Source organism: Thermogutta sp., assembly GCF_039793925.1.
In the GTDB taxonomy this organism is placed as follows: Bacteria; Planctomycetota; Planctomycetia; order Pirellulales; family Thermoguttaceae; genus Thermogutta.
Map to the genome: position 1 here is coordinate 1 of NZ_JBAMME010000294.1, position 92,652 is coordinate 92,652.

At 56.2% G+C, this 92,652-nt stretch carries 66 protein-coding genes and 1 tRNA gene; 42 read left to right on the forward strand and 25 right to left on the reverse strand.

Annotated elements, in window-relative coordinates:
* Nucleotides 1–230: hypothetical protein (locus tag ABJK56_RS15230; RefSeq protein ID WP_347245527.1), on the reverse strand; the 230-nt coding region annotated here is incomplete at its 3' end.
* A gap of 47 nt (nt 231–277) precedes the next feature.
* Here ABJK56_RS15230 and ABJK56_RS15235 point away from each other — a divergent pair.
* The 4 genes from ABJK56_RS15235 to ABJK56_RS15250 all read left to right on the forward strand — a co-directional run bounded on the left by ABJK56_RS15235 (nt 278) and on the right by ABJK56_RS15250 (nt 10,024).
* The gene (locus ABJK56_RS15235) at nt 278–2,191 is read left to right on the forward strand and encodes a hypothetical protein (RefSeq protein ID WP_347245528.1); all 1,914 of its coding nucleotides are present in this window, start codon (nt 278–280) and stop codon (nt 2,189–2,191) included.
* A gap of 101 nt (nt 2,192–2,292) precedes the next feature.
* Complete coding sequence (locus ABJK56_RS15240) at nt 2,293–4,851, forward strand: hypothetical protein (protein WP_347245529.1); 2,559 nt, start codon at nt 2,293–2,295, stop codon at nt 4,849–4,851.
* A 406-nt stretch (nt 4,852–5,257) separates the two neighbouring features.
* Nucleotides 5,258–6,442, forward strand: coding sequence for an efflux RND transporter periplasmic adaptor subunit (locus tag ABJK56_RS15245; RefSeq protein WP_347245530.1), 1,185 nt, complete (start codon nt 5,258–5,260; stop codon nt 6,440–6,442).
* A 156-nt stretch (nt 6,443–6,598) separates the two neighbouring features.
* Nucleotides 6,599–10,024, forward strand: a complete 3,426-nt coding sequence (locus ABJK56_RS15250; RefSeq protein ID WP_347245531.1) for an efflux RND transporter permease subunit — start codon at nt 6,599–6,601, stop codon at nt 10,022–10,024.
* Nucleotides 10,025–10,135: 111 nt separating this feature from the next.
* Here the strand turns inward: ABJK56_RS15250 and ABJK56_RS15255 are convergent, their stop codons facing one another.
* Nucleotides 10,136–11,269 carry a hypothetical protein gene (locus ABJK56_RS15255; RefSeq protein ID WP_347245532.1) on the reverse strand — a complete coding sequence of 378 codons (1,134 nt, stop codon included), beginning with the start codon at nt 11,267–11,269 and terminating at the stop codon, nt 10,136–10,138.
* 651 nt (nt 11,270–11,920) lie between these two features.
* Between ABJK56_RS15255 and ABJK56_RS15260 the strand changes: the two genes are divergently transcribed.
* On the forward strand, nt 11,921–12,358 hold the full coding sequence (locus ABJK56_RS15260) for a cupin domain-containing protein (RefSeq protein ID WP_347245533.1): 438 nt from the start codon (nt 11,921–11,923) through the stop codon (nt 12,356–12,358).
* Between the two features lie 86 nt (nt 12,359–12,444).
* Here the strand turns inward: ABJK56_RS15260 and ABJK56_RS15265 are convergent, their stop codons facing one another.
* Complete coding sequence (locus ABJK56_RS15265) at nt 12,445–13,986, reverse strand: BBP7 family outer membrane beta-barrel protein (protein WP_347245534.1); 1,542 nt, start codon at nt 13,984–13,986, stop codon at nt 12,445–12,447.
* 565 nt (nt 13,987–14,551) lie between these two features.
* The gene (locus tag ABJK56_RS15270) at nt 14,552–15,373 is read right to left on the reverse strand and encodes a ParA family protein (protein ID WP_347245535.1); all 822 of its coding nucleotides are present in this window, start codon (nt 15,371–15,373) and stop codon (nt 14,552–14,554) included.
* Between the two features lie 323 nt (nt 15,374–15,696).
* Between ABJK56_RS15270 and ABJK56_RS15275 the strand changes: the two genes are divergently transcribed.
* Together ABJK56_RS15275 and ABJK56_RS15280 are read left to right on the forward strand one after the other, a co-directional pair.
* Nucleotides 15,697–15,999, forward strand: coding sequence for a hypothetical protein (locus tag ABJK56_RS15275; protein WP_347245536.1), 303 nt, complete (start codon nt 15,697–15,699; stop codon nt 15,997–15,999).
* Between the two features lie 192 nt (nt 16,000–16,191).
* Nucleotides 16,192–16,776: a thermonuclease family protein gene (locus ABJK56_RS15280; protein WP_347245537.1), complete on the forward strand. Its 585-nt coding sequence runs from the start codon at nt 16,192–16,194 to the stop codon at nt 16,774–16,776.
* A 97-nt stretch (nt 16,777–16,873) separates the two neighbouring features.
* Here ABJK56_RS15280 and ABJK56_RS15285 read toward each other — a convergent pair whose 3' ends face one another.
* Nucleotides 16,874–19,792 (reverse strand): PQQ-binding-like beta-propeller repeat protein, encoded by a 2,919-nt coding sequence (locus ABJK56_RS15285; RefSeq protein WP_347245538.1) that lies wholly within the window; start codon nt 19,790–19,792, stop codon nt 16,874–16,876.
* A 189-nt stretch (nt 19,793–19,981) separates the two neighbouring features.
* Between ABJK56_RS15285 and ABJK56_RS15290 the strand changes: the two genes are divergently transcribed.
* From ABJK56_RS15290 to lptB, 3 genes are all read left to right on the forward strand, one after another.
* A complete protein-coding gene (locus tag ABJK56_RS15290; RefSeq protein ID WP_347245539.1) occupies nt 19,982–21,553 on the forward strand; it encodes a twin-arginine translocation signal domain-containing protein in 1,572 nt (523 codons plus the stop codon).
* 392 nt (nt 21,554–21,945) lie between these two features.
* Nucleotides 21,946–23,745 carry a signal peptidase I gene (lepB, locus tag ABJK56_RS15295; RefSeq protein ID WP_347245540.1) on the forward strand — a complete coding sequence of 600 codons (1,800 nt, stop codon included), beginning with the start codon at nt 21,946–21,948 and terminating at the stop codon, nt 23,743–23,745.
* A gap of 250 nt (nt 23,746–23,995) precedes the next feature.
* Nucleotides 23,996–24,793, forward strand: a complete 798-nt coding sequence (gene lptB / locus ABJK56_RS15300; protein ID WP_347245541.1) for an LPS export ABC transporter ATP-binding protein — start codon at nt 23,996–23,998, stop codon at nt 24,791–24,793.
* 75 nt (nt 24,794–24,868) lie between these two features.
* Here the strand turns inward: lptB and ABJK56_RS15305 are convergent, their stop codons facing one another.
* Nucleotides 24,869–26,095 carry an inositol-3-phosphate synthase gene (locus tag ABJK56_RS15305; RefSeq protein ID WP_347245542.1) on the reverse strand — a complete coding sequence of 409 codons (1,227 nt, stop codon included), beginning with the start codon at nt 26,093–26,095 and terminating at the stop codon, nt 24,869–24,871.
* Nucleotides 26,096–26,811: 716 nt separating this feature from the next.
* Here ABJK56_RS15305 and ABJK56_RS15310 point away from each other — a divergent pair.
* A complete protein-coding gene (locus ABJK56_RS15310) occupies nt 26,812–28,014 on the forward strand; it encodes a pyridoxal phosphate-dependent aminotransferase (RefSeq protein ID WP_347245543.1) in 1,203 nt (400 codons plus the stop codon).
* 56 nt (nt 28,015–28,070) lie between these two features.
* Here ABJK56_RS15310 and ABJK56_RS15315 read toward each other — a convergent pair whose 3' ends face one another.
* Nucleotides 28,071–29,627 (reverse strand): divalent metal cation transporter, encoded by a 1,557-nt coding sequence (locus tag ABJK56_RS15315; RefSeq protein ID WP_347245544.1) that lies wholly within the window; start codon nt 29,625–29,627, stop codon nt 28,071–28,073.
* Nucleotides 29,628–29,927: 300 nt separating this feature from the next.
* Here ABJK56_RS15315 and ABJK56_RS15320 point away from each other — a divergent pair, with 300 nt between their 5' ends.
* Nucleotides 29,928–31,520 (forward strand): glycoside hydrolase family 172 protein, encoded by a 1,593-nt coding sequence (locus tag ABJK56_RS15320; RefSeq protein ID WP_347245545.1) that lies wholly within the window; start codon nt 29,928–29,930, stop codon nt 31,518–31,520.
* 50 nt (nt 31,521–31,570) lie between these two features.
* On the opposite strand, the gene ABJK56_RS15325 is transcribed toward ABJK56_RS15320, so the two are convergent.
* Entirely contained in the window at nt 31,571–32,143 is a 573-nt protein-coding gene (locus ABJK56_RS15325) for a hypothetical protein (RefSeq protein ID WP_347245546.1), read from the reverse strand.
* A 289-nt stretch (nt 32,144–32,432) separates the two neighbouring features.
* Between ABJK56_RS15325 and ABJK56_RS15330 the strand changes: the two genes are divergently transcribed.
* The 3 genes from ABJK56_RS15330 (at nt 32,433) to ABJK56_RS15340 (ending at nt 35,959) form a co-directional block, all read left to right on the forward strand.
* Nucleotides 32,433–32,858: an Rrf2 family transcriptional regulator gene (locus ABJK56_RS15330; protein WP_347245547.1), complete on the forward strand. Its 426-nt coding sequence runs from the start codon at nt 32,433–32,435 to the stop codon at nt 32,856–32,858.
* A gap of 110 nt (nt 32,859–32,968) precedes the next feature.
* A complete protein-coding gene (locus ABJK56_RS15335; RefSeq protein WP_347245548.1) occupies nt 32,969–33,583 on the forward strand; it encodes a hemerythrin domain-containing protein in 615 nt (204 codons plus the stop codon).
* 93 nt (nt 33,584–33,676) lie between these two features.
* Complete coding sequence (locus ABJK56_RS15340) at nt 33,677–35,959, forward strand: cbb3-type cytochrome c oxidase subunit I (RefSeq protein ID WP_347245549.1); 2,283 nt, start codon at nt 33,677–33,679, stop codon at nt 35,957–35,959.
* A gap of 277 nt (nt 35,960–36,236) precedes the next feature.
* Here the strand turns inward: ABJK56_RS15340 and ABJK56_RS15345 are convergent, their stop codons facing one another.
* Together ABJK56_RS15345 and ABJK56_RS15350 are read right to left on the reverse strand one after the other, a co-directional pair.
* Nucleotides 36,237–37,520: a uroporphyrinogen decarboxylase family protein gene (locus ABJK56_RS15345; RefSeq protein WP_347245550.1), complete on the reverse strand. Its 1,284-nt coding sequence runs from the start codon at nt 37,518–37,520 to the stop codon at nt 36,237–36,239.
* 235 nt (nt 37,521–37,755) lie between these two features.
* The gene (locus tag ABJK56_RS15350; RefSeq protein WP_347245551.1) at nt 37,756–38,724 is read right to left on the reverse strand and encodes a lysophospholipid acyltransferase family protein; all 969 of its coding nucleotides are present in this window, start codon (nt 38,722–38,724) and stop codon (nt 37,756–37,758) included.
* Between the two features lie 294 nt (nt 38,725–39,018).
* On the opposite strand from ABJK56_RS15350, the gene waaF reads away from it, so the two are divergent.
* The 3 genes from waaF to ABJK56_RS15365 all read left to right on the forward strand — a co-directional run bounded on the left by waaF (nt 39,019) and on the right by ABJK56_RS15365 (nt 42,815).
* Nucleotides 39,019–40,074 (forward strand): lipopolysaccharide heptosyltransferase II, encoded by a 1,056-nt coding sequence (waaF, locus tag ABJK56_RS15355; protein WP_347245552.1) that lies wholly within the window; start codon nt 39,019–39,021, stop codon nt 40,072–40,074.
* A gap of 18 nt (nt 40,075–40,092) precedes the next feature.
* Complete coding sequence (locus ABJK56_RS15360) at nt 40,093–41,001, forward strand: glycosyltransferase family 2 protein (RefSeq protein WP_347245553.1); 909 nt, start codon at nt 40,093–40,095, stop codon at nt 40,999–41,001.
* A gap of 434 nt (nt 41,002–41,435) precedes the next feature.
* On the forward strand, nt 41,436–42,815 hold the full coding sequence (locus tag ABJK56_RS15365) for a hypothetical protein (RefSeq protein ID WP_347245554.1): 1,380 nt from the start codon (nt 41,436–41,438) through the stop codon (nt 42,813–42,815).
* Between the two features lie 149 nt (nt 42,816–42,964).
* Here ABJK56_RS15365 and ABJK56_RS15370 read toward each other — a convergent pair whose 3' ends face one another.
* Nucleotides 42,965–45,691 carry a pitrilysin family protein gene (locus ABJK56_RS15370; RefSeq protein ID WP_347245555.1) on the reverse strand — a complete coding sequence of 909 codons (2,727 nt, stop codon included), beginning with the start codon at nt 45,689–45,691 and terminating at the stop codon, nt 42,965–42,967.
* A gap of 281 nt (nt 45,692–45,972) precedes the next feature.
* Between ABJK56_RS15370 and ABJK56_RS15375 the strand changes: the two genes are divergently transcribed.
* The 5 genes from ABJK56_RS15375 (at nt 45,973) to ABJK56_RS15395 (ending at nt 54,676) form a co-directional block, all read left to right on the forward strand.
* Complete coding sequence (locus ABJK56_RS15375; protein WP_347245556.1) at nt 45,973–46,578, forward strand: hydrolase; 606 nt, start codon at nt 45,973–45,975, stop codon at nt 46,576–46,578.
* Between the two features lie 249 nt (nt 46,579–46,827).
* A complete protein-coding gene (locus tag ABJK56_RS15380; RefSeq protein ID WP_347245557.1) occupies nt 46,828–47,739 on the forward strand; it encodes an SAM-dependent methyltransferase in 912 nt (303 codons plus the stop codon).
* A gap of 310 nt (nt 47,740–48,049) precedes the next feature.
* The gene (gene dnaB, locus ABJK56_RS15385) at nt 48,050–49,477 is read left to right on the forward strand and encodes a replicative DNA helicase (RefSeq protein WP_347245558.1); all 1,428 of its coding nucleotides are present in this window, start codon (nt 48,050–48,052) and stop codon (nt 49,475–49,477) included.
* A gap of 254 nt (nt 49,478–49,731) precedes the next feature.
* Nucleotides 49,732–54,105, forward strand: a complete 4,374-nt coding sequence (locus tag ABJK56_RS15390) for a tetratricopeptide repeat protein (protein WP_347245559.1) — start codon at nt 49,732–49,734, stop codon at nt 54,103–54,105.
* A 244-nt stretch (nt 54,106–54,349) separates the two neighbouring features.
* Nucleotides 54,350–54,676 carry a hypothetical protein gene (locus ABJK56_RS15395; RefSeq protein WP_347245560.1) on the forward strand — a complete coding sequence of 109 codons (327 nt, stop codon included), beginning with the start codon at nt 54,350–54,352 and terminating at the stop codon, nt 54,674–54,676.
* A 147-nt stretch (nt 54,677–54,823) separates the two neighbouring features.
* Here the strand turns inward: ABJK56_RS15395 and ABJK56_RS15400 are convergent, their stop codons facing one another.
* Both ABJK56_RS15400 and ABJK56_RS15405 read right to left on the reverse strand, forming a co-directional pair.
* Nucleotides 54,824–55,039: a hypothetical protein gene (locus ABJK56_RS15400; RefSeq protein ID WP_095416063.1), complete on the reverse strand. Its 216-nt coding sequence runs from the start codon at nt 55,037–55,039 to the stop codon at nt 54,824–54,826.
* A gap of 795 nt (nt 55,040–55,834) precedes the next feature.
* Nucleotides 55,835–56,278, reverse strand: coding sequence for a DUF309 domain-containing protein (locus tag ABJK56_RS15405; protein WP_347245561.1), 444 nt, complete (start codon nt 56,276–56,278; stop codon nt 55,835–55,837).
* A 297-nt stretch (nt 56,279–56,575) separates the two neighbouring features.
* On the opposite strand from ABJK56_RS15405, the gene nth reads away from it, so the two are divergent.
* From nth to ABJK56_RS15420, 3 genes are all read left to right on the forward strand, one after another.
* Nucleotides 56,576–57,304 carry an endonuclease III gene (nth, locus tag ABJK56_RS15410; RefSeq protein WP_347245562.1) on the forward strand — a complete coding sequence of 243 codons (729 nt, stop codon included), beginning with the start codon at nt 56,576–56,578 and terminating at the stop codon, nt 57,302–57,304.
* 117 nt (nt 57,305–57,421) lie between these two features.
* On the forward strand, nt 57,422–58,000 hold the full coding sequence (gene dcd, locus ABJK56_RS15415) for a dCTP deaminase (RefSeq protein WP_347245563.1): 579 nt from the start codon (nt 57,422–57,424) through the stop codon (nt 57,998–58,000).
* 43 nt (nt 58,001–58,043) lie between these two features.
* Nucleotides 58,044–59,717 carry a glycosyltransferase family 39 protein gene (locus tag ABJK56_RS15420; RefSeq protein ID WP_347245564.1) on the forward strand — a complete coding sequence of 558 codons (1,674 nt, stop codon included), beginning with the start codon at nt 58,044–58,046 and terminating at the stop codon, nt 59,715–59,717.
* Nucleotides 59,718–59,769: 52 nt separating this feature from the next.
* Here the strand turns inward: ABJK56_RS15420 and yacG are convergent, their stop codons facing one another.
* Entirely contained in the window at nt 59,770–59,964 is a 195-nt protein-coding gene (gene yacG / locus ABJK56_RS15425) for a DNA gyrase inhibitor YacG (RefSeq protein WP_347245565.1), read from the reverse strand.
* A 61-nt stretch (nt 59,965–60,025) separates the two neighbouring features.
* Nucleotides 60,026–60,760, reverse strand: a complete 735-nt coding sequence (locus ABJK56_RS15430; RefSeq protein ID WP_347245566.1) for an SDR family oxidoreductase — start codon at nt 60,758–60,760, stop codon at nt 60,026–60,028.
* A 334-nt stretch (nt 60,761–61,094) separates the two neighbouring features.
* Between ABJK56_RS15430 and ABJK56_RS15435 the strand changes: the two genes are divergently transcribed.
* The 4 genes from ABJK56_RS15435 to ABJK56_RS15450 all read left to right on the forward strand — a co-directional run bounded on the left by ABJK56_RS15435 (nt 61,095) and on the right by ABJK56_RS15450 (nt 69,598).
* Nucleotides 61,095–62,033 (forward strand): hypothetical protein, encoded by a 939-nt coding sequence (locus ABJK56_RS15435; RefSeq protein ID WP_347245567.1) that lies wholly within the window; start codon nt 61,095–61,097, stop codon nt 62,031–62,033.
* Nucleotides 62,026–62,958: an ABC transporter ATP-binding protein gene (locus tag ABJK56_RS15440; protein WP_347245568.1), complete on the forward strand. Its 933-nt coding sequence runs from the start codon at nt 62,026–62,028 to the stop codon at nt 62,956–62,958. The genes ABJK56_RS15435 and ABJK56_RS15440 overlap by 8 nt, the downstream gene beginning before the upstream one ends.
* Nucleotides 62,959–62,970: 12 nt before the next feature.
* The gene (locus ABJK56_RS15445; protein ID WP_347245569.1) at nt 62,971–64,794 is read left to right on the forward strand and encodes a hypothetical protein; all 1,824 of its coding nucleotides are present in this window, start codon (nt 62,971–62,973) and stop codon (nt 64,792–64,794) included.
* Nucleotides 64,795–65,128: 334 nt separating this feature from the next.
* On the forward strand, nt 65,129–69,598 hold the full coding sequence (locus tag ABJK56_RS15450; protein ID WP_347245570.1) for a secretin N-terminal domain-containing protein: 4,470 nt from the start codon (nt 65,129–65,131) through the stop codon (nt 69,596–69,598).
* Nucleotides 69,599–69,723: 125 nt separating this feature from the next.
* On the opposite strand, the gene ABJK56_RS15455 is transcribed toward ABJK56_RS15450, so the two are convergent.
* From ABJK56_RS15455 to ABJK56_RS15470, 4 genes are all read right to left on the reverse strand, one after another.
* The gene (locus ABJK56_RS15455; RefSeq protein WP_347245571.1) at nt 69,724–70,290 is read right to left on the reverse strand and encodes an elongation factor P; all 567 of its coding nucleotides are present in this window, start codon (nt 70,288–70,290) and stop codon (nt 69,724–69,726) included.
* Nucleotides 70,291–70,372: 82 nt separating this feature from the next.
* Entirely contained in the window at nt 70,373–70,867 is a 495-nt protein-coding gene (locus ABJK56_RS15460; protein ID WP_347245572.1) for a hypothetical protein, read from the reverse strand.
* Between the two features lie 435 nt (nt 70,868–71,302).
* The gene (locus ABJK56_RS15465; RefSeq protein WP_347245573.1) at nt 71,303–72,454 is read right to left on the reverse strand and encodes a tetratricopeptide repeat protein; all 1,152 of its coding nucleotides are present in this window, start codon (nt 72,452–72,454) and stop codon (nt 71,303–71,305) included.
* Nucleotides 72,455–72,582: 128 nt separating this feature from the next.
* Nucleotides 72,583–73,605 (reverse strand): VWA domain-containing protein, encoded by a 1,023-nt coding sequence (locus ABJK56_RS15470; RefSeq protein ID WP_347245574.1) that lies wholly within the window; start codon nt 73,603–73,605, stop codon nt 72,583–72,585.
* A gap of 228 nt (nt 73,606–73,833) precedes the next feature.
* On the opposite strand from ABJK56_RS15470, the gene def reads away from it, so the two are divergent.
* From def to ABJK56_RS15495, 5 genes are all read left to right on the forward strand, one after another.
* Nucleotides 73,834–74,436: a peptide deformylase gene (gene def / locus ABJK56_RS15475; RefSeq protein WP_347245575.1), complete on the forward strand. Its 603-nt coding sequence runs from the start codon at nt 73,834–73,836 to the stop codon at nt 74,434–74,436.
* Between the two features lie 260 nt (nt 74,437–74,696).
* The gene (locus tag ABJK56_RS15480) at nt 74,697–75,692 is read left to right on the forward strand and encodes a hypothetical protein (RefSeq protein ID WP_347245576.1); all 996 of its coding nucleotides are present in this window, start codon (nt 74,697–74,699) and stop codon (nt 75,690–75,692) included.
* A gap of 78 nt (nt 75,693–75,770) precedes the next feature.
* Nucleotides 75,771–76,022 (forward strand): 50S ribosomal protein L27, encoded by a 252-nt coding sequence (rpmA, locus tag ABJK56_RS15485; RefSeq protein ID WP_347245577.1) that lies wholly within the window; start codon nt 75,771–75,773, stop codon nt 76,020–76,022.
* 241 nt (nt 76,023–76,263) lie between these two features.
* The gene (gene obgE, locus ABJK56_RS15490; protein WP_347245578.1) at nt 76,264–77,295 is read left to right on the forward strand and encodes a GTPase ObgE; all 1,032 of its coding nucleotides are present in this window, start codon (nt 76,264–76,266) and stop codon (nt 77,293–77,295) included.
* Nucleotides 77,296–77,387: 92 nt separating this feature from the next.
* Nucleotides 77,388–78,206 carry a type III pantothenate kinase gene (locus tag ABJK56_RS15495; protein WP_347245579.1) on the forward strand — a complete coding sequence of 273 codons (819 nt, stop codon included), beginning with the start codon at nt 77,388–77,390 and terminating at the stop codon, nt 78,204–78,206.
* Here the strand turns inward: ABJK56_RS15495 and ABJK56_RS15500 are convergent.
* The 3 genes from ABJK56_RS15500 to ABJK56_RS15510 form a co-directional block, all read right to left on the reverse strand.
* Nucleotides 78,188–79,099, reverse strand: coding sequence for an NAD(P)H-hydrate dehydratase (locus ABJK56_RS15500; RefSeq protein WP_347245580.1), 912 nt, complete (start codon nt 79,097–79,099; stop codon nt 78,188–78,190). The genes ABJK56_RS15495 and ABJK56_RS15500 overlap by 19 nt on opposite strands.
* Nucleotides 79,096–79,896 carry a nickel pincer cofactor biosynthesis protein LarB gene (larB, locus tag ABJK56_RS15505; protein WP_347245581.1) on the reverse strand — a complete coding sequence of 267 codons (801 nt, stop codon included), beginning with the start codon at nt 79,894–79,896 and terminating at the stop codon, nt 79,096–79,098. Before larB ends, ABJK56_RS15500 begins: the two co-directional genes overlap by 4 nt.
* Nucleotides 79,897–80,134: 238 nt before the next feature.
* Nucleotides 80,135–81,901 (reverse strand): hypothetical protein, encoded by a 1,767-nt coding sequence (locus ABJK56_RS15510; protein WP_347245582.1) that lies wholly within the window; start codon nt 81,899–81,901, stop codon nt 80,135–80,137.
* 124 nt (nt 81,902–82,025) lie between these two features.
* Between ABJK56_RS15510 and coaD the strand changes: the two genes are divergently transcribed.
* Both coaD and ABJK56_RS15520 read left to right on the forward strand, forming a co-directional pair.
* Entirely contained in the window at nt 82,026–82,544 is a 519-nt protein-coding gene (gene coaD / locus ABJK56_RS15515) for a pantetheine-phosphate adenylyltransferase (protein WP_347245583.1), read from the forward strand.
* 331 nt (nt 82,545–82,875) lie between these two features.
* Complete coding sequence (locus ABJK56_RS15520; RefSeq protein WP_347245584.1) at nt 82,876–84,264, forward strand: Gfo/Idh/MocA family oxidoreductase; 1,389 nt, start codon at nt 82,876–82,878, stop codon at nt 84,262–84,264.
* Between the two features lie 196 nt (nt 84,265–84,460).
* Here ABJK56_RS15520 and ABJK56_RS15525 read toward each other — a convergent pair whose 3' ends face one another.
* Entirely contained in the window at nt 84,461–85,375 is a 915-nt protein-coding gene (locus ABJK56_RS15525) for a DUF1559 domain-containing protein (RefSeq protein WP_347245585.1), read from the reverse strand.
* 852 nt (nt 85,376–86,227) lie between these two features.
* Between ABJK56_RS15525 and ABJK56_RS15530 the strand changes: the two genes are divergently transcribed.
* Nucleotides 86,228–86,300, forward strand: a tRNA-Arg gene (locus ABJK56_RS15530).
* 591 nt (nt 86,301–86,891) lie between these two features.
* On the opposite strand, the gene ABJK56_RS15535 is transcribed toward ABJK56_RS15530, so the two are convergent.
* Nucleotides 86,892–87,053: a hypothetical protein gene (locus tag ABJK56_RS15535; protein WP_347245586.1), complete on the reverse strand. Its 162-nt coding sequence runs from the start codon at nt 87,051–87,053 to the stop codon at nt 86,892–86,894.
* Nucleotides 87,054–87,281: 228 nt separating this feature from the next.
* On the opposite strand from ABJK56_RS15535, the gene ABJK56_RS15540 reads away from it, so the two are divergent.
* From ABJK56_RS15540 to ABJK56_RS15555, 4 genes are all read left to right on the forward strand, one after another.
* A complete protein-coding gene (locus ABJK56_RS15540; RefSeq protein WP_347245591.1) occupies nt 87,282–87,908 on the forward strand; it encodes an MFS transporter in 627 nt (208 codons plus the stop codon).
* A 1,181-nt stretch (nt 87,909–89,089) separates the two neighbouring features.
* A complete protein-coding gene (locus ABJK56_RS15545; protein ID WP_347245587.1) occupies nt 89,090–90,181 on the forward strand; it encodes a DUF1559 domain-containing protein in 1,092 nt (363 codons plus the stop codon).
* A gap of 71 nt (nt 90,182–90,252) precedes the next feature.
* Entirely contained in the window at nt 90,253–90,630 is a 378-nt protein-coding gene (locus tag ABJK56_RS15550; RefSeq protein ID WP_347245588.1) for a SaoD/DsrE family protein, read from the forward strand.
* Nucleotides 90,631–90,761: 131 nt separating this feature from the next.
* Complete coding sequence (locus ABJK56_RS15555) at nt 90,762–91,712, forward strand: CbiX/SirB N-terminal domain-containing protein (protein ID WP_347245589.1); 951 nt, start codon at nt 90,762–90,764, stop codon at nt 91,710–91,712.
* Between the two features lie 402 nt (nt 91,713–92,114).
* Here the strand turns inward: ABJK56_RS15555 and ABJK56_RS15560 are convergent.
* Nucleotides 92,115–92,652 (reverse strand): hypothetical protein (locus ABJK56_RS15560; RefSeq protein WP_347245590.1); only part of this gene is annotated, 538 nt, incomplete at its 5' end.

Sequence of the window (92,652 nt, forward strand, 5' to 3'; positions counted from 1 at the left end):
GGGAGGTGCATCGGGAGCAGGCGTGGCTCCCAATCCGGGAACAACGGTGGGTCCACCAGGACCGCAACCGCCTGTCGATCCCGCATCTTTGCCCGACGCTCCCATTTTACCCAGCGAAAATCCGGCAACTCCTGCGCCACCGTCGGGCGGACAAACTCCGGTTCCCCCTGCCCAGCAACTTCCGGCTGGGCCAGCCGGTCAAGCCCCGGGCCCCGGCCCTGGCAATCCATGAGACAGAACTACCGTCGCCCAACAAGCCACGCGAGGGAAAGTTAATATGAACCAGTTGCAACCGATCCTTGCAGCAATCAAGAAATGGGGTTTTTGGGTTATCTGTGGCCTGGCCGTGCTGATTGGTCTGGGAGTTTGGTTTGTCGCACAGCAATCGGTTCAGGCGAGCATTAAAGCGAGGAAGGATCAGCTCGAAGGGCTCAAGTCCCAGGTGAGCGGTGTAAAACCAGGTTCACCCAATACCCAGGTCATTGAAGCGACCAAGAAAAAGATCGAAGAACTGAAGGCGGACGTTTATCAGGCCTGGGTATCCATGTACGCCGCTCAAAAAGAGAAGAACAAATGGCCAGCCGCACTCGGTGAGGAGTTTCTCAATTGGGTCAATCAGCCCGGCCGCAAATTCGGAGATCCGATCCCAGAACGGTTTCGGGAGATCTATCTCAACTTCATTGACCAGCATTTCCCCACACTTTTCGAAATCATCGATCTCCGACGGCCAAAGGGAACAGACCTGAAGCGGCTGGGAAGTCTCCGCGGAGAGGCCGGACCGGCAGGTTATGGGATGGCGGGCTACGGCGGTACATCCGGGTATCCTGGAGCCGTGAGCACGGTGGGTGAAGAGGGATACGGGGCAGGCTACCCGGGCACCGGTTATCCGGGGGCTGCTTATCCGGGAACAACCGGTACCGGTGGTCCTGCGACAGTCGAGATGGAAGGAATCGTCGAGTGGAACCCGCAGAACATCGCCGCCATCAAGCAACGTTTTGCATGGATAAAGGTGCCGACATCCGAAGAAATTTGGAACGCCCAGGAAGATCTCTGGGTGTATGAGGCGCTTTTGCGGATCATTGCAAAGACAAACGAAGGCGCAACGGGCCCCCACAATGCAGCCGTCAAAAGGATTAACGCCGTGGAAATTGGTCCGGATGCAGCGCGATATCTGGCGAGCAGTGTAGCAGCAGCGAGGCCGATGGGCTCCGGAAGCATGGGTTCCCCCGGCGCCCCGCCGATGAGCTCTGGCCCGCCTTCTCCGGAGGCTGGTGGAAGCGAGTACGGGGCCGGCTACGGAATGCCGGGCACCACGCTTTATGGGCGCTACGTGGATGCCGATGGTAAGCCGCTTCCGCCGGGCTCGGCTCAACCATTTGCTGAATTCAAGATGATGCCCATCCGGCTCGATCTGGTCGTGGACCAGCGTAAACTCGACCAACTCCTCGTTAACTGTGTCAATTCTGATATGCCCATTCGCATTACGCGCGTGCTGGTCCGGCCAACTCAGGCCTCAATGGGACAGCCGGGCGCCACGGGCTATGGTGGTATGGGAAGTACCGGCATGGGCAATCCGATGTCGGAAAGCAACGGTGAAGAAACCGCTGCACCGGGTTACGCGACGAGCCCCTATGGAACAGGGGCGCCTGGTGCTACGACGACGTCCGCCGCCAGCAATTACGATGTTCCGGTGATCATCGAGGGGATTCTTTACATTTTCAATCCGCCCAATATCGAAGAACTCGGCAAACCAGGTGCACCCGAGTTGCCGTCAGGCCAATCCCTGGCGCAACCTCCGGCTGAGCAAGGACAACCCGGTGCGACGGCTCCTGAAGGGGCAGCGCCTGCGCAACCGGGGTCCGGACAGCAACCGGCTACCCAGCAGCCCGCAGCACCTCAGGTTCCGGCTGGTGCTCCTCAGGGCGCGGTCCAAGCGCCGCCTGGTGGAGTACAACCGGCGGCTCCGGCGCAAGGCGGCACGCCGCCCGGGGTTGGGACGCCGCCTACGCAGCCGCCGGCTCCGGCAGCGCCTGCCAACGCTGGAGTGCCGCCAACTGCGGCTCAGCCGGCACCGGGTGGGCAAGGCGCGACCGGAAACGTGCCTGCTCAGCCAGCGGTACCCCAACCGGCTCAACCACCCGCTGGACCGCAAAATCCACCTGGGCCAGCGGCGGCTCCGCCACAAACATGAGAGAATACCGCATAGTGCAACACTGTTGAGAGCACGTTCGGCGAATAGGCTGACTATAAAGGACGAATATCCGTCCGGACCCTGAACGTGGGGATTCGATCATGGCTAACAAGAAATTCGGCTCCATTGATCAACTACTGGCAGCGGTTTGGGAAAAAATTGTTCTCGGGGTTGCGGTCATTATCACCATTGGGCTGATCGTCATGTCGTTCATGACTACGCCCAAGGTGGACGTCACTCCGGAACAACTCACTCAATTGGCAAGTCGGGCGGAGCAGAATTACAAAAGCACACCCCCCCAGCCCACTCGCGATGTGCCTGGCTTCGCGGAAGTCGCCAAGCGGATACGTGAATCAGTCTCCTCCACCGGGTATCAAATTGTTGTACCCTTTGATCCCCCTATCTTCGAACAAAGGCGCAAACGCGGCCAACCAACTCTGTACCCGGTTACGGACCTTCGCGCTACGGCTGGGCACGGGGCTGTCGTTGGGCTGGCTAGTGGATCTGCTGGAACCCCCTCGAGTTATTCGGCAACGGGATATCCCGGCTCAACGGGCTCCCCGGGCACTTCTGGGCCACCCGCAATAATGCCTACCATGCCCGAAACGTACGGTGAAGAAGGTTCAGGTTACTCGGGCTACGCCGGCTATCCTGGATATGGCGGGGGACCAACGGGCCCTAGCCACGGGCGACGGTGGGTCGTTGTCACAGGGATCATCGAGTGGGAAAAACAGGTTCGTGCTTTCCGTGATGTATTTCAAGACGCGATCCGGGTAAATAGAGGAACCACGGGCACGGGTACCACCGGATATCCGGGTTATACGGGATATCCGGGATCCCCAGGGTACTCCGAATATGCTAGCTCAGGCGAAGAAACCGGATATCCAGGTTCCAGTGGCTACCCCACAAGTGGGACAGTAATTCCGGGGGCTCTGGATATTGAATTACCCCGGTACATCTACTTCTCGATTGAGCGGGCAGAAGTGACGGATGATTCGGCCCCGCCGGACACCTTAAAATGGGAGCCTCTCAACGCACGTGCCCGGTGGTTCGAAGAACAGCGAGTTCCCCACGACCAGTTTATGTATGTCTCGCCTGAATATGTCATGCCCCCTGGACAGGTACCGTTCACCTGGCCATTGGTGCAATTGACCGGAGGTGACACATGGGGCAAGGAAGTCGCCCATGACCCGGAAATTCCATTCTTGGCCCCTCGACGTACATTGGGTTACGGCTATGGCCCCTATGCATCGATGGGAGGCTACCCAGGAGAGGAAGGTTATGTGGGGATGATGGGCCCGGGAACCCCTGCAGGGCCGAGTGGCCCCGCGGGACCCATTCCAGCCTCGCTTGCGCCAGGCCAAACACGACAGCCAGGAGGGACGGCGGCCGCCCCGCCGGCACAGCCGCCGGCTCCGGAAATTCCCGATGCCCCGCTCGATCCCACGCAAATGGCCACGGCCGTTCCAGGTGCGGCCCCTTATGGTACTTATCCCGGCGCCTCGTACCCTGGCATGCCCTCTCCCGGAGGTCAGTATCCCGGCTATCCAACCAGCAGCGGCCCCCCGGGCTACGGCTCGGAGTATGAGTCCTATCCGGGATATCCCACCGCCGGTTCACCCTATCCGGGTTACGCACAGCAGCGTAAGGAGGCCCCCGTAAAACTGTTCCGGTTTGTCGATTACAAGGTGGAACCCAATAAAAAATATCGTTATCGAGTAAAGTTGTGGCTGGCAAATCCCAACTACAAGCTCCCTCCGCAGGTGTTGGAAGACGAATCGCTCGCCAAAGAAGCTTGGCTGCTCACCGAGTGGAGTCAACCTTCGAACGTGGTGCGCGTGCCTGCAGATACTGGCGTCCTAGCTGGTCCCGCCAAAGCGGGCCGGGTGCCTTTCATCGAGCCGCGGATCACGGTGGGCGCGACGGTGTTTCAACCCACGCGGGGCCTTACCAAATTCTTCGAGTTTCCGGATTTGGTTCGAGGCACCGTGGTCGATTTCAGTGCCGACGATGTCAAGAAAATGAATCCTCCCAAGAAAGAAAAGAAAACCACGACGCAGTACGGCGAGTCCGGAGAATACGGTAGCAGTTCAGGCCCACCCGGGCTGGAGGGGCTACCCGGCATGGTGGGTTCAACCAAAAGTGGGCCGCCCGCGTATGCTACAAGCGGGCCGCCCGGCTCTCCCACAAGTGGTCCGCCGGGCTATCCTGGTTATCCTGGAACTGCTCCAAGCACCCAGCAGGAAGAAACTCCGATCGACTATTTCACACGGCTGATGATTGTCGATTTGGCCGGGGGGGAGACACTTCCCAATAAGGAATCGGCTCCTTCCAAGCTGGTGGTGATGGATCCTGAGGGTAATCTCATGCTGCGGGACGAGCTGGAGGACGAACAGCAGTACAAGCGATTCACTCAGGCTGGTCAACCCGCCACCCCGTACGGTCCGTACGCAACGGGACCGGGAGGAGAATCAATGTATCCAGAAGAGTACTCCCAGTTTTACGAGCAGGAGTACGGCTCTCCGAGAGGACGGACGTCGAGAACTGGTACAACGACGCGAGAAACCAGGGGAAGTACATCCCGTGCTCCTGCGAAAGGGTCTCGAGGGGGACCACGAGGCAGCCCATCCGGGCCTCCGGGATATGTTCCTGGTCCGTGAGCGGATCGGCTCATCGCACCCGCTTGGTGTTAGTTTTAGTTCCAACGCTCCAGCCCCGAGAGAGTTTTCGGGGCTTTTTTGTTTGAATCTCCTCGTTCAGACCAGTTATCGCTTGCCACCATGCGTCGGAATAAACTTAGCCACGGGGCTTGCAAGGAGGTATCTTGCTGTGGCACACTACGTAAATACATTATCAAAAAAGTAAGGTTACGGTAGTCGAGCAAAGGCCGTGCCCTATGTAACCAAACGGCCGATTCCGTTATCGGTTATGGTAGGGCGGTCGCCGGACCGGTCAGGGGAGATCGAGAAGCAATTTCGACGTCCATATGCCCCGGCTGCACGAAATTCAAAATGCTTACCACGTCGTTTGTTGCGATGGCAAGCGATTTTCCAGGAGAACTGAACAATGAAAGGGATCGTTCGGAGTATTGTTCGCGTTGTTCCTTTTCTGGCGGGGCTCGTGGTATTAACGCTTGTCATTTTTTGGCTGTCGGGATTCTTTAATGAGAAGATTGCTCCCGGCGAGGTCGCAACTGAACTTCCCCGGTTTGATCCCAATGTGGAAACCAAGGAGCCAGTGGAAGTCGTGGAAAAGCCGTACATCGAGGAGGCTGTGGGTACGGTGAAGGCCCGCGAACGGACCTCCATCTCGGCGCGAATCATGTCCACGATCACCAAGATTCACGTCCGAGCTGGCGACCGGGTCAAGCAGGGGGACGTACTGATCGAACTGGATCGGGCAGCCCTCGAGCGCCAGCGAAGCCAGGCTCAGGCAGCGCTTCAGGCGGCCGAGGCAGCGTTCAAGCAGGCCCAGGATGATTTCGAACGAGCCGATCGTCTCCGTAAACAACAGCCCGGGGCGATTAGCGAGCAACAGTTCAACGAGTTCCGCACCCGGCGCGACCAGGCACAGGCCAATTTTGAAAAGGCAAAGCAGGCGCTGGCCGAGATCGAGGTGAACCTTTCCTATTGCACCATCGTCGCTCCCCGCGATGGTCAAATTGTGGACCGTCTTGCGGAGGAAGGAGACACAGCTTCCCCTGGGGTCCCCCTTTTGACGATGTATGATCCGGCTTCGCTTCGATTGGAAGTCCCTGTGGCAGAACAACTAGCCAACGGCCTGAAGATAGGCGATAAGGTCAAAGTGTATATTGACGCGCTTCAACAGACAATTGAAGGCACCGTGGACGAAAAGGTGCCACAGGCGGATGTCGCTACGCGAAGTGTGCTTGTGAAAATCGCTTTGCCGCAGGCCCCCGGGTTGGTTGAGGGGATGTTCGGTCGGGTACGGATCGAGGCGGGCCGGCGGAAACACCTCTGTCTCAATGCCGCCGCCATCAAGCGAATTGGACAGTTGGACTTTGTGGAGGTAGTTCACCCTGATGGCACGAAGGAGCGGCGACTTATTCAGGTCGGCCGATTCGGACGCCCGGGCCATCTCGAAGTTCTGAGCGGTCTCCAGGCCGGCGAAATGGTAGCGGTCCCTAAAAACGCCGACCCAAGCGTGTGTCCTTATCTTGGCGTTTCTCGAAGCAGCGAAGAAGGGACGTCACAACCAAGTCCGCAAAGTGCCGTCCCGCAGGAACGTTGATGAGGCGTCGATTTTGCCGTCAGGAGGGCGGGTCCCACGTGTTCAGCGCGACGACTTTGGGACGTGCTGGGCAGGCGCTGGGACTTATGCTCAGGGTCAAGCGACCAGGTCTCAAGCCAACAGAGGCAACAGAAACATAAATAGGGAGGCTCGACCGTGACAAGTCCTCAGGAAAAAGTCCCGTTTCTTACCCGCATCGTGGATGTCTTCCTGCGGGGAGACTCCGCGATCATGCTGACAATCATTTCCATCATCATCGGTATGGGGGCACTGTGGATCACACCACGTGAGGAAGAACCACAGATCGTGGTGCCGATGATGGACGTGTTTATCTCGGCGCCGGGGCTTTCCGCGCAGGAAGTAGAACAGCAAATCACCAATCGCCTGGAGCGAATTGTGTATCAGATTGACGGCGTGGAGTACGTCTATTCGATGTCCCGTCCCGGCCAGGCGATTATTATCGTTCGTTTTTATGTGGGCCAGGATCGGGAAGACTCCCTGGTCAAGCTCCACAGTAAGATCCAGTCGTATATCGACGAAGCCCCGCGCAGCGTCCAGGGGTGGGTCATCAAGCCGGTGGAAATTGACGATGTTCCGATCGTCAACATTACGCTGTGGTCGCGCGACCCAGAAAAGATCAGTGACTATGAATTGCGGCGTATCGCGGAACAGCTCCAGAATGAATTGAAAGCTGTTCCGCAAACCAACCGCGTGACGGTAGTGGGTGGACGCCCGCGGCACATCCGGGTAGAGGTCAACCCCATTAAATTGGCCGCCCGGAGCACGTCTATTTTGCAAGTTGCTCAAGCCCTCCAAGCCAGCAATGTTAACGTTCAGGCCGGGAGTTTCGATCAACAGGGGCAGGAATTCATCGTCGAGGCCGGTACCTTTGTGGAGGACGCGATCGAGCTTCAAAACCTGGTTGTGAATGTTGTGGGTAACAGGCCCGTGTATCTGAAAGATGTGGCGGAGGTCATTGACGGCCCGGCTGAGCCAACGTCCTACACCTGGATTGGTTTTGGGCCCGCCTCGCGCCATCCGGAGGTTCCTGTCGAGCACATCACGCCGGCCGATCTTCGCACTCCTTCCGAGGAGATCGCTGTGGCTTTCTATCCTGCTGTGACCATCGCGGTGGCAAAACAAAAGGGGTCCAACGCCGTCTGGGTAGCCCGGGCTGTGGAAGAGCGAATGGCTGAACTGGCCAAGACGCATCTGCCGGCCGGAGTGTTTTACAGGATCACGCGAGATTACGGCGAAACGGCCAACGAAAAAGTCAACGAACTGGTCGAGTCGCTCGTCGTGGCTGTTCTAACCGTCATCGGTTTGATCTGGTTGACAATCGGGTGGCGTGCTGCCGTGGTGATCGCGCTGGCGGTACCGGTTTGTTACAGTGTCACCCTCTTCATCAACTATCTTGCCGGTTACACCATCAACCGCGTCACACTCTTCGCGCTCATTCTGGCTCTGGGGCTTCTTGTGGATGACCCTATTACGGACGTCGAGAATATAGCGCGATACTTTTCCATGCGGATATTGCCGCCCCGTCCTGCCGTTCTCCGGGCGGTCCAGGAAGTTCGCCCGGCACTGGTTATGTCCACCCTTGCGATTGTGGCCAGCTTTGCACCGATGGCTTTCATCACAGGCATGATGGGGCCTTACATGGCGCCTATGGCTCTCAACGTGCCAGTAACGCTTCTGGTGTCCCTGGCCGTGTCGCTCCTTATTACACCGTGGATGGCCATGTTTGCACTCCAGGGAACCAAGCACCATGAGGTGCATGAGGAGTCTAGCTACGACCTGACGAAACGGCCGGTCTATCGGATTGTGCGCAGGGTGTTTCGCCCGATCCTCGATCGGTCCTGGATGGCCTGGGGAGTCGTCGGCACGGTAGCCGTACTGTTCTTTGCGTCCTTATTGCTCCCGGGTCTGCGAGTGGTGCCTCTCAAGATGCTTCCTTACGACAATAAGAATGAGTTCCAGGTCGTGATTGACATGCCGGAAGGCACAACGCTGGAAGAAACGGATGCCGTGGCCCGAAGGGTCGCCGCATACCTGGCTGGCCTTCCAGAAGTGAAGGATTTCGAAATTTATGCGGGGCTTTCTTCTCCAATGGATTTTAACGGGCTTGTCCGACACTACTTCCTTCGTCAAGGGAGCAACGTGGCCGATATCCGGATCAATCTCCTTCACAAGGATCACCGCGCGCATCAGTCACATGAAATCGTGTTGCGGATTCGCCACGATATCGAAAAAATCGCCAAACAAACCAATGCCAACATCAAACTGGTAGAAGTTCCGCCTGGACCGCCGGTTATCGCAACTATCACGGCTGAAGTATACGGCCCACCGGACGCTGACTATCTCAATCTCATCGCCGCAGCCAGGAAAGTTGAAGAGAGAATGTTGCGGGAGCCCGGGGTGGTGGACGTGGACATATCGGCCGAAGCCGATCAGCCCAAGCGCGTATTCATTACCGACCAACCGAAGGCTGCGTTATCGGGAGTCTCCAAAGAGGCCATTGCCCGGACGATTCAGGCCGCGCTAAGTGGCTATCCTGCCACAGAGCTCCATATTCCTTCTGAGGTCAACCCGCTGCCTGTCATTTTGCGAATGAAACGCTCAGAACGTTCAGCAGAGGACGATCTCGAGGAAATCTACGTCCAAGGCCAGAACGGCCAGTTGGTGCAGATTGGCTCGCTGGGCAACTTTGTGTCGACCAACCCGGACGGCAGCCCCCTGCTGGAGGACAAGACGATCTATCACAAAAACCTGCAACGGGTGGTCTATGTGTTCGGAGAAATCGCGGGTCGTCCCCCCGCTGACGCGATCATCGACATGGAAATGGATCGCGTGTCTCAATCGGAACTCGCTCAGCGGAAGCCGGATCCGCGTCCCTGGCAGGAGCGAACGTGGTTTCATCCAGGCGGCGGGGATTACTGGGCTGTCCCAGACGGTTACCGTGTGGTGTGGGCCGGAGAGGGCGAGTGGAAGATCACTCTCGACGTCTTTCGGGACTTGGGGATCGCCTTCGGTGTCGCCCTGGTGGTGATATTCATTCTTTTGATGTTCGAGACAAAATCTCGGGTACTACCGCTTATCATCATGCTGGCAATCCCGCTGACCATGATCGGGATTATGCCAGGTTTTTGGCTTCTCAATATCCTCACGAATAGACCGGTGGGAGGTTTCGCCAATCCGGTGTTCTTCACTGCCACGGCGATGATCGGAATGATCGGCCTTGCCGGCATTGTGGTGCGGAACTCCGTGGTCCTGATTGACTTCATCCACCACAGTTTGATGGATGGGTACGACCTCAAAGAGGCCATCGTCCGGAGCGTCGCCGTTCGCCTCCGCCCGATCTTCCTGACGTCGGCCACCACTTTACTGGGAAACTGGGTGATTACGCTGGACCCGATTTTCTCCGGGCTTGCCTGGTCAATTATTTTCGGTATTTTTGCCTCAACCACCTTCACACTGGTTGTCATTCCCACTGTGTACTGGCTGCTCTACCGTCGGCGCGGGGGCGCCATTACGCTCCCACCGAGAGTTGATACCCAGCCCGACGCAGCGAAGTCGCAGTAGTTAAAGACCGATCGGCACAGAGACTCGAGGGCTGCCCAATCCTGAGGACCTTGCCCCATAAAACTGTCTCACACGGATTGGGTGGAGCTCAGAGAATTCAGTTGAGAATGCTTACAAACTTCGCAGCAAGTCGTAAGCAGTAGCCAGGTCCATCACAAGGTGAGTCCAGAGCCGCAGGCGGGGATTTGTCAAAAGCGGGCGCAGCGCGTCTGTTTTCAGTCGCTGGCATTCACTGCATGGCCCGGCTATGAGGACGACATATTTATTCGGCTGCTGAGCCAGCGCCACTAATTCTTCAATTTCAAACAGGGTGACGACCTGAACAGGACACTCTTCCCGGATGGGGCCGCTCGCCGAATAAGGGCGAAACTGCACGTCGCCCACCCAACCCGCGCGCACCATTGTGTCGATTTCCGCCTGGGTGATGGTGCCTTCTTGCTGAAGCGCCTTCAAGAATTGCCCCAGCATCCCATGTTCATCCTGGGCGGCGGCGAAAGATGTGATCACAATGTCGATCTCCTTGGCCCGCTCAAACGAGTGGCGCACGCTGGGATTCTGCCGCACACGGTCATATTCCTGGCGGGAAACAAGCGGCTCGGAGAACAAACCCACATATTCCACAGGGGTAATCACTTCGGAAAAATATCCAAAATAGGTCACAGGGGCTTTGTACGGCTGATCGATGAAGAAGCCGCCAGCCGAAATCGCATGAAGCACGAGCGGTGGGCACTGAAGATCAGAATAGACCCGCTGGGCAAGTCGTCGGGCCACCATCATCGACGAATACCCCGCTCCCAATCCGACGTGGACTTTCTCCTTTTTACCCCGCAAACGATGGATCAGTTGAAACGTCAGGTCTGCTGCGACAGCGCTGACATTGCGGGCGGCCTCTGGTCCTCGAACGTTCACAACCTGAATCGAATCCTCCGGAAAACTCTCCAATCCGAATGCCTTGCGAATTTCCGAGGCCAAATGTGATTCCCTCGGTGGGCACAAAAGCAGATACTGACGCCGCACAGCTTCCCAAAACAGGGGATATATACGCTCTCGTGTCAGATCCTCTCGACCAAGATGTTTACGTGCCCAGGCAGCGACCGCCGCGGCAGCACCCCGGCGCCGATCTTTCTGGTCTTTCGCGTTGCCGCTGCAATGCTGCCCGAGCTGCTCCAGAAACCGATTGCAGATGGCGTAAACTATTTCGTCACTTTCCTGGGCTGGATGCCAGCTTCCACGTCGCGGGCTCAAGATCTTGTCTCCTTCACTCCGTTCAAAAATCGAATTTCACGAGACAAAATCGGTGACAACCGTCCCGAACAGAAAAAAGTCACAATTGGATAGCGCTTATGAAACGCCAAAAAGCCACACGGACACACCTCGAGCGAGGTGGTCCGAACAATGAACAACAATGATAACCCACTTTAACCGTGACAAAGGCTTCCTTCAACCGCCCGGTTTGTCTCACGGATGGTTCGCTATCCTGTCAAGTTTCGGTCGGCGTCTTGACATCCCGGAATACGGTGGCTCTTCCACCGACGTCCCCGACTAGCCTTGCCCATCTCATAGTTTGCTTCCCATTTCTTTAAATGCGGCTCTGCCGGTTCGTGGCACTCCCCGGCTCGGTTGGGCTAGAGTGTATGTCTGCACAAGCTTTTCCACTTTGATAGTTAGGGGGCGGGAAAGCAGCAGATCCCATAACAGCGTTTGGATGCAAGCGCCAATAATGGAAAGAGTGTTTTCTGAAGAGATGGGGATCGTTTTCTCGCGTCCGCGTTTCGGCGTGGCTGAGACCTGAGTCAGTAGGTAACCGATCATTCAGATGTTCCGAATTGAGAAGTTATTGGCTTTGGCGGTCGCACCACGCGTTGACGTTGTGGTTTCCGATAGACGGAGGTGAACATGCCCGACGACGTGCCACTCCCCACACCGCGTTACAAAATCATCCATCGGAAGGGTTCCCTAACGCAGACGGCACAATCCCTGGGGCCTTACCGACTACAATCGCTCATCGATCCAGATGAAGAGCTCAATGCCACGTTCTACCGGGTGTGGATCGGTCCCCATCAAACGACGGCCACCAGCTATCATCGGATAGCAGAAGAGTTTTATTACGTTCTATCAGGGCGGGGAGAGGCAGTCTTAGACGGTGAACATTATTTCCTCGAGCCGGGTGACTTTCTCCGCCTCCCGCCCGGCACAACCCATCGATTCATCACTGCCGACGAGACCCTGGAAATGCTCAATATTCACTGTCCGGGTTCGCGACCTGATCGAGATGTCTATTTCATCGATGAGCCGCCGCCTGGTTTTTCGTCCCCCTCCGACACAACCGACTGAGTGGTTGCCGATCGAGGAGCAGCACATGAGCAATCGTGTGTGACGACAGTTTGTCTGCGTCGATTTTTTTGTAGTATCTATCAAGCTCAAAAGTCGAACGACACGCCGGCGACACCGCCATGGAGCAGGAGGTCCCCGTTGGAGTCGATGTGTTGGATGGCGTCCACAATATCCACGACATAAAAGGGATACTGCTCGTCGGCAAGTGCTATTTCGGAAACAGCAACAAGTCGGTACCCTACGAAAGCACTCCAGCGAGGGTTGATCTGCCAAGTGAGGCGTGCCTCAATTTCAGTGAGGACGGAAAATCGATCATCTGAGGACACAACGGGATACCGGCCCGGGACGGGCGTTCCCACCAGTGGATCGGGATTGGGGGCGAATAGTTCGCCATCTCCTCGGTATGCATCGAACCGGTTGTGGATGTGATTGTTGTAGAGGCCAACTTTCGGTCGGCAAGAGAGGACGAGGCAATCGGAGATCGGCCACCGCACATCAAATCCCAGTTGTACCCCCACGAGGTTGTTTTCAACCCGATCGGAGAGATAACCTTCCAACTCCGGCGCGCTTCCCCAGGGATCGGGATGCCGCTTTGAACCATACGTCAACCGCTCATCGAACCGGAAGTAACGAACGCCCACCAGCCAATCGATACCCACACGGTAGCCTTCCCAGGGAATCCGGTGGCGGACGAGATTGATCTCCGCATTGTGGATTTCATTGGATCTCCACAGGGCTTGCTCGTACGCTCCTGTGAAAAGGTCCACAGGTAATCCTGGAATTGTGGGATCCGCATAGACAACGTCCGTGAAATTCAGCGTACTGCTTACAAAGTCGGGATGTATGGCCGTAGCATCCCCTTTCATGACAGCCAAGCCCCAGTAGGTGCCCTCCAGCCGCCAATTGTCACATGCGAACGAGTGCCCCACGGTTCCTAACCAACCACCCTGCCATGAAGTCCGGGCCTGCTCGCTGCTCATAATTTCATTGGCGTTGTTATTCGACTGGTAACTGAACCACACCTGGTTGGGATCATTGCGACCCATGATCAAGCCCGCCCCCTCGAAATACCATTCCCCGCGAGGTCGTGGGTCGCACTCCTCGATAAGCCATCTCCGGTGTCCCAAAACGTGTCGCGCATGTATAGTTTGCCTATCCTTGTTACATGCAGCCTGTTCCTCGCGCAACATTTGGTCGATCAAGGTCCCAGCGGAAGGTTCAGGCTTCCCACTTGGCTCTTGCTGCCCATTTGCATTCGTCCCCTCCACCGTCGGCAGCGGCACAAGCGGCATCGTAGGATTGCTCGGTTGGGAGAGTCCGGCCACTGAAAGTCCACCGAAATTGGATGATTCAGAATGGATCGGCGGGGAGATGTCGGACTCCACCGGTGGCAGTCGCAGAAGATTCGGCGCCCGAGTGCTGCCCGTCGCGGATGAACCGCTCACAGTCCCTGTTGGGGCGATCGGTGCACTCTCGGGGGCAGCCAAAAGCGGCAGCAGATCAGGACTGGCAGTTAGGCCATATTGCGCTAGGCATTGCGCCCCACTCCAAAAAGCCAGCCAAGCGAGTCCCGCTGCCAGTAGCTTGCCAGCAAAACCGACGTTGGTCCGATTATGATACCGTTCCATCGGTCATTTCCCTATGCAACGGGAATCCATTCCCTTTCCGTTCGCCGAAGTACCAACTTTCGGCCGGCATTTGGAGCGGAAAGCCGTTATGTCACGTCCTGACGTCCAGCCTTGTTAAAATCACTGCGATTGTTCGCAGAAGTACGGAATATCCAAGGCGATCGGACATGCCTTCCGTTCCACTTATGAGAATCGGTCAGAAAAGAACAGACTCAGCGCAAAAACAGCCCGTGTGAAAACAAATCAGCGAGGGGGAACGTTCATATGTTCGGAATAGCAGGAATATTCCCTACCCGGGCTTGATGAGTTGAGCTGCTTTGTCCGGCACAACCGCTCTCTTTCGTATTGTCGTTACAGTTTTTTGAAGCGTCAAAGCCGGAGGCACATTGAAAACCCAGTATGCGCACCGGCCCAGCAACAGACGGCACCTCCTCCCGAAAATCTGCGGTAACCTGTCGTCCTTGGGGTGAATGACGCAAAAAGCCGAGTGGTGGATCGGCTTTTTCACAGTCCGGCCCACACGATGGGCAACCCGCGGGGACTTTGACGCCATTTCCGCATGCTGTTATCCCGCCTGTTTGAGGGGCTGCCTTTCCTGGACGGTTTGGGCAATGATTTCTCTCGCAAGATTGCGATAGTCCTCTGCGCCGTTGGAATCCGGTGCATATTGAAAAATTGACTGCCCAAAACTGGGAGCTTCCGCGAGCCGGACATTACGGCGGATTCTCGTTTGGAAGAGCTGGGCACCTGCCCAGGGGGTCCGTCCGTCCCGGCGATTGCCGAAGAACGCCCCCACGTCTTCAGAGACTTCGAGGGCCAGCCGGGTATGCGAGTCAAACATGCAAAGGATGATCCCGGTCAATCGCAATCGGCTGTTAAGCCGTTTGGCCACCAGTTCAATCGTCTGAAGGAGCTTGCTCAGTCCGTGGAGCGCGAGGAAATGCGGTTGGAGAGGAATAAACACTTCGTTCACCGCAGCAAGTGCGTTGATCGTGAGAATTCCCAGGCTGGGTGGGCAATCCACCAGGAGAAAGTCGAATTTTTCCGGGTCCTCGGAAAGCTTGTCGCGGAGAATCACCTCTCGACCCACCACGCCTGCCAGTTCGACTTCAGCAGCCGCCAAATCGAGATGCGACGGAACAACCCATAAGTTCTCCGTGATCTTGCGTCGGACGTCGGCCAGGGGACGATCGCGGACAAGCACGTCGTACACGGAGAGCATATCAATCTGGGGTTCAATCCCAAAATGCAACGAGGCATGTGCCTGCGGATCCATATCGATGAGACAGGTACGAAAGCCTTCGGCAGCAAAAGCCGCTGCCAGATTTACGGCAGTGGTGGTTTTGCCCACACCTCCTTTTTGGTTCATGATCGCTATGGACCGCATCGTGACTCCTTCCGTGGCTTCCAATGGAGGCATACTGCTTAGGACTCTGCTGGGTCAATAGGCCCGATTATATCGGAGAAGTGACCCGGCTTCCTAGATCAAATTGGAGCGCTCCCCAACCCAGGATTGGATGCGACTGAAAGCAAACGTTTTATGTCTTGTCAAGATGGGCGATGCTTTCGTATAAGCCATGCATTGGTCCTCCGCTACAAAACCTGTGCGGGAGACTTGTTTAGGATGCAATCATCTTATTAGGATGAAGATGTTGGGGATAGGGCTCGACCATTAACGACATTGAGAGCCTCGTAGTCGGGAGAGCAGCAATGATCCGCTACGTGTGTGACATGTGTCGGCGGGAGATTCACCCGGACCGCGACATTCGGTACCAGGTGAAAATCGAAGTGAGGGCGGCCTTTGAACCCATGAGCGACGACGAGCCCGATGATCGGGATCACCTGGAAGAGATTCAGGACATTCTGGAATCTCTCAATCAACTGGGCGAGGAGGCTTTCGAAAGCGCTGAGAAGGTCCTTCAATTCGATCTGTGCTCCGAGTGTCGAAAACGATTTCTCCGGGATCCGCTGGGCAGGGAAGCGAGCAAGATTCTCGGGTTCAGCAAGAACTGACGGACTCGTTCGGCAATCGGAAGCTTCAGAAGGTCCATCAAAGACCTTGTCCCTTTAACTCAGGACAAAATCAGGTCAATTCCAATGGGGCGACCAGGTGCATTGTGACCTTTCCAGGTGACGGCAGCACTTGAAGGCACCAAGGAACGTGTAACCGCATACCGATCTTCGCACACGCGTGGGCGGACCTTCATGAACCGGCGATTCCCGAGGTTTCGCATTCCCCGCACTGGTCGACGCCGGCGAAACGTTCCCGACTCTCGTTCGCTTATCTTCCTGCTGATCATCGTCATCCTGGTCGTTTACCGTGGTCTGCGCTCTGCCCATCAAAATGCCGACCGCGGTCCGTCAACCGGAGAAGGTGTGTGGATGGTGGAACACGTGGTCGACGGGGATACCCTTCGACTCACCAACGGAGAAACAGTGCGTCTTATCGGCGTGGACGCTCCGGAATCGGTGAAACCGCACTCCCCTGTTGAACCCTTTGGTCCCGAAGCCGCTGACTATCTGGCGACACTCGTGCGACAGGCTGGCAATCAGGTGCGACTGGAATTCGATGGTCCCCGGCGGGATAAGTACGGCCGACTGCTGGCATATGTCTGGGCAAAAGATAAATTACTGAACGAAGAGATCATTCGCGCCGGTTTCGGGCGCGTCGAGATCCAGTATTCCTATTCTCAAATAATGAAGGAACGATTTCTTCTCGTTGAAGCGGAAGCAAGAATTGCCCGGAGAGGAATCTGGTCGGTTTCCGAAAACGTGTCACCGCAGAAATGAGCCCATCTTCGTGGCTTATTATGAGCGACTCGATGAAGAGTTTCCAAAATCCGAACGCTGCGAGATTGCTCGCGTACTTGATCCAAGTTTCTGACAATCACTCCCTAAGGGTCCGCCAGATAATCCCGCGGCACGCCTGGAGAGTCCATGCCAGTTTCTCAATGTAATAAAGATCCGCTGAACACCACGGAATGTCGAGCCACGTCGCAAGCACATCCGGAGGGGTCTGCAGAACGAGCGCCTTGGCCGAGAATATCTCCTGAGCCATGCTGGGAAGCGAGAATGGGGATTCGTTCCGCCATGCCAACTCGACATTCCAGGCTAACCACCAGGTCGGACGATGATGATCCACATAACGCTCCATGAGGCCCTCCTGAACGGGGCGTGCAAAACGGGCAAGTAAACGAGCCACCTCAGGACTGAGGTTTCTCCATCGCGCGCACACCCATCTACCCCTCGGGGCTTCTGCAAAAACGCCGTCAATCGGGTGCTGCCACTCGTAGTCGAGTCGCGCGCGGATGGCTGTTTTTGCCTGGAGAACAGCTTTTTCCTCCACCTCGCCAAGTCCGAACTGCCGAGCGAAACGCGCCGCCGCAATCCAACCGGCGATGACACTGTTTCCCAAATCCACATCTGACGCGTCACCCGCTAGCGATGTGATTTCCACCAGACTGGCTTTGACTTTCTCACCGAGCTGCGCATCCTGGGCACGAGAAGTCCATAGCCAAAAGGGATACAGCCGCGCGAGTCTGTTGAAGTGGCGGTCGTCCAAAACAAGACGAGGAAGTCGGGGAACATCATAACGGGTCCTCGGTACCGATCCGTCAAGTTGCGGTTCGTCCTTCCCAATGTCACTCAGTGATCCACCAGGCTGGAGTTCCCGAGCCACCCAATCTTTTACGTCACGCTGGATTTCTGCGTCGAGATAGGGATAACTGTAGGCGAGGGCGAGCAACGTTTCGCATGGATCAGCGAAAAAGCGATAGCTTTCAACAGGATGCTTTCCGGCTGGAAAAACGAACGGAGCCCATGGGCGGGAAATGAGTTCCTTTACCGCCGCGTTCAGTTTCGTGCGAAGTTCACGCTCCAAACCGGCATACTTGTCCCACGTTTGCCCTGAGTCCATGGGGACTTCCCAAATCACCTGTTCAATAAACTTTTCATCAACAAATGGGGGCGGTCCGATCTTCGAAAGCGACCGCTGAGACGCCTGCTCTCGAAGCTCGAGAAACTCAGGAGCCAGCCGCGCGATCCGTGGCGTGCTCAGGACATCCCAATCCCACGCGAGAGAGGCAAGCTTGTCGCGTTCCTCGTTGGTTAAGTTGGCCCTCGGAACAGTCGATTTCTGAGCTGCCTCCCCGTTTTCAGCCATTTGATAGGCGATTATCGCGCAACCCGCACTGATTTCATGTGTCGGTACATAATAGAAGCCGTCGTTAACGATTGTGATCCCTACATCTATGACCGACCCACCACCATAGAGACCCGTTCCTCGCAGGATCCACTCCTTTCCAACGGGAAGTGACTCTCCACGAATGAGCATAGTCCAAATACCCAGGGCCTCACCTTTTTCCGGCTCGTGGATGTTCCAGCAGAACGGCTCGGGGTAGCCCCGCCGGCTGATCAGATCTAACGCATTGACACTGTCCTGATGGGTATTGATCAGTGTCGTCCCGGCAACGCCGAGGCAGCACTGCTCATCGTGGACGAGGAGCAAACTGTCGTGCCAGCCATACGTCCGGGTTTCATCAAGAAGAGGCTCGATATTCCCTGTCCGTGTGTCCAGGTAACCCACGTTTAAAAACGGGGAATAGTGCTGATAGCGACTGCGGAGCAAGGCCTGAAACTTGACAATCACGCGTCCATCCGGGGTGACGACCGGGGGCATTCCCGTGCCGTTCATGCTTTCCGCGTAAACGATAGGAATCACGCCACGACGTGCGCCTGTGTTCCCGTCGAGGAGGAAGAATGTCTGAAAGTAAGGATTGGCTTCCAGCTTGCGGCGAATCAGCTCCATCTGACGCTGGTAGGTTCCCGGTTGCGCAAGCAGGCGAAAATTCTCCTCCCGAAGCCGAGCGTTTTCCTCGGGGGAATGTCGCCAGCTCGCGTAGTCGCCGAAGGTTTCTCGAACCGCTTCCTCCACCACTGTTTGCAACTCTTCCTGGCTGTACAGGGGAGTCGTGGTTACCATCACGGATCCGTCCGGTGCGACCACGGGATAATATCCCCGGAAAGTGACACCTGGCAAACGCTCGCTCTGCCACAGGAGTTCGCCGTTATCCACTTTCAAGGCGTAGACACGCATGTCTTCAGCAGCAAAGAAGACGCGGCGACGTTCAGGATCGATCGCCGGACTGGCCACCACGGGAGCATCAACGGTATACTCCCACGCTATTTCGCCATCCATGGCTCGCAGGACATATAGCTTTCCATCCCTTCCGCCAAAGAACGCCTTGCCTTCAAAGACCAAAGGGTTGTTCCACACAGCGGCACCTGTCTGGAACCGCCACAGTTGTGTGCCATCGTGTGCGGAGAGGGCATACAAAGCGCCATCCGCGCACGGCACGAAAACTCGTTCGCCGTCGACCGCGCAAGTGTGAAGAACCGCCCCAGGCAAATTGACCTTCCAAATGACACTGCCCTTCAATCCATCTATGGCATGGACACTTCCGCGAAGAGTGCCCACGAAAAGTTTATCTCGAGAGACCACAGGCTGCACTCCAGACATGAGCCCTTCATCCGGAAACAGCCGATACCACAACCGCGTAAATGGTGGCCGGAGCGTCGTTTCGGTACTTCCCGATCGACGAATGTCATGAGCAGCCACAGGCCAGTCGCTGGCATTAATGGGCGCTTCGATGATGACAGTCGCCCCCATTAACAGCCCTGCTATCAGCAGGTGACTGTAATAAGCTGCCCTTGATCGCATTTTGCGGCGGACGGGCGACCGAACGTTAACCATTACACTCGAAAAACTGGCCAAGGCCAGTTTACGGGGTGACAGAAAACGCACCATGGAATGTAACCCCACTTCGCTGATCAAGTTAGAGAAATTCGAAACACGTTTTTGCACATCACCATTGAAACAGCGGGCAGCGCGTCTCACAATAGTGGACGCGGAATAGTTTCGGTGCCGCGCAGCGCCTTGCAGGTCGGGCCCACGCCGGAACTTGCGAACTTCACCGGGAACGAAGGGAGAACGGTTATGGAACGCGCACTATCTTTGACCGCCTGCCACTGTTGCCTCAGCCGACGACAATTTCTCCGCGGATGTGCCGGATGTGGCGCCGCTTCATTGGCAGCCGGGTTACCCGCAACGGGTTGGGCCACCGAAGCGGTAACAGCTTCTCAGCCGAAAGTTCGGGTGCGACTGGTGTTTGCCTGCTGGGCCCTGGTGCAGGATCGTCCGACCTGGCCCCATATTGGTCACGACATGCGACCGGAAATCGAACGCATCACCAATGCACTCCGCAATGGTTGTCCCGATGTGGAATTTCTCCCCACCGTAGCCCATAGCCCTGCAGACGCTGAGAAGATTCTCGCGCAGCATGAGGCCGACAAAATCGATGGCTATCTGGTCTACAACATGAACAACTGGATTCAGGTGTTTCATTCGATTGCCGCTTCTGGGCACCCCATGCTGCTTGCCGACTATATCTACGCGGGAAGTGGCGGCTTCCTGGTGTACGGGTCACAGTTACGAAGGAAATACAAGAATTTTTCCCTGATCGGTTCATCCAACACCGAGGATCTTATCGCGGCCGCTCGGTGTTTTTCCATCCTGAAGACGCAGGGGGTGGACGCATTCGTCGCAGCGTGTGATCGCGTTCGGCAGGAAAGGACTCCCCCTCCGCGATTGACTAAGGTGGCCGAGGATAACCTGGAGCTAGCCTCCGTTGGCAACTGCTTGGAGAGCATTAAAAAGGCCAAAATCATCACAGTCGGCGGTGGCAGTGAGACGCTGGCCAGAAGTATTGGGGAACGACTGGGAATCGAGGTTGTGCAGGTGACTTTTGAGGAAATGGCAGAGGCCGCTGACAAAGTTGATCGAGATGCCGCGGACGCGACGGCCGCCCGTTGGAAATCAGAAGCCCAAAAAGTCATCATCGACAATCCCGACGAGACGCTGCGGCTTTCGGCTATCAATTATCTCGCTCAGAAAGCGCTCCTGGAAAAATACCAAGCTGAGGCCATCACGATTAATTGTTTGGGCGGATTTTACAGCGGAAAACTCAAGGCCTATCCGTGCCTTGGCTATGTGGAGCTTCTCAACTCCGGCATGGTCGGGGCCTGCGAAGCCGATCTCAATTCCACGGTGACCATGGTAGTCATGAATCATTTGGTGCGGCGACCGGGATATATCTCGGATCCTGTGATCGATTCCTCGAAACGTCAGATAGTCTATGCCCATTGTGTGGCCACCACCAAGCCGTTCGGCCCCCAGGGACCAGCCAATCCCTACGAAATTCTCACCCATTCAGAAGATCGCCGGGGAGCTTCTGTCCGATCGTTCCTGCCGGTCGGTTACATGACATCCACTCTCGAGATTTTTGCCGATCGGAAACAAATCCTTTTCCATCGGGCGGTGGCGGCGGAAAACGTTGTCATCGACCGTGCTTGCCGTACAAAGCTGGCCTGCGAGGTCCCCGGCGACTTTGAGAAGCTCTTCCTGGGCTGGAGCGGAGGATGGCATCGCGTCACCTTCTACGGAGACCTGGCTGAACCGGTCCGCGATCTCGCCCAGGCTCTCGGCTTTGAGCTGGTAGAAGAGGCCTGACGCCGCCAGGCTTCCCAATTCCCTGTTGCCAGACTGCGGGCTGGCCGTCCCTGTTACGCGGATGCGTGGATCGTTGCGCGTCGCCCAGCGAATCGCACGATCTGCCCGGTTCGAATGGCGGCCGGGACTACCCGCTCTTGGTTTATTTTCCAATTGGCCAGGAAGATAAGTTGTGCGCGTCGGAGGCTGGGCTTCAGCACGACTTGGCCTCGCCGATCTGCCTAAGATTAAGGTAGAATAAGTTTTTCGCAGTTCAGTCCGCTACGGCTGGGCGACCCGATTCCGATGGAGCGACTTGGCCGGGGGCATGACCCGAGGGAATGAGGTTTGGTTCCAGGAGTGAGTTCAAGCCGATAATCTATCAACCTCTCGAAAAGAAGCCTGGTTCAACAATGGGAGCTTCGCACACATCCGTATCTGGCAAAGGCGGAAAACAGCCGAGTTCCGGAGAAAAGGCAGTTTCTCGGGGCGTTTCTCCCACCCAACGGCAATCCCAAAAGGCAGAGTACCCTCGTTCGAACTGGCTGCGGGAAGTAGCGGAGGCCATCTCCATCGCCCTCATTCTGGCCTTTCTGTTCCGCGCATTTGAAGCGGAAGCCTTCGTGATCCCAACGGGATCCATGGCACCCACGCTGATGGGGCGGCACAAGGACCTCACATGCGAGCAATGCGGTTTCGCCTTCCAAACCGGGGCCAGCGAAGAGGTGGACAAACTGACGAACCGTCGGACAGGTACGTACGTCGTCAGTGCCACCTGCCCCAATTGTCGCTACACGATGTACGTCGGCCCCAACAAGAGAAATGGCCGTCAAACGCCGTCCTACAAAGGCGACCGCATTCTCGTCTCAAAATACGAATATCACCTGTCACAACCACGGCGGTGGGATGTGATCGTCTTCAAATACCCGGGTGACGCGTCCACAAACTTCATCAAACGGCTGGTTGGTCTTCCGAACGAAACGGTCAGGATTTATCACGGAGATATTTTCATTCGTCGGGAAAACGAGTCAGGATTTTCTATTGCGAGAAAGCCACCCGCCAAGATTCTGGCCATGCTGCAACCGGTTTATGACGATGATCATCCACCCAAGAAGCTTCTCGAAGCGGGATGGCCCGAAAGATGGCAGGCGGAAGAACAGCAGGAAGACATGTGGAAAACATCCCGGCAGACTCGGGAGTACACAGTGACGGCCACCTCTGGCCAGGAGGCTTGGTTACGTTACCGACATTTTGTTCCCTCGTGGGAAGTCTGGGAAATGGTGAGTCAAGGGCTGCCGGTGGATTCGCGTCAGGTTCAGCCGCAGCTTATCAGCGACTTCATGGCCTACAACACCAATCAAGGCGAAGACGCCGAAGAATTGAGGAATGCCTTGGCGCAAAGCGTTATTCCTCCTCGCGGTGAGCAGCTGGGTTTACACTGGGTCAACGACCTCGCTGTCGAGTGTGAAGCGGAAGTCGCACCGCCGGGAGCGGAGATTATCTTTGAGCTCACCCGGGGTGGCCAGGTTTTTCGAGCCCGAGTGGATTTCGCAGCGGGGCGGGCAACGTTCGAAGGGGTAGGTGATCCGCGCTTTGTGGAGACCGTATCCCTGAGCCGACAAGGGCCGGGACGCTACAAAATTCGTTTTGCCAATGTAGATCAGCAGCTTGTTCTATGGGTCAATGAGCGTCCAGTTACTGTGGAATATGAAACGGACTGGCACGGTCCCACGGTCAGCGACCTGGAACGTCCCGTTCGAATCGGCGTCCGACAGGGAACGGTCACGCTGCGCCATTTGAAGGTTTACCGCGACGTGTATTACATCGCTCACGAGCGCGGGTCCGGGTTCGTGATGCATGACTTTGATTGGGATCAATCCCCCTATCGTTATCTGGGCCGCGGATTCTTCTCGCCAGACGAATTTCGTAAAAAAGTCGCCGAAGTGATGTCTGATCCCTCGCAGTGGGACTTTTTTAACACCGGACACGCCCTGGAATTCAGTCTGGGGCCAAAACAATACTTTGTCCTGGGAGACAACAGTCCGCAAAGCGAAGACGGCCGATTCTGGACCAAGGAACATTACGTGAGGGAAGAGCTTTTAGTGGGCAAGGCCTTAGCTGTCATTTGGCCACACTCCCTGGATCGCATTCCGGGGACAAATATTCCCATCCGGTTTTTCCCGAACTTCTGGCGGATGAAAATTGTCCGCTAGAGCGCACCCCAATAACACAAATTGCTCTTTTGACAATGGCGGGCGTCCTACCCGAATGTGCCCCCGGTCGCACGGTGTCGGACTAGCGCGTAAAGGGCTGTGTGCCAGGGATCCTACCGACCCGGGGTTTCGCGATCAGCTCGTGTGCGTTGAAATTTGGTATTCTCTGAAAAACCGTTTTCTGACAAAATGGGCGCCTTGGCGGGATGTCGTTCGCATTGCGGAAGAACCCTGCGAGAAGGAGCCCCACATGCGCCTGCTAGTCGGTAAGTCCAACCCAGGGGAAACGGAAGTTGGCCCGCATATCCGAGCGACGCCGGGTGCCATCCTTGCCGCATGTGGTCTGGTGAAAAGTTTTGGCAAACGTCGGGTGGTGGACGGCGTGAGTTTTGAGGTCTGGCCGGGCGAGATTGTGGGCCTGCTCGGCCCAAACGGGGCGGGAAAAACGACAAGCTTTCGGATGACGTGTGGTCTCATTCGTCCCGACGCCGGTCAGGTTTTCCTGCAGGGCAAGGACGTCACTCACTGGCCTATGCACCGCCGAGCACGCGAGGGCGGCATGAGTTACCTCGCCCAGGAATCCAGCGTCTTCCGCAAACTTACTGTGGAAGAAAATCTTCTGGGCGTGATGGAGCTATTGGGTTTTGATCGCCGAACCCGTATCCGGCGCTGTGCCGAGTTGCTCGAGCAGTTCGGCATCACCCACCTGGCAAAGGCGAAAGCGGCAGGGCTGTCAGGCGGTGAACGTCGACGTCTGGAAATCGCACGCGCGCTCATCGCCAACCCGCGGATTATTCTTCTCGACGAGCCGTTCACGGGTATCGATCCAGTGACGGTGGACGCAATTCAGGAAATCATCCGTTCTCTCCGCGCCCAGGGGATCTCTATCCTCATCACAGACCATCAGGTGCGGGAAACCCTTCAGGTGACAGACCGAAGCTATGTTATCCGAGCGGGAAAGGTCCTCTGTCATGGGACACCGCAGGAAGTCCTGGCTAATCCCGAAGCCCGCAAACATTACTTCGGTGACGATATGCACCTGACGTAACTGGAAAGTCATCCTACGAGTTGCGTTCCAAACCGGATCGTTCTGTGGATGGTCGTTGTTCAGAGCGCGGAAAACCTAAGGTTCCTCTTCTGTCAGCTCATCTACCCAGGATAGAAGTCGGGCAAACTGTTTGCCGAAGTCGTGCTCCGTGGCGCCCTGAGGGCTCTTGAAGAAGCACGCGAGAAACGGCATAAGGCCCACATGCCCGGCACGGATGGCCCGTTCGGTCAATCGGGCAAGATCGAGAATAAGGGGTGCGGCGAGAATAGAATCGCATCCTTGCCAGATCACCTGGAGGACCATCGGTACGCCCAGAAAACCAGTAAAGTGAACATGATCCCAAGCCGTTTTCCAGTCGCCTAGGTCCTCCAGATATTCAATGGTCACGATCGTAGCCGGCTTGTAGCCGAGGATCTCTGATAACACACGATCTTTAGTGGCGACTTTGCTTTGCTTGTGATTGGGGCTATCCAAAATCTTTCCGTCGAGATTTCCGAAAATATTGTGCCCCACCCAGCTCAGCACGCGGAGATTTCTCGCACGAAACATCGGTGCAAGCACCGTTTTGAGCAGGGTTTCACCAGTTTTTCCGTCGCAGCCCATATAGGCCACTTTCCGGCGCTTGGCCAGCTCGTCCAGCGCAGGCAGGTTGCAACCCAGCGACGGCGTGAAATTCACGTACGCACACCCCGCCTGCATTGCAGCGATCGCATAGAGGGTGCTGGGGGGAAGCCAGGCCTTGCTGCTTCGCCGCAGCTCAGCTTCGACCTCGTCATACTTTACCGGAAATCTTTCCGCATCTACAGGCGGTTCCGTCGAGGCCACGTTGACAACCACGACGTGCTCCAGTTCATTCTTTCGGCGAAATCTTTCCAGGTCCTCGCGAATGCGGCTCACCGCGTCCCAGGGAGATTCGTTCTTTGGTACATCGGGTCCAGCAAGCCCCACGATCGTCGGCGAAGCACCCGACACGGTGCCCGGTTGAATCCGCGTCTCCACATCCTCAAGTTCCGATCGAAGCGATTCCACAAACTCGCTATCGAAAGTGCGGTTCTTTCGGGCAAAATCCTGGGCTTCGGCGAGCAGATGAGTGGACCGGATTTCATGACCGCCTAACACCCAGTCACCCCACGGCAAAAGTCCCAGTTTTTGAAACTCCGGGAGAGCGGTCACCATTCCCGTGGAGTCGACCAAATTTCTGCGTAATGCTGATAGTCCCAGGGCTACGCAGGTGCCGATTCCTCCTCTTGCGCCAATCAACCACAAACCAACTTTTCGCCGTCCGGTCGTAATATCGTTCATGGGCACTTTTTCACTCCGAGATGCTCAGTCTTACTTTTCCTAATCACCGACTATTAACTGTGATTCTAACATTGTCTATGCTCCGGCAACGCCTGGCCAGCAAGAGCTGAGTCGCAACGGCCAACCCTCTTGTCCTAAGGAAAGCACGCACTTCTGCGTGGATAGGCGGATGTTCCTTCGATGGCTGGCTGAATGCTGTTCGCAAGCTTTTTAGCAAACCGGATACCATATGTCTGGGTCGCAGAAAACCTAAACCAGCCAAATCACAGAAAAGAGACAAGTCGACAAACCCAACACCCATTGCGCTGCGCGACAGAAATGTCGCGCAACTCGACACGGAAGCTATTACTCCAAGATTTCGTGACAATACTTTGCTCGCTGCTCGAGAGCCAAAACTCACAGCCGCGGGATCGAAGTGTCAGGGGGTGTCAAAAGCCTACCCCTACCGGGCTGAGTTGCGTGGTGCGCACCCCTTTTTAGCGGCACGGTAAAAGCGGGGATAAGGCAGTGGATCTCCCGTTGCGGGCCGACGGCTTCGGGAGGATAATAAGTGGTTTCGCAACACGCCAATTTCCGTTGCCGGCATCGCGCCTGCCAAGTGGGGGTGTTTTGCCGAGGCATGTTTCTTTGTACTATTGGAAACCGTTGGTCGTTAGCCTGATTTGTATTCGCTCGCTAAAGACTAAGAGAACCCCAACAAAGATGTGTCGCAAGCCATGGTCCTCTCTGTGTCAAAACTGATTCAAGCGTTGGAACCGTCCGCTACAATGGCCATGGCCGCGAAGGCCAAGGAATTGAAAGCGAGCGGGCGAACGGTTTATGACCTCAGCCTAGGTGAGCCCGACTTTCCAACCCCAGAGCACATTTGCCAGGCAGCCATCGACGCCATGAAAGCCGGCCACACGCACTACACGGTGGCCAGCGGTATTCCCGAACTAAAGCGGGCGGTGGTCGAGCAGTACAAGGCCCGCTATGGTTTGTCCTACCCACCCCAGCACGTCGTCATTTCCAATGGCGCGAAACACGCCATTCACAACGCGCTGGTGGCTGTGCTCAATCCGGGGGACGAAGTGATTATTCCTGCCCCCTACTGGGTGAGTTATTCAGAGCTCGTCAAGTTGACGGGGGCTGTACCGGTCATCGTGCACACGGATGAATCCAATGGTTTCAAACTGACACCGGAGGCGTTCCGGGCGGCCATCACCCCCAAAACGCGGATGCTCCTTCTGTGCACACCTTCCAACCCGACAGGAACAATGTACAGTCGGCAAGAACTGGAACGGCTCGCACAGGTCGTTCTGGACACCGATCTAGTGGTCTTGGCCGATGAGATCTACGACCGACTGACCTACACATCGGAACCGTTCGCCAGTTTCCCGACGGTGCACCCGGAGTTGCAGGAGCGAACCATCCTGATTAATGGAGTGAGCAAGACGTACGCCATGACGGGCTGGCGGATAGGCTGGGCCATCGCCCCGAACAAAGATGTCGCAGAAGCCATGGCTTCGTTGCAAAGCCAGGAAACTTCCAATCCATGCAGTATCAGCCAGTATGCTGCTGTGGCGGCGATTACCGGCCCCCAGGATTGCGTGGAGACGATGCGGCGAGAATTCGAACGGCGAAAAAACTTTGTGACCGAACGCCTGACTAAAATTCCCGGTGTTTCCTTCGCCCCGATGGAGGGCGCGTTTTATGCATTTGTCAATATCTCCCGGCACCTTGGCAAGCGATACAACGGCACGGTCGTGGAGAATTCTAACCAGTGGTGTCTGGAACTACTCTCCCAGAAAGGTGTTGCCACTGTGATGGGTTCGGCCTTTGGGGCTGAGGGCTACGTGAGGCTCTCCTTTGCCGCGGCGATGGACCAGCTCGCGCGGGCCCTTGACCTTATTGAGGACTTTATTCGCGAGGCAAAATGATTTGTCCCGCGATTAAATGTACCCTGTCCTCCAGCGGGACTGCCTGTCCAGCCAAACTACCGCGACTTCAGATTGTCGTGCGACTGGGCGGCCTGACTGGAGGCAGCCGGCGGATTCAACAACTTGCGAACGGGATCCACAACACGGACCTTGATTTGCACGGCGGTTCCAATCGTTGTTACAGTGATGGCCGCCAGCAAAAGGAGGTTAAAAGCCCATCGGGCGGGCCCCGATCCCACGGCATCGCCGAGGTAACTTCTCTTGTTGGCCATTAAAAAGATCGCCAGATATACCAACGGCAGCATCGTGAGACAAATGGCCGAAGCGAGAATCGGCATCCAGAAGGGATAACCCATGCCGGCTCCCAAAAGCCCGATTGCAGGCGTCAGTGAGAAAAGACGGAATCTGCGACGGGTGTATTCAAGTCCCAGCATCTCACACCAGGTAAACCCGCAGACAACCATGTGAGTGCTGATCGCACCGCATGTCATGGCGAGGAAGCCGAGGTCCAGGATGACCCGCCCGAGGTCAGAATGAACCAGGCTGCTGAACGCCGCTGCCGCCTGAACGGGCTGAAGCCCCGTACGAACAACATCGCGGCCATCGTAAATTGTGTTTGCCATCGCGATAATGATTAGCGATGTCACGATCGTGTAGGGCAAAAACATCGAGCTGAACAGATCCCATTTGGCGAGCCCTTTGTGGTACCTGCCCCACCCTTTCGCCAGGATGGAATAGGGATAGAGAAACGTCATGTTGATTCCGACCGCAGCCCCGAGGGCGCCGAGGACCACGGTCACCCCCTCAGGTGTACTGGGCACATAGAATCCGAAGAAGCCTCTTATCAACTCTCCCCAACGGATGCCTGTCCAAATGACAACAGCCAGAAAGGCGAGAATCACGATGCGAATCACCCACCGGAGAAAGCCTTCGTAGAGTTTGATGCCTCTGGTGTGACTACCGTAGTTCCACACCGTGAAAATATTGATGGCCAGAATACAAAGTGCCGTCCCGTACTTGATGACATACTCCAACCATTTTGGCGTGCTTCCGGCCGAAACACTCGGGGAGGATTGTCTTTCCCCCACATTTTCAGGAGGCGTCGACGCGGCGGGATTGGCTCTCTCAACCACCGCCGACTGAGCGACCTGAGCCAGGTCCCATGCTGCAGCTCCGGCCAGAGTATATTGCGGGAAATGCCAGATAATTGACGCCACAATTGTGCCGAAGGCCCAAAAGAGTGGAACAATGGGGTGAAGCTCTCGGCCAAAAGCACGGTACGGCCGTTCTCCTGTGGTAAGCACGACCTTTGCAAGAGCTGCGAAGATCATCACGCCCAAAAACATCGCCAACGGTTGAACCCAGAGAAGTTTATATCCGAAAGAGGCTCCCGCCATCACCGAAGCCGTCGCACTTCCGGCTCCTAACGTCATGGCGCTCTGAAGCCAGGCCGGCCCCGTCAATTTGGCGTATCCGCGAATCCGTTCCCAAAGGCTCTTTTTCTCCAGTTCTTGCAGGAATTTTTCCTCCTGCGCAAGTTTTTCCGGATCCCATTTGGCCGTCATCGGAAGGCCTTTAGATTCCTCCGGGATCGTGGCAGTCGGACGAGTCATAAGCGTCCCCCGGCAGCTAGCGGTTTCAGCGGTTAAGGTTTCACTAGTATGATCAACCTGACGGGCATCATTTCGAGTAACAATCTAACACGGCTAGCGTTAGGCCGAGTTTAACCAGCCAATGGGGGACTTGCAAGGTCTGCTTGGACTGGGTCTCGCTATCCTTACCGGGCCATTGATTTCGAGTTGGTTGTAGCGGAAACGCCGACTTCCTATGATGGATGCGATTTTAGAAGGCCTGAAGACGGGGGTTTCCGAGGTCAGAAATAGTGTGACGAGATGCCGGGAGAAAATGGTACCATGAGAAGCAAATTCGTAGGGCGAATGTGTACCCTGCTCCCCAGTTTGCTGATCGCGCCCTGGTTGGCTGAGGAAGCGAAGTCGCAGGGAATGTTTCCCGATCTACCGCGGCTATCCGCGGGCAGTACCGCGTGCGAGAACGCCCTTTGGATCGAGACCCCTCTCCACCGCCAGTTCATGCAAAGCAAGCGAGTTGTGGTGGCCGACCTACAAGGTCCTGGAATCATTACGATGATCCATTTTGCATTGCCCGAGCGCATGGCCGCTCAACCCAAGACGTACCGTCTGGGCCGAGAGCTGATCCTGCAAATGTTTTGGGACGATGAGGAATCCCCCAGCGTACAGTGTCCGCTGGTGGATTTTTTCTGCGACCCAGCCGGCGAGCGCGATCGTTTAGAAACAGCCCTCGTGAACAAGAAGCGAGGGTGGAACGCCTATTTCACGATGCCGTTTCGAAAATCAGCACGCGTCGAGCTGCGTTATGACGGGCCAGTCGAACCCGGAAAAGAACTCTGGTCTTTGATGCCCTGTTACAGTTATGTTCTGGCCCAAAAGATCGATTCCCTCCCCGACGACTTCGGTTACTTCCACGCCTTCTGGCGGCAAGAATTGGTTAATCTGGGAAAACAGGACTATATTGCCCTTGCGACAAAGGGTCGGGGTAAGTTCATTGGCTGGAACGTGACTGTCAGATTACCGGGACGGCCTGGTTATCCTGTTGACGAAAACGAGAAATTCTACATTGACGAGGAGTCTGAGCCGTCAATAGAGTTCCAGGGAATCGAGGACTCATTCGGATTCAGTTGGGGTTTTCCTCCCGAGGAGAACACCTTTCTTTTGACAGGGTGGTTCCCGTTCCACAATGAGGGAGCAGCGGCTTATCGCTTCTTCCTTCACGACGCGATTGCATTTCAAAAGTCGCTGGTGGTATCTATAGGCTTCGGGAAAAACGAGCACCCCATGTTTCGAGAACAATTCAGCAGGCCAGGAAATGAACTAGAAATATCTTCCACAGTGTATTGGTACCAGACTGAGCCGCACGAAGCGCTCCCACCCCTTCCACCAGTCGACAAACGCTCACCCACGGAGGTTAACTGGAAAGACCGGGAAGAACTTCCAGATCTCCAAGACCTGGAACGGCGAGGAGTGAAACTTCACCTCCGATGTGGCCGACCGGAAAAGGAGCTCATCTTCGCCCAGGAGGGGTACTCCGCAAAAGTGATTCGTGGATTTGCTTATACCGGCTGGCCGTTTCCGATCTTCCACACTCGAGCCGATGAACAAGAGGTGCAGATTATTTTGACGGTTCCAGCCAAACGTCGCGGGATCCTCCGCCTTTATGTGATCGATCCTGATCACTTTCAGGGTGGACGCCACCAGGAGATTCTGGTCAACGACAAATCATTCGGGGAGGTGCAAGGATTCGATCGCGGGAAATGGCTCGATTTGCCCTTGGATGAATCTTTCACACAAACTGGAGAGATTTCCGTACGGATCAAGAATCTCAATCCCCAATCCAATGCGGTAGTGTCGATTGTCGAGTGGGCGGAGCCAAAGGAAAAAGCCCCGCCGATACCTTATCAGCAGCAATGACGGTGTCACAAATTGGACCGGGCCTGGCGCTCAGGAGGAGCGTCTCTGCTTCACTGTGTGGAAGGCGCGAAAACAGTCACCACAGGGTTTTCCCAGTCCACCAGCACCCCTTCCCGCTCGGAAGCGAATAACTCGTAATGCGTCTTATCCAACGGATCAAGGACAAGTACTGTTTCGCTTTCCTGTTTGCCTGGTAGCCTACCGGCCTTGACCAGTGCGGCGAGTTTGTCCCACCGCGGCGGCCACATCACCAGCGTGTTTTGCGAACGTTTCACCCTCCACCAGATAAACTTTCCGGGCCTGTCCTCCGCCTCTGTAGAGAGAAACATCCAATCACCGGCCTGGCGAAGGTAAAGCTTCATCGTTTTCAGGCTCAAGCCCTGGTCGTTCGACTGAATGAAACCCACCTCGAGAATTCCTTTTTCGGCATCCACCACTCGGGCAACGGCGTGACCCGCTGTACCGGGCACCGTCCATACTCCGTTCCACTCTTCGGGCTTAAGAGTGACAGGATCCAGCCCCATTGGCCCGGTGGAGAACGCAACCTTGCACCCGCTTGACAAAAACGGTATGACCAAGCCGATAACCGCCAGGCACAACCGACACACAACCCGCGCGACCATGGCCATTCCTCCGTTAAATCAGTTCGACGCTCAAAGCATGTCCGGATCTCCGATGACATCAGCCAAGGAGCCGAGGACCGCTGGCAAGCCCCATCCGTATGCCAATCTACACCGTGCAAAACACTAAATCAAACGCTTTTGAGGGAGATAAACTTGCCGGCCGCCGGTGTGCCGTCTGACATCAGAGGTCGGCGCGGACGAAAAACTCTGACGAGAACAAACGACTCTCTTGACAGGAGTGCGATCACAAATATAATCACATGTGAATATCTGAATAAGTTTGTGGGCCATGATGTCGAAAACTGCTATCCACGCAACGACCGCATTGATGATCCTCGCGGAGCTTCCTCCCGGGAGTTTTCTCGGGGCCGACGAGATTGCGCGCCGGGTCAAGGCTCCCCGTAACTACCTGGGGAAGATCCTGCAGAAGCTTGCGGAGGAGGGGCTCCTTGAGTCCCAAAAGGGAAAGGGGGGCGGGTTCCGACTTGCCCGACCGGCCACCGAGATTTCCCTTTATGATATCGTCGAACCAGTCGACAAAATCAGTCGTTGGGAGGGGTGCTTACTGGGGCAGGAACGATGCACCGACTCGGCTCCTTGCCCAGTCCACACTCGCTGGGCCGCGGTGAGGCAGGTGTATCTCAGCTTCCTGAGGGAAACGAAATTGTCTGAACTTGTGCAGAATCAGCGTGGGCTGTGTTGCATGGGCGGATAGCGGCGAAAAATTTTTTGACAGAAAAGTCGATATGTACATGCGATTAACGTGTTAATCTGGGGCCGTGTGATGTTTGGTTTATGTTCCACTTTTTTACAGGAGTTGCAGATATGACGCCTCACAGTCAATCACCCACCGAAATTCTCCGCAACGAACACCGCGTCATCGAGCAGGTGCTCGCTGTCTTGGAGAAGTTAGCGGATAATGCGGCGGACAATGGAAAGATCGATGCGGAAATCGCGTCCCAGGCGCTGGATTTCTTCAGACGGTTCGCCGATCATTGCCACCACGCCAAAGAAGAAGATCTCCTCTTCCCCACACTTGAAGCCAAGGGGTTTCCCCGGGAAGGTGGTCCTACTGGGGTCATGCTTTATGAGCACGAACAAGGCCGGGCCCTCATTCGGCAAATGGGTGAAGCAATCCAAGCAGGCGAAACTGACCCGCAGGCGGCCGCCCAAAAATTCGCCGAGGCTGCCCGGCAATATGTCAATCTTCTCCGCCAGCACATTTCGAAGGAGGACAACATCCTGTTTGTCCTTGCCGAGCGAACGCTGAACGCCAGCGAACAGGCCGAAATGCTTGCCAAATTCCACGCCACGGAAAAAGAGCACGTCGGGGAAGGGGTCCATGAAAAGTATGTAGCTCTGGCTGAGGAGCTGCTGGCCAAGATGGGCATCGCGAAGGAATCTGTGCCGAAAGCGAGCGGTTTCTTCTGCTGCCACTGATTCCATTCTTTGCTGGGAATTCGGGGAAGTGTTCTGGGGGAACGTATTGCAGGACTAAAGTTTCGGCAGTCGCAGCTAAAAAGGAGTGCCACTATGAGCACAAAAGGGTTGCGCAACGCGGCGATTGTGAGTTTCATTGTGAGCATGGCGATCCTCTTTATCGGCGGATACTTTGCTAAAGACCATGTTCCGCCTATCCCAAACAAGGTGGTTGTCGGAGAAAAGCTTCTGGCGGACAAGGAGACGATCCTTCGGGGGCAGGACGTTTATCAGCGGTATGGGTTGATGGATCACGGAAGTATCTGGGGACACGGCTCGCTTCGCGGGATGGACTTTTCGGCCTACACATTGCACCTGATGGGATACCTGGTGCGAAATTACCACCTTGCCAAAGGACAGCCGCCTGACGATCTCTGGCAAAAGCTCCCACCGCCTCCGCGAAAGGAGCTCGACGAGGTGGACATGACGGTCATTCGCGAGCTGAAAGAAAATCGCTACAAGCCGGAAACCGGAACGTTGGAACTCACCGCGGCTCAGGCCTATGCATATGAGCAGTTGCTGCGTTTCTGGGATCGAACGTTTGCCGAAGGGGATCCCCATTACGGATTTTTGCCCAATGCGATTCCCACAGCCGAAGAGCGAAAGGACTTGGCGACGTTCTTCTTTTGGACTGCCTGGGCGGCCGTCACGAATCGTCCGGGGCTGAACTACAGTTACACGAACAACTGGCCTTCGGACGTCACCGTTGGCAACCGGGCTTCGACACAAGCCCTGGTCTACTCGATCTTCTCGATTCTTGCGCTGTTCGTCGTTCTCGGCCTGGTGGTCTATATTGTCCATCGATACCAGTTCTTCTACGGAGAGTCGCAGGCCGTTCAGGCAGCTTACCGGCTACTGGAGCAACCGGTAACACCGAGTCAGCGGGCGGCGGCTAAGTTTTTCCTGGTCGCCGGGCTCCTCTTCATTGTGCAAATTCTCAACGGAGGATTGCTTGCGCATTACACAGTTCATCCCGGCAAGTTTTATATTGAGCTTGTCGGGCAGATGTACCCTTATAGCTGGGCCAAAACCTGGCACCTGCAACTGGCGATCCTGTGGATCGCACTGTCCTGGATGGGAACCGCCATTTATTTAGCTCCTCTGGTGGGCGGGCGAGAACCTCCGGGACAACGAGCCCTGGTAAACATTCTCTTCGTGGCGGCACTGGTCGTGGCGGTGGGAAGCCTGGTGGGAGAGGTCCTCGGCATCAAAGGATACCTTTCCCGGCTGGACGGAAATCTTTGGTACTGGCTGGGACACCAGGGTTGGGAGTATCTCGAGCTGGGGCGACTCTGGCAGATCCTTTTGTTTGCGGGATTGATTTTCTGGCTTGTCGTTGTGTATCGGGGTATTGCCCCGGGGCTTTTGCCCAGGTCCAATGGCAATTTTTCCGACCCCGAAGAGAAAGATCGCCGTGCGCTGATCACCTTTTACGTCCTCAGCGCGATATTCGTGGTGCTCTTTTTCGGCTTTGGACTCGCCTATGGACGTGGTACGCACATTACGATCGCCGACTACTGGCGATGGTTTGTCGTGCACATTTGGGTGGAAAGTATTTTTGAATTCTTCGGTGTGGGCGTCATTTCTTTGTTCCTCGTAACGCTCGGACTGGTGACAGCCAGTTCCGCACTGCGGGTTGCTTATCTGACGGCCATCCTGGTCTTCTTGAGCGGTATTCCGGGCACCGCCCACCACTACTTCTGGTATGGCGGACCGAGTTTCTGGCTGGCCATCGGAGGAGTCTTCAGCTCGCTGGAACCCGTGCCGCTCATTCTGCTTGTGGTGCGGGCGTGGATGGAATACAAATCGATTCGGGAAGCGGGCCAGGAATTTCCCTATCGATGGCCGCTGTTTTTCCTGACAGCCTCCAGTTTCTGGAATTTCCTCGGCGCAGGAGTGTTTGGTTTTATCATCAACCTTCCCATCATCAACTACTATGAGCACGCCACCTATTTGACGAGCAACCACGGTCATACGGCACTGTTTGGTGTCTATGGGATGTTGGCCATTGCTGTAATTCTCTTCTCATGGAGAGGTCTGACGGAAAGTAAGGTGTGGAACGACCGCATTCTCCAGATTAGTTTCTGGGGCTTGAATGGTGGACTGTTCCTGATGTTCCTCACCGGTTTGCTGCCCATCGGAGTCATGCAGGTGTGGCACGCCTATGATAACGGTTTCTGGTGGGGACGCAGCGCAGCCTTCTACGAACTACCCATCATTCAGACGCTTGGCAATCTGCGCATCATTCCGGACACCATCATCATCGTGGTGGGAGCCCTGCCACTCTTGTACTTCCTGGTCACTACTTACCCACGGCTGCGAAAAGTCCAGAGCTGAAACGCGGTTGCAGATCCGACCCTGATTGACCATCGGGGCTAAGATTTGGCGACGGCCGCCGAACGGGTACTGGTCCGCTCGGCGGTCGTTTTTCAATAGTGCATTTCTCGTGCGAAGTTCGCTTGCAGCAGGCTTTTGCTCACCCCGGGCAGTGTTATTGTTCTTAACGCGAAACCGTCACTAGGGCAGACCGGAGAACCGCACCACCGTGCGTTCCAAGCACCGCCAAGCACCACGAGGAATCCGGTACACCAATTCTGATCGGTTTCGCGTTTGCCTACGCCGATCGTGGAACAGCGCTCGATTGAGAAGAGTTCTTTCGAGCGCCATAAGCTCCGAACTCGTAGGCCGCTTCGAACATCGCAACAATATTTTCCGGTGGGACGTCAGCCAAGATATTGTGGACCTGTTGGAAGACGAATCCTCCGCCTGGAGCGAGAATCTGCATGAGCTGCTTCACATGCTCTCTGACTTGCTGGGGAGTGGCGAATGCCAGTGTTTGATGCGTATCACATCCTCCTCCCCAAAATGTAATTCTTCTGCCAAAATCGCGCTTCAACCCCTCTGGATCCATACCCTTACATGAAATTTGGACCGGGTTGATCGCGTCCAAACCCGCGTCGATCAAGTCATCCAGGAGCTCGCGGACCCCTCCACAACAGTGCAGCATGACCTTGACGTCGGCCAGTTCTTTGGCACGTTTCCACATCGCGGCGTGACGCGGCTTGAAGAGTTCCCGGTACATCTTCGGGGAAATCTGCGGTCCCGTCTGCATTCCAAGATCGTCGCCGAAGACGATAATGTCGATCAATCCGTCGAGTACGGGAAGCACGCGTTCCAAATTGGCTAGATGTGCCTCGGTAAGGCGATCAAGCACCCGCTCTGCTCTGGATCGATCTCCCGCCAGGAGCATGTAAAAATTATCGTTGCGATAAAGGAATTGCCCACACTCCAGGAGATTTCCGCCAAACAGATAGAGGATTGCCCGATCTGTTTTCTGCCGCAGCCATTGCGCCCCTTTTTGCAAGCGTTCGAGGCCTCCTGGCCCTTCCACGATCGGACCGGGAGGTGATGGAATACCACACCAGATCGTATCCTTGAGGGCCTCTGCCGCCCCATCGGGATTGTCTTTTTCGGCAAAGGGCCAGTAACACTGCTCGAAGTAAAGTGCGCCATCAGGCATTCGGCCCAGGATACGCCCTGTTGGTCCGCGGAGGACCCACTCGTTTTCGCGTCGTTCCGGTACCGCCCAACTGGGCATTTGACAGGGAGTACCATCAGGTAACACCCAGTCCACCCAGTGCTCAGGTTCCTGGGCGAAGGCTCGCCCCAGCTCGATGGTATCCACGTGAAAGAGATCGAGAATATCCTCGTCAATAACGGCAAGCTGCTGGATAGGGTCATAGACGCGGATGGGACGATCCGGAAGGCCCAGGAATTTTCGCAAACGGGCATATGCAATCGCAGCGATGCCCGACGAACGGTGCCCTCCGAAGTCAATCGGCACCCGATCCGGTTCCTTATGTTCCAACGCCGCAAGCACGCGCTGACGAGGTGTCATAACCAGAGCCTCCCTTGGTCCTCTCCCGGTTGGTTCTCAAAAGGGGCTTTTGGACCGCACCACTGACCAAGAAAACTGGCTGCCATTTTAGCCAGTCAAGTCCTCCCAAAAAAAGCCCCTCTGGGGGAAGTCGTCCAGCCACCAAGGGAAGGCAAGGCTGCTCAGACGAAGGGCAGCCCGCCATCCTCGCCGAGCGATGCACGGGACCAGCCCCTTCCGCACAACGGACTACGGATCAGGCTGCGTCGCGGGTCAATTCCTTGTGAGCGTCGCTTTTTGGAATATCCCCAGGCATCACGCCTCTCTTAACGCGCGGCTGTTCCTTCCATCGTCGGTGAATCCACCAGTATTGCTCGGGCGATTCTCGAATGATCTCTTCAAGCTGCGTCGTGTACCACTGGGTGATAAACGTCACAGGGTCCGGCGCCGTCACCTCTCGCGGATCGAGAATCGCTTTCACACCCATCTCGAAACGCATCGGCTGACCCAGCCGTTTCACGTAGACAGCGGCAATTGGCGCATCATATTGTACGGAGAGAAGCCCGATCGCCTTATAAGTCGATGCCGGCCGACCAAAGAATTGGACGAAGCATCCCTTGCGTCCGGCACTCTGGTCGGCGAGAAAGGCCATTGTGCCGCCAGCCTGCAAAACGGCCTCAATCTGCTCGGCTCCCCCGACACGTGGAATGATGTGCTGCCCACGCGCCGAGCGGAACGCATTGACGAATCGGTCCAGAAGAGGATTATCGAGCGTCCTGGCCACCGTGTGCGTGGGAAAGCCCAGCAGCCCTAACACATATCCTCCGAATTCAAAATTTCCAAAATGACCGGTAACCAAAATAACGGGGCGATCTTCGAGAAGTTTCTTCACCAACTCACGAACATTCCTGAGGTCTACAAACCGGCGCCAGTTCTCCTCGTGCAGCACGCGCGGGGTATGGGCCACTTCGATCACCATCAGGAACAGATGATGCCACATTTTTTCAATCACGTCCCTCCTCGCTTCAGCCGAAAGCGAAGGAAACGCATGGTGCAGGTTGTCGTCAGCTACCTGGTAGCGCACACAAAGGACCCGCGTGAACAGCCACGCGAGGCCGCGAGCAAGGGTGTTTCCTACCTGGAGCGGCACAGCCTGGGCTAAAATGATGAACCATCGCACGATAGCATACACAACATAATGAGCAAAAAGTGTCAAATAACTCATGGACGCGGCATTACCTCGAGCGGCTTTCTGCGAAGCTCATTCCAAAAAACAAACCGGCAGCGCCTAGCAGCGCCCGTTAAATTACTCGTCTTGCCACCTGCTACACCGGTTGCCCTGAAAGATACCAGGCCCAAGGGAAGCCAGGCAAGACAAATTGAGAGTGGTTCTGTATATTTCCGCAAGGGATCTCAAAATTCGCCTTCCGAAAAAGGAGGACAATTGTAAAAATGGAACGGCGTATGGTCTGAAACGGCGCTGCTGCGCTGGCCGGCAGCCGAGGACAGGGAGGTCCCTATGAACATTTGCCTGTTTCTTCCCAACTGGCTGGGTGACTTGGTCATGGCCGTGCCCGCTATTCGGGCGATTCGCGCCAGGGTGGGGCCTGCAGCGAGGATCGTCGGTATCACGCGTCCCAATCTGGCCGGCCTGTTATCGGGTTCCCACTGGATCAATGAATTTTGGTATTACGATCCGCGAACGGACGATCCTCGTTTTGACACCTTCACTACCCTCCACAAACTGCGAGCTGTTCGTTGGGATAAGGCCATCCTATTCACGAACAGCCTGAGAACGGCTTTGCTGGCAGTGGCAGGCGGGATTCCGGAGCGAATCGGCTACGCCCGAGACGGTCGCGCAGCGCTTTTGACACATGCTTTACCGGTCTCTCGCGATGGTGGCCAAATTCGACGGGTACCAATGGTGGACTATTACCTTGGTTTGGCTCGGGCGATTGGCGCCGATGGTGACGATCGGCACCTCGAGCTTCCCCTCACACTATGGGGGGAAGTGTGCGCCGACCGGGTATGGAAGGACCTGAATCTACCCAGCCACGGGCCCGTGGTCGCCATGCATGTGGGGGGAGCCTTTGGAGCATCCAAATGCTGGCCGCCCGCACATTTCATAGAGCTTGCCCGCCGCATCGTTGCTGCTACCCCAGCGTGGGTTCTTTTCGTTTGTGGGCATCGGGAGCGGGAAGTGGTTCGCGGTATCACCAGGCAGGTGTCGCACGAAAGGGTTGTTTCCCTGGCGGATCAACCTTTGGATTTGCAAACGCTCAAATCGTGTCTGCACCGCTGTACGGCGATGGTGTCTACCGATAGCGGTCCCCGCCACATGGCCGCTGCATTGGGCAAACCGGTTGTCACCCTTTTTGGTCCGACCTGGCCGGTGGTCACGGCGAACCCCACGGTGGAATCGGTCGATCTCCAACTCTCGCTGGATTGCGCCCCCTGCGGTCGGCGTCGGTGCCCACTGGGCCATCACCGGTGCATGGTAGATTTATCACCAGATGTGGTATTCCAAGCAGTTCTGCCTTTTATCAGCCGGGCACGATTCCGGAGCGTGGCCTGACACAGCCGGGAGACGAAAATGCATCGGCCGCCAATCAGCGTGGTCATCCCCTGCAAGGATGAGGAAACCCACCTCACCGCGTGTGTCCGGTCCGTACTCGGTTGGGCAGACGAAATCCTGATCGCGGACAGCGGTTCCACCGACAACAGTTTGGCCATCGCACGTGATTTTTGCACGGCTTATCCCCAGGTCTGTCGATTGGTGCAGCGTGAGTTCATCAGTTTTGGCTCGTTCAAAGCCTGGGCCGTCAATCAATGCCGATACGATTGGGTCTTTGTGCTGGATGCAGACGAACGCATGACTCCCGCGTTGGCTCACGAGATCGACCAAAAACTATCACAGGACAACGCTCCCGACGCTTTTCTCGTAGGATTTAATCACCGCTACCTCGGGTACTGCATCAGGCACGGCGCTTGGAACCACAAAGTCGTCCGCCTCTTTCGGAAGTCCGCAGCCAATTACGATGCAAAGGCAGTTCACGAAAAAGTTGTCGTTCGAACGGGGAAAGTCGCAGTCCTAAAAGGGCGCCTTGATCACTGGACATGCACCTGTCTGGACAAGTGGTACCGCAAAAAGAACCATTACACGACGGTGGGAGCATTGGAAAGATGGAAGCAGGGCAAACGGGCTCATCTTTGGGATTTAGCACTCCGTCCAATCGCAGCGTTTACCAAATCGTTTCTATTTAAGCTGGGATTTCTGGACGGAGTGGGTGGTTTTCTGGTCGCCCAGGATGATGCGTTCACTGCGTTTCAAACATATTTGAAGCTTTGGGCGATTGCGCGGCAACGCGACTCGGAACGTTCCTTGGCCTCCTCACCGGCTACAGAACTTCCGCTGCTCCCTCCGACGATAGGGCATGCATGCCCCCATAGGACTGGTATCACAAAAGAGCCGACCTGTCGTACCACACTCGCCCAGTCCTAATCCTGGTCCGCTCCATCCGCGGTCCTCTGTTCGACTAAAAATGCCACGGAATCCGGCCGTAGGACAGACGGAAAACTTGCTTTTCCCATCTTACCCCAAACTTTCGGATTTTCCCTCAGAATTTGCCTCGCTGTCCGCTAGTTGCGATCCGATTCTGACCGACACGCGCGAGTTAAAATCTAATTCGAGCTTTTTACTGACGATTAGTTTTGTAAGAGCGATGCGAAACGCGACGGAATTTGGCGGCTTACCGATTCTGCCACGATTGCGGGTGACAAAGCCCCTCCCAAATTCGCAGAGAATGGATGTGGTTGCGTGCTTCTAAAACGCACATCCGGCGCAACGTTACATCCCATTTTTGAATAATTCGGCGACGTTCAGTGGTGTTCAGGGACGGTTAACACGTCACCAGTGCCTGGGAGAAGGAGTTCCCCATGTATCGAGCTTCCGGGATGACGTTTGTCATTGCGCTCATACTATCAGGATGGCTGGCTTTTCCCTTACCGGCAGCAACTGGCGAGTTGGACGGTCTCACGGAAACCCGTCTTCGCCAGCTGGAAGAGGAAACCCAACGTTTGCGGGCCGAGCTGCAAGCAATTCAAGCCGCTCAACCGGTCGCTCTACCTCAGGTGACTGCCGATCCCGTGGCATTTGAGACTCAACCGGCGCAGCCTGCTACTCCGGGTATGGATGAGATTCGGGCGGAGATGAGAAAACTTGCATGGACCAAAGGGGATATCCAAATTATCCCATATGGTTATCTGTGGGCCACGACATCGTATGAAACGCTGCACTCCAACATTGGGGATTACACACTGTATGTGTTTTCCCCAACAGATCGTCCCGAAGGGGCATGGCACGTGGACGGCAAGTCAACACGCTTGGGGATTGACTTTGTTGGTCCAATGCTGCCGCGGTTTGGATGCGCGCAAACCGGTGGCAAAGTGGAATTCGACTTTCAAGGAGCGTTTCAGACTGAAAACCGGGGGAGCGTGTTGCTGCGCCACGCCTATGTCGAAGTTAAAAATGAGTACTTTCGGCTGCTGGCTGGTCAAACCTGGGATGTGATTTCGCCTCTCCTTCCCGGGACAATCATGTACTCGGTGGGTTGGGGCGCCGGAAACCTCGGGTACCGGCGAGCCCAATTTCGGGCAGAACGTTACTATCATTTCTCCGATGTACTGCTAGTCACGGCCCAAGCTTCTATCAATGCGGACATTGCTTCTGAGATCGGGGGAAATGTGGTGGCCGAGCACGCCGAATGGCCGGTCGTCGAAGGACGTCTCGGATTCACGGTGGGTCCCCGCGGCCCCGGTGCCCGGCCCCTTGAATTTGGCATCTCGGCTCATATTGGCGAGCAGGTGTACTATATTCCCGGTCCACCAGTCACCGAGGAAGACTTCCGCACCTGGTCTTTTAACGTAGACGTCAAATACCTCATCACCCCGCGATTTGGCGTCCAAGGTGAGTTCTTCACCGGCGAAAATCTTGGTGCCTACATGGGCGGCATTGTCCAGGGCGTCAATCTGGTGAGGAGAAATACCATCCGCGCCACCGGTGGCTGGGTGGACGCGTGGTACGACTGGACGGAGCGGCTACACAGCCACGCGGGCTATTCCATCGACGATCCATTCAACCAGGATCTCAGTTCTGGCCAGCGAAGTTACAACCACTTCTACTTCGCAAACATCACCTACGATGTGACAAAGAAATTCATCCTCGGCTTTGAGGTCCAACAATGGAAAACAAACTGGGTAGCCAAGGATCCAGCCGACAGTACGCGATTTGAGGTGATGGTCAAATACGGATTCTGACCCCAGATTACCCCGCGGAGTGTTTGACAGCGGCCGACCACAGGCACCGGTCGGCCAACTTTTTTTGACGGGACCAAATAGCCCCAACATTCCCCTCGGTTAGTAGGGGCGTGAGGTTTTCGATCCACTACGCGGTGTAGAATCGAGTTCTACTTGGCTTCGGACTTGGGAAGATCGAATGAGGGAGCAGGCGACACGGTCGCCAGCACGAATGGACCAAAATACTTCCTGGCAACTCGTTTCACGTCCTCCAAGGTCACTGCCTTAATTCGCTCATCAAAGTTCTTGTCGTAGTCGTATCCGAGCCCGTACAGTTCATCCAGGGCAGCCCGAGTGGCTTGGGATCCGATCGTGATATTCTGCTGCGCGTGATAGGAAATCAGCAGTTCTTTTGCCCGTTCGAATTCTTCCTCGGTAATGTCGCCCTGTTTGGCCTTTTCAACATTCTTCAAGACCCGCTGAACCACTTCGGCGAGCGCTTCTGGTTTCGTCTGGGCCGTGATCACAAAGTAACCCGGTGCGGGACCTGTCAATTGGTAAGCGTGGACTCCGTAGACCAAGCCTGCGCCACGAAGTTCCTCATGCAACCAGCCGCCCGGGTAATCATATCCAGACATGATCGTGTCGAGCACCATCATTGCCGTGTAATCCGCCTCGTCGCGGATGCTAGGTCCAGGATATCCCATCATTAAGACGGCCGTCGGCTTCTGGACCTGCTTATGTCCGGTGATCACGTGAAGTATGGCATTGTTGCGGTCAAAAGTAATCTTGGGGGCATCCGCCGGCGGGGAAAGCTTTCCGTACCACTTCTCAACCAAGCGCACGGCCTCGTCGGGATCGATGTCTCCGAACACTGCGACCACCATGTTCGCGGGATTGAGCAGCACTCGATGGAACTGCTTAATATCATCCAGCGAGAGCCGCTCCACGGTTTCCTGCTTTCCGCCGGTGAGAATATGATAAGGTGAATCTGCGGGGAGCAAGTCGGCGAAAAGTTCCTGCACTTCGGCTTGAGGACTCGCACTGCGCTGGGCGATCGCATCCAGGGCCAGCTTCTTCACCTTAGCGAATTCGCCCTCATCAAAGCGCGGCTCCAGCAGACATTCAGCTACCAGGTCCCCGGCCTTTGCGAAGTTATCTTTTAAGATACCGAGGCTCGCAGCAATGCTGCTGCGAGCGGGGATGAAGCCAACTCGCGCATCCAAGTCGTCAAACAGCTCAGCGATCTGGTCTGCCGTGTGCTTCAGAGTTCCCTTATCGAGCATCTCCGCAAGGAGTGCCGTTCTTCCCGCGGTTTCGGGTGTCTCTAGTAGATTTCCTCCTAGGATAGTTACCTGCATGGTCACGATTGGCAGCCGCGCCTGCCTCTTAACAAGCACCCGTAAGCCGTTCGGCAACCGAATGAGTCGTACATCTGATTCTTCGCTTTTCATAGACTCGGACACAATCTTGGGTGCCCGCCCCAAGGGAGCAATGACAACTTCATTCAGTCGATCCGGAACGAAGTACTTGCGTGCCACCTCCCGAAGTTGCTCGCTGCTGACCGACTGAATCCGCTCTGTATAGAGCTTGTCGAAAAGTGGATCTCCTGTGGCGAGATAGCTTCGCGCAAGGCTTTCCGCCGTCGCCTGAAGACTTTCTCTGTCGAAGATCCAGTCGGAAACTTTTTTCTTCTTAGCCCGGGCAAGTTCATTCTCGGGGACCAGTTCATCGCGAAGGCGATACACTTCCTCGAGAATGATGCGTCGGACTTCCTCGTAATTTTCAGGAGGACACGTGGCCAGAATTCCAAACCATCCTCGCACATACTCCGGTGTCGCGCTGGCTGCGTCCACGTTGAGGGCCAGAGGTTTCTCCCGTTGCAACCGCCGCACCAGGCGGGATGATTCGCCCCGGGCCAGGATATCCGCCAGCACATCGAGTGGATAAAGATCGGGATCGGTCAATTTGACAGTGGGCCAGGCAATGGCAAGATCTGTGGCGCTTCCTTCCATCTCGTGAATCGCGCGCCGCGGGCTCAATTGAGGGGGTTCTTCTTCCAACGCGATATAAGTCTCCGCTGCTCGCGGAATTCCCCGATACTGTTCTGCGATCTGCTGGATGACCTCATCCGTATTAACATCGCCCACCACCACGAAGACCTGGTTGTTGGGGATATAGCGCGCCCGATAGAAGTTGATGATGGCCTCGTTGCTGGTGTGGTTGAGGACGTCCAAATAGCCGATCACCGGATGTCGGGCCGGGTGCACCAAATAGAGGGTTTGATTGAGCAATTTCCACAGCACGCGGGACCGGCTGACTTCCCCATCGGCCAATTCCTGTTTGACCACCTTGAGCTCCCGCTCGAATTCCTGCGGTTCGAATGCCACCCGCTGCATGGAATCAGCTAGCAGCTCGATGACCTCCTTCACGTGACGTGCCGGACAGTCGATGTAATAGCAAGTAAAATTTGTGGTTGTATATGCGTTGGTCTTCCCACCAAATCGATCGATGATCGCGGCGATCTCCTTCTCCGTCCGCTTGGTTGTGGTTCCACCGGCCACAACGTGCTCCAGGACGTGGCTCAGTCCCGCACCCATGTGCTCGGCTTCGTAAATGCTTCCCGTGTACCTGACATAGCACCGCACGGTGGCCGCCTGCACAGTGTGATTCTCTTGGACAATGATGGTCAGGCCATTAGAAAGTTCCGCAACCGTGACACCCTGTGGATAAACCTGGCGCTTGGCAACCGTGGGGACACACTGGTCAGCTTCCGATGAGGATTGAGGCATTGCAGAAGTCTTCATAGTCACCACTGCGATCATGCTGAGGGCAAAAGGCAAAAAAAACTTTCCACCTTGCACTGCTTTTAATTCACACGACCGTTTCGACGTCATCAGTTGATCTCCATCGCTATAGTCAGTCGGTTGGCCTGAACGCATTCGGGTTTAACCTGTTCATTATCACGCCCCGGGGTTCGCCGTCCACCCACGGCAGGCTGTAATAATGGTGCGTGAACCACCGCTGCCGTCTTCAGCGCCGTTTGAACCGTGGCTGTTGCGGTTAAAGGCATCTTCCTGTCCCATTTCTTGTCCGAGGGCTGGTGCGTTTGATATTATAGGCCTAAGTTCTCGGCTGATTTGCAAGTGTTGCTCATGGGTATAAGACCGAGTGCTCCATGTCAGAACCGTTCAGGATTCCCCCTCGAAGCCCGGAATTAATGTCGCCCCAGGATACAGGCCTCCTGGTCGTGGATGTCCAGGAAAGGCTTGTTCCCCATATTCGTGACCATGAAAAGGTTGTGTGGAATATCAGACGGCTTCTCGACGCCGCTCAGATTCTTGGTGTGCGAGTGCTGGCCACGGAACAGTACCCCAAAGGCCTGGGACCGACGGTTTCGCCATTGCGGGAGCGACTTGGGCAGATTCCCGAAAAACTCATGTTCAGTTGCCGCGAATGCTGGTCGCTCTTCGAAGAAGCGGAAAAAGAGGGATTGAGCCGTCTGCTTATCTGTGGCATTGAAGCGCATGTGTGCGTCCAGCAGACTGTTTTGGACCTCCTCGCGTCAGGCTGGCGGGTGTACGTAGCGGCAGATGCCGTGGGATCGCGACACCGGATGGATTACGAGATGGCGCTCCGCCGGATGGAACTGGCAGGGGCCGTCATCACGACCACGGAGGCGGTGCTTTTCGAATGGTGCGTCCGTGCGGGAACTAATGAATTCAAGCAGATTAGCCGGCTTGCACGTGAATTTCCGCCAGGCGAATCTGTTGCAGCGTCTTGAGTATCGCCGCGCAGAATCCTAGTTGGTGAGCTGGGACCCTTGTTATTTTTGCACGCTGGTGTTATGATTTGTGAAATAGTAATACTAAAATCGCCTGACGGACAGCAGGCCATTCTTACCAGAGAGTTGGCCGGAGCGATTCCTTTTGGATTAAAGAAGCGTCGCGGTGGCAAGTCCCGAAAAGACTTCGTGACGATCCGAGTTAGGTGGCCGTCCTTGAAAACCTTTTTGAAACTCTGAGGTTCCGCTATGAGAAGAGCGCTAGCAACTGTTTTCTGGGTGTGCTGGCTCGGTTGGAGCTGGAGTGTTTTCGCCGAGCTTCCGCGAAGTCAGCTTTACCTCGTTGGAGTCGGTCCAGGCGATCCGGATCTCATCACGCTGCGGGCCGTGGAAGCCATCCGCCGCGCAGACATTATCTATTGCACCGACGGGCTGGAAAAGAAATTCTCCGATTACCTGATCGGCAAACAGGTCATCACAGGTTACTGGCGACTTTTCGAATATTATGGACAGGAAATCTCGTCGCTTCCTGAGGCTGAGCAACCACGCGCCCGGGCCATAGCAGAAAAAAGGAACGAGTTCATTTCGCAGGTGCGGCAGGCCTTCGGGCAGGGCAAAGTGGTGGCTATTCTGGATAGTGGCGACCCACTCATTTATGGGCCGTGGGCCTGGTGTTTGGAGGAATTTGAAGATTTGAACCCGGTGGTTGTACCCGGGGTGAGTTGCTTCAATGCGGCGAATGCTGCACTGCGCCGGGGTGTTACCAACGCACCAAAGACCAAATCGGTTATTCTCACAGCTAACGATTGGCCGGGAAAAACAGACACCGTAGAAAACCTCTCCGTGCACCAAGCGACCATGGTCATTTTCACAATGCGTGCGGAGTTCGACTATTTCATTGAAAAGCTCAAGACCCATTATCCGCCGGAAACGCCGGTGGCCGTGGTCGAATACGCGGGTTACCAGGACAAGGAAACGGTGATACAGGGCACTTTAGGGACGATTCGGCAGAAATTAGATCCGAAGTCCTTGCCCTTTGAATACTTGATCTATGTTGGGGATTTCCTCACATATCGCCAGAAGGCTCCCGCTCCCACATCGGCGTCGAATGCACCGGCGATGCAATCAGTGACCACTGGAATGAGCGCTTCAACTCGCTGAATTCCCCCTGTCAGCATTGGCAGGAGCGAAAGGTTGCCGCAGAACAAAGCCGTATGAGCATGGGGAGTGATCCCGCGTGCTCCCATTGGGCAGGCCGTATCCCCCCAGCGGACCTGCCCGTTTTTTTTCCAAAGTCGTGGCCAATGCGACGACAAACCCCACGCGTTCTCAATTGCCTGCTTGTCGATTGGTACAGGAGGGGATAGAGTGACGAAGGAGTGGCAAATGAGGAAAAGGTCAACTTAGCTCCGATGCACGTGCTCATCGGCTTTTCGGAAATCGACAGCGGTAAATTTCGGAGGGAACCGTGGTGACCGAGGCTTCTCGGCAAGACAAAGGTGTTCAAGGCCCCCTGGGGGAGTTGGCGGCCCGCGTTCCACCTCACAGTATTGAGGCGGAAAAAGCTGTGCTGGGGAGCGTTTTACTCGACCCGCGGACGCTGGACGATGTGGCCACGGTGCTCGTGCCCGAAGATTTTTACGTGGATGCCCACCGGCGGATCTATGCGCGGCTCCTTGAGATGCACGCCGCGAACCGAACGATCGATCTCATGCTCTTGGTTGAAGAGTTGCGGCGGCATGGGGAATTCGAAGTGGTTGGTGGGGCGCCCTATCTCGCCGAAATTGCTCAATCTGTGGCGGTGGCTAGCCACGCGGTTTATTACGCAGAAATAGTGCGCAATCACGCGTTTGTGCGGGCATTAATTCAAGCCGGTACGGACATTGTTCGCGACGCCTTCGATTTGAGTCTCGAGCCCCGGGAGATCCTCAATCGAGCCGAAGAGCGAATCCTGGCTGTCCGCGACCGACGCTCCACGGGGGACGTGGTACCCGTGAGCGACGTACTCTTCGAAGCGTTTCAGATGATCGACCGGCGTATGCAGGGAGAGGCCACCGGGGTGCCAACTGGTTTTACCGATCTCGACAAACTGACGGGCGGTCTTCACGATTCTGAGCTTATCATCCTGGCTGCCCGACCAAGCATGGGAAAAACAGCCCTCGCTACGAATATTGCGGAACATGTCTCCGTCGATGCGGGATTGACGACGCTTTTCGTCAGCCTGGAAATGTCTCGTCTGGAATTGATTCAGCGTATGCTTTGCTCGCGGGGAAAAATAAACGGCCACAAATTTCGCAGCGGTTTTCTCTCCGCAGAAGATCGGGAAAAACTTGTCCGAGCGGCAGGTGAGTTGAGTCGCGGAAAGTTGCTCATCGATGATTCGCCGAGTCGCACGGTAACAGAGATCGCTGCGGTGGCCAGGCGACTGAAACGACGCGAGGGCCTGAGACTGATCGTCATCGACTATTTGCAATTAATCGAGCCGGATAACCCCAAGGACCCGCGTCAGGAACAGGTGGCCAAGATCACAAGACGACTGAAAACTCTCGCCAGGGAGCTGAAGATTCCCATTTTGTGCCTGGCCCAGCTCAATCGCCAGACAGAAGTTGTCAAGGACAACCGGCCGCGGTTAAGCCATCTTCGCGAGTCTGGCGCCATCGAGCAGGATGCCGACGTGGTGATGTTTGTGCATCGTGAAGAGTACTACCACACTCGCGAGGAGGCCCAAGCACGCGGTTTATGCGGTCTGGCGGAAGTTATCGTGGCCAAGCAGCGTAACGGCCCGGTAGGGGATGTCAAACTCACCTGGCGTGAGGAATTCACTCGATTCGAAAATGCGGCTCCTGCCGACTATAGCGAGGTTGCCTACGGTGACTTCGCCGAGGACGCCCCGTTTTAGGGGATTCCGGGCGAATGCAACTCCCACTCGACCGGCTCCGGCTCGCATGAACCGGGCCCGTTAAGCGGTACTCTTCATGATCTGGCAAGCTATAATGAACCAAGATTGAACCGCGGCCAGGAAGTGCGCCCGGGGCGTGCGCGATGTCTCAGCTCGCATTGGGCCAAGTCGGTTGGCTACGCTGGGATGATGCGTCCTGCCATCGCACGTCAATTACGTAGAAAGCTTCGCAACTTTGATGGGGCTTTCGTGGCATGAGAAAAGTCAATAAGCGATTCGTTGTCATTCTCGTTGGAGTGTTCGTCCTGCTCGGAGTGGGCACTTATTTCCTGCATGCTTACCAACTGCGGAGAAACGCCCGCGTATTTCTTGATCGGGCACAAGAAGCTCTCAAAGAAGGGCGTCGGGACGTGGCAGCCAAAAATTTTCAGTGGTACACGGAACTGGTACCCCATGACCTCGATGCCCAGCAGCAATTTGCACAATTGCTCATTGACCTGCGGGCATTCGGCCCTGCCTATTTCCGTTTGGAAACGGTTCTGCGTCAGGATCCGGAGCGAACAGAAGCCCGCAAAATGCTTGTGGATGTACTTCTCAACATAGGGCGGTTTCGGGATGCGGAAGAACATCTTGAACAATATCTCCTCAAACTCAATCCCGATAATGCAGAGCTTTTGACGAAGCTCGCGCAGTGCCAGCGAGGTCTGGGGCAATCGAGGGAAGCGGTGCGGACTCTTGAAAAGGCACTCAGTTTGCAACCGGACCTGGCAGCCGCCTACGCGCAACTGGCTGGAATCTATCGTTACGATTCCGATCTCAAGGATCCGCGGAAGGCCGACGAATGCATCGCCAAAATGCTGGCGACGGTGAGGAACGAAGAGGCTTTGCGAACGGCGGCCGTTTATTACTACCAATCCGACCAGTATGAGCTGGCTTTGCAGCACGCCAAGGAAATCTTGGCGAAGAAAACCGATGACGTGGATTTTCTAATTCTGGGCGCGGATTGCGCACGGCGGCTCGAGCAGTTAGATTTAGCCCGCGATTGGGCAGAGAAAGCCATTAAACTGGATCCCCGGCGAGCGGACGGCTACACGCTGCTGGCCGCGATTCTGGCAGCCCAGGGAAAGGCGAATGAGGGCATGGCTACTCTCCAGGAGGCTTTGAGCAAGGTCAGCGATAAGGCTACGGTCTTGGCCAGCCTGGCAGAAATGAGCATCAACCAGGGAGACGAAAAGAGCGCTGAAAAAGCCCTCGAAGAGTTGAGTCAAACTCGCTATCCGCTTTCTCGGCTGGAATGGTTGAGAGCGCGATTGCTTCTCGCCCGTGGTCAATGGTTTGAAGCCGCACGCAAATTGGAAGTTGTCCGACCGGATCTGACCAACCTGCCCGACCTGCTCAAACAGGTGGATTTTTACCTGGGGTTGTGCTATGCCCAGATGGGCAACATGGACCAGAGCCTGGCATCGTATTCCAAGGCGGCCACGCAGGATCCCCTGTGGCCGCAGGCACGGCTTGGGCGAGCTGCCGCATTTATTGAGCTGGGCCGCGTGGACGACGCGATTGAAGAGTATCGAGCTCTGGTGCGGATGGGAAAAGCGACGTCCGCTATTATCCTTGACCTTTGCCGGTTGCTCATCCTGAACAATCTAGGCCGACCGCGGACACAGCGAGACTGGCAGGAGGTCACCCAGCTTTTGAGCGTGGTGGAAAAAGATCCTCAATTTCGGCCCCAGGCTGCAGTCCTGCGAGCGGAAATCGCCGTGGCCGACAATCAGCCACAGGAAGCCGAAAAAATACTTGAACAGGGGCAGAAAGAAAATCCGGATCGCGTGGAAGTTGGCCTGGCCAGGGTGGCACTGCACCAGCACCTAGGACAGCTCGCAGAAGCCGAAAAATTACTGCAAGAACTTACCGTCAAGTTCGGTGAATCAGCGGACATATTGGTCACCCGCGCTCGGCTGGCTGCCCGCAGCGGCGAAGAACAGGCCAAAAAAGCTTTTCGCGCAATTGCCACAGCCGCAGAAAAGCTCTCAGACGAAGATCGGCAGCGGGTTCTGAGTGTCCTGGTCGGCTATTCTCTCCAATTCTCCGATTTCGATGCCGCCCGACAGTGGTGCGCTGAGTTGAGCCGTCTGGCACCGAACAATCTAAAAGTGCGGCTGCTCCTTTTTGATCTGGCCATCCGGGCCCAGGACGTAGCCAGTTTGAAGCCCGTGCTCGACGAGATCGCGCGGATCGAAGGGCGGGGACCGATCTGGCACTACGGCGAAGCGGTTCGGCTGTTCCTCGAAGCCAAAGGTGAAAATCGCGAGCAACTGCGACTGGCTCTGGACCATCTGGCAAGGGCGAGTGTCCTTCGCCCCAACTGGATGCGGGTTCCGGCTCTCCAGGGGCAAATCTACGACCTGCTGGGAGATACCAGTGCAGCCATCAATGCCTACAGCCGTGCTATCAGCCTGGGGGATCGCAGCATTCTCACGGCGCGGCGACTCGTTCAGTTACTCTATGGCGAGCAACGTTTTCTGGAGGCTGATAAGATCATTCGCACCCTGGAAGAGCAGCAGGCACCTTTCTCGTCAGATCTGGAAAGACTCGCCTCCACGGTCTCCTTGCGTCTGGAAGACTACGAACGGGCGCTGGAACTGGCTCGACGTGCTGCGTCAACCTCCCAGGATTATCGCGATCATGTGTGGTATGCCACGGTTCAGGCCGTCCTGGGACTCCGTTATCGAGCGGAAGGTCGTACCGCCGACGCAGATGCAGCATTTGCGGAAGCAGAAAAAGAATTTCGCAAAGGGGTCGAGCTGGCTCCCGAATCGACTGATGCCTGGGTTGCCCTGGTGCAGTTCTACGCCAGGATCGGCGATCAAACCAAGGCGAAAGAAACTGTTGATGAAGCCCGACAGAAGATTAAGGGCGGTATCGCCCCGCTCGCGATGGCACAGGTTTTCGAAGTGCTCGGACAGCTCGACGAAGCCGAAAAGCAGTACCAGGAGGCCCTTGCCAGCGCTCCCGATAATCCTTCGGTCATCCGGCAGGTGGCCGAATTCTATCTGCGGACCGGCCGTGCTGACTCCGCTCGCGCTCAGTTGGAAAGAATCACAAGTGGACAGGTACAAGCACCTGAGACGGATGTTGTGTGGGGGCGACGCAGCATGGCCCTCTTGCTTGCAGCCCAGGGTGGCTATGAAAACCTCCAAAAAGGGCTGGAACTGATTCGTCAAAACCGTGCTGCGGCTGGTCAACAGCCCTCGATTCAGGACCTTCGTGCGGAGGCCCTTCTGTTGAGCGCCCATCCCCAGCGCAAAAAGCGCGTCGAGGGCCGCGAACTCTTGGAAAAGGTGGTCAACGAGTACAGCGGGGCGACGCCGGAGGATCGATTTATTTTGGCGCAACTCTACATGGCCGACGGCGACATTTCCAACGCGGCTCGGCACATGCGAACTCTGCTGGCTTCACACGGCAATGAGCCCCGCTATGTACGCCGCTACGTGACCTTCCTTCTTGATCAGTCGCAAACGTCGGAGGCCGAGATCTGGCTTGGTCAACTCGAAAAACTGGTTCCCAACGACATGTCCGTCGTGGCGCTCCGCGCCCGATTATGGACGATGCAAGGACGCTATGAGGACGCACTTAAGCTGCTGGAAGACTTTGCCAATCAGGCGGACGAAAGATCCGCGGAAAAACAACCTGGTCCGTCATCGCCTGAATCGGGACCCGAAAAAAATATTGCCAGCACCACACCGACGGAGGAATCCAGTTCCCAATCTCTTTCGGAGGAACAACGGCTGCAGCAGGTCCGCTGGGCTTTGGCCGGGGATACGCTGGAGTACCTCGCCAGCTATCTCAGTCGCAACAACAAGCCTGACGAGGCGAAACGCTTTGTTGCGGCCGCCGAAGCCATTTACCGTCGCTTTGTAGACAAGAACCCTGAGGCGGCGGTCCTCCTGGGGGCCTTCCTCGCCCGTCATGATCGTGTGAATGAGGCACTCGATCTGCTCGAGAAAAACTGGCAGAGCGCTGACCTGGCCCTCGTTCGAGCAGCCACCACAGTAATCATGGGGCGTGTGTATCAAGACCGGGCGGCCGCAGACCGTGTAGAAAAAATTGTTCTCGCTGCGATTCAAAAACATGACCGACCTCTGTCGCTGCTTCTGCTCCTGGGTGATTTTTACGGACTGCAAGAGCGAATCCCAGAGAGCGAACAAGCGTACCGAGAAGTCCTCAAGCGAGATCCTAAGAACATCATCGCCCTAAATAACCTTGCCGCCGTGCTGGCCCTGCAAAAGGTAAATGTTGAGGAGGCGGAAAAGCTCATCAAAACAGCCATCAATATAGCGGGGCCAGGCACGAATCTCCTTGACACCTACGCGATGGTTTTGATGGCTCAGGGCAAACCGCAACAGGCGGCCGCCGTCCTCCAGGAAGCGATGGAGGATCAGCCCTCAGGAATTCTCTATTTCCATGCGGCCCAGGCACTGGCCCAGCTGGGGAAAAACAAAGAGGCGGCGGAGGCTTTTCAGGCAGGTGTCAAATTGGGACTCAAAAAAGAATCCCTCCATCCCTTGGAACGATCCCACTTTGATGAACTGGCAAGAAAGCTCGGGCCGCTGATGGCCGCTTCGTGAGAAATAGCCCGCCCGCGGTGCTGTCTCATTGGAGTCGAAAAACTTGCTTCTTTCGCCGGTTGAGTTTGCGCAACGAGAATACCTTATCCATTTCGCGCAAACACCGTAAGGCTCCCCATCCCGGCTGGGTGAAAGACGATTCAGCAGAATGGTCGATAACTGTCATATCACGACTTCCGACCAATCGGGCAGTGGAACCTGAGTTTCTACACAATCCTGCCTTACAGCATCAGGTCAGCACCCCATGATTGCGCCCCGTCAATCTTTCCAGGATTTGCCACATATTCCTGAGCAAGTTCGACAGTTTGTCTATCAAACCTTGTGTGAGACCAACCAACTGGAGCCAGGGGTTTTCCCCATGCAGGAGAGCTACTTTTTTCGCAAAGGGGCTCCCTGCGCGGCCCTTTTCTGCCTGCACGGCCCACGGCTCATGAAAGTCATGGCCATCTGGGATCTTGAGAAACACGAGGTGCTTTTTTACAACGCAGCCGGAGAGCGCTATCTGCTAGTTCGGGCGCCGATCGGATCCCAATCTCTAATCGAGCCTTCGGAAAATACGGCGCATCCGTGAGTCTCCTCCCAACCGTCCCACTCTAATTAGCCTGACAAGAAAAAATAAACCCGCCGAGCAACGTCTGTCCGGCCGGTTCGAAAGCGACACCGTGGACGGAACAGGACTCGGCGGGCTCTCGGGCAGCACGCGAAAAAAATACAACTCTCAGTCGCGCGGCTCTACAGCGCCGGTCAGGCCACTGTAGTCACTCCGATCCAGGGGATGCCAGAGCGGAAGGCCTTTCCGGACACGCTCCGCCAGCACTTCCAATTTAGCCCGAGAACCCGCGGGAGCATCGGTGGGAACGAATTCTTCGGTCGGAACAGGATCGAAATCCTCATCGTGACCGAACTCACTGATGGCATCAAATACGTTTCGCATGGGACACCTCTCTTTCTAGGTTCACTCCAAGGAACCACCAAACAAACACCCGATGCAAGATAACCGACTTGGCTACGAGATACCTGAGTGCAAATTAAGCGATTACCCCAAAACTGAGTTGGCCTACCCTTTAGTGGGATGGTTCCCACGCCGGGTTTTTTCGCCAGGACTTTTTTATGAGCCCTCACAATGCCATGTGATCGACCTCGGTCGAGCAGACTTTCCTCTAACGAAACGGTCTGCCTGCCGAGTCTTTGCAAGAAAGGATTGTTCGCCTGTGCGGAGCTGCCTTATATCGACGGAACTACAGACAAGGCGGATAACTACGGTAGGATAATCTCGACACTCGCCGCCTTGGCAAGCCCGATTGGGCGACCCAAACCGATCACAGGCCAAATACTGGACTCAATGAGGGCGATGGATAAATGTACCCCCACCCCGGACGTGTTTATTTTATAAAATATCGGCGGGATTTGTCAACACCATGAGCGCCGGTCTTTCCGACCTCACTTTTTTCAATATGCCCAAAAGTAGTTTCCAATGCAAGCCCCGGGGTTAAGGCTCGGCCCGTATCGCTTCGGACACAAGCCAGGCCACGACCCCGGCCATAGCCGGCCTCCCCCTGACTCCCCTGGAAAAATTTTGACTCAAGCGCGGCATGGAGTTCTACCGAGGTTCGCCACGTCCAGAAGATGAACCTGATCTAAGCATCTCTACATAATTTATATCGCGCGACAATTGTATCTTTAATGTTTAGCGACAGCACACGCCGACAAGGGTGGCATTCGAATCGAGTCACGTTTGATCCGGTGCCTCCTCTTCGATCGTTATCTTTACCCCCGACATCAGGGAGAGTATCGATAGTTTGTTGTCATCCATTCCATTATTTGGCCGACACCGATCCTCTTCTGGCTGAGGCTGGGGGTTCCTTTCCACTGCCGCCACCCACTGGGCCAACTCGGTGACCTGGCGTCGAAGTTCCGCTAGCCGGATACCACCAAATGCTGGCGGAAACTCGGCCAAGTGTTCTTCTGCACGATCAATGAGGCGATGGAATCCGATCACGTTTCCGCGTTCCAGGTGCGCCAGGGCAACCGCGATCTGAATCAATCCTTGATAAAACGATCGATCCGGCTCCTCGCTTTCCCGCCAGATTTCTTCCCAGAGCTCGTGCGCCTCGAAGAATTCCCCCTCGTTGAAGAGTTTCACGCCAATCCAGAAAAGGCCTTGGTGACCCATACGTCATTGTCCTCGAGAATCGCCCGGTGCCGAAATCGAATTTCTAACTGTGTGGCTACCTCCTGAGGGTCCGACTCCCGGAGTCCGAAACCAAAAAGGGCGCGTTCCAATTGATGGCAGTGCCCACCTGTATTCCAGCAGCACGAAAAACAAAATCCGTCAGTAAACTCGCTTGACAACGGTAAAGTCTGGGGGACAATGTCAAAATTCAGTCGGCGCATTCTCGCAAGGTCAGATCCCCTGCTCGTGATAACTCTCAAATTCAGAGCGTTCAAGCGAAGGAGATCCAGGATAGCAATGGCTGGTCGTCCCACGCAGCGCATTCGGCAAGTTTTGGAAGTGCTCGAGAAGGAGTTTCCGGACGCCTCCTGCTCGCTCAATTTTACCAATCCTTTAGAGCTGTTGGTGGCGACAATTCTCTCCGCGCAGTGTACGGATGAGCGCGTTAATCAGGTGACAAAAGATCTTTTCAAAAAGTATCGCACAGCCCGAGACTATGCAACCGTCCCGTTGAATGAACTGGAAAAGGATATCCAGAGCACCGGCTTTTACCGGAACAAGGCACGGAACATTCAGGAATGCTGCCGGATTCTAGAAGACAAATATGGGGGGAAAGTTCCACCGTCGATGGACGATCTGGTGACGCTGCCCGGGGTGGGAAGAAAAACCGCCAACGTCGTCTTGGGAACTGCGTACGGCATCTCTTCAGGCGTGGTCGTGGACACCCACGTTGCGCGGATCAGCCAGCGACTGGGGCTCACCACAGAGAAAGACCCGGACAAGATTGAACAGGACCTCATGCGTCTTGTTCCCCAGGATCAGTGGATTCCTTTCAGTCATCGGATGATCAAACACGGTCGAAAATACTGTACCGCAAAAAAGCCCCGGTGCAGCGAGTGCCCAATGAATAGTTTCTGTCCCAAAATCGGCGTGGAAGGAAGCACGAAGACTACAGGGCAAAAGGCCCCCTCCACGGGTTCCGGGAAGGGAAAACGGGCCACTTCCCGAAGCCGTCGAAAGACCTGAAAATCAGTGTTCTAAGGTTGCATCGGGTTGGCCTTTCAGAGAGCATTCGATTGGCTGCTGACATTGCTCGGAGTATCAAGGCCATTTTTCTGAGCACAGGCTGATTGAGGAGACCTTATGATCCTTTCTGGAAAAGAAATTTTGGCACAACTGGGCAAGAAGATCATCATCGAACCGTTCAATCCCGCACGGTTGAATTCTAACAGCTACGATTTAACCCTTCATAACGAGCTGATGATCTACGAGGAAGTGGTCCTCGACATGCGGAAACCCAATCGAGTCCGGCGGCTCATCATCCCAGAAGAAGGGCTGGTACTGACGCCGCACCAGCTTTACCTCGGTCGAACGGTAGAGCGGACCGAAACTTACGGGTATGTGCCGATGATTGAGGGCCGCTCCTCGGTGGGCCGTCTGGGGCTTTTTGTTCACGTGACCGCAGGTTTCGGGGACGTGGGTTTTCGCGGGTACTGGACGCTCGAAATGTTTGCAATCCAGCCGGTTCGGGTATACCCAGGCGTCCCGATTTGCCAAATCTTTTATCACGAGATCAAAGGCGAGTACGAGGAATACAAAAGCGACAAGTACCAGGACAACCAGGACATTCAGCCGAGTCTTCTGTTTAAAGAATTGAACCCCGATTTGTGCCAAAAGCCGCGATCTAATTTGCCGTTTGGCATTGAAGAGATCCGTGGGTAGTGCGTTTTCGGCATTTTGAATTTCTAGGAGTTGCACTCCGTCCATGTCGCCCCCGTCTTCTGCCGTCCCGTCGTACACCAGAGTGGCCGCTGCACTCGCGGTGGCTCTTGGCATTACCGTACTGACCCTCCACGATGTGGCGGTCGAGCGGGGAGGACCGGGCGTCACCTGCGATGAACTTTATCATGTGGGTTATGGCAAGCGGCTGGTCAGTTCGCTGCTCCGAAATGGAGTACACTTCTTTGCCCGGGACTGTATCCGGCAGACTTTTGCGTGGTCGCCGGACGGTCCTCCGGTCCATCCACCCCTGGGAAACTGGATCCTCGGATGGTTCCACTGGATGTTTGATCCGGCTCCGCAGGAGCTTTCTCAGCTAGCCATTACCCCGGCCCGGTTCGGTACCGCTGTGTGTTTCGGCGTCCTGGTGTTTCTCGTGTGTTGGGCGGGAATTTACCGCTACGGGCTTATTGGGGGGCTTGCGGCCGGTTGCTCTCTCGTTCTTATGCCCCGACTGTTTGGTCACGCTCATTTGGCGGCCCTTGATGCCATCACGGTACTGATGTGCACGGCTACGGTTCTGGCTGTGGTTGTGGCAGAGCGAAGCGGGCGATGGTGGGCGTTTGCGTTGGCGGGTTCTGTTTGGGGCCTTGCCCTATTGACGCGTTTCCACGGACTGCTCTGCAGCCCACCCATTCTGCTCTGGATATTCTGGCGACGACGCTCCAAGGGCATTGTCCCTGCCTTTTGCTGGCTGGCCAGTGGACTTTTGATCTTCTACATCGGCTGGCCGTGGTTATGGTTCGACACATTGCAACACGTCAGGCTATACGTATCCACAAGCACCCAGCGGACCCCCATCCACGTTTTCTACCTCGGCCGGGTGTGGGAGGACAGCCTCGTTCCTAGACATTACGTCTGGGTGATGTTTCTTGCCACGATGCCGGTTGGTTTACTCCTCGCGGGTGGAATCGCGATCTTCTCACATTGGTCGTCGCGCTCGTCTCAAAGGAACACCTTAACCCCCGCGCCCCGGATGGATGCTGCGGATTTCCTTTTTTTGGGCACGATGGTTTTTTTCCTCGCCATTTTCACGGGTCCGAGGGTCCCCGTCTATGACGGCGTGCGACTTTTCCTTCCGGTGTACTCTATGTGGGCCTTGCTGGTCGGCCGGGGCACACAGGTCGTCTGGGAATGGATTTCCCGGGTAAAACGGCTATCCCCACCTTACGGCCCCTCCTTTCTATTGGGCAGCCTGCTCGCGCTTCAGGCCGTTGGCGTGGTGTCGTTCAGACCAGTTTGGTTAAGCTATTACAACTTGCTTGTTGGCGGGCTGGCTGGGGCTGAGCGGCTGGGATTCGAGGTGAACTACTGGGGCGACGCCCTCACGGAACCCTTGCTGGCCGCTGTCGCTCACCGTGCCGAGAAGGGGGAAACGCTGGTCTTTGGACCGAGTCTGGCCCCCTATCAGGCAGCCGGAATCCTCCTCGGCTCACCTTCCCTGGCGGAGAAAGAGATGGTCGTGGTAGGCTGGCCAGCAGGGGCGAAGACACCACCCAAAAACTCCAGGTGGATAGTCATTTATCATCGCCGAGCAGATCTTGATCAGATTCCCGAGGAAATTCGCCAACGGGCGGTGATCAGTGAGATTTCCTGCCAGGGGGTTTGGTTGGCCAGGCTCATTCAACTCCCGGTAGCTGGGACCGATGGCTCACCGTAAATCTGGCGACCACTTTGCAGGAATCGAGCCGTTGAGTGTCTCAATGCTTCGTTTATTCCTCGTCCTCGGGAACCTTCCACTCATCTTCCTCGTCTTCATCGGCGTCGCGTGGCATTGGCAATCCGTACTCCTCATCGAGCCAGCGACGGAGGTCGATGAGTTTGCAGCGGCGACTGCAAAACGGCATCGCGTCCGTGGTCTCCGGATCGAATTGTTTGCCGCAAATAGGGCACCTCAAAGTAGCCATCATCCTTCAGACCGCACCGGTTTTGCGAGGCTATCTACTTTTTCCAGCGAAACGACGCAGATTATGCATAAGCCTGGTACAGCGGAGTTAGGACCACTTCCCAAACATGGGCACGCGGTGGCAAACGCACAATTGCGAGGACCACCTGGGCCACATCTTCCGGTTGCAACATGCGTTGGCGCTGTTCCTCCGGCACAGGTGTCGGACGCTGTTCCAAAATGGGTGTATTCACTTCACCGGGATAGATGTTCGTGATGCGAATTCCGTTGTGTCGTTCCTCGAGCCCAGCAGCCATACCTAGTGCGGTCATTGCAAACTTGCCCGCGCAATAGGCGGGACCAGCCAGCTCCAGGGCGCGTTTTCCAGCGATGGACGAAATGTTGATGATCAGTCCGTCTCCCTGTTCGCGCATCGTCGGCAGGACCGCATGCATGCAGTTGAACGTCCCTGTTGCATGAACGGCGAGAATGCGATCCCAATCTTCCGGAGAAAGGACCGCCATACTTCGGTTGACGACATTGATCCCCGCGGAATTCACCAGAACCTTGGGTGCCCCCAGTTGCTCGCGGATTGTGGCGAATGTTGTGTTGACCCGGTGTCGATCCACCACGTCACACGGAAATGCCGTAAGCCGATCTGCAAACCGGGAATTCTTCACGGCATTTTCCAGCCGAGCGGGATTGCGTCCCAGAATAGCCACTCGAAAGCCCTCCCCAGCCAGGCCTTCGGCGATGGCCAGACCAATTCCGCTCCCACCCCCTGTTACCACGGCCACCGAATCGATGGTGCTTGCCATGAGACTGCTCTTTGTTGCTAGAACCCACCAGCGTCCCCGTGACGCCCTGATGCCATCACGACAGCTCTCCTATTTCCCATTTACACCCAGATGGCCAGCCGCGCCAATTCGGAGCTGCCTGAATTCTGCATATGCGAGCAGTTCCTGGCTGCAAAGAGGACGGGATCCCGCCTGACAGTTTTTCGGTGTCTTCGCAAGTTTGCTTGGTGACACCATGGATGCCTCCGCGCAGGGGGACAGGAGTTCTCGCGTATGCTTTCCACGTCCGCATTGGTAAAATCATTAGAGGGATGGTAAGCCGGTAAGACTTCTTCTGGGGGAGATTTGGCACTGTATGATTTTCAGTCGATGGTATGCGTTTGTGGTGGTCGGCTTCTGGCTGGCCACCATGGGCTGGCTTATCCACGATAAGATGCTCCCGAGTCTTCTCCTGGGATCCCCACCGAAATCGCAGGAGATTGTGGACGCGTATCAGCAGGATCGACTGGTGGGGTGGAAAATCCTGTGGAGAGAGCGAGAAATTGGCTGGGCCATCAGCAAGACCACCGTTTCCGACGAGCAGGTGACCGAATTGCGTCATCTGGTACACTTCCGGGAATTGCCTCTTCACGAGATTTTCCCGGTCGTTTGGCAGGCTTTGGGGGGATCAACCACTGGTCTCAAGATGCGGTTGGAGGTTGAGACCACCCTTTTCTTCGACCCTCTCAAACGGCTCTCCTCATTCCAAACGCGCCTGCGAACCCCCGGGGCCACCGAGTCTCTGGCGATCGTGCGTGGTACGGTAGATAAAGGCCAGATTCAATTGGTACTGCAAAGTGGCAGTTTCATGTATACCACGGAACTTCCCTTTCGAAACGACGCGATTCTCACGGACTCTTTCTCACCCCAAGCAAGCCTCCCGGGTTTGCGGGAGGGGCAGCAATGGACGGTTGAGATTTACAGCCCTGTCCCCTTGCCCCATCAGGCTGTCTCGGGAAAGCCCATTGACGTTATCCACGCCAAAGTGGAAGGGCGTGACTTGATCGTTTGGGAAGGAAACCGCCGGCCGTGCTGGTTGGTGGTTTATCGCAATGACCCGGCCCAAACCGTGAGCACTCACGCTCCACCGCGGGGCCGGTTATGGGTGGAACCCTCGGGAAGAGTCCTTCAACAAGAAGCAAAGGTGGGCGATAGCTATCTGGTTCTCGTCCGACTGGGTGACGCTCAGGCCAGGACACTGGCCCAGCGATTGGAAAAAGCACAAGCTGCGGAGGAAGGCAGATCACATGATTGACTTCTGGAATGTCAGCAAGCGCTACGGGAACAAACTCGCCGTCTCGCAGCTCGACCTCCACATCCCCCCTGGAGAGGTGTTTGCTTTTTTAGGACCCAACGGCGCGGGCAAAACCACCACTATTCGGATGCTGGTCGGTCTCCTTCATCCCACCGAGGGCCGGGTTTCGGTCTGCGGTTATGACACGACCGGGCGGGATCGGCTGGCGGCCCAGTGCATCGGTTATGTGCCAGACCAACCCTATCTCTACGACAAACTGACAGGCCGGGAATTCCTCGAGTTCGTAGGACAACTCCGCGGATTATCGCGCCGCGAACTCTCAGCGCGAATCGAGCGAGAAGTGGCACGTTTTGAAATGGGCGATTTTCTGGACGAGCTCACCGAGACATATTCCCATGGCATGCGCCAAAGAGTGGTATTCGCGGCCGCCGTCCTTCACGATCCTAAAGTCATCGTACTCGACGAACCCACAGTGGGGCTCGATCCCCGAAGCACCAAGCTGGTGAAAGACCTGCTCCGTGAGCGAGCGGCGGTGGGCACGGCCGTGTTCATGTCCACACACACCTTGAGCATCGCCGAAGAAATTGCCGATCGAATCGGAATCATCCACCATGGTAAATTGATTTTCGTTGGGACAGTCGAAGAGCTGCGCTCAGCCCGCGCCAGCGACCACGCTTCGTTGGAAGAAATATTTCTCCAGCTCACGGCGGAAGAGCAACAGAACACCAATTCTCCTTCATCGCCGGAGATCCACACGTCGGGGGGCGACGTCCACATGACGCCGTCGGGAGTCGGTAACCCGCGTCACGGTACTACATCCCGAGAGGATAACGGCGATTCCCCAAACGAAGTGAATCGGCAATTGGGCGAGTCCCCAAACGAGGGCACTCTTCTCGCAACCAAGACACTTCTAGACCAGCAGTGAGGGCTGTTGCTGATGGGTGGCGTGAGTGTTTCTGAGGATCGATTGGCACCGCTGGCAGAGGGAATCCGCCCCGCGGAGAATTCACGGGAAACCCCAGTAACCCTTATATCGCCTCGACTGGAAGCGGCGTTGTTCCGCAACGTCCTGTTCTTGACAGCACGGACGCTGGTCAGACAGACCTTAACTCAGGCATGGTTTCGAGTGTGGCTGGTCGTTATTTTGGGTGGTGGACTCTGGCTGGGGTTGTTGGGGCTTTTTGCGGAGGGATTTCAATTCCTCGAAACCACGATCCCTTACGCCGACCTGGTCGAACAGACGGTGCGGTACGTGTTTGGCACATTCTTCATGGCTCTCACGATCATGCTGATGATCTCGGGGGCCATCCTGCTGCACGGCGGATTATTTCGCGCTCCAGACACTGCCTTCCTGATGACGCAGCCTGTGCGCATCGAACGCATCTTCCTGACCAAATTTGCGGAGACCGTCTTACTTAGCAGTTGGGCATTTATCATCCTGTCCACTCCACTTCTTTTGGGGTATGCCCAAGTCGTGGAAGCGAACTGGCCGTTCTATGTAGCGCTGCTGCCCTATCTTGTGAGTTTTGTCTATATCCCAGCGGCAGGAGGGGCCTTCGTCTGTCTGCTCCTGGCCCGTTTTATTCCCAAGCTGGGACGGATGCTCGTCGTGGTGGGCATCCTACTGGCGATCCTCGGACTGCTCGCATTCTTTCAGTGGATCAGTTGGCTTCCACGCAATCAATTTTTGAATGTACAGTGGCTCGAAAGAACTCTTGATAGACTGAGTATCACGCAATTTCGGCTGCTCCCCAGTTGGTGGCTGGCTACCGGTCTGTTGGCGATGGCGGCCGGCAATTATAGAGACGGTGTGATGTTTTTCCTCCTTATCCTGGCGAACGCACTTTTTCTTCAATGGTGTTGTGTCCAGTTGGCCGGGAAAATCTACCAGCCCGCCTACCTGGCTTTAGCATCTCGTCTGGAAAAGCGCGCTATCAGACGCCGGAACCTGTTCGACCGAGTGATTCTTGAAGAATTCCGCGGGATTCCCGCATTTGCCCGGCAGCTCATTCTGAAGGACATCCGCCTTTTCCGTCGGGATCCGGTGCAGTGGTCGCAGTTGCTGGTGTTCGTTGGACTTCTGGTTTTTTACTTCCTTAACTTGCGACGCTTTTATTATGAGCAGTTTTATTTCGCGTGGGTGAATCTTGTGAGCTTTCTCAACGTTGCTGTGGTGGCCCTCTTGCTGACGACATTCACCACACGGTTTGTTTTCCCACTGATCAGTCTGGAAGGGCCGCGCTTTTGGGTGCTGGGGCTGATGCCCATTTCGCGGCGGGCAATTCTGTGGAGCAAACTCGGATTTGCTCTCGTTCTCTGCCCGCTCCCCTGTGCTTTGCTCGTGCTTCTCAGTGATGCCATGCTCAATGTGGAGCCGTACGTGCTGCTCGCTCACCAATGGGCGATGTTCCTGTGCTGCCTTGGCCTGACAGGCATCGCCGTAGGGCTGGGAGCCCGGTTCCCCAATTTTCGTGCATTTTCCGCCGCTCGCATTGCCTCCGGCTTTGGAGGGACGGTCAATCTCGTTCTCAGCACGGTGTTTATTGTTGTAATCCTCGTGCTGGCAGGACTCCCGGTCCACATCCGCATGATTGCGGAGAGTTCCTTCTTGCTGCCCACGGTAACCGCGAGAATTTCGCTCAACCCGCTACTGGTAGCGTGGCTCACTTATGGTCCGCTGCTGGCCGGGGGCGTAACTCTGGCCGCCATGGCCGTCGCACTTTACGTGGGCATGCGGCATTTTGAGCGTCTCGAATTCTGATTTTAATGCGGGCGCTTTCCAGGGAACTGGATCCCATCTCGAAACCACTCCCCCAATATGGCGGGGTTATTCGGGGCCGATCGGTGCAGGCTCGGCCATCTGCGCGGTAGTCTGACCACTTTTTCGAAACTTTCTCGGTGCAAGGATGTTTACAGTTATGGGATGACATGACAAAAGGGAAATTGTGCGCACCTCGAGGGGATTTTTGTGGCAAATTCCGCTGACAAGCTGTGTATCATGGAAAGGGGAGGCAGCTTTCGAAGAGGTGCGCTGCTCTTGTCGAAAATTGGCCGGGCTTTCGGCTGGTATACTTTGCAGGGTCGGGGAGATAGCGATGCAGATCGCTGAGTTGTTATGGCGGGTATGCGGTGGGGCCTTACCCAGGTGGATGGCCGCGTGCATCGGGTTGCTTCTGGTACTTGTGTGCAGCCCGGCTCCTTCTATTTTCGCGGCCGAGTATGAGGTGGTGGGGGCACTCGCTTATGCGGTGGAACCTGACGTGGCAAAGGAAATTGGGCTCACCGAAAATCAGCTCAAGCAATTGAACGACCTCATCAACAATGCAGAAGCTGAAATCCTCACCACGCTTTCCGAGTTGAAAGACCTCTCTCCTCAGGAGCGGAACGCTAAACTTGCGGAATTCCGCCGGGGAATCGAGGACCGGGGACTCGCCCTGTTGAGCACGCAGCAACGGGCAAAACTCGAACAGATCCGCATGAAGCGATTGGGCGAAAAGTTTTTTACCGACCCGGTCATCGCACAAAAACTGGGCCTTACCGAAGAGCAAAAAGCAGCGCTTGCAAAGGCAGTGGCGGAGCGATCGGCCAGCGCGAAGGCAGTAGGTGCGTCTGAAAACCCGGCAATCGGGCTGCTCAGCGATAACCAGCGTAAAACGCTGCGAGCCATGCTGATGGGAGAACTTGTGAAGTCCGAACCCAGTACCTCAGAGCCCGTGTCAAAGTCAACGGAAGACCAAGACCAATCGCCATCCCCAGCACAGCCTGTGGTTGCGTCCACCTCTGAGAACCCGCCACCGGCGGCAAGCGGAGGAGAACATCCCGCCGAAATGCATGCTGAGGGCTCCGCGCCGGTAGCGCCCCCAGCAAGCGAGGCGTCCCAGTCCGAGGGACCGCCCCAACTCCTGGAAGGCACGCCCGCTCCGGCACCTGGCACACAGCCCGCATCGCCCCCGGGCGAGGCAGCGGCCTCGCCGACCCCGGCTCCGACGCTACCTACCCAGCCCACTCCACAAGGGACAGTCGTCTCTCCGCCTGCCGAATCGGAGGGCAGTCCCGGAAGTTCACCTCCGCCATCAGTCAGCGCGCCACTGACGAATCAAGCCTCCCCCTCGCAACCAGCAAGGCAACCTTCCCAAACTGAGGACCATTCAGCCGCACCCACTCCAAGTGGCCCCAACACGACCCCCGAGGTACCCCCCCCTGTGCCGGCTCCCTCGCCGCCATCGCCTGGAGCGCCGACCGCCCCACAGGCTGACACGCAGATCCAGGTTGCTCGTCCAGCAACCCAGCCACCTTCGGCGACGCAGGAGAGCCAGTTCCCGCAATTGCCACCGCGGGATGTGAAGTTGCGCTTTAACTTTCGCTACCAGCCTTGGAAAGACGTGCTGGAGTGGCTTGCCCAACAGGCGGGTTTGTCGCTTGTCATGGATGCTCCGCCGCCGGGAACCTTCAACTATGTCGACGATCATGAATTTACCCCGGCCGAGGCCATTGATCTGCTGAATAGCGTGCTTCTGACAAAAGGATACGTCCTCATCCGACGGGAGCGGATGCTCATGCTCCTCAATATCGAAGATGGCGTTCCGTCTAATCTCGTCGATCGCGTAACGCCGGAAGAACTGGACTCCCGGGGTGATTACGAGATGGTAAGCTGCCTGTTCCAGCTCCGTAAAATGACGCCGGAGGAAGCCGAGCAGGAGGTGAAGAAACTGCTCGGGCCCCAGGGTTCGGTGGTTGTCCTGGCAAAAGCTCGACAAATTCTTGTCACAGAGACAGCCGGCCGATTAAAAACGATCCGGCGAATGATCGATGCGATTGAGAACCCAGATGCCTCCACAGGAACGGTGCGAACCTTCAAGATCAATCCTTACACGGTTGATCAGGTTTTGAGCATCATCCGTCAGATGTTTCAAATTCCGCCCGACCAAACAGCCACACCAGATGGTTCTCTGCGATTCGCGCTCGATCCCAGCGGCAGCCGGATCCTGGTAACAGGTACGCCCGAGTCATTGGACCGCTTCGCAGAGGTGCTCAAAGCGCTGGATCCGAGCTCCGAGAGCCCGGCAAGCCGGTTGGAAAGCACGCCACAACTGGAAGTGTATCCCATCACCTCGGCGGATCCGCAGATGGTGCTTCAGGTACTGCAAACCCTCCTTGCCGGAATGCCGGACGTGCGAATCGCGATCGATCCAAAAACGGGGGCGCTCGTAGCTTGGGCTCGACCGGCACAACACGCCACGATTCGGGCAACACTTCAGCAAATGCAGGGAGAAGTAGGTCAGGTGGAGGTTATTCCCCTTCGAGTGGTCGATCCGCAACTCGCCGTGCTGGCGATCAACAAACTTTTCGGGGGTAGTGCCGAATCTCCTGCTGCCAATGCTCCTACTGTAGACGCCGACATGACCACGCGAATGCTGCTGGTCCGGGGGACAAAGGCTCAAATTGAACAGATTAAACAACTGTTGATCAAAATGGGGGAACCGAGCGCGGATGGTCCGCCGGGCACGGTCAATCTGATGCGAACGATACCTATGGACGCGGCCACGGCTCGGGCTGTACTGGAGCAAGTCCAAAATGTCTGGCCGCAATTTCGCGGAAATCGACTGCATATCATTCGGTCGGTAGTTCCTTCGGAATCCAACAGCAGCCCGTCACAGGGGTCTTCATCAGGCGCAAATACCGGTAGTGAGGGAAACCAATCTAATGGAATCGAATCGACGCGGATACCGCTTCCCTTAGCCGCAGTACCGGCCCGGCGTTTAGTGCTTGGCTTGAACAGTGGTAGGACTTCCAGTTCGAGCAGCACCACCACCCAATCTGCAAGTCCCAGTTCGTCCGGGAGCAGCACGCCGTCTTCGCAACCACAACCGGGTGGCCCAGCGCCTGGTCAACCGGGTGGTCAACCGCCATTTTTCCGTCCTTGGGGATGGGGCCCGCCAGGCGGTTTCTTCGAGCGACGAGGCGATTGGAATCGAGATCGTGGTGAAGGCGGTGATCGGGGGGAAGAGCGGCAGAGAAATCGGGACTGGTCACGATCTACTTTTTGGGAAGGACCGCAAGAAGAAGACGAAATTCTCACTGAGGATGAAATGAGCCAGACTTTCGCAGGCCTCGGTTCGTCATCCCCCATGGTGAGAATTCAATTAGTGGCCTTCGTCGAGGAAACCGAGACTCCTCAAGCGGCAGAATCAAGTGCTCAGCCTGCACAAGCTGCTCAGGCAGGAGAAGAATCGGCAAGACCGGCGTCTTCACCCTCCGAGGGGCAGAGCGCGACCGGAACCGCTCAGTCACCTGATTCTGCTGCACCGCCCTCGGTGCCGGCGAAGAGCCCGCCGGCCAGTTCCGCGCTCCAAGCCGCGCCCGCAACACCATCCGGTCCATCTGGTGCTGACGCGGCTGGTTCTCAACCAGGCTCCGGCGCCCCGCCCATCATCGTTGCGGTGACGCCTGAAGGTCTGGTCATTGCCAGTCAGGATCCCGAGGCGCTCAACCAATTCGAAGACCTAGTGCGGAGGATGGTGAGTAATCAGGCGGCTGCCGCCCAACAGACGACCCCTGAACTTGTGGTGTATTATCTGAAACATTCGAAGGCAGAAGTGGTCGCTTCCACCCTTGATCAGATTCTGGGGGGAGGAACGCTCACTACGAGTGGTTCCACAGGCGGCTCGCTTATTGGCGAAATTGCCCGGGCTGCCTTCGGAGAAATAGGCGGAGGTCTGGTCGGAAGCCTTCTCGGAGCCGATACGGGTACTTCGAGCAGTTCGTCGACCAGCAGCTCACGGACGACCGCCCGCGTTCAGGTCACCCCGGATTCAAGACTTAATGCCCTAATCGTCCAGGGCTACCCCCAGGACCTGCAGTTGATCGAGGAGATTTTGCGTGTCCTGGATCAACCGGATAGTCCGCAGGATGTCGCCGTCCAACCGAAAACAGTGATCATTCCAGTAAAGAACACTCAGGCTGAAGAGATTGCGCAAATTCTGCGCACCGTGTACCAGGACCGTCTGGTCACAGCGGCAGGCGCCAACCGCCCACCTAGTCCGCAGGAAATCATCCAGCTCCTTCGGGGCGGTCGGGGAGGATCGGGAGGACGCACACAGCCGCAGCAGGAACAGGAAAAAATGTCGATTGGCGTGGATACGCGGACGAACTCGCTGATCGTGTCCGCACCCGAAAGACTTCTCAATGAAGTTCGGCAACTTGTGGAACAACTCGATCAAAAGGCCATGACCGACTCCGAGGAGACCACGGAGGTGGTGACTCTCCATAGAACCAGCGCGGAATCGGTCAGTGCCGCCCTTTCTGCCTTGCTCGGAAGCGGCGTCCAAATCCGGGGAGGAAGCTCCAGTCGCGGAGCGCCCACCACCACGAGCACATCAACTCCCTCTTCGTCCAATCGTGGATCTCAAGGTGGGTTTCCGTTTGGGGGATTCCGCGGGTTCGGCGGCATGCCGTTCGGCGGCATGCCGTTTGGCGGCTTCACACCGTTCGGCAATCGTGGTGGCTTCTCGTCGTCGGGGAATCGCGGATTTGCCCCCAGCAGTGGAAGCGGTCGGGGACGGTAGTGCCTGATTAGCTCTTTATGCCTCCGGCTAGCTGGGCATTGGATAGGACAAGCTTTCCCGGAGCGCGTTAACCCACGTGGGGACGGAATCTCTCTTGGTAAATGCGTGCACAATTCCGCGAAGTGTTACACCCGGGACAGAAATTCTCCGCTCCGTGTGTCCACCTTCACAGTTTCCCCTTCCGAGATATATTCGGGTACCTGAATAACCAATCCGGTTTCCAATACCGCTGGTTTAGTTCGACCCGTGGCTGATGCACCACGGACATACGGATCGCATTGCACTACCTTCAACTCTACTGCTACAGGCAACTGGATTCCCACACACTGGCCTTCGTAAATCATAGCAAAAAGGCCCTCCAGTCCTTCCTTGAGATACTTCAGTTCTTCCTCCAGGGCCTCGCGCGGGAGGACGTATTCATTAAAATCCTGCGAATCGAGAAAATGCACCTCTTGGGCGTCCGCATACATGTAAGTGATCGGTCGGCGCTCGAAATTCGCCTCCTCCAGCCCTTCCGTGCCCTTGAGCGAAATATCCAACTTTTGCTTGGTGATCAAATTCCGTGCGCGAAACTTGTAGAGCGTGGCCGCTCCCCGCGCGCTCGGTGTTTGAACCTGCACCGATTCGATTAAGCACGGCGCGTCCTGATAGGTAACAATCATCCCGCGTTTGATATCCTTGGCCAGTGGCATAGGCAGTTCTGATATCCAGATATTAACGACTTGACCAACGTGTCTGTACCGTTTCCCTCTCAGCTTGCCCCACCAAAATTCATTAAATGACCATCCCCGATTGCGGATCGATAGCAACCCCTGACGTCATGCGGGTGAGCAACTCCAGAACGACGATGAGGGCACTCGGATCGAAGAGATCGCCCGCCTCCTCCTCATCCTCCCCCCAGTCTTCATCCAACTGCTCGAAATGGAGGATATCGAACCGGGCGTCACAGTGGCGCAGCGCTCCCAGGCGTTGCTTTTCCTCCGGTGTCAAGTCCGGGGAATTCAACTCCTTAATCTGCTTTTCCACGTCTTCCTGAACCTCCGGTCCCTCCACGTAGCAGATATCCATGGCGGAATAGGCGTCAGGGGCCACCACCGTAATTGACTCGAACCTGCCTTCCGCGTCCGCCTGCGGGTTGAGAAGCTGATACTGCGGGCCTACCTCTCGAAGCGCTTTGACCACGCTTTTCAACGTTGGCCGACGCTGTCGGGCAAAATACACAAAACACGTTTCCCGCCATTGATAGCGGCTGTCCTCAAACATTGACATTGCAAAACCCCCGCTAGTGCAACAACGCAATCCCTTCCATTCCCTCCAACCGCTCCCGCTATCACGTTCGGTCTGACAAGACTTTACACGAGTCCCCCAGCACGAAACGTGCCGGCACCGGTGGCCATACTTGTTATACATCCGAGAAAAACATTTTCCTATCAAGCTTTCCATTTTATGAAACACTTCGCACCGTGCCAAATCGGGTACGGTCATCAGTTTCGCATTTTGGTCGTCGCCTAGCATCGGCTCAAAGAATTTGCACCCCAGCATTGCGCCAAGCCCACACTCCCTAACCACTAACGCACATCTCCCATCGACTCAGGAGAAGGGCTGTCGTGGAGAATCGGCTGCGAATCGTTCGAGTTTTGACTTCGGGTGTAACGCGTCGTAAGCCGTCCCGCAACCGCAACTCACCCCCCGGGAGGTTCTGGCTTACTTTCCGCCTGCGCGCGCTGCCCACGGGGTTTCAGGAAATGTGCGGACGAGTTCCTTCAGGAGTGCCTGATGCTCGTATTGATAGTCAGTCCCGTCAGCCGAGCCGGGCGGGGCAGTCGCGGCCAGTTTTCCGGCGAGTTCAGCTGCTTCCCACAGACATCGTGCCGCCACGCGGCGGTTCTCCGGCCACAAAAGCGGTGGCTTTAGAAACCATACCATTGCCCTATCAAACACTTTTTGTTGCTTCCAGGCCAATCCCAAAAGATAGCACGGGCCGGCCTTCAACCGGTCAGGAAGCTCCTCGATCGCATTTTCCCACTGAGACAGTTGCTCCGGCTGAACCGACGGCCACCCTCGTCGCCACAGTTGTGCGGAAGCAAGAAGGGCCACGGTTTTGTCACTCGAAGATCGCAGCCCCTCGAGAACTTTCACCGCTTGAGCCGAGGCCGGCGAATCGATAAGGTAGCTGGCCCCAAGAAGTTGAACCCAAGCCACATCAGAGTTCAGCCAATCTCTGGCCCGTGGTTCCACCAACGCCAAAGTCTCCTCCGAAAACCAGGCCAGTGGCGCACACCACACAAAAGGCGACTGCGGATCAAGCGCTATCAACCGGTCGACGAACTCTTCCCCAGCACGGACATAATCCCCCAACGCATGGTAACATCGCACAATTTGCGCGGCGATTTCGCGCTGCCGCCATTCCCGGGGTTCCACCGACCGAGCACGCGCAAACAGCTCCAACGCTTCGCTGACCGCACCTTCCGACAATCGTTCCATTGCCTGCTGGCACAGCGATGAGGTGTTCGGAGAATACGACACAACTTTCTCAACAGGAAAGTGCTTCTCCGTTCCGTCGCTGAACCTGAGAATCAAGCCCGCTCCGGAAAAATTGACAATCCTCCCGCGCCAGCGTTGAACTCGGCCCTCTGTGCCTTTCACCTCGACGAATTCTTCCACGGTGTTTTCTGCAGCGCTGGGACCCGTCTCGCTTCCGACGGGCAGGACATGCCAGGCTCGTGCCGGAACTTCAGATAGACTTTGCCATCCCGAAGGGAAACTCGGTCCGTCCGCCCTTCCCACCGCATAAAACGACAAAGTCAAGAGCGCACACCAGAGAAACGCCGTTCTTCCGAAAAATTGCTTTGGCATGATGCTTACCACAATCCATCAGACAGACGGAGACTCCGAAACCAAATTTTTACTGGCCAGAGAACGTGGTCAGTACGCGGGGCGAATTGCAAAAAGCCTCTTTGCAAGGTTCTACGAAGCCGAAGTGTTCACCGCAGAGCCTGGGTGATGTCGATGTACACATACTGGCCGCCGTTCTGTCTGGCGATCCGTTTAAGAAAATTGTCCGACGTGCCCTCAGGACCGGTTCCGAATTCGATGGCGTGAATGACGATCCCATTCGCCCAGCGATGAATCTGTTCCAGCTTTGCTTCCGATAACCGTGGCTCGTCAGCATCGGTGAGAAAGAAAATCACATCCGGTCGGAGCTGAATAGCCGCCAGAAGAGCAGCATCGTGCTGCGTTCCCCCGCCCGCCGTAATGGATTGAATAAAACGAATCGCCCGCAGCTTGTTCTCATCTGTGGCAAAGGACAGGCGGCCCGGCTGGCCGGCCGGATTGAACAGCGTGGGCCGCTCGTTGTAAAAGATGATTTGAAACTGCTGAGTCTTGTCAAGCGACTGAATGCTTGCGATGAGTTCGCGCTTGGCGAAACTGAGGGCTGTTCTTCCCGATCCTCCCATGCTGCCGGAACGGTCAAACACATAGACAAATTTGTGCCCTGGAGACCGAATTCCAAATAATGAAGCTGTTCCGGCGGGGCCCGGTTGCCGGCCGAAACCACCCCCTCCCGCAAAAAGCCCCTCTTTCCCTCCTGAATGACCCGCCCCCGTTTCCAGGAGGCCCGATGGTCCCAAAATCTCGAAACCTTTTCGTGGGAGGGCATCAGCATCCGCCTCCTGTACGGAGGGCAAAATTTCATCCAGCGTGGGACGCCCCGAATTAGCTTCCAAACCCGCCTGAGCTTCCTCACCAACTTGTCCAGACTCGTCAACGTAATATTCCCGCGGCCCGTTCTGATATTTCAGCGCAATGCCGACCTCGCGGACGTTTTGCTCCGTCAAACCGTGAATGCTGGAAGGCCGGAGCGCGAAAAAAAGGAGAGCAAAAAGGAGCGCGTGGAAAGCTGTGGAAATTCCGAACGAATACCAGAAGCGGGGATTGCCGCTTTTTCCACCCAGGGATTTGAGGGTTTCAGGCTCTTCTGTCGTACCTGTATTGAGCGTGACCATCGTCCCCGAAATAACCGTGTTAAAGTTCCCATGCTATTATAACGCCGATCGGCTAAGCTCTGAAAATCTGCACAGCTTCACGCCCGAAAAGATATAATTGCAAAATCGGGCAGGAAGCGCAATGATACTGCCCAGGGGCTCGCAAGCACATTGTGGTAAATCCAGAGATACGGCCAAGAGGGTCCAGGCCGGGCCGAAGACGTGACTCAGTCGAGGTGAATGTTCGAGATGAGCGAACTCGTAAATCAACTCAAAATCGTGAAATATCCTCACCCCGCTTTGCGGTACAAATCCAAACCGGTCAAACGGGTAGATCGGGAATTAGGCCAGATTGTGCGGAAGATGTTCGATCTCATGTACGAAGCGAACGGAATCGGGCTGGCTGCCAATCAGGTCAACCTTCCCTACCGCCTTTTTGTCATCAATTTGACAGCGGACGCTAATGAGAAAAAAGAAGAACTTGTGTTTTTGAATCCTGTTATCCTTCGTCGCAAGGGGTTCGAGCAGGGCGAGGAGGGGTGTCTCAGCCTCCCCGATTTGAGGGGTACCGTTCGACGGTCGAAGGAAATCGATATTCTCGCGTATAACTTGCAGGGTGAGGAAATCTGCTGGCGAGTGACCGGCCTGCTTGCGCGAGCCTTTCAGCATGAACTCGATCATCTCGATGGAATTCTCTTTATCGACCATCTCGAACCATCAGAATTACTCGATCTGCGAAGTCACGTGGAAAAGTGGGAAGACGAATACTTGTCGGCAGTCTCGGAAGGAGTAGAGGAGCCGGAAGAGAAGGTGCTCAGTCGTCTCCGTGAGCTGGAAGCTCTCCGCACGTAAGACAAGACTTGTCGAGTTTGACGAGAGTTGTGTCTTTGGCTCGACCTCTACAGCAAGGTGTCTGGGTACCTTTCGGGACGCGATTTGGCAGTAGCCTACATGTTGATTACACTAGGGATATGAAGCACAAAGATTCTCAGACCGGCAGCCGCGCCGAAAGGCGGGCGCTGGGTCGTTAATGATTTGCTTGAGCAGTGGTTACTTCTTTGAAATGGCGGGTAGTTGTTCCACCTGCTGGTGTGTCTGACGAGGCGCCTCGCATGTCTTGGCACGATCAACACCGTTGGCTTATCAGGCGTTGGTTCGCTCTTGTCTTGGGTGTGCTCTTAGTTACGGGACTAAACGCGGTTGCCCGTACCGAAGAAGGCGCTAATCCGGAGAATGCTGCACCGCCTCCGGGAAATCAGCCGGCGCAACCCCTGACGCCCTCACCGGCCGAAAAGCAACCTGAGGCCATGCCGATTCCGGAGCAAATCCTGGGTCCGCCACGGCGCCTGGCCCCGGGCGTTTTGATCACGATCCCGCCCGATGTCCAGGTGGATGAAACCCACAACCGCCAGGACATTGTTGAGTTGGTGACGGCGGATCCACAATTAGACTGGGCAAAAGGGGTTGACTTCCGACGCGAGGTGTACTGTCTGGAATTCCAATTCAAGCCACCGCGGCTGATTCAGGTCGATCTGCCTCAGCCTAGCGGCAAACTCCAGCGAAAAACGATCTGGTACCTGATTTATAAAGTGACCAACCGTGGGGGAGCTCTTCGGCCGGTCCTTGAACAGGACGGTACCTACCGCGTGGATTCGGTCGACGTACCTGTGAGATTCGTCCCCATGTTTTACTTGGAAGCAGAGACGTCCACCGGCGTTAAGCGGTATCCGGACCGTGTTATCCCGCTCGCCAAGTATCCTATCCAGATGCGAGAAGACCCCAACATTAACTTCTACGATTCGACCCAGGTAGCCACGCGAGAGTTGGCGGTAGGCCAGTCGCTATGGGGGGTTGCTACCTGGGAAGACGTGGATCCGTCCATCGACAGGTTTTCTATCTTGGTAGTGGGATTATCAAATGCCTATCGGTGGCAGGACCCCCCTGGTGCGTACAAACCCGGCGACCCCATTGGCCAGGGTCGACGATTCGAGAGGAAGATCCTTCAACTGAACTTCTGGCGGCCGGGGGACGAATACATCTTGCGAGAAGACTCAATCAGATTCGGCCAGCCGGGGACGGTTGACTATGCGTGGATCTATCGTTATTAATGATTTGATAGCCACCGTCCATTGTTGGCTGGATAAAAAGTTGGTACCGGAAACAGATTTCGAGCAAGCAGGCGCGATATGGCACACAAGAAAGGCCAAGGATCAAGCCGTAACGGGCGGGATTCAAATCCCCAGTACCGTGGGGTGAAGTTCTTCGGTGGACAGTTCGTGAAGGCGGGAACCATCCTCGTCCGCCAGCTCGGCACAAAGTTTCATCCCGGCAACGGCGTGGGTGTCGGTCGTGATTACACGCTGTACGCCCTGGTGGATGGTTATGTCAAGTTTGATCGCGGCGGTCGTCGGGTTAACGTTGTCAGTGCGTTGAACTGAACGGCCCATCATCCCCGAAAATTTGACGGTAAACAAGTCAGCCAGTCAAAAGGTTGCGCAAAAAGTTGCGCTGTGAAAGTGTGATTACCACGGCTACAAATCTTTGAATGTGTTCCCGGGACCGCGTCATGGTCCCTTTTTTGTGCGCCGTGGCCGGAAAAGTAACATGACAGACCGAGTGAATCCTGCACCGCGCTGCTGCTCGGGCATTAACCTCTTCTGAAAGACCGTAACGCAACCCATGTTCGTGGATGAGGTAGAAATCTTTGTGAAAGGAGGACGTGGCGGCGACGGCTGCGTCAGCTTCCGCCGGGAGAAGTACGTTCCTAAAGGGGGACCAGACGGGGGGGACGGGGGCGACGGTGGGAGTGTCATTTTGGAGGCGCAGGAAGGCGTGGACAGTCTGGCCGCGCTGGCACACCGTAAACATTGGATCGCCGAGAATGGCGAGCGCGGAGGTCCGGCTCTGTGCCACGGACGGTCAGGCAACGATTTGATCCTCGCCGTGCCTCCGGGGACTCTGGTGTTCGACAAAACGCACAACTTACTCCTCAAGGATCTTTCCCGACCAGGGGATCGCGTGGTGGTGGCACGGGGTGGAAAAGGCGGAAAAGGGAACGCGGCCTTTAAATCGCCCACAAACCGTGCGCCCCGCGAGGCCACCCCGGGAAGTGAAGGAGAAGCCCGCCATTTGCGTTTAGAACTCCGTTTGATCGCGGACGTGGGATTGGTCGGGAAACCGAACGCCGGCAAAAGTACTCTGCTCAGCCGAATGACGCGTGCGCGTCCCAAAGTCGCCAACTATCCTTTCACAACGAAGCATCCCCACCTGGGGCGCGTTGTGCTCGACATGGAGCGGAGCTTCGTGATGGCGGACATTCCGGGGCTGATCGAAGGAGCTCATCGGGGAGCAGGCCTGGGTCATGAGTTTCTCCGCCATATTCAGCGTTCCGGAATTCTCGTTCACCTTGTCGAGCCAGAACCTTACGACGGTACCGACCCCATCTCAAATTACCGCAATATTCGGTTTGAATTGGAACAATTCGATCCTGGCCTAGTCACCAGACCCGAAATCGTCGTTGTGACAAAGGCGGATCTGCCAAGCGCGGAGCGCGTTCGGCAGGAGCTTCAGGACGTCCTGCAAAAACCGGTGCTCAAAATCTCGGCAGTGACCGGTGAAAACCTCAATATTCTGGCCGAAAGGATTTGGCAAACTTTAACAGATCAGCGGTCCGCGCAGCCCACTCTTTTTCCCAAGATCCCCATTGGTTAAGGAGGCGCTTGCACAAGCATCTCGGCGTAAATCATAATTCTCATAAGTTTACATCGAGTTGTCATGGCACCTGACTGGGGATCGCACCATCGATGGACCGACGCTTCTTTTTTGCCGTGGACATCGGCAATACCCGAATCAAGTGTGGCCGCTTTCCCTGGCAGCCGACCTCTGCCCGGTTGCCGGTTCCTGAACAGGTTGTGTCCATTCTGCCAGCGACAGGAAACTGGGAGGCCCTCGAAGAGGTTCTGAAGTCGCTCCCCGAGCAATCCGGGACGCTGACCTGGTGGATCGCTAGCGTCAACCGTCCGGCGACGACCGACCTGGTGGAGTTTTTGCGTCTCCGTCGCGCATCCGAGAAAGTTTTTCTCCTCACTTCACAGGAAATCCCGATACCCGTATCGCTTCCCCATCCCGATCGGGTGGGAATCGACCGCCTCGCGGCGGCGGTGGCAGCGGATACCCTGCGCCACCCCAAGCATCCGGCCATTGTTGTGGATGTAGGCACGGCCATCACGGTGGACGTGCTGAGCTCCCACGGCAGTTTCGAAGGGGGCGCCATCGCCTGTGGACCGGCCATTGCTGCCCGAGCGCTCTACGAATTCACGGACCTTCTCCCGCAGATCGAAACCGTCTGGACGTCACCCCCTCCCCCGATTGGCCATAACACTCAAGAGGCCATGGCCGCCGGAGTGTTCTGGGGAATGGTGGGCACCGTTCGTGAACTCATCTTTCGGCAAACCGAGCATATCTCCGAGGAGCCGGACATCTTTGTGACAGGCGGAGGTGGTGGTCTTCTGGCGAGTCTGCTTGGTGGTTCCGCCCGATTTGTGGAGCATCTGACACTCTCAGGGATCGCGTTGACAGTGTACTCCTACCTGGCACACCACCTTCAACGCGGTGGTTCGTGATCGCAGGAGAACGTGTTGCGATACTGCCGAAAAGCCCGGGGCAAGTAGTCGATCAAGTCCGAAGCGATCATGGCCTCTTCGGTGAGATCGGCAGCCGCCAGATCCCCTCCCAAACCGTGAAGATACACCGCGAGCTGAGCGGCCGCGAACGGCTCCAACCCCTGCGCCCCCAGCGCCGCAATCAACCCCGTGAGCACGTCTCCGGAGCCCCCGGTCGCCATACCCGGGTTGCCGGTCGTGTTGAAATAGCAGCGAACCCCGTCGGTGACAAGCGTAGGATGCCCTTTGTAAACCAGGACCACTCCCCATTCTCTCGCCCAATGCTGGGCGAGCTGCCAGCGTTCCTCGATGGGGCGGCGTGTGTCGGCGATAGATCCTACCAGCCGCCGGAACTCTCCGGGATGGGGTGTCAGAACTCGCGGACCGGCTGGACGTGGTAACTGACCATTTTCCCGGGCAAGCGCGTTCAGACCATCTGCATCCAGGACCAGCGGTTTCCCCAATTCCGAGTACACCCGAGCCACAAACCGCGAGAGTCCGAGGGACCGTCCGAGTCCTGGTCCCAACGCTACCCAATCCGCCTCAGCGGCAGCGTCCATCACCTGCTCAAAAGCCCGCAACGAAATTCTTCCCTGCCTATCTGCCTCAAGCGGAATTGTGGTGTATGAACGCTCATAGGCTGCGACAATCGAGAGCACCGGTCCGGGCGTTGCCACTCTCACAAGGCCTGCGCCCCCCCGAAGAGCCGCCAGACCAGCAAGCCCTGCCGCTCCCGACATGCCCAAACTCCCGCCGACAATGAGGACGGTGCCAAACCGGCCCTTATGGGCATCCCGGGGTCGCATCGGCAACACTGGCAAAGGGGGATTTTGAGCGAAGTTTTTTTCAATCATTGTTTCGCAGACCCCAACAAGGCCCGCCGCCGAGCACTGTTTTTGGCAATCAACCCTGCCACGTAGCCACCCTTGAAACCCGCGTCGATGTTCACAACCACCACGTTGGCCGCACAGCTATTGAGCATACTCAACAGGGCGGAGACGCCGCCAAAGCTAGCGCCATAGCCAACACTGGTGGGCACTCCAATGACCGGACAGGATACGAACCCTCCCACCACGCTGGGGAGAGCTCCCTCCATTCCCGCTACCACGACTACGGCGTCCGCATCTTGCAGAAGGTGGAGATTGGCCCGGAGTCGGTGAGGTCCCGCCACCCCCACGTCCTGCACCAAACGCACCTCCGCGCCGGTCCAGAGAGCCGTCTCCCGCGCTTCCTCCGCCACAGGCAGATCACTGGTTCCGGCAGTCACCACGGTTACGATGCCACGGGGCTCCGTATCGGTTGACGGCTCTGATTTCGGAATTCGCAAAGTGCCCGCCACTGGGTTGTACCGGCCAGCAGGAAATTCCCGAAGCAGGACCTCGGCCTTATCAGGCGAAATCCGCGTCGCGAAGACATCGACACCGTTTTCAAGGAGCGCGTGAAAAATTTTGCACAGCGACTCAACCGTTTTACCCTGTCCGTACACCACTTCAGGGAAGCCGCATCTCCGCTGCCGATCCAGATCGACCTGGGCCTCGCCAACATCGGCAATTCCCCATTTCTGACACGCCTCCACAAATCGCTCGACATCGAGCTGACCGCTTTTCAATTGCTCGGCGAGGTGTCGCAGTTCATTAATGGGAAGCATCATATGCACAAACTCCTAATGGATCAAACTGATGCCCAGAAGGCTGCTTCACTTTGTCGCTCCGCCTGATCTCGGTCGGGACATCCTCACACATCGTAACGCCTGACAAAGCGTGACCCTCTTCCGCACTCCCCCCGTATGAATTCTGGTGAATTGTATCAGGTCCGTCACGCCGGCCTGAGGAACGTTTGTGTGTCCAGGCCCAGGCAATCCGCCAATAGCGGCAACAATCGGCGGGTGATCACTTTTGCGTGGCGAGGTCGTAACTGGTCAACGGTGGTTGATAATAGCCCATCGCAGCCATCGCCACATCCAAGCGGTAGAGCGGATCCTGCAACAGACTCGGTCGTCTATCCGCAGCCGGGATGGTTGTCACGTAGATCCTGATTTCCCCTGGCACTGTCGTGATCATTTCTTCCCGCCAGTCGCCCACCAGGTCCACTGTCGCCACGTAGCTTCCCTCCAGCCGCGGAGCCAGCTCTTGGGGCGGATAGTACTTACGGATACGAGACCCGATGACGAGTTCCCGATAAGGGTCGGCGTCCCAGTATGCTACCCAGGGACCGAAGCCAGCCAGGTTTTCCTCGCTGATCACCTTACCCTGCGCACTCCATAGTTTTGCCCAGGCGAAATTCTTGTTCGGATCGGTGTCCGCACTGTAGCACTCCGCTCCGGGATAGCGAGGATCGATATCGCTGCACATGCCGTGACTGTGAACGTGCCGTGTCGGACCATCGTATCCCCATAAAATCTCGCCCGTCTTAGCATCCACCATGCACATGCCGTTTTTCGGCTGGCGGGTTTCCATCCCATAATAAATTTCTAACCCTGGTCTTTCAGGATTCAGGTCGCCGACGTACGCATGATCGGGATGGCCAAGCCCTGTAGTCCATAACGGTTTTCCGTCGTCGTCAAGAACAAGTGATCCCAGAATAATTTCGTCCTTGCCATCTCCATCGACATCCGCGGCTTGCGTCCAGTGCGCTCCCTGCCCCTGGTATCTTTTTTCCATACCACGGTTGTCCCACCGCCAGATCTCGGTAAGTTGTGCATTCTCATAGCGATATGCGATTGCGACCATCACGTTGTACGTCCCGCGCAGGACGATCAGAGCTGGCCTTTTACCATCAAGGTACGCCACCGCCAATTGATTCCGCGAGGCGTAGTTGTAGCTGGGGAACATCTCCCGAGCGGGCCAGGCCACACGGGTAATGGGCTTGCCAGTCGGACCGTCGAGGATTGTAAGATACTCAGGCCCACTTTGGACGCGGCCGTCGGGCCCGCGCGGATCACCCTCACCTGTCTTGGCGGCCACCTCGGCCTTTCCGTCTCCGTCCAAATCGTACACGATGTACGGCGAATACCAGATCCCCTGCTCAATGGCCCAACCAAGATCGTACCGCCACAGCATTTTGCCGTCCAAGGTGTAGGCTTCCAGTTTGTAAGTACCCGGGCTCGGCTTCCAATAGGCCTCGTACGGATCGATATTCTGGTTTGGCTGTTTGATAACCACATCGAGTTTGCCGTCTCCGTCCAGGTCGGCAATTCCGATCTTTTGAAACGTGTGATCCCCGTCGAGCCTGATTGACAGGTAGGGCCGCGCCTTTTCGCCGACCGTCACTTCAAAGGAGGCTTCCTCTCCCGTCTCCCGCCCGTGTCTGACAGGGCGCAGAATATAGCGATGATTTCCCGGACCGACTCCGTCGTCCACAAAGTCGCAAGTCCGGATAATGGGATCCTTGTTGAGCCGAACGGATGCCCCTTCATTTGGGTTCTGCCGATACACGTTGAACGCGATGTCCTGCGGATCCTCGCGGAGCAATCGCCAGGTGAGATAAACAGCACGCGGCGCAGCCTGCACGGCGACAAATCCGCGGTCCAGCCTCTCCATGTGACGCTGACCATAAGCTAGTCCAACACCTGTCAGGACCACAAAAGATCCTACAACGACATTCATCCAGCGTACAAACGGCCGGCGATGGCTCCCTATGGGCCGAGAGACCGCCATAGCAAGTCCTCCGCAACTAAGGCCAAATCACACCTCCACCGTCTCCACCGTGCGTCGATGCAAGTTTTTTCGTAATATAATCGGTTGAGAGTGAACCCGCCATCGTGGAATTGGAGTACCAGCCATGACAGAGCTCGATCCGCGAATCGCCGTTTACCCCGGGTCTTTCGACCCGATCACTCTTGGACATCTCAATGTCATGGAGCGCGCCAGCCGACTGTTCGACCGGCTCATTGTGGGTATTGGGGTGAACATCCATAAGTCTCCCATGTTCGATGCCAAAGAACGCGAAGAGCTCATACGGCAGTCCACGCCCCATCTTACCAACATCGAAATCCGCACATTTCGGGGTTTGGCCGTGAATTTTGTTCGCGAATGTGGCGCAAAAATCATGATCCGCGGAGTTCGTCCGATCACCGATATTGCGGCAGAAATCACCATGATGATGGCCAACCGCCGCCTTGCCCCGGATGTGGAAACACTTTTCATGATCGCCGACGGCGAACTCGCCCATGTTTCCAGCTCGCTTATCAAAGAAATTGCCCCGATTGCCTCCGATGAGGAACTTTCCCGTTTTTTGCCTCCGCCGGTCGTCACAGCCCTGCGGGCAAAACTGGCTGCTTCTGCCCGAACGATGCGGTGAGAGGATCCATGAGGCATTCTCTCCATCTAACATCGCGTGCCACGCAGGTCTCAAAGGAGGGTCCAGGGAGGGCCTGCTCTCGTTTGTCCGCTTCTGAGCTAACTTTTTCAATACCAGGTGACATGCTCCGTTTTTTCGCCAACAGTCCGAACTACCAGGTTGACAGCAAGAATCGACTGACGACAATACAGGGCAGTGCTCCGGTTTTTGTGGCGTGGTGAGATTGGATCGAAGATGCACGGAGGCTAATCACCCCAATCACCGGTTTGACAAGCTGACGGTTTTGTGTTTCGCAAATGTTCGCTTCATGCACGTGTGGAGGTTGCTTGCAATGTCAGACAAAGTATCCAAATCGTCTCGGCGGGAATTTCTCAAGACGACTAGTCAACTGGCCGTCGCTACGGCTGTCAGTGCAGCCGTAGTGCCGCACGTTCACGCAGCAGAAGACAACACCATTCGGATTGCCCTTATCGGATGTGGAGGACGCGGAACAGGCGCCGCGTTCAACGCAATGTCCGTTAAGCGCGTGCCCATCAAGCTCGTCGCGATGGCTGACGTTTTCAGCGACCGCCTGAATTCAAGCTACGACAACCTTAAGCAGAGATTCGGCGACCAGGTGGACGTCCCCGACGATCGCAAGTTTATTGGCTTCGATGCCTATCGGAAGGCCATGGATTGTCTTCGCCCTGGCGATGTGGCGATTTTTACTACTCCTCCCGCCTTCCGTTGGGTGCATTTCACCTACGCCATTGAGAAGAACCTCCATGTATTCATGGAAAAGCCGGTGACTGTAGACGGCCCAACCAGCAAGCGCATGCTCGAACTGGCCAAGAAATCAGTGGAGAAAAACCTCAAAGTCGGCGTGGGGCTGATGTCCCGTCACAGTCGTGCCCTCCAAGAGTTGTACAAGCGTATTCAGGATGGCGCCATCGGCGACATCATCTTCGAGCGGGGCTACCGCATGCATGGTCCGATCGGTTATTTTGCTTCCACCCCCAAGCCAGAAGGAATCAGCGAATTGCTTTACCAGGTGAGGCGATTCCACAGCTTCCTCTGGGCCAGCGGAGGATCCTATAGCGACTTCTATATCCATATCATCGATCACCTTGCCTGGATGAAAAACGATTGGCCTGTCAAAGCCATGGGGTTGGGTGGCCGACATTACAAAACAAGCCCCGAAGGCGTTCCCTACATCGATCAAAACTTTGACGTCTACGCGGTGGAGTACACCTATGCAGACGGGAGTAAATTCTGCTTCGATGGCCGCTGCATGGCAGGGGCCGATAACGTGTACTACAGCTATATCCACGGATCCAAAGGGTCAGCGCTCGTGTCTGCCAGTGGAGATTGCAACCCGCCCTCCCGCATTTTTAAAGGCCAGGCCCCCGACATGTCCGCGCTAGAATGGGAATCCCAGGTTCCACCAGAAGAACGCGACCCCTACCAAAATGAATGGAACGCCCTCATCGACGCCATCCTGGATGACAAGCCCCATAACGAAGTCGAACGCGGCGTCAAAGCGAGCCTTGTCACATCGATGGGTCGGATGTCCGCGCACACCGGTCGTGAAATTACGTACGAAGAAATCCTCAATTGCCCGCACGAGATGGCGCCGGGCCTCGACCAGTTGACCATGGACTCGCCGGCCCCCCTGCAACTGGGTCCCGATGGACGTTATCCCGTCCCAATGCCCGGACTTAAAACGGATCGCGAATATTGATTCCCTGAGAAATCACACCTAACACTAGGCGAGCATCCGCAACTGCTCAGATACATATCCCATTCGTCCGTCATCGAACAAGGGTGACGGTGGCTTCTTCGGTACACCGTCACCCTTGTATTTCCCCCTTGTATTTGCCGCGATTTATTCCGTCGAGGACACCTGCCGATGTAGCCGCCACGGAGTCCATTGGCTGTTACGGCTCCGTCGTCTCCTGTCCGTTGCGGGAACCTAAACTTCGATAGAGTTGGTAATCCACTGTTTCGCTCAAGAACTTCACGGAACCATCCACAAAACCGAACATGGCCCCGCCAGGATGATAGCTTCCGCAACTTAGTTCCATCACCACGCCGGGTAGCGTGGGGTCTCTCCAGCCGTTGAGAGGTCCAAGCGTGGAAGCGAGCGCTTCGGAGTACTCAGTGCCGCCAATTCCCCCCGGCAACCACGTCGCCGTGTGAGGCAAGCCAATCTGCCAGTAGTCCATTGACTGGCCGTCTTTTTGGAAATTTGGATCGGTGTGCATCTCGCCAAAAAGGGCTGTGTGGCTTGTGCCGTCTGTCACGTCTGCAAAACGAACGGCACTGTTTCCGAACAGCATGCCGTCGAGGTGGATTTGCTCCAACGCCACCCGGGGATAACCGGCAGGGATAGAACTTAGATCATCCGATGCCGCCGAGGAGGAAGCAATGCCGTTATAGCTGTTAGGTACCCGCTGGGGAATGTCGTGGTCTATATGTTCCGGAAGCGGCAAACTGGGACATCGAAAAACCGGGATCACTGTCTGGCATGCCTTCGTGTTGGCTGATCCCGAATCCCAATTACCCGGACCTGATTCCTGAAAAATGAGCGTTCGATACAGCGCCCCCTGCTCAATGTAGGGTAACAACATCGCATGCCAGGATTGTTCCAGCGTGCTAAATCCAAAAGGAAACGCCCCGATCTGATCATGATAGTGATGCATTCCCAGCGTCAGTTGTTTAAGATTATTGCTGCACTGCGCACGTCGCGCAGCCTCCCGCGCACTTTGAACCGCGGGCAAAAGCAGTGCTGCAAGAAGCCCGATGATTGTCAAGACAACAAGAAGTTCCACCAGCGTGAAGCCCGCCTTCATGGTCTAAGTCCTGACAACTCACTCAACCGTAAAACTCGCCCATGTCGAACTTGACCGCGCATGATACTCCAGGAGCACGGCCCGAACAAGCGCACACCCTGAGACACCCGACTTTTTCCCTGCTGATTGGGACGCGGACGTCCGCACGGGTTTGCGAAGAAGCGAGTTTCGGCGCGGAGGGACCTGCTTGTCAGGCCTACATTCCAACGTTTGGATAATCCGTTTCACCAACCGGGCTCCAACTGGTCGGTCCCCTTGCTAGCTAAATGGTAGGGACAATTCATGAATTGCCCCTCCAACACGTTGCGCCGTGGTATCTCATAGCTCTTTTGCATAGGTGGGGATGGCGAGGCGCACACCACCTTGCCAACCATCACAGGGCTCGATAATGTGAAAACAGAGTGCTGATCACGGGGTCGCCAACTGGGCCCGTGCCACCTTGCAGCGACGCCAGGAACATTATTTTCAACGTGGTGCGGTACGGGACCGTGGGCGTCCGGCTACAAGGGTCGGTTCACACAGCACGCGCCTTTCCGCATAAGATTTGGCGGAACCAACTTGGTGGGCCACTCCCGGACCGGTCGTCCAAACGCAACGATCATCCACCGGAGTCGTACGCACGCGATTTTCAACAAGCGAGCAGGACGCGTCGGCACCCCGGAAGATCGCGTCCACAAACGAGTATCCGGCGGATGGGTAGCGGGGGGAAAAAGCGTAAAGCGCCGATCCGCTGTGGAGCACACCAAGTGCGTCCTCACCGGCCAGAGACGTAAAATTATAAAAATCCGCCAGTTGGCAACGAGTAGGTCGGATGCCTCGGTGCCATAAGGACCACACGGTGCGGAACGTTGAGCGCCCGTAGCTCAAGGGATAGAGCAGCGGATTTCTAATCCGCCGGTTGGGGGTTCGAATCCCTCCGGGCGTGCTTCCACAGTTGACCACAAAACCCCGTGATTTCCCGCGTAAGTGATGGATTTCACGGGGTTTTTGCTTGCGCCACAATGTTCTGGAATAAACAACTTGCATGTCAGTTAGAGGCAGAAAAGTCCTGTAGAGCCTGCATCGGACCTGACAAGCAGGTCCCTCCGGTTGACCTCCCGGAGGGACACGCTCGTCGTGCCCGGTGAATGGCAATGGATAATCCATCATGAAGAAGCGGACGTGACAAGCACGTCCCTCCGAAAGAACCATATCGGAGGGACACGTTTATCGGGTCCACACCGGAGAGAGACGAAATCCGTGGAACCACTCACCCAAAGAGCGTCTCGGCGGCTTCCCATCGAAGAGGAAAAGAGGACACGATAAAGAACTGATAAAGAACCTCCGGCCGCGAATGCCCATGAAGGGCGATGTTCCGGACAGTGTTTTAAGTGTTTCGTCAGCGTCCACTGTACTGTTTCATCACTGCCGTTGTCAACATTTTCCTCGGCCGGAATCTGGTCCACCGCCGGGCCCCCGAGCCTACGCAGGGGGCTCGTGTGGCTGCCCATTCCCTCCACAAATAGCGCTGGCGGAGCTAGTCCACCTGCATGTTCTCCGAGTTGGCCCGCTGGAAGTCCATCACGATCTGGTTGCCGTCGTAGGCAAAGTTCTGTTTCTGTTCGTAGTCCGGGTCCCCGGTCAGGTCGCCCAGCTTGCGAACGAAGCGGTTCTGGGAATCGCAGGAGCAGCAGACCACGGGGTTACCCAGGCTGCTTCTTTCGGGATGGCGTGCGCTCTCGGGCGGGCCAGGTCACGTTTTGGAAGCGGTAGACGCCGCTGTCCGGTCGCGTCAAGTTGTGCGAAGGTCTCAAGTTGAAATGCGCGCAAATCACTTTTAGCTCTGCGAAAAATACTCCACCTCTGCCCTTTATTCAGCTGATCTGTCCGCGCCTGACTTCGCAGCCAATATGCGACTGATGTTTTCATCAAGAATTCGCTTCAGCTCGAAAACCTCGCGGGCCCACACCGACGCCAATATCTCAATCTCCTCGCCGCCGTCGCCGCGGTGGTCCTGCTGATCGTCGGAGTAAAAGAACCGGCGCGAGACGATGCCGACTCAAAGGCCCCGCGCCGACTGCCGCGTTGGAGCGACGTCAAATCTCTGGGCGGCAGGTTCTGGGGTGTTCTGCTGATCGGCGCCGCGATGGCTCTGGCTCGGTTCAGCGAGGCGTTTCTCGTGCTGCGGGCGTACGACGGCGGTCTTGCTACGGCGTGGACGCCGTTGGCCTTCGTCGTCATGAACCTCACCTACAGCGTCTCGGCCTATCCCGCCGGGCGACTTTCCGATTCATGGGGACGCACGCGATTGCTGACGACGGGACTGGTCGTGCTCATTGGCGCGCACCTCGTGCTGGCGGCGGACCTTCCCATCGCCGTGATCCTGGTCGGCATCGCGCTGTGGGGGCTTCACATGGGGCTAACGCAGGGGCTGTTGGCCGCCTTGGTCGCCGACAGCGTCCCCGACTCGCTGCGCGGATCGGGGTTCGGCGTGTTCTACTTCGTCTCCGGCGTGACCGCCTTGGCGGCGAGCCTGCTGGCGCGCGCCCTGTAGAAATGGGTCGGACCGGCGGGGACATTCCTCGCGAGCGCCGTTTTTTCGGCCATCGCGATCATCGGTTTGCCTTTGAGAACGGCTAGGAACTGAGGCTGTGTCAAGTGGCGCCAAAATAGGGCGTTTAAGCGTGCGCCTGCGAGGTGCTTGCAAAAACTTAAGCCTCAAGGCTATAATCGATAATGAGTCTCAATAAAAGGATCTCATGGGTGGCACGATGAAAGAGCTTCACAAATACTCACTACTTCGCGTCGCGCTAGCCTTTTGGCTCCTTGTCTCATCAATCGGAGCCAATATTCATATATGGCTCTCATCGGCGGAGCTGGGGAGCACACTCACGTGTTGCTCATGCCCTCCGGAAATATCACATGACGATTGCAACCTTACCCATTTTGGTTGTGATCAACATCTGGAAACTTTGCCCAAGTCCAACGACCGACGTGTCACGAGAGGGACAATTTGTCTTTTTCGAAATCCCGCGCTGTTCGAAAGCAATCACGGCTCTCACTGGCACGGCGCGGACCTTTGCGTCATTTGCCGATTCGCCGCTACCCCTATGGATGGGGCGTCGTTTGAGGCTCCCTTCTTGTTCGAGCTACTCCCACAATTTGTGGAACTCTTACCCGAGTTTTGCCTCGTCGCAGAATTAAGGACGGCGATATTTATTCGCGGCCCACCGCTTGTCTAAGATATTGACCTTCCGGCTCAAAGCCGCATCTGCACGTTTGATCTGTCCTCAGCGTATCCACGCTCGTAGGGTCACGATCAGCACACGACTCGTTCGCCGAGTTTTCGTGAGTGATGTGTGTTATTCCCTCAGGGCCGCAGGAGGATCATGGCGTGCCGTCTCTCGGACGAGTTGTCGCTCGCGGGGCGGGCAACACTCGGTTCCGCGCGATAGCTCGAATCATATCCATTTTCGTGCTCAACGACCGCAGCTAGGGGATGGTTGAGCCGATCGGCTTGGCGATCCTGAAAGTCTCTCTGCGCGAACGGTCAGGCGGATCGCAATTGGACTCGGTGTGGGGTATTGCCATTAGACGCCCAATGTAAGCGATAAGATTCGAGCGGCGGAGCGGTGTACCAGCACCGGTCCACGGTTGAATCCTTAAGATTTGGTATTGCCTCTTTACATTGAAACACCGACCTAATACCACGAGAAACTATCAAAGGATAAAGTCGTGAAACGCTTCAATCTCGAGTTTACGAGACGGGGGAGACTTAAGTATCCCGTGCCTACTACCGTGCAAAGCGATGTGTATAAACGCGCCCCACGCGGTGGTCTTACGTTAGTCGAATTACTTGTAGTAATTGCAATCATCGGCCTGCTGGTGGGTTTGCTGCTGCCCGCTGTGCAAGCCGCAAGGGAGGCTGCTCGCCGAGCGTCGTGCACCAACAACTTGAAGCAACTCGGACTTGCGCTTCATAACTACCACTCCGTGCACAATTGCTTCCCCGGTCTGGGAACCACATCCGCGTACAGTTTTTCGGTACAAGCCAAGTTGCTTCCTTTCGTAGAACAAAAGCAGTTGCAGGAGCTTATTGATTTCCGAAAGCCGTTGTACGTCACCTACGGCAGGGGCCAATCGGTATTGAACCCGGCCCAGTTGCCCGCGGCGAAAACATTGGTGGCGCTGTTTCGGTGTCCGAGCGACGGCCATGACGCCTTCTACGAAGAAAGCGCCGGAGCTGTGGTAGCCGGCGGCAACTATATGGTCTGCACGGGGAGCGGAACCGGTGTGAATTATGACATCAGGTATCCCACCGACGGGATGTTTTATTACGGTTCGAATCTTGGGATGCGCGACATGACGGACGGCTCCAGCAACACCATGGTCTTTTCGGAGACCCTACTCGGTTTGGGAGTCAACCGCGACGGCCCGGTTTCCGATCGCTCGTCACGACGAAGACTGATCTGTTCAATGGGTGGAACTCTTAATCCCGCGCCGCAACCAGGTCTGGCCGGGGTTGTCGATCCCGATTTGGATCACGTCACGCAAGCCTGCACGCGCTGGCTCGGCAACCGCGGCTTTGGTTGGATTGCGGGAAAGACGACTGCGTCCACTTTCAGCGCTTACCTCAGACCCAACGCCGAGGCGGCCGATGCGACTGCCCATGGCCTTGGATTTATCGCCGCCAGGAGCAATCATCCCGGCGGCGTCAATGTCGCGATGGGTGACGGCAGCGTCCGGTTCATTGCTGAAACCGTGACTCTCTCCGTGTGGCGCGCACTTGCTACCCGCAATGGCGGCGAGTTGGTAAGCACACCCTAACGTGGATCTGCCGCAGCGGTTTTCGGTCGTAAACTATCTGGGTTCTAAGTGCTTTAAAGGAGGAACGAGAAATGAAAGTCGCTTACGTTTTCGCTACCAATATGGCAAGCACGTTCAAACTGACAACCATGATTCTGCCCCAACTCGAAGGAGGCTTTCACGGAGCCAAGGTCGTTGGGATGTTCTTTTTCGATGACAACATATTCTGTCTTCGACGCGGTGATCCCGTGGGCGAGCGTCTGGCCCGACTGGCCGCATCGCACAACATTCTATTGATGGCCTGCGATCAATGCGCCGTTCGTCGCAATCTGGCCGAAGGAGACTTTGAACAGTGCGGGAAGGGGCAGGTTGTCCCCAAGGGGTTGGCAGACGGGGTTCGCGTCGGATGCTTTCCTCAGTTCTATCAAGCCTTAGAGGGCAATCCCCCAGATCAGGTCATCACTCTCTGAATCTCAGCAGCACTGTCGAATCAGTCATAGGCAGGGCATTACGTCATCGAGGGCGATTGGCTTGCGCCGATGGCAGCCGTTTCTGAGAATTCCGTGATTCGTGGACCGCGTGAAACGAGGAGAAGTTCAGCATGAAGATTAGTCGCCGCAAGGTTTTAACGCAAGCGTTGCCGGTCCTGGTGCCGGCGGGTGTGGTGCATGTAATGGCTCATGCGTCTTCCGCAACCGTCGCCCATCCGGCGAATAAAACGGGTCTGCTCGTCATTGGGCACGGATCTCCACGAGAGGAATGGAACGCAGCTTTCCGTGGGCTGGGGGACCGGGTTGCGGAAATGAACCAGAAACGCGGGAGTTTCGCAGCGGTACGCACCGTGTTAATGGAGTTTGCCGAGCCGACGATCGCTCAAGGCCTTGACGAGCTGCAATCGGAGGGCTGCAACGCGATTGTCGCGGTACCCGCCTTTGTGACAGTCGGCCATCATACCCTCTTTGACGTTCCGGCAGCGCTGGGCAACTACTACTCCTACTCTCAGCATTCTTTGGAACACCTGTCTGAACACGGGGTCTCTATCCCCGCCACGAAGGTTCCCGTAATCTATACGTGCGCGCTCGACGAAGGTGATCTCCTTGAGCGTTTTACGTATGCGGAAATCAAAGCTCTATCCCAAGACTCGGAGCGAGAAGCTCTTGTGTTGTTAGTCCACGGCGACTCGGAGCAGCGTCCATTGCTGGAACGGAGATTGCGAGACTTGATGATCTACTGTTGTGCAAAGTCCGGCATCTCCTATGCGGATTACGCGATGATCGGCGTGGGTCAGGGATTCGAGCATCATGGAATCCCGGTCCTGCTAAAAGCCGCTTCCAAACGCGAGCGCGTGTTGGTCATCGGGCTGCATATGGGACTCAGCGCCGAGGGAATTGCGACACGGTCGGCTAGGGTTAGGCCGAATGCAATGGCCGATCTGCAAGGTCGCGATATCGTGTTTTCCAACGGAAATCTGATCGATTTTCCAGAGACGGCAGAGCACATACTCCACATTGCCGAATCCGCGGTACAGGCGCGTCAGTCGTTGCATCGGTAATCGCGAAAAGATTGGTCTTATGCTTGACCGATGACGTTGAGGCCTAAATATCTCGGCCTTATCAATATTTTCACAAATGTAATCGCAGCAAGAAGGGAGACTTCAAAAGCATCTTGAGAAGAGGGTCTGCTTGAAAGCTAGCGTGAATAACTTGATGAAGAATTAGTAATTCGCATTCTCGGTAGACCGGTTTGACGACCGAGGAGGTAATAATGTCTTCCACGAAAACAACACGACCCGATACGGTACTTCTGGGGAGGCAACCTCAGCCTCGAAGGCAAAATCGCTGGTGGCGTTGACAACAGTTTGCGACGACGGGTGTGACGGCAAGTAGTAATTGGCTTCCGTTGCAAGCTGGATGAACAGCGGCGGGGAAGGAGGCGGCATTCCGCGGTCGCCCGTTTATCGGAGGCGGCCGTTCCTACGGTCGGCCCCGGTGAGCTGGCCGGTATTGTCGTGGGTATAGTCGGCCGTGCCGTCCACCGAGTTGATATACTGCGTCAGGCGGTTGGCGGCATCGAAGTTCCAGGTGTATTCCACAAAGGTGGTTTCTCCCTGGAAGTGGCTGAGGCCACGCAGTCGGCCTGCCTGGTCGTAGGTGTAGTCGGACTGGGCGACAAGCTGGGTACCGGCCAGGTCGGCGTAGCGGGTGAGGGTAACAAGCTGGCCTGCGGCGTCGTAGGAGAAGTCCACGCGTTTTTCGGCCACGGCCCGGGAGAAAGCCGCCTGGGCCTCCGGCCACCGACCGAGGGCCTTCAACGCAGCCCCATAATTGTTCCAATAGACGGCCTTGTGGGGACAAAACCGCAAGGAGTGCTCGATCGCCTGGCAAGCCTCGTTGAGGTCGCCCCTGGCCAGGGCAATCACGCCCAGAAAGTGCCACGCCCCGGCATGATGGGCATCCTTTTGGAGGATCTGCCGATAGAGTGTTTCCGCCGTG

Excerpts from the sequence above, each read along its gene's own strand:
- ABJK56_RS15235 (WP_347245528.1), top strand. The coding sequence starts at position 278 with ATGAACCAGTTGCAACCGATCCTTGCAGCAATCAAGAAATGGGGTTTT.
- ABJK56_RS15240 (WP_347245529.1), top strand. The coding sequence starts at position 2,293 with ATGGCTAACAAGAAATTCGGCTCCATTGATCAACTACTGGCAGCGGTT.
- ABJK56_RS15245 (WP_347245530.1), top strand. The coding sequence starts at position 5,258 with ATGAAAGGGATCGTTCGGAGTATTGTTCGCGTTGTTCCTTTTCTGGCG.
- ABJK56_RS15260 (WP_347245533.1), top strand. The coding sequence starts at position 11,921 with ATGCCCGACGACGTGCCACTCCCCACACCGCGTTACAAAATCATCCAT.
- ABJK56_RS15265 (WP_347245534.1), bottom strand. The coding sequence starts at position 13,986 with ATGGAACGGTATCATAATCGGACCAACGTCGGTTTTGCTGGCAAGCTA.
- ABJK56_RS15270 (WP_347245535.1), bottom strand. The coding sequence starts at position 15,373 with ATGCGGTCCATAGCGATCATGAACCAAAAAGGAGGTGTGGGCAAAACC.
- ABJK56_RS15275 (WP_347245536.1), top strand. The coding sequence starts at position 15,697 with ATGATCCGCTACGTGTGTGACATGTGTCGGCGGGAGATTCACCCGGAC.
- ABJK56_RS15280 (WP_347245537.1), top strand. The coding sequence starts at position 16,192 with ATGAACCGGCGATTCCCGAGGTTTCGCATTCCCCGCACTGGTCGACGC.
- ABJK56_RS15285 (WP_347245538.1), bottom strand. The coding sequence starts at position 19,792 with ATGGTGCGTTTTCTGTCACCCCGTAAACTGGCCTTGGCCAGTTTTTCG.
- ABJK56_RS15290 (WP_347245539.1), top strand. The coding sequence starts at position 19,982 with ATGGAACGCGCACTATCTTTGACCGCCTGCCACTGTTGCCTCAGCCGA.
- lepB (WP_347245540.1), top strand. The coding sequence starts at position 21,946 with ATGGGAGCTTCGCACACATCCGTATCTGGCAAAGGCGGAAAACAGCCG.
- lptB (WP_347245541.1), top strand. The coding sequence starts at position 23,996 with ATGCGCCTGCTAGTCGGTAAGTCCAACCCAGGGGAAACGGAAGTTGGC.
- ABJK56_RS15305 (WP_347245542.1), bottom strand. The coding sequence starts at position 26,095 with ATGAACGATATTACGACCGGACGGCGAAAAGTTGGTTTGTGGTTGATT.
- ABJK56_RS15310 (WP_347245543.1), top strand. The coding sequence starts at position 26,812 with ATGGTCCTCTCTGTGTCAAAACTGATTCAAGCGTTGGAACCGTCCGCT.
- ABJK56_RS15315 (WP_347245544.1), bottom strand. The coding sequence starts at position 29,627 with ATGACTCGTCCGACTGCCACGATCCCGGAGGAATCTAAAGGCCTTCCG.
- ABJK56_RS15320 (WP_347245545.1), top strand. The coding sequence starts at position 29,928 with ATGAGAAGCAAATTCGTAGGGCGAATGTGTACCCTGCTCCCCAGTTTG.
- ABJK56_RS15325 (WP_347245546.1), bottom strand. The coding sequence starts at position 32,143 with ATGGTCGCGCGGGTTGTGTGTCGGTTGTGCCTGGCGGTTATCGGCTTG.
- ABJK56_RS15330 (WP_347245547.1), top strand. The coding sequence starts at position 32,433 with ATGATGTCGAAAACTGCTATCCACGCAACGACCGCATTGATGATCCTC.
- ABJK56_RS15335 (WP_347245548.1), top strand. The coding sequence starts at position 32,969 with ATGACGCCTCACAGTCAATCACCCACCGAAATTCTCCGCAACGAACAC.
- ABJK56_RS15340 (WP_347245549.1), top strand. The coding sequence starts at position 33,677 with ATGAGCACAAAAGGGTTGCGCAACGCGGCGATTGTGAGTTTCATTGTG.
- ABJK56_RS15345 (WP_347245550.1), bottom strand. The coding sequence starts at position 37,520 with ATGACACCTCGTCAGCGCGTGCTTGCGGCGTTGGAACATAAGGAACCG.
- ABJK56_RS15350 (WP_347245551.1), bottom strand. The coding sequence starts at position 38,724 with ATGAGTTATTTGACACTTTTTGCTCATTATGTTGTGTATGCTATCGTG.
- waaF (WP_347245552.1), top strand. The coding sequence starts at position 39,019 with ATGAACATTTGCCTGTTTCTTCCCAACTGGCTGGGTGACTTGGTCATG.
- ABJK56_RS15360 (WP_347245553.1), top strand. The coding sequence starts at position 40,093 with ATGCATCGGCCGCCAATCAGCGTGGTCATCCCCTGCAAGGATGAGGAA.
- ABJK56_RS15365 (WP_347245554.1), top strand. The coding sequence starts at position 41,436 with ATGTATCGAGCTTCCGGGATGACGTTTGTCATTGCGCTCATACTATCA.
- ABJK56_RS15370 (WP_347245555.1), bottom strand. The coding sequence starts at position 45,691 with ATGACGTCGAAACGGTCGTGTGAATTAAAAGCAGTGCAAGGTGGAAAG.
- ABJK56_RS15375 (WP_347245556.1), top strand. The coding sequence starts at position 45,973 with ATGTCAGAACCGTTCAGGATTCCCCCTCGAAGCCCGGAATTAATGTCG.
- ABJK56_RS15380 (WP_347245557.1), top strand. The coding sequence starts at position 46,828 with ATGAGAAGAGCGCTAGCAACTGTTTTCTGGGTGTGCTGGCTCGGTTGG.
- ABJK56_RS15390 (WP_347245559.1), top strand. The coding sequence starts at position 49,732 with ATGAGAAAAGTCAATAAGCGATTCGTTGTCATTCTCGTTGGAGTGTTC.
- ABJK56_RS15395 (WP_347245560.1), top strand. The coding sequence starts at position 54,350 with ATGATTGCGCCCCGTCAATCTTTCCAGGATTTGCCACATATTCCTGAG.
- ABJK56_RS15400 (WP_095416063.1), bottom strand. The coding sequence starts at position 55,039 with ATGCGAAACGTATTTGATGCCATCAGTGAGTTCGGTCACGATGAGGAT.
- ABJK56_RS15405 (WP_347245561.1), bottom strand. The coding sequence starts at position 56,278 with ATGGGTCACCAAGGCCTTTTCTGGATTGGCGTGAAACTCTTCAACGAG.
- nth (WP_347245562.1), top strand. The coding sequence starts at position 56,576 with ATGGCTGGTCGTCCCACGCAGCGCATTCGGCAAGTTTTGGAAGTGCTC.
- dcd (WP_347245563.1), top strand. The coding sequence starts at position 57,422 with ATGATCCTTTCTGGAAAAGAAATTTTGGCACAACTGGGCAAGAAGATC.
- ABJK56_RS15420 (WP_347245564.1), top strand. The coding sequence starts at position 58,044 with ATGTCGCCCCCGTCTTCTGCCGTCCCGTCGTACACCAGAGTGGCCGCT.
- yacG (WP_347245565.1), bottom strand. The coding sequence starts at position 59,964 with ATGGCTACTTTGAGGTGCCCTATTTGCGGCAAACAATTCGATCCGGAG.
- ABJK56_RS15430 (WP_347245566.1), bottom strand. The coding sequence starts at position 60,760 with ATGGCAAGCACCATCGATTCGGTGGCCGTGGTAACAGGGGGTGGGAGC.
- ABJK56_RS15435 (WP_347245567.1), top strand. The coding sequence starts at position 61,095 with ATGATTTTCAGTCGATGGTATGCGTTTGTGGTGGTCGGCTTCTGGCTG.
- ABJK56_RS15440 (WP_347245568.1), top strand. The coding sequence starts at position 62,026 with ATGATTGACTTCTGGAATGTCAGCAAGCGCTACGGGAACAAACTCGCC.
- ABJK56_RS15445 (WP_347245569.1), top strand. The coding sequence starts at position 62,971 with ATGGGTGGCGTGAGTGTTTCTGAGGATCGATTGGCACCGCTGGCAGAG.
- ABJK56_RS15450 (WP_347245570.1), top strand. The coding sequence starts at position 65,129 with ATGCAGATCGCTGAGTTGTTATGGCGGGTATGCGGTGGGGCCTTACCC.
- ABJK56_RS15455 (WP_347245571.1), bottom strand. The coding sequence starts at position 70,290 with ATGCCACTGGCCAAGGATATCAAACGCGGGATGATTGTTACCTATCAG.
- ABJK56_RS15460 (WP_347245572.1), bottom strand. The coding sequence starts at position 70,867 with ATGTCAATGTTTGAGGACAGCCGCTATCAATGGCGGGAAACGTGTTTT.
- ABJK56_RS15465 (WP_347245573.1), bottom strand. The coding sequence starts at position 72,454 with ATGCCAAAGCAATTTTTCGGAAGAACGGCGTTTCTCTGGTGTGCGCTC.
- ABJK56_RS15470 (WP_347245574.1), bottom strand. The coding sequence starts at position 73,605 with ATGGTCACGCTCAATACAGGTACGACAGAAGAGCCTGAAACCCTCAAA.
- def (WP_347245575.1), top strand. The coding sequence starts at position 73,834 with ATGAGCGAACTCGTAAATCAACTCAAAATCGTGAAATATCCTCACCCC.
- ABJK56_RS15480 (WP_347245576.1), top strand. The coding sequence starts at position 74,697 with ATGTCTTGGCACGATCAACACCGTTGGCTTATCAGGCGTTGGTTCGCT.
- rpmA (WP_347245577.1), top strand. The coding sequence starts at position 75,771 with ATGGCACACAAGAAAGGCCAAGGATCAAGCCGTAACGGGCGGGATTCA.
- obgE (WP_347245578.1), top strand. The coding sequence starts at position 76,264 with ATGTTCGTGGATGAGGTAGAAATCTTTGTGAAAGGAGGACGTGGCGGC.
- ABJK56_RS15495 (WP_347245579.1), top strand. The coding sequence starts at position 77,388 with ATGGACCGACGCTTCTTTTTTGCCGTGGACATCGGCAATACCCGAATC.
- ABJK56_RS15500 (WP_347245580.1), bottom strand. The coding sequence starts at position 79,099 with ATGATTGAAAAAAACTTCGCTCAAAATCCCCCTTTGCCAGTGTTGCCG.
- larB (WP_347245581.1), bottom strand. The coding sequence starts at position 79,896 with ATGATGCTTCCCATTAATGAACTGCGACACCTCGCCGAGCAATTGAAA.
- ABJK56_RS15510 (WP_347245582.1), bottom strand. The coding sequence starts at position 81,901 with ATGGCGGTCTCTCGGCCCATAGGGAGCCATCGCCGGCCGTTTGTACGC.
- coaD (WP_347245583.1), top strand. The coding sequence starts at position 82,026 with ATGACAGAGCTCGATCCGCGAATCGCCGTTTACCCCGGGTCTTTCGAC.
- ABJK56_RS15520 (WP_347245584.1), top strand. The coding sequence starts at position 82,876 with ATGTCAGACAAAGTATCCAAATCGTCTCGGCGGGAATTTCTCAAGACG.
- ABJK56_RS15525 (WP_347245585.1), bottom strand. The coding sequence starts at position 85,375 with ATGAAGGCGGGCTTCACGCTGGTGGAACTTCTTGTTGTCTTGACAATC.
- ABJK56_RS15550 (WP_347245588.1), top strand. The coding sequence starts at position 90,253 with ATGAAAGTCGCTTACGTTTTCGCTACCAATATGGCAAGCACGTTCAAA.
- ABJK56_RS15555 (WP_347245589.1), top strand. The coding sequence starts at position 90,762 with ATGAAGATTAGTCGCCGCAAGGTTTTAACGCAAGCGTTGCCGGTCCTG.